Below are 115,343 nucleotides of genomic sequence, written 5' to 3' on the forward strand. Positions count from 1 at the left end.
ATAGAAAAAGTGAGTAATACTACTCGACGATTAATATTTTGGGTCATGGGTGCGAGAACCAAACTGGTGACTACCGCAAAAATCCCCACCATTGTGACGCTTTGGCCTGCTTGACCTTCAGTAATATTGAAATCTTGTGCGATAGGTGTTAATAAGCTAACGGGAATAAATTCCGCGGTAATCAAACTTGTTACCCCAATAAATAGCGAGAATATTGCTCCCCAATACGCCGTAGTTGGGGAATTTAATGTGTTATCTGACATGGTTAATCCCATTATTATATTAAAGACGAATGAATTGAATGGGTCATAGTCTAAATAGCAGCTAAAGATATGTAAATTACTTATATTTTATGGTTATTTATGCCTTAAAAGCATGGGTATAAGCTGTATTTAATGTCATTAATATCAATAAAAAGAAGTCATAAGAATAAGCTCAGCAAAATAGGAGAATCATTTTGCTCACTTCTATATTCAGAGGGATTTATTGAGAAAAAGCCTGTTTCATTCGCTGTAAACCGATTTCAGCTGCTTTTGAAAAAATTTGATAACGTTTCCAAACTATGTGAATATTAACCGTTAATTGTGGCTCTAAAGGTTTAAAACAAAGATGACTATTACCAGTCGTGTTAATCAGCTTATCAATACTTAATGCATAACCCATGTTTTTTTCAACCATAAGTGAGGCATTGTAAAGTAGGTTATATGAGCCAATCACATTGAGTTTATCTAAATCACGTTTTAACCAGCGCGTAATTCGGATATCGACTTCTTTCTGTTTAGAGATAATAAGTGGCAAGTTCCATAAATCGCTAGGTCTAATCACATCTTGATGCGCAAGTGGACTATCTTTACGCATTAATACTCCCCAAGTATCTTTTTCGGGCAATAGTAACGACTCATATTTGCTAATATTTTCCACACCAATTAATAATCCAAAATCGAGTAAGCCTTTATCGATACGTTCTGTTACTTCATCAGCATCACCACTATAAATATGCACATGAATTTGCGGATAGTCGTGTTGTAATGCCTTAACAACCTCAGCAATTAATCCCATGGCATGGGTTTCACCACAGCCAATATAGATATCGCCACTGATTTCCTCAGCTGAGGTTTGAAACTCTAATTCAGTTTTTTGCACTAATTCCAAAATTTCTTCAGCACGTTTGCGTAAACGCATACCTTCATCGGTTAAGGTAATTTTACGACTGCCTCGAATAAATAAGGTTTTACCCAACTCTTGCTCTAATTCAGCCAGTTGACGAGATAATGTTGGCTGAGTCAGATGTAAATACTCAGCAGCCGCAGTGATACTTTCCTCTCTAGCAAGAGCTAGAAAATAACGTAATACTTTAATATCCAAAATGACCTCACATACAACTATTTTTTATGCTTAAAAAGTATAACAATAATTAAGTTATAGGAAAGAGGCATGTTGTTTTTATGTACAGTTCGAATGTAGAGTTATGTATAGTTAAAATGCAGACCATACATATAATTTTACCGGTCAGTAAAAAATAACCATGCTAAGTGTTAACGCTACTATAGTTATCTTTCTGTATTTAAAAACAGGAGTTTTTGCCAAATAAACAGAACAGGGCAGACAATTTATTGTCTGCCCTGTGGTTCAGGATAAGTAATTAATGGTGATGCGGAAAATCTGCCGGTAATTCGCTGGCCGGACAGTTAATAACGTTTTCATTATTTTCGCCGCAATCTTCAATAAAAGTAATGGTAGCAAATTCGTCAATAACTTCTGTCGGATAAACCGGGCCCGCTTCACGATAAGCTTCCATTTGTGCAATATGCTCGTTCTGGAAACAAACAGTATGTTCGGGATTATTCATTACCCAGCGCGGGAAGAAGATGGTGCCGTGAAATAATTTGTCTTCCAGATTGATAATCAGACTGACATCTGTACCGGTAGGTTCTGTCCATGAAATTTTATATACGCCGGCTGCTACGCGTACCAGATAAACTTTCTGATCTTTTACCCAGCGGTTACCCACCAGACCGCTATGAATACGATAATCGATGGTAGTGGCATTTTTAACATAAACTTCGTAGTTCCAGCCATTGTCGTAGGTATAAACCAGATGTTTACCAAGAATGTTACTTAAATCGGCAGTATCAAATGCAGGCATTTTTTTTACCTTTTGAATTGAAGTTAACCTGAATAAAAACAAATAAAGTGTAAACCTGTATTTATCTGATGAATAACGCTAATATTGGTTTAAACCGTTTCAAAATTTCGATTGATTAAGTAATGAAAACAACGCTGGAGCAATGGCAGTTATTGCAGGCCGTAGTCAGTTACGGCAGTTTTGCCCGTGCCGCTGAAGCTTTTAATCGCAGCCAGTCTTCGCTAAGTTATCAGCTGACGCTGATGCAGGAGCGTCTGGGGGTAACGCTATTAACTATTGTCGGCCGTCGTGCAGAACTGACAGCATCCGGACAGCAGTTGCTGGCACAGGCATTACCACTGTTGCAGGGATTTGAAGCGCTGGAAAATCGTTCCCGGGCTCTGAAACGCGGAGAGCGGGCAAGATTAGACTTGGTAGTAGACAGTATTTTTCCTAAAGATCGTCTGTTTTCAGCATTGCGCTGTTTTCAGCAGGCTTATCCGTCTACTCAGATACATCTCACAGAGGTATTGCGCAGTGAAAGTTGTGCTGTTTTACAACAGCGGCAGGCGGATGTTTATATTATCACCCCAAGTGCTGAGATGATGAGGCAGGGTAAGTTATTGCTGGAGGTGAATTTTGTAGCAGTTGTGCGGCATTCGCACCCTTTACTGGATTTACCGGCACCATTGAGTCAGGATGTTCTGATGCGTTATCCGCTGATTGAAATTGTTAGTCGTGAACAACAGCAACTGCCTTACAGGCAGATTACTGCATCAGAAAACTGGACATTCACCACGATTGAAACAGCTATTGAGGCAGTCAGTCAGGGGGTGGGTTATGGCTGGCTGCCTGAAAAACGGATTAAAAATCAACTGGCCTGCGGAGAATTAAAATTATTGCCATTGCGCCAGGGTATGCGCCGTGCAACGCCGGTTTATTTATTTCTCAATCAGGAAGAAGAACAGCTGGATGATGAAACTGCATTGCTGGTAAAGTATATTCAGGATGCTGAATAAGTATACAGCGTTGTAATGGTACCGGACATAATGCAGCCAAAGATTTATTCCAGATGCAACATCTGTTCTTCCTTCACTTCTTCCATAACAACATAACTGCGGCTTTCAGCCGCCGCGGGCAATTGCAACAGAATATTACCCAGCATGTTGCGGTAAGCGTGCATATTCGGCAGGCGAACTTTTATCAGGTAGTCGTATTCACCGGAAATCAGATGACATTCGAGCACATGCGGAATAGTCAGAACTTCACGCCGGAAGTCTTCAAAAATATTGCCGGATTTAGAGCGCAGTTTGATTTCAACAAATACCAGCAGGCTCTGATTCAGGGCGCGAGGATTGAGGCGGGCGTGATAGCCGGTAATAATGTTTTCCCGTTCCAGCCGCCGTACCCGTTCGGTAACAGGTGTGGTGGAAAGGCCAACCTTATCGGCCAGCTCGGTCATGGTCATCCGGGCATTTTTCTGAAGCAGGGACAAGATTTTCATGTCCACTTTATCTATAGGGTGCATGGTTTTTGATAGTATGAATGTGAGTATTTATTAAAATACTCCATTTTTTTGTTTAAATAAAGTGAAATTCACTATCAGGCTTTGTTTACACTAGGGAAAGTAACTGAATTAAGGTATTTGTGAAATTTGTGGTTAAACCAATAGGTTATTCCGGTTAATTACCAGAGAGAGGATATTATGAAAGTGCTGATTATGGGAGCCGGTATTGTGGGGGTAAGTACTGCATGGTATCTGGCTAAAGCAGGACATGAAGTCACTGTGCTGGAGCGCGCTGATCAGGCAGCAATGGAAACCAGTTTTGCCAATGCCGGTCAATTATCATATGGTTATACCACCCCGTGGGCAGCACCCAATATTCCGGCCAAAGCATGGAAATGGCTGTTTAAAGAACATTCCCCTTTGCTGTTTCGGCCTGATGGCAGTCTGTTTCAGCTGCAATGGCTCTGGCAGATGTACCGTAATTGTAATGCCCGAAGCTATGCCACCAATAAAGAACGCATGGTGCGGATTTCCGAGTACAGCCGTGCGATGTTACAGCAATTGCAGGCAGAAGAAAATATTCAGTTTGAAGGTCGCAGCAAAGGTACTTTACAGATTTTCCGTACAGAAAAAGAGGTTATCGATTCCCGTTCCGATGTAGCTGTTTTACAGGAATTCGGTGTGCCTTTACAGGAGCTCAGCAGTGTTGCCGAATGTGTCCAATACGAGCCTGCACTGGCACATATGACCGGAAAGCTGGCTGGTGCCCTGTATTTACCACAGGACGGCACCGGTGACTGCCATTTATTTACTACTGAGCTGGCCAGAAAATGTGAAGATCTCGGTGTAAAATTCCTCTACAGACATGCTATTACTGAAATACAGCAGGATAAATGCAGTATTAAGGGTGTTATGGCCAATGGTCAGTACTTTACTGCCGACCATTATGTTTGTGCTCTGGGCTGTTTTAGTCGCAGTATGCTGAGCGGGCTGGGTATTAATCTGCCGGTATATCCGGTTAAAGGTTACTCACTCACTATTCCGATTACCGATGAAGCAAAAGCACCGGTTTCTACTGTGATTGATGAAACTTATAAAGTGGCAGTAACGCGTTTTGATAAACGTATCCGTGCCGGTGGTATGGCTGAGTTGTCTGGTTATCGTATTCATCTGAACCCTAAACGTAAAGCAACACTGGATTTGGTGGTGAATGATTTATTTCCGGATAGCTGCCGGACTTCGGAAGCTTTTTTCTGGAGCGGTCTGCGCCCGATGACACCCGACAGTACGCCGATTATTGGCGCCAGCCGTTTTGTGAATCTGTCTATCAATACCGGACACGGTACGCTGGGCTGGACAATGGGGCTGGGTTCGGGAAGAATTCTGGCTGATTTGATTAGTGGTGTTAAACCGGAAATTGAAACCAGTGATTTATCGCTGGCTCGTTATGTTTAAGCAAGTTCAGAACGATTCGGGTAAATTTTGCTCTCATTGGAGCTTATTTTGTCCCGTTTGTCAGGGCAGACAGAAACGGTAAAATTTTTTATCATAATATTAATATATTATTAATTTATCTGATACGGCTGGCAGTTATGGTGGTATATGAAATTCAGATAGAGATAATGATAAAATTTTATTACTGAAAGCTGTTGCTGCATGGCGGCTTTGCTTAAATAATGAAATTTGATAATCAGGATAACAGGGGAGCAATGATGCGTCCGTTAGTTGCGCAGATTCGTTTGAATCACTTGCGTGATAATTTTCTGGCTTTAAAGCAGATGCATGGCGGCGGCAAAATGCTGGCCGTGGTTAAGGCCAATGCTTATGGACATGGCGCTGTGCGCTGCGCGCAGGCACTGGCTGATATAGCTGATGGTTTTGCGGTGGCCTGTATCAGTGAGGCAGTGCAGTTGCGTGAAGCTGGTATACAATTACCGATCATCATGCTGGAAGGGGTTTTTGCTGCTGAAGAATATGCGCTGGCAGACCGTTACCAGTTGTGGCCTGTAGTAGGTAATTTATGGCAGCTGGAAAGCTTACTGGATTATGACTGGCAGAAACCGGTAACAGTCTGGCTGAAAATGGATTCCGGTATGCACCGAACCGGCTTTTTCCCTCATGATTATGCACCTGCCTTTCAGGCTCTGATTCAAAGCAGTAAGGTAGCTGATGTGGTGAAAATGACCCATTTTGCCTGTGCAGATGAGCCGATGAAAACCATGACGGCTGAACAGATTCGTACTTTTGAGCTGACCTGTGCCAATTTGCCCGGTGAGGTAAGTCTGGCTAATTCAGCTGGCATAATGGCCTATCCGCAAACACAGTGCGGCTGGGGACGGGCGGGGCTGGCTCTTTATGGTATTTCGCCGATGGGTGGTGCTGATAGCCGTTTCAAGCCGGTAATGCGGCTGGTAAGTAAAGTATTCGGAGAACGGGTTTTGCAGATGGGAGAACCGATTGGTTATGGTGCCAGTTATGTCACTACCCGTTCAACCCGTGTCGGGCTGGTGGCCTGCGGCTATGCTGACGGCTATCCGCGCCGTGCGGCAACAGGCACGCCGGTGGCAATTGACGGGGTACGCAGTTGTGTTCTCGGTCGGGTTTCCATGGATATGATGACAGTTCAGTTGGATGACCACCGGCAGTCACTCGGCAGTGAAGTGGAATTATGGGGTGATATTGTTAATGTAAATGAAGTAGCCGCCGCCGCCGGAACCATTTCCTATGAGCTGCTGTGTAATGTTAAACGTGCTGAAATGGTGTATGAATAAATGGTATGGATTGTCAATTATTGGGTAAATGTTTGGCAAGACAGAAAAATTGGTTTATAAAGATGTAATATGTTCTCAGGCAGCCTTTCAAGCTGCCTGAAGTTATTTTTTTTTGAGTTTATGATAATGGAAATAGAAACACTGAAACTGGCCAAAGATTTGATAGCACAGCCATCTGTCACGCCGGATGATCATGGTTGTCAGCCGCTGCTGATGAGCCGTCTGACAGCACTGGGATTCAATATTGAAACCTTCAGATTCGGGGAAACGGATAATTTTTATGCCGTTTACGGCCGGCAGGGGCCGCTGGTTTGTTTCGCCGGACATACTGATGTGGTACCAACCGGCGATGAAAGTCGCTGGACTTCGCCTCCGTTTACACCTGCAGAGCGTGATGGATACCTGTATGGGCGTGGTGCTGCCGATATGAAAAGCAGTATTGCAGCTTTTGTGACCGCTTGCGAACGCTTGCTGGCTCAACAACCTGAATTGCCGTTGCGTCTGGCTTTACTGATTACTTCTGATGAAGAGGGTGACGGACACGATGGTACCAAACGTGTGGTCGAAGTTTTAAAAGAGCGGGGAGAGCACATTGATTACTGCATTGTGGGTGAGCCTACGGCAGTTGATACACTGGGGGATATGATAAAAAACGGACGACGTGGTTCTTTGTCGGGTACGCTGCAGGTGCACGGACGTCAGGGACACATCGCTTATCCTCATCTGGCTGCCAATCCGGTGCATCTGGCTGCTGCGGCACTGGCTGAGCTAACTGCCACGCACTGGGATGACGGAAATGCTTATTTTCCGCCTACCGGATTTCAGATTTCCAATATTCATGCTGGTACAGGCGCTACTAATGTAATTCCCGGAGAGCTTACCGTACAGTTTAATTTCCGGTTCTCAACGGAATCGACAGCGGAAAGTCTGCGCCTGCAGGTACATGCCATTCTGGATAAATATAATTTAAACTATGATTTGCAGTGGGCTTTGTCCGGAGAACCGTTCCTGACCGCTGCAGGACGTCTGACTACGGTAGCACAGGCTGCCATTGAGCGTGTTTGTGGTGTGAATACTCAATTATCTACTACGGGCGGTACGTCAGACGGTCGCTTTATTAAGGCTATCGCCAGCGAATTAATAGAACTGGGTCCGGTTAATGCCACGATTCATCAGATAGATGAGTGTGTGGATATTGCCGCAATAGCTCAGTTATCGGCTATTTATGAGAATATGCTGCAACAGCTGGCACAAGCTGATTTTACTCATACTGCATAAGGAGAAACTAATGGGGATGCTGAAACAGAAACATTTTTTAAAACTGCTGGATTATACGCCGGCAGAAATTCAGACGCTGCTTGATCTGGCCGCCAGCCTGAAAGCTGAAAAGAAAAATGCAGCGGAGCAGCCGCGTCTGACTGGTAAAAATATTGCTCTGATATTTGAAAAAACATCTACCCGTACCCGTTGTGCTTTTGAAGTGGCTGCGCATGATCAGGGTGCACATGTGACTTATCTGGACAGCAGTGGCAGCCAGATCGGGCATAAAGAAAGTATCCGTGATACTGCACGGGTTCTGGGGCGCATGTATGACGCGATTGAGTATCGTGGTTACGGACAGGAAATTGTCGAGCAGCTGGCTGAATATGCCGGAGTTCCGGTGATTAATGGTCTGACCAATGAATACCATCCGACGCAAATGCTTGCTGATTTGCTTACTATGAAAGAAAACAGCAAAAAGCCTTTGAATCAGATTGCCTATGCTTATGTGGGTGATGCCCGTTACAACATGGGTAATTCTTTGCTGGTTGCCGGTGCCAAAATGGGTATGGATGTACGTATTGGTGCACCGCGGGCTTTCTGGCCGAATGACGCTCTGGTAGAACAGTGCCGCTCAATTGCAAAGCAGACCGGTGCACGGATTACATTAACTGAAGATGCAGCCGCAGCTGTTGATCAGGCTGATTTTATTCATACCGATGTCTGGGTATCAATGGGAGAAGCGAAAGAAACCTGGAAGGAACGGATTGAGCAGCTCAGACCTTACCGCGTTGATGCGCGTCTGATGGCTGCCAGCAATAATCCTGAAGTGAAATTCATGCATTGTCTGCCGGCAATTCATAACCGCGATACTCAGGTAGGACAGTGGCTTTTTAATGAGTTTTCTCTGGATGGCGCCGAAGTAAGTGAAGAAGTATTTGAAAGTGTTGCTTCTATTGTTTTTGAACAGGCAGAAAACCGGATGCATACCATTAAAGCAGTATTGGTAGCATTATTAACTACCTGACCGGGGCAGGCCTGTAGTAAATGGAAAGAATGGTTATGAAAACATCCCCCAATCAGTTACCTATTAATCCGCATTATCTGGCATTATTGTTGTCAGTGATGGTGGCTATTATGCCGTTTTCCACAGATATTTATTTATCTTCTGTACCGGAAATGGCGACTTCTTTACATGCACCGATTGATCAGATTGAACGCAGTCTGGCCAGTTTCATGTTTGGTGTTGCGCTCGGACAATTGCTTGGGGGGGCAATATCCGATATTAAAGGGCGCAAAATCATTGCTATGATTGGTCTGAGTGTCTATCTGGTGTCTGCTATTGCCATTGTCTTTATTCACTCAGCCGGAGAATTGCTGTTCTGGCGCTGGATTCAGGCACTGGGCGGCGGTATGGCCACTGTTACAGTTGGTGCAACTGTACGTGATTTCTTTCATGGCAATGAAGCCGCGAAAATGTTTGCCACCATTGGTATTATTACTCTGGCTGCACCACTGGCTGCGCCCATGCTGGGTACAGCACTGGCTGCTCTTGGCGGCTGGCGGGTTATCTTTATATTTCTGCTGGTATATGCTCTGGCCGTACTGATTTGTGTATGGCGGTTTATGCCACAGGTTAAAATGGATATTCAGCCATTGGATAGCAAAGTTTTTCGTAAGATAAAAGAAAATTTTTCAGTGGTTTTTCATGAACGCGAAGCGTTGGGATTCATGTTTTTCCAAACTGCTGCTTTTGCAGCTATGTTTGTATTTCTGACTGAATCTTCCTTTTTGTACATGAATATATATGGTCTTAGCCCGCATCAGTATTCATGGGCCTTTGGTGCCAATGTGATTACTATGATGCTGTTTAACCGGGTAACAGCCTATCGTCTGCGTACTACGCCGGCTCGCAACATTTTGCTTGGCGGTGTGCTGTTGCAGTTAAGCTGTAATTTATTATTAACCATTGTGGTATGGAGTATGGATCGTCCGCCTTTCTTCCTGTTACTGTTGCTGATTATGTTTTCAATTGGTTCACAGGGTTTGATTGGTTCCAATACTCAGGCGTGTTTCATGAGCTATTTTCGTAAAATTGGTGGCAGTGCCAATGCTGTACTGGGAACAATGCAGTTTCTGATTGCCGCTACTGTAGGCTGGCTGACTACACTGCTGCATAATAGTTCGACACATGTGATGCCGACAATGATGCTGATTTCCACCAGTTGTGGTGCCGTATTATTATGGGCTTTATCACATACCGCATGGCAAAAAAAACATAAATAATAACGGGCAGCCCGCAGTAGGCTGCCTTTTTCTTGTTTTTCTGAATAAACTATTAATAACACTACTAATTATGTCTGATAACGATAAACTCAAACCACACCGCGATGCTATAGACCGGATTGACAGTGAAATTCTGCGTTTGTTAAACCAGCGAGCTACTCATGCTCAGGCCATTGGTACATTAAAGGGTGAGGGCATAGTGTACCGTCCTGAACGTGAAGCAGTCGTTTTACGCCGGATTCAGGAACAAAATCCGGGACCATTGTCCGGTCAGGCAGTTGCACGTTTACAGCGGGCGATTATGAGTGAATGTCTGGCACTGGAACGACCGTTAACTGTGGCTTATCTCGGACCTAAGGGTACATTTACCGAACAGGCTGCTATTAAACATTTCGGTCAGGCTGCACAGACACATCCGTGTACTTCAATTGATGAATGTTTCCGTCTGGTCGAAGCGCAGCAGGCCGATTATGTGGTTACACCTGTCGAAAACTCTACTGAGGGGTCGGTGGGGCGCAGTCTCGACCTGTTATTAACCACGCCTTTAAAAGCTTGTGGTGAAGTCAATCTGCGCATTCATCATCAGCTACTGCGTGCTGTAGCATCGCAACAGGATATCACTAAGGTTTATGCACATGCTCAGGCACTGTCACAGTGCCGGAACTGGCTGGATAAAAATCTGCCGGAGCAGGTAGCCCGGATAGCTGTTGCCAGTAATGCAGAAGCAGCACGACTGGCTGCCGCAGACAGTAGTGCAGCAGCCATTGCCTCACTGATGGCTGCCGATTACTATCAGCTACAGATACTGGCTCAGAATATCGAAGACGAGCCAAATAATACTACCCGTTTTCTGGTATTAGGACGGAATATTACGACCAGCAGTGGTAAAGATAAAACATCACTGGTTGTGGCTGCGCCCAATAAAGCTGGTGCCATGCATGATTTACTTCAGCCTTTTGCAGATCATCAGGTATCTATGACAAAACTAGAAAGTCGTCCCAGTCGTGGTGGTTTGTGGGAATATGTGTTTTTTATTGATATCGAAGGTCATCAGCAGAGTGAGGATGTGGCAGCTGCATTGGCTGTCTTGCAACAGCGTTCAGCTTTTCTGAAAATAATTGGTTCTTATCCGCAGGCAGTGATTTAAATGCAAAGTTAATATTTATCTGAAGCAGATACCATTGACTTCTGGCATGGAGATAAAACAAATATGAAAAATATTGTTGTATATTGTGGTTCTAATCTGGGGCAGAACAAAGCTTATTTCGACGCAGCTCAGCAGCTGGGACAGGAAATGGCTCAGCAGGGATACCGTCTGGTTTATGGTGGCGGCAATATTGGTCTGATGGGTACGATTGCTACTGCTGTACTGGAACATGGTGGTGAAGTTATTGGTGTTATTCCGAGTTTTCTGAAAAATCTGGAAGGTGCGCATCCGGGGTTAACCGAATTGTATGAAACCACCAATATGACCGAGCGCAAAAATAAAATGATTGAACTGGCTAACGGCTTTATTGCCATGCCCGGCGGACTGGGAACTTATGAAGAACTGTTTGAAGTTCTCTCACAAGCTCAGCTGAAACTGCATCCTCATCCGATAGGAATTCTGAATGTAGCCGGTTTCTTTGATCCCTTAATTCAAATGCTGCAAAATACAGTCACTGCCGGTTTTATGCCGCCGGAAAACATGGATTTACTTTGTCAGTCCGCTAAACCAGCGGAGCTGCTGGAACAAATGCGCCTCTGGCAGCCGCGTGATGCAGTTAAATGGGTTACTCCGCAATGGGCGCAGCAAACCAGAGAAACTTTATGCTGACCTTAGCTGTACTTAATCATCTTATCCAGCAGAATGTGGAACTTAAAGTGCGCTGGCAGCAATACCGGCAACGGGTTGTAGCGCTGGTGTTACCTATGCTGACTCTTAAAGGGCGCATTGATGATCAAGGATTCTGGCAGGAAGATTCTGCAGAAGCTGAAACCACCATTATTATCGCTCCGACAGCTCTGACTAAAATGCTCAGTGGTGTACAGCCGGGAGTGGGTGACGTACAAATTACTGGTGACCGTACCCTGGGTATGGCGATTTTGCCGCTTATACAGGCATTGCAGTATGACTGGCGTGACGATCTGGCCAGACTGCTTGGTGATGCTGTGGGCGGAAAGGTGGCACTGGAACTGGAGAGTTTCTATCAGCAAGGCTGCGCTATTGGTCAGAATATTGCAGCACAGGTTGCAGATTATGCACAGGAAAGTGATGCGATTGTGGTCGGGCAGAAGCAATTACAACGTTTTTCTGCTCAGGTCGAAACATTACGTGATGATACAGCCCGACTGGCCGCCCGAATTTCCCGCTTGCAGCAGAAAACTGACTAATATTCCAGCACGTGAGTGGTTTATGAGCCGTTACTGTAGCAGAGAAACGGCTCTGGTATAATTTCAACGATTTTTACTAGATTCTAACGATACATCAATCATGACAAAACAACGCAAAATACTGGTTACTTCAGCCTTGCCCTATGCAAACGGTAATATTCATCTGGGACATATGGTTGAACATATTCAGACTGATATCTGGGTGCGTTTCCAGAAAGCACGCGGACATGAATGCTATTACGTCTGTGCAGACGATACGCATGGTACGCCGGTCATGCTGGCGGCACAGAAACAGGGAATAACACCGGAAGAAATGATTACTCAGGTACGTCAGAATCATCTGGCCGATTTTACCGGCTTTGGTATTGGCTATGATAATTATTACAGTACGCACTCACCTGAAAATGAAGCTTTATCACGCAGCATTTATCTGGCGTTAAAAGCCAATGGAAAAATTGAAAGCCGTACTATTGAGCAATTATTTGATCCGGAAAAAAATCTGTTTCTGCCTGATCGTTTTGTTAAAGGTGAATGCCCGAAATGTCATGCACAGGATCAGTATGGTGATAATTGTGAAGTATGCGGCACTACTTATAGTCCTACCGAACTGATTAAACCGTATTCTGCTATTTCCGGCGCCACTCCTGTATTGAAAGAATCTGAGCATTTCTTCTTTAAACTCGGAGAATGTGCGGATTATCTGAAACAGTGGACTGCCGGCAGTACCAAGCTGAAAAATGGTCGCGAGCAGCCGCATTTGCAGGCAGAAGCCCTGAATAAAATGAATGAATGGTTGCAGAACGATAGCCTGAGTGATTGGGATATCAGTCGTGATGCGCCTTATTTCGGCTTTGAAATTCCGGATGCTCCCGGTAAATATTTTTATGTGTGGCTGGATGCACCTATTGGCTACATGGCATCATTTAAAAACCTTTGTGAACGTCTGGGCATTGATTTTGATCAGTGGTTCTGTGCTGATACTGATACCGAAATGTATCATTTCATCGGTAAGGATATTTTATATTTTCATGCATTATTCTGGCCGGCTACTTTGCAATACGCCAATCTGCGGGCACCGACAGGCATATTTGCACACGGTTTTCTCACGGTAGACGGACAGAAAATGTCCAAATCACGCGGTACTTTTATCACAGCCCGTTCCTATCTTGAGCAACGACTGAATCCCGAATGGCTGCGTTATTATTTTGCAGCCAAACTCAATAGCAGAATTGAAGATCTGGATTTAAATCTGAATGATTTTATTGCTCGGGTTAACAGTGATTTAGTTGGTAAATACATAAATATCGCTGCGCGTGCTGCCGGATTCATCAGCAAACGCTTTCAGGGAACACTGGCTGATGTTAGCAACAGCGAGCTGTTACCACAGCTACAGGCGCAAAGTGAAAATATTGCTGCCAGCTTTGAAGCACGTGAGTATGCGCGTGCCTTACGTGAAATCATGGCATTAGCTGATGCGGTCAATGAGTATGTCGATGCCAACAAACCATGGGAGCTGGCGCGACAGGAAGGACAGGAGACACGTTTACAGCAAGTATGCAGTGAACTGATTAATGCTTTCCGTATTCTGACCGTATATATGTCACCAGTATTGCCGAAGCTTGCTGCAGAAGCAGCCGCTTTTCTGAATGTGGTGCCATTAAGCTGGGCTGATAGTACGACCTTATTACCTGCCGGTCATCATATCAATGCATATCAGCATCTGATGCACCGAGTGGAACAGAAACAGATTGATGATTTGATTGCAGCGAATCAGCAGAATATTCAGGCAGTTGAGGCTGCTGCTGAAACAAAGTATGAGCCTGTGGCAGATACGGCTTCATTTGATGACTTTATGAAAATCGATATGCGTGTTGCCAAAGTGTTGACATGCGAAAAAGTCGAAGGCAGTAGCAAACTGCTCAAATTTCAGCTTGATCTTGGTTTTGAGCAGCGCACAATATTCTCTGGTATTGCCGCCAGCTATCCTGAACCGGAAAAACTGGCCGGAAGAATGGTCATTGTGGTAGCCAATTTTGCGCCGCGTAAAATGGCAAAATTTGGCATGTCTGAAGGAATGATTACTTCAGCTGCCGGTAATGGCAAACTATTTTTACTGGATGTGGATAGTGGGGCTGAACCAGGTATGAAAGTCGGCTGATTATCTTGCTGAAAAACCAGACCAGCTAATATTGCTGGTCTGGTTTTTTATTTATGAATCAAAAAAGTGATGAGATGGTTAATCTCATCACCTGGTATAAGGAAATCAGATTTCTGTAAGCAGAATTTTAAGTTGTATGAAGTGCTTATTTCAGTACTTCATGTAAACGCTCTTCATCAAGGCTTTTTTCCCAGCGCGCAACCACAATAGTGGCACAGGCATTACCTACCAGATTAGTCAGAGCACGACACTCAGACATGAATCGGTCAATACCCAGAATCAGCGCCATTCCTTCCACCGGCACAGAAGGTACTACCGATAAGGTTGCAGCCAAAGTGATAAATCCTGCTCCTGTTACACCTGCGGCACCTTTTGAACTTAACATGGCAACCAGTAACAGCAGTATTTGCTGTTCCAGTGTCAGATCAATATTACATGCTTGTGCAATAAATAATGCCGCCATGGTCATGTAAATATTGGTACCGTCCAGATTGAACGAATAACCGGTTGGTACAACCAATCCGACAATTGATTTCTTGCAGCCGGCTTTTTCCATTTTCTGCATCAGTGTGGGCAGGGCGGCTTCAGATGAGCTTGTACCCAGTACCAGTAACAGTTCTTCCTTAATGTATTTGACCAGCTTGATAATCGAAAAACCGTTATAACGTGCTACAGCACCAAGAACAATCAGAATAAACAGAACGGAAGAAATATAAAAAGTCAGAATCAGATAGAGCAGATTACCAATAGAACTAATACCGTATTTACCTATGGTAAAAGCCATGGCGCCAAATGCACCTATCGGGGCTGCACGCATCAGAATAGATACCATTTTGAAAACGGGCGCCGATAAATCCTGAAAAATATTAATCAGCGGGCGGGCTTTTTCTCCAATCAGTGCCAGTGAGATACCAAACAGAATAGCAATAAACAGAGTTTGCAGAATATTGCCATTGGTTAGCGGGCTCATGGCAGTAGTCGGAATAATATCCATCAGAAAGCCGGTCAGGCTGGATTCATGGGACTTCTGCACATATTCGTTTACCTTGGCACTTTGCAGTGAGCTCGGGTCAATATTCAGACCATGTCCCGGCTGGGCAATATTGGCCACGACCAGCCCGATAGCCAGTGCCAGAGTAGAGAAAGTAAGAAAGTAAACCATAGCCTTGCCGGCGACCCGCCCCATGGTTTTCATATTGGTCATCTCGGCGATGCCGGTTACCACGGTAAGAAAAATAACTGGGGAGATGATCATTTTCACTAATTTGATGAAAGCATCACCTAAAGGTTTCATGCTTTCGCCAACAGTAGGGAAAAAGTTGCCAAGTAAGATACCAATAATAATGGCAATAATTACCTGTACATATAGGATCTGATACCAGCGCTGTTTTTTCGGTGGCGGATTCATTTCCTCAATTTCGAGTGGTAACATGTTTACCTTTCAATGGGTTGTGTTTAAAGGCTACAGTTTTTTAACGTTATTATGTAGTAGGATGTAACATAATTGGCTGATTATAAAGCCTACATAACTTAACAGAAAAGCATTATTAATTACTAAATAAGAACCATGAGACAAAAGGATGTATGATAAGAAAATTTTTTATAGAAAAATAGATGGTTGTATTAGGAATTGACGATAATTTTCTATCGTGTTTTTGAAGTAAAAAATAATTTATATTATTTAATTTAAGATAATTTCATTCAAAATAAATTTATTTTAGTTATAAAAAAAACCGTCTGCTTGAAATAAGCAGACGGTTTGTAAAATATGGTCGGAGTGAAAGGATTCGAACCTTCGACCCCCTCGTCCCGAACGAGGTGCGCTACCGGGCTGCGCTACACTCCGAAAGAAGTTGTGCATTATAGGCAGCGACGAAGACATTGACAAGAGTGAAGCGCAAATTAATTTCAAAAAATATCAGTTACAATTATTCGGCATAAACAACGAACAGACATGGTCTTTTTTTCAGCGGTGGCAATGCCGGCATTTTTCGCCATGCTGCAATATTCTGACTAATAATAGTTTGGGTCGGCATAGTTAAATCTGCGGCAATACACAAACGGGTTTCAGAATGTAAAGTCGCTATGGCATCAGCCAGTAAAGCATCATTACGGTAAGGCGTTTCAATAAAAAGCTGAGTTTCATTTTCCTGTCGTGAGCGCTTTTCCAGAGTATGCAAACATTCAATACGTGCGTTTTTTTCAGCAGGCAGATAACCCTTGAAAGCAAAACACTGTCCGTTGGCGCCAGAAGCCATCAGAGCCAGCATGATACTGGACGGTCCCACGAGCGGCATTACAGTAAACCCGGCCTGATGTGCCAGTGCCACCAGCTGGGCTCCCGGGTCTGCAACAGCCGGACAACCGGCTTCGCTGAGTAATCCCATACTGCGACCGGCCTGCAAAGGTTGTAATAACTTAGCAATATCCCGCTCAGGAGTATGTTCATTCAAAGTGCACAGATTCAGCTCACGAATCGGTGTTTGCACACCGAAGGCTTTTAAATGAGCCCGTGCTGTTTTTTCTGCTTCAACAACGAAGTCAGTCAGGTTAACAATGCATTTTTGTTCATGCGCAAGCAGACACGGTGTATCCGCATTTCCCAGCGGTGTCGGGATCAGATAGAGTACAGGACTGCTCATAAAATATTCATTCCTTCTGCCAGCAGAAAATCCACCAGACGAAAAACCGGTAAACCAATCAGTGCATTCGGATCGGTGCTTTCGATGCGTTTAATTAGTAAAGCGCCTAATCCTTCACTTTTTGCCGCGCCGGCACAATGTACAGCATCCGGTTCACGACTCAGATAATGCTTAATCTGCGCCTCAGTCAGTGAACGCATCATGACGCGTGTTTCATCAATATGCTGATGCAGGCGGTTTTCAGCAGCGTTCAGTACCGCAAGTGCACTGTAAAATATCACTTGCTGACCACTCAAATAGTGTAACATCTGTTGTGCTTTTGTTACGGTTAGTGGTTTGCCCAGTTGCTGCTCGCGACATAGCGCAACCTGATCGCAACCGATAATCAGAGCATCCGGATAAAGACTGGCTAGAGAGTATGCTTTGCCGCTGGCCAAACGCAACGCTGTTTGTGGTGCGGTTTCAGCAGAAAGTGGCGTTTCATCAAAATCAGGTTTAGCCGCGTCAAAAGGAATGTTTAACTGCTGAAGTTGTTGCTGGCGAAAACGGGAGCTGGAAGCCAGAATCAACTTTTTCTCTCTTGGCATAAGTGCGAACTCATTGACATTATAAAGTTTAAATTATATCATCCGCCGTTTATGTTAGACCCTATTTTGATTGATACGGCCACGTTCACACGTGAACAGCAGCAACGCAGCGGTCAATTGCAGCTTCAGGCACTTGACCGGCGGGTTTGGTCGCATGAACTTTTAGCGCAACGCGAAGGCATTATCCAGTATCAGGTTTGTGGTGGTATTGACCGCTGGCAGCGTCCTTTTCTCGACATCAGTGTGGAAGGTCAGCTGGAACTGGTGTGTCAGCGCTGTTTACAGGCTGTTTCCTGGGCGCTGAATGACCAGTCGCATGTGGTGCTGTTTACCAGCGAACAGTTGCTGGACGAGGCCATGGCCGCTGATGAAACACTTGAAGGCGCGGTATGGAGTGCAGAATATAATCTTGCTGCACTGCTGGAAGACCAGATTTTAATGGCTATTCCGGTTGCACCGCGACATGAAGACTGTGATCACACTCTGGCAACCCAAACCAATCAAGACTCAGGTAATCCTTTTGCCAGACTGGCAGGACTGAAAAGCGGCCACTAACGAATTAACTTACATTACCCAGGAGCTTTAACATGGCAGTTCAACAAAACAAAAAATCACCTTCAAAACGTGGTATGCACCGTTCACACGATGGTCTGACCGCTGTACAGGTTTCTACTGATACCACTACCGGTGAAGTACATTTGCGTCACCACATCTCTCCAAACGGTATGTACCGCGGACGTAAAGTAGTCAAAGCCAAAGGTGAATAATTTACACCTTTGATTATTCAATACGTATGAAAGCCAGACATTGCATCTGCAATCACTGGCTTTTTTGTATCCAATATTAGCAGGGTAATTATCCTGCTAAAATAAACTGCTTCCACTTTCCCGGCAGCCTCAATGGCCTGCTTTACACTGACTCGGGTTTCCCATGAAAAAAATCTGGTATAACTACGAAGACATACATCGTGCCATTAAACAGCTGGCAGAAAAAATTCAGAAATCAGAGCATTCATTTGATGCAATGATCGCTATCGGTGGTGGTGGATTTATTCCGGCACGTATATTGCGTAGTTTTTTGAATATTCCTGTATATACTGTTACTTTGTCTTATTATGACGTTAACGACTGCCCGACTGACCAGCCGCAGAAAATACAGTGGACCAATGGTTTTGACGAAAAATTAAAAAACAAAAAACTACTGATTGTTGATGAAGTGGATGACAGCCGGGCTACGCTCGAATACTGTATTCGCGAATTACAGCATGAAGGATTCCAGCATCTTGGGGTAGCAGTACTGCATGAAAAGCGCAAACCCAAAAAAGGGGTATTGCCGGCAGATTTACCTTTTTATAGTGCAATACAGGTTGATGACTGGTGGATTAACTATCCTTGGGATGCGCTTGATATTGATGAGCACTATGAGCATGTTGCAGCCCAAGCTACATCAGAGGCATGATCTATGACCCTGAAAACCATTGCTGTAGATGCCATGGGTGGCGATTTCGGTCTGGATATAACCATTCCGGGGGCGCTGACATTTTTACAGCAGCAAACTGACGCTGCACTGATTCTGGTTGGTGATGAAGCCAAAATCAGAAATGCATTAAATAAAGCTAATGCTTCCATGGAGCGGATTACCATTTGTCCGGCCAGTGAAGTGGTAGGCATGGATGAAGAACCGACTTCTGCGCTCAAGAATAAAAAAGATTCTTCGATGCGTGTGGCCATCAACCAGATTAAAGATGGCCAGGCACAGGCAGCTGTATCAGCCGGTAATACCGGTGCACTGATGGCAACTGCCCGCTTTGTATTGAAAACCATTGACGGTGTTGATCGTCCGGCAATTGCTAAATTCCTGCCCGGCCGCAATAATCATATGACACTGGTGCTGGATCTGGGTGCCAACGTCGATTGCAGCAGCACCCAGCTTTTGCAATTTGCTATTGTTGGTAGCCAGCAGGTGGCGGCACTGTTTCCTGAAAATACGCAGCCAAGAGTAGGTTTACTCAATGTCGGTACTGAAGACATCAAGGGTAACGCAGCTGCTAAAGAAACTCATCAGCTTTTACGACGCAGTGATCTGAATTTTGTCGGCAATGTTGAAGGTAATTCTATTTTTACAGCTGAAGTTGATGTGCTGGTAGTTGATGGTTTTACCGGTAATGCAATGCTCAAAAGTATTGAAGGAGCGGTGAAATTTGCCGGTTCAGTTGTTAAAGAAGAGTTTACCCGCAGCTGGTTTAATAAACTGGCCGCATTAATTGCATTACCAACATTAAAAGGGTTTAAGCGGCGTCTTGATCCGCGGCGTTTTAATGGCGCCATTTTTCTGGGATTACGTGGTGTCGTAATTAAAAGCCATGGCGGTACGGATGCTACAGGTTTCTGTTTTGCCCTGCAGGAAGCTTATAAAGCCATTAAGGCAGATTCAATCACTAAAATTCAGGCCGGTGTTGCACGTCAGCTGGCTGTTATGGAAGAATAAATCACCTTGTTGCAAAGGCAGACAAGTCAAATGACTTTGTTTAAAATATGCCCTTTGCCGTAAATTAAAGACAATGCCATGCTGAATGCCCATATTCTGGGTACAGGCAGTTACCTGCCTGCACGCCGCCTGACTAATGATGACCTGAGCAAATTTGTTGATACCTCGGATGAGTGGATTGCAACGCGTACCGGTATCAAAGCGCGTCATATTGCCGCAGAAAATGAACAGACCAGTGATATGGCTGTTTCTGCAGCGCAGATTGCGCTGGCCGATGCAGGCATTGAAGCAAATGAAATTGATCTCATTATTGTGGCTACCTCAACTGCGGATATGACATTTCCTGCTACTGCCTGTATTGTGCAGAATAAGCTGGGTATTTCCGGCTGTCCGGCATTTGATGTTCAGGCAGTCTGTGCTGGATTCATGTATGCAATGGCTACTGCCAATGCTTATATTAAAAGTGGCATGGCCAGTAAGGCACTGGTTATCGGCGCGGAAACATTCAGTCGTCTGCTTGACTGGAATGACCGGCGTACCTGTGTGTTGTTTGGAGACGGTGCCGGTGCAGTTATTCTGGGTGCTTCCGAACAGGAAGGCGGTATCATCCATACCAAATTACAGGCTGATGGTAATTACAGTCATATTCTGCAAACACCGGGAAAAATTGCAGCAGGAAAAATTGAAGGTTCACCCTATCTGTATATGGACGGGCAGGCTGTCTATAAGTTTGCAGTAAAAGCACTGGCCAATATTGCAAAAGAAGTCATTGATCAATCCGGTTTACAGCCGTCTGATATAGACTGGATTATTCCGCATCAGGCCAATCTGCGCATTATCGAATCTACTGCACGTCATCTCGGTGTATCAATGGATAAAGTTATTGTTACCCTTGCTGAGCAGGGCAATACTTCTGCTGCCTCTATTCCGCTGGCACTGGATGAAGGAATTAAATCCGGTCGGATTAAGCGCGGCCAGACCTTGTTGCTTGAAGGTATCGGAGGTGGCTTTGCCTGGGGTGCGGTTACCTTAAAATATTAATATTGTTCCTATCAGGATCGGATTATGCTATCTCAATCTGCGTTAGCCAATATGTATCCGGTTGTTATGTCGCCCAGTCATGACGGGCGGTATTTTGGTAATTATGTACAGTCATTGCTGGCTTTAGTTGCTGCGCATACCAGTGCAGGTTTTCCGATACAGGTATTTATGCATCAGGGTGAAAGTCTGATTACCCGTGCACGGAATAACTGTGTCGCAGAATTTCTGTCGCATCCGGAATGGACGCACTTATGCTGGATTGATACTGATATCGGTTTTTCACCGGAAGCTTTTCAGCGTCTGCTGCTGGCAGATCGCGATATTGTTGCAGGTGTTTATCCGCTCAAGCGTGAGTCATGGCCGGAAGAAGGTATTCCTGAGCATATGACCCGGCAGCAGTTTAATGCCGCTTATACTCGCTATACCATCAATATCAGTAAGGCAGATACTAATCATGAGGTGCATGTACAGGTAGATGATGAAGGCTTTATTGAGCTGCCAGAGGCACCGACCGGATTTATGGTTATCAAGCGGGAAGTATTTATCCGGCTGATGGAAGCTTATCCTGAGTTGCAATATCAGCCTGATTCTATCGGTGTTACTGATAGGGGATATCACTATCGCTTTTACGATTGTCTTGTTGATCCGGTGACGAAGCGTTATTTATCTGAAGATTTTAGTTTTTGCCGCTTATGGAATCAGTTAGGCGGTAAGATTTATGTTGATGCACGCTCTAACCTGACCCATATGGGTAACAAAATCTATCAGGGGCCTTTTGCCCAGTCACTGGAAGCTAATCTTGCTTACGCAATAGGTGCCCCGGCAGGTGCCAAAATGTTTCTGCACCACGAACAGCCATTACAGACCAATCAGCCTCCGGCACAATAATTGTCCGGACATTAGTTTTATTCAATTCAAGGAAGATCATGAGTATTGCTTTTTTCTTTCCCGGACAGGGGTCACAAAGTCTCAATATGATGTCCGGCTTTAATGATATGCCAGTTGTTAAAGAAACATTTGAACAGGCATCAGAAGCACTTAATCAGGATTTATGGACATTGATGAACGGGGAAGACAGCGCAGCCCTGAACGAAACCGTTAATACTCAGCCCCTGATGCTGACTGCCGGCATTGCCACATGGCGTGTATATCAGCAATTGCATGGTCAGTTACCTGTGATGCTGGCCGGGCACAGTTTAGGAGAATACACTGCGCTGGTCGCTGCCGGCAGCCTAGCATTTCATGATGCTGTGAAACTGGTTCGTCTGCGTGCACAATTAATGCAGGAAGCTGTACCAGCCGGAGAGGGTGCCATGGCCGCAATACTGGGACTGGATGATGATATCGTGCGTCAGGTATGTTTACAGGCACAAAATGAATTATCCGGTACAGTGGCCGAAGCCGTAAATTATAACTCACCCGGTCAGGTAGTGATTGCCGGAACTGCTGTTGCCATTAATCGTGCCTGTGAGCTGGCTAAAGCGGCCGGTGCCAAGCGTGCACTGCCGTTACCAGTATCCGTGCCTTCACACTGCTGTCTGATGAAACCAGCTGCAACCAAACTGGCAGCGGCCATGGAGCAGATCAATATTTCAAAGCCACAAATTCCGGTATTGCATAATGTTGATGTTGCGGTGCATTCAGAACCAGAAACAATTAAACAGGCTCTGGTACAGCAGTTATATTCACCTGTGCGCTGGACTGAAACAGTAAGCAAACTGGTGGCTGACGGAATAACAGAATTTGCTGAATGCGGTCCGGGTAAAGTGCTGGCCGGACTGGCTAAACGGATTGATAAGAGCGCCAGTTGCGTTGCATTAACCAGTGTGCAAAGCATAGAAAGTTTTATTGCTGCACATGTTGATAGCTAAAGGAATAAGTTATGAATCAGGATTTAACAGGTAAAATTGCGCTGGTAACTGGTGCTACCCGTGGAATTGGCGCCGCTATTGCCCGTTTTCTGGCAGAAAAAGGTGCTAAAGTAATTGGTACAGCCACTTCTGCTGCAGGTGTGACTAGCATCAATGAAGCACTGGCTGATTTTGGCGGAGAAGGGCGGGAATTACGTATCGCTGAAGAAAACAGTATTGAAAATCTGATTGCCGACATTGAAAGTAATATCGGTAATATTGCCATACTGGTTAATAATGCCGGTATTACCCGTGATAATTTGCTGATGCGCATGAAAGAATCAGAATGGGATGAAATCATGCAAATTAATCTGAAATCTGCTTTCCGTGCCAGCAAAGCAGTCACTCGCAGTATGATGAAAGCACGCTGGGGTCGGATTATCAATGTAACTTCTGTAGTTGGTTTTATCGGTAATGCCGGTCAGGCTAATTATGCTGCTGCCAAGGCCGGATTAGTCGGATTCAGTAAATCAATGGCGCGAGAAGTGGGCTCGCGCGGGATTACCGTAAATTGTGTAGCTCCTGGTTTTATCGAAACCGATATGACAAAAGTTTTACCGCAAGAGCAGCGTGATTTTTTTGCTGGGCAAACGGCATTGAATCATTTTGGAACTGTAGAAGATGTGGCCGCCGCAGTTTTGTTTCTGGCTAGTGAAGAAGCTCGTTACATTACCGGACAGACGCTGCATGTGAACGGCGGAATGCTGATGCCCTGATATCAGTTAAAGTATTTACAAAGCCATTTTTATCATCTGATAAAAATGGCTTTGTTTTGTATCGGGGATAAATACTATTAAATTGAAAAATCTTCTTCGTAAGAAGAATACAGGGCAGATTCAATCCGCGACCGTGTTAACCCAGGAGCGAATAAGGCCAGAAACTCATAGCCAAAACCACGCAGATAAACATCCTGTCTGAGTATTATCTGGATAAAGGAAGGTTCAAACAGATGTTCTGCACTAATCTGCTGTAAACCTTCATCTTGTTTACTGTCAAAAGCCATGGTGGCCAGCAATCCGATACCCAGTCCCTGAGCAACATAAGTTTTAATGACATCCGTATCGGCTGAAGCCAGTTTAACTCTAGGTAACTGATAGCCTTCCTGAGTAAAAGCACGGGCGATTTTAGATTGTTCAGCGAAAGCAATATCATAAGTGATGAGCGGATAAGCTGTTATGTCTTCGAGCCGTAATGGCCGCTTTAAATCAAGCAGAGGATGATTATCTGGAACTACGATACTGCGATTCCAGGCTTTACAGCTCAATTTGCGTAATTCAGGATGCTCACTTTCCATTTCCATACCAATGGCAAAATCTACTTCTCCCTCCAGCACCATATGACTAATGGCTTTAGGGCTGGCTGTATGGATGCTCAGCTGTACCTGCGGATAACATTCAACAAACGCTGAGATAATTTTTGGCAGAGCATATCGGGCCAATGTATGTGTGGTGGCAATGGTCAGGGATCCAATATTCTGGTCGGCAAATTCTGTACCAATACTTTTAATATTCTGTACTTCACGTAAAATCCGCTCGGCAGTTTCCAGAACAATTTTTCCCGGAGCTGTCACTGCAACCATGCGTTTCCCGTGGCGAATAAATAACCGTACGCCCAGTTCTTCTTCCAGCATGCGTATTTGCTTGGAAATACCAGGCTGAGAAGTAAACAGTACTTCAGCTGCTTCTGAAACATTCAGATTCTGACGATAAACTTCAACTGCATAACGTAACTGTTGCAGCTTCATAGTATTTCAGCCCCTTTTAGGTTTGGAGTTTTTAACTGTCGCTCAAATACAACAAAAAAGCTTCTTTATCTGCATCATAACTCAATTTACCCATTCTGACATGGAACACTTTCACTCTAAGCTTAACATTTTTACACGTTAATCCACCTGTAGCAGACCCTTAAGATAATAGAAGCTTGCTTGTTGTTTTCATGCAACTTAATTAGGGTAAACGCGTGAATTTAGTTGTAAATAAGTGACACAAAGCTATTTTTTAGGCATGATGCACAGTTAGGAAGCGGGTCGTCTAGCAGCTTCGCCTTGGTAGTTTGCATATTGACAGTTTATGCTGCGGTTTTTTATAGTATAGACTTGATTTACCAAGCTACCCGCCCGGTTTGAGCGGCCTGTAAATGGTATTTGTGTATTGATCAGACGAATTTCAGGCTGAATCAGCACATAACAAATTTTTTGATGAGGGAATAACATGACCAAACAGCTAAAATTGAGCGCATTGATCGTTGCTATGGCTGCTTCAACTGCCGCTTTTGCCAATGGTGTTGTACCGGGTGCCGACTGGACCGGTGAACCTGCTGGTGCTTACAATGGCTATACTACCAGTTCTGCTCCTGAAAAAGGAACTGGCGAAATTATCGTCACCCGCGAAAATGGTGCCGATGGTACACCTGAATGTGTGAAGAACCGTTTCAACAACGATCAAGAACCAACTCTGGGTAACAATTGTGGTCACCCAATTGCACAGGCTGCTCCAGAAGCACCTAAATTTGTTGATGAAACAGTATCTTTGTCTGCTAACTTCCTGTTTGGCTTTGATAAATTTACCCTGCGTCCTGAAGCGATCGATACTCTGGATCAGTTGGCTACCCGTCTGGCAGACAGCAGCGTACAGGTTGTACGTGTTGAAGGTCATACCGACTTTAAAGGTTCAGATGCTTATAATCAGACTTTGTCTGATCGTCGTGCTAATACTGTTGCTCAGTATCTGGTTTCTAAAGGCGTTCCTGCTGGGAAAATTTCAGCAGTCGGCTTGGGTAAATCTGAAGCCCGCATGACTGAAACTTGTCAGCGTGAAGTTGCTAAATTAGGCAAGAAAGTTTCAGCTGCTAAGAAACGTACTGCTTTAATCGAATGTATTGCACCTGATCGCCGTGTAGATGTGAAAATCCGCACTCAGGTAGCTAAAAAAGTTAGATAATTTTTCTAATTTTATATTGATGAAAAACCCTGCTTAAAGCAGGGTTTTTTTATGCCAATAAAAATTTTAAAGAAATCAGAATATCTGTATATCCTTTGTATAGAAAATTGATAGTTTTATTTGACAATAATAGGTTGGATGAGCTGGTATCAATTTAAAATCATCAGAATTGTATTACTTTAAAATATTCTCATATAAGTGAATAATTATTAATAAAGTGTTAATATGCATGTTGGTAAAAATAAAATATGATTGATATGAATTATTTGTTCATTATTTTTAATAGTAACGGTTTTTCGAATATACAAATAATATATAAATAAAAATGGCATATTCATTTATAACTAAGTAAACATTAAATCTATTTAATTATAAGTATTCAGTAAAATATAAAATCATTTCATCTATGAAATTTTTTAAATTCCTGTTTTTAATTTTATGCTGTAATTTACTTTTTGCCTGTACCGCACAGTTTCAGCGAGTTCCTAATGTTTCGGGTGAAAAAAAACATGTATCAGTAAAATTTCAGCGACAAAATACTGCGCCACAGACAGGAGTAGTATTGGTTCAGCCGATGGATTTACAAAGAGGTGATATTTTATTTTCTGCCGACTCAAGTCTCAATTCCCGTGTTTTGCGCTTGTTTGGTAATACTTCGGTTAGCCATGCATTTTTGTATTTAGGAGATGGAGAAATAGCAGAAGCCGTGGGTGGTGGTGTGCATATTATGTCTCTGGCTGAAAGCGTTGATGAAAGTCCGTTACTGGCCGTTTATCGCCATCCGCAGCTGAATGATTTACAGGCTGAAAAAATCCGTGAATTTGCCAGAGCAGAGGCTGGCGGGAAATATAATTATATGGGGATTATCAAGCAGACACCTTATACAGTTACCCGTAAAGTGTGTGAATTGCCAGTTATTCCGCGAGCTTTTCGCCATTTGTGCCTGAATACCATGGCTGTAGTACAGGTAACGCCTTTTTCTTCAGATCGTTACTTTTGTTCGCAACTGGTTGTCGCTGCCTATAATTATGCAGGATTGCCTTTAACCAAAACGCCGGCTGAATGGGTTGCTCCCGGGGATTTATTACATATGCGTGCCGGTGATATCCCTTCAGTTGTACCATTATATCCATTACAGTATATTGGTCATTTACGCTGTAAAACCTCTTTATGGCAGCGCAATTGTTCCCTGGCAGATATCTGATATTGATAAACTTCAGATATCTGCCTAATGTATCAAACAGCAGGATATGATTAAATTATTGATTAAAAAAATTAGGTAAATTAAAACATGTTTGAATTAATTTATTAATAATAAATATGTATTTTTTGCTTTCAATAGATTAAATTTATTATAAAAATTAATAGTATTCGTTTTGAAATGAGTTATATCTGAATCCTGAGTAGTTGTGCTGAGAGAATCAAATACAGAATTGAAAAGGAATAATTTCAGCCAAATCTCCGGGCGCGTATAAAAAGTGTAGTACCCGTCTGCCATTAGTCTGAATAGCTTTTGAGGAAGAATGCATAATAAGTGGTCGCATGATAACAGCTCCTCCTTTCGACAGGGTACATTCCTGCTCGCCTTTTTGGTCTCGAAGCTGTGGTAGCGTTGATTCATTGATTCTTCCATACTGATGAGTACCGGCAACTACTTTAAGCGGACCATGCTCGTGCTGGCAATCATCTATGTGTAGCCTCACAGCTACCAGTTGCTGCATATATTGTGCAGGCGGTTGTACAAATAACATATTTTGTTTATGAGACCAGCCAGTAAACTGAGTATCAGAAAACTGATGTCTGACTGCTATGCTTAAATCCTGATGTAAAGGTACCAGCCAGTTTTTATCGGTAGATTTTTTGAATAATGTGCATTGGATAGCCACTGGGTTTATTGGGAGCAAGGAAGTAAGCTGAGTATTATTTTTCAAATTGTTAGCAAGTATCTGACACCATGGTTGTGTCAGAAGCTCACGACTGCCGGCAGTAGTTAAATTAATCTGTTCTAATTGTTGTTCTATATCTGTTAATTGCTGAGGAGTAATTAAATCATTGATAACTACGTAACCATTATGTTCAAAATAATCACGTATTTTCATTATATTTTCCGTTTGTATTTGTTTATCTGAATTAATATTAATATCTTCTAATTTTATTAGGATTAGGTAGATCCTATTTATAGGATAATATGTTGATATTTTCCATTATTTATTTAAAATGATTTATTTGTACTATTTATCTATACTATAGTTTTTCAAGGTAAGCTGAATATATATTTCTTACAATAGTTAATTTCTTTCCTAATTAAATTAAATTGATTAATTTCTGTATCCCATAAAATAGCCCCAGACACTATATCAAGTTTTTATGCTGTCATGTCAAAGATTGGTAGTGCTAAGCCTGTCAAAATATGTGTTTATGTCTTCATATGGCTAAAAAACTTGAATTGATCTTTATTTTTTTGCTCGTTTGTGGATTGAATTCAGTCAAGTATATGATTTATATATGTTATAAACTATCATTCATCATTAAGATATTGTATAAATGAAAATTTATTTATAGCCTGATATATATCATAAAAATTATGATAAAAGAAAAATATGACCAATTTTTAACTTATACTCAGGCACTTATCTGGTATGGTTTTTATCAATCAATTAAGGGGGAGCTTTATGTTTTTTAAAAAATTCTGGAGAAAAAAATCAAATTCTGATATTCAATCAGTACAAGATAAATCAATCGCTCCAGATAAAATATCTGTTGCTATTCAAACATTCTGGACACAGGTAAAAGCATCTGAGCAAACATTTAATACGCTAGAGCCAATCTCTATCATGGAAAATCTCAATAATCTTTTAATAGATAATCAATTAAATGTTATTGCTGAGCTTACACGAGGAGATAAAAAACATCATAAAATAATTTTTACGGCTGAAGGCCGAATTGAGCTGTTTGAGCTGGTGATACGAATCGTTAAAAATGCACCGGATCTGAATTTTTTTGAAATAGAAGCATTTAGGACGCGGATTGAAAATCTGGATGCATTCTCTATAACGCATCATGATCATTCTCTTTCATTGAGCCCGGCTGATTTATTGATTTATCATCATAAAGAATATCGCAAAATCTCTTTGGAAATTGCGTTTGGTAAAACTATTCCTGAAGAGAAGAAGCAAATCGCCCAGTCGACTGCATTTATCTTGCTTGATCATGCATTAGGAGAATATGATTTTTCTATTAAAATCGGGTGTGTCAACTTTTTAGAAATTCCCAAAGAGGCAGCCGCTGTACCTCTTATTGAATTTGTAACGGTGTTTGATCAGTTATGGCAAGATAAATTAAAGCATACAGGTATTTTTCCTCTTTCTGATAAAGAGGATAGATGGAATGTATTTGAAATCATTGATCAAAATGATCCTGATAACAAAAGACTTGTGCAAAGAAATGAGACAGCCGATGTATTGGTAGGTGATTTCAATTATTGCTATGCTTTAACTATAACAGCCGATGTGGATAGTAAGGAAAATTTATCTCTGGTTTATGAGCTAGAAGATACTATTAATCCGGCTCTACGATTTAATAAACAGGGCATTCATTGTCAAAATACCTTTTATCAGGGCGTAAGAACCATGTTATGGCATGTACAGGATAAACAATCAGCTATCGCATTGGCACAACGTCTGGCAGACCAGTATAAAACCCTTTCAGTTAAAATTGAGTGCGAATTTGATCCGGGCTGGTCACAATATTTAAGTTGGGTAGAAAAATAAAGATAACAATAGTTTTATTTTTCTATTAGTTATCTTTGAAAAATTTTATATTTCTTCTCATTCCAAAAAGGATGAATTAACAAATATTCTTTCTTATAACAATATAAAAAGCCCGATGGGTTGGTTGAAGCTGTTTCGCGACAAGTAGGAATTAGCGGAACAAGCTATAGTAAAAAGGAAATTAACAGTAAGGAATACTGTTCGCGGTATCTCAGAGAGGAAGATAATATTGAAGAAGCATGGATTTTACTACCTTCTAATCATTTAGCATATATTAATTCTGGTACAGCCGGGGGCTACTATAGATACGGTTTGTTCTTTGATAAATAATTAAATCGTATTATTTATTGTTGCAATTTATTATGTGAGTAAATAAAAAACCGGATAATAAATTAATATTATCCGGTTCTAGAAATGATAGATTTTTATAAAATATCTTTTTTATCAGTTAACTGAGGTAGCAGTGCATCCTGACTTACTGATAATAGCCCGCTCTGAGTATATATACCCAGTTTATTACGGGTATCGATAATATCTAGATTACGCATGGTAAGCTGGCCGATGCGGTCGGCAGGAGAAAAGGCAGCATTATCTACTTTTTCCATGCTTAACCGCTCCGGCTGATAAGTAAGATTGGATGATTCGGTATTGAGAATAGAGTAATCATTACCGCGGCGTAATTCCAGCGTAACTTCACCGGTAATGGCTTTGGCTACCCAGCGTTGCGCAGTTTCACGCAGCATAAGTGCCTGTGAATCAAACCAGCGTCCCTGATACAGCAGTCTGCCCAGACGCAGACCATTAATACGGTACTGTTCAATCGTATCCTCGTTATGGATGCCGGTAAGCAGGCGTTCATAAGCAATATGCAGCAATGCCATTGCCGGTGCTTCATAAATACCGCGTGATTTAGCCTCAATAATACGATTTTCAATCTGGTCTGTCATGCCAAGACCATGCCGGCCGCCAATACGGTTGGCTTCCAGAATCAGCTCTACCGGATCATGGTATTCAACACCATTTAAAGCTACCGGTACACCTTCTGCAAACCGCACACTTACTTCTTCAGCTGGAATGTTTACCTGTTCATCCCAGAAAGCCACGCCCATAATCGGCTGTACGATTTTCATGCTGCTATTGAGCATTTCCAGATCTTTAGCTTCGTGGGTAGCACCGAGCATATTGGAGTCGGTTGAATAGGCTTTTTCAACAGACATTTTATAGTCAAAACCCTGAGCAATCAGAAATTCAGACATTTCATGCCGTCCGCCCAGCTCATCAATAAACTGTTGATCCAGCCATGGCTTGTAGATGCGTAAAGCCGGATTGGTTAACAACCCGTAGCGATAGAAGCGTTCAATATCATTGCCTTTATAGGTGGAACCATCTCCCCATATATGTACATCGTCTTCTTTCATTGCGGCTACCAGCATTGTGCCGGTAACAGCCCGTCCCAGCGGGGTAGTATTAAAATAAGGCATACCACCCGTATGTACATGGAATGCTCCGCTTTGTATTGCAGCAATACCTTCATGCGCCAGCTGTGTACGGCAATCAATCAAACGGGCTTTTTGAGCTCCGTATTCAAGTGCTTTTTGCGGAATTGCATCATAATCATCTTCATCAGGCTGTCCCAGATTAGCTGTATAGGCATAGGGTAAAGCGCCTTTCAGTTTCATCCAGAGTAATGCTGTAGAGGTATCCAGCCCGCCGGAAAAAGCAATGCCGACTTTTTCGCCAACGGGCAGGTGTTGCAGAATAGTGCTGTGGTTACTCATATTAACTCCCTTGAGTGATGTATTTGCAAAATATGAAAATTTATTGCCATACCAGTAGTGCATGGTTGCGTTTACCACGCCGCAAAATGGTGTAGTGCCCGAAACGTTTATCATTGCTGCTGAATACGTAATCAGCACTGTCAATTTTTTGCCCGTTAACCATGACTGCTCCCTGACTGATAAAGCCGCGTGCTTCATTATTGGATTTGGCCAGTGACGCAGTAGTTAAGGCCTGCACGATATTGATGGATTCGGTGACCGGAAATGCTGGTAAGCCATCCAGAGATAATTGCTGAAAATCGCTTTCAGTAAGTGCACTCTGATCTTCGGCAAACAGACTGGTAGAAATACGCTGAGCTGCAGCCAGAGCTTCTTCACCATGAATCAGGCGGGTCATTTCCTCTGCCAGAATGCGCTGTGCCTGTGGCTTACTGTCACTAGCCTGATCGCTGGCTTCAATGGCTTCTATCTCTGCCACACTGAGGAAAGTAAAATATTTGAGGAATTTATATACATCCGCATCAGCAACTTTTAACCAGAACTGATAAAACTGGTAAGGAGAGGTTTTTTCTGCACTCAGCCAGACTGCACCACCTTCGGTTTTACCAAATTTTGTTCCGTCAGCTTTAGTTACTAGTGGTAGTGTCAAACCATAAACGGTAGCCTGATGCAGCCGGCGGGAGAGGTCAATCCCTCCGGTGATATTACCCCACTGATCCGAACCGCCGATTTGCAATACGGCACCGTGGCGGCGATACAGTTCAGCAAAATCGTAACCTTGGAGCAGAGCATAGGCAAATTCGGTAAATGAAATACCTACATCATCACGGCTTAGACGCTGTTTTACTGACTCTTTGTTCAGCATGGCATTTACAGAAAAATGTTTGCCGATATCGCGCAGAAAATCCAGACAATTCATGCTGCCGAACCAGTCAAAATTATTTGCCATAATGGCGGCATTGTCACCACTGAAGCTAAGGAATGGTTGTAGCTGCGCGCGTATTTTGGCTACCCAGTCCTGTACGGTTTCTAAAGTGTTGAGTGAACGTTCCTGTGCCTTGAAGCTCGGATCACCAATCATACCAGTGGCACCTCCTACCAGCGCAATTGGTGTATGTCCGGCCAGTTGAAAGCGGCGTAAAACCAGAATAGGTAACAGGTGACCGATATGCAGACTGTCGGCTGTCGGGTCGAAACCACAGTACAGAGTAATTTTCTTTTCGTTTAATAATGTATCAAGAGCCTGAGCATCAGTGGTTTGAGCTATCAGGCCTCGTTGCTGTAAGTCGTGAACAACGCTGGTCATGGTTGGATTTTGTTCTTTCAAATTAAATAAATTGGCTAAAATAAAGTTTGTCTGGCTCAGACTGCTCATAAAAACAAAATAGCAATATCATATTTTTGCTGGTTTTGGGTGGTTAGTCTGTTTTACCGCCTAATAATAATGATGCATTATTTTACACGATTTGTTTATTGCTGCATTTGTGGTTGTAATAAATAGATAATTCATTAGTTTGGTAGTGGCCGGAAATACTTTTTCAGTTTCTGTTTATAAATTGGTATGGTGATATTTATAATAGATAAATCATATGGATAATCAATATCAAGGCTGATTTTTATTGGTTGCCGGCAGATAGTTTAGATAACCGAACCGATGGGATTCGATATGTCAGGCTAAAAAATAAATTTATTATTAACCGAAATGCATAAACCAGCTACATTCTGGATAAGAATATAGCTGGTTTAAAGAGATTAATGGTTATACGTTAAACAGAAAATGAATTACATCACCATCATTTACGATGTATTCCTTGCCTTCAGCACGCATTTTACCGGCCTCTTTAGCTTTGGCTTCACCTCCGCAGGCAATGAAATCTTCGTAAGCAATAACCTGAGCACGGATAAAACCACGTTCAAAATCGGTATGAATAACACCGGCAGCCTGAGGGGCTGTATCGCCTTTATGGATGGTCCATGCTCTGACTTCCTGAACGCCGGCAGTAAAATAGGTTTGCAAACCGAGTAAGTCGTAGCCGGCGCGAATCAGGCGATTCAGCCCTGGTTCTTTTAAACCCATTTCTTGCAGAAATTCGGCTTTATCAGCCTCATCCAGATCGGCAATTTCGCTTTCCATTGCTGCACATAGTGCAACAACAGGTGCATTTTCATGTGCCGCCAGTTGTTGCAGACGTTCCAGATGCGGGTTGTTATCAAAGCCGTCTTCAGCTACGTTGGCTACATACATTGCCGGTTTTACAGTAAGCAGACATAAAGGTTTAATCAGTGTTAGCTCATCCTGATCGAGTCCTGCCGAGCGTACGGGTTTACCTTCAAGCAGATGTTGTTGTAAGCGTTCCAGAATGGCCACCAGTTTTTGTGCTTCTTTATCACCGGATTTGGCTTTTTTGCTTTCGCGTATGATGGTTTTTTCTACACTGGCCAAATCTGCAAGTGCCAACTCGGTACCAATGACTTCAATATCCGAAATCGGATCTACCTTTCCGGAAACATGCACAATGTTATCATCATCAAAGCAGCGCACAACGTTTACGATGGCATCAGTTTCACGGATATTGGCCAGAAACTGATTACCCAGACCTTCGCCTTTACTTGCTCCGGCTACCAGTCCGGCAATATCGACAAATTCAACGATGGCCGGCTGGGTTCGTTTGGGATTAACGATTTTAGCCAGTTCTTCCATGCGATCATCCGGCACTTCAACAATACCGACATTAGGCTCAATAGTACAGAAAGGATAATTGGCAGCTTCAATACCAGACTGGGTAAGGGCGTTAAACAGGGTAGATTTGCCTACATTGGGCAAACCCACAATGCCACATTTCAAACTCATGATATTCCTTGAAAACAGGCGATATTTAAAAATGGCTGAATTGTATCATAAAGCATGCAGATACCTGTGCCAAACCGGTAAAACACTGTGTTATTCTCCTTTAAATGCGCATTTATCGCTCTTTAAACGCCAGATAAATACTGTATGAATTGAAGTCATATAAAATGATTTATAAAAACAATAAAATAAAAATTTTTTCTTTTTGAGTGCTTGCATAATCAGAAAAATATCGTATAATTGCGTCTCTCTTGAAATGAGATACGGCGAATTAGCTCAGTCGGTTAGAGCAGAGGAATCATAATCCTTGTGTCCGGGGTTCGAATCCCTGATTCGCCACCAAATAAATCGCAAGCTCTGGTTGAGTTTGCGTTTTTTATTATCTATGTTATTTTATTCATATGGCATATAATTTGATTACCCTGACTGTTTCCTGCGCAGATGTTTTCCGGATTTATTGGTAAACTGTAAAATACAGGCAGCTGTTTATTTTGCTGCCTGTGATCTTAAATACAGATTTATGTAGAATTTTCTGGTTAACATTAACTATTGCGTACTTTTGCTTATTCAAATTAAATTCTTTGATCCATTTCCTGAGCAGGACTTTCATGATTATCTGTTTTGCTGATAACGCGCGCAGGTACGCCTACTACTGTTGAATATTCCGGAACATCATTAACTACGACACTGCCGGCACCTACTTTGGCGCAGGTATGTACACGAATATTGCCTAATACAGAGGCATTGGCTCCGATCATGACACCGTCACTGATTTTCGGATGCCTGTCACCGCTTTGTTTACCGGAGCCACCCAGAGTAACACCGTGTAACAGCGAAATATTATTACCCAGCACCGCTGTTTCGCCAATAACCACACCCGTACCGTGGTCAATCATAATTCCATAGCCCATTGAAGCAGCAGGATGGATATCAACTCCTAAAACTTCTGAAGCACGATTTTGTAAAAAATAGGCTAGAGTATGGCGATTCTGTTGCCAGAGCCAGTGGTTAATGCGATGGGTCTGTATGGCGTGAAAACCTTTGTAATACAATAATGGTAAACTATAGGTTTCACAGGCGGGATCGCGTTCATAATAGGCAACAATATCTGCCAGGGCTGCATGAATAATAGAAGTATCCTGATGTAAGGCCTCCAGATAAATCTCGAATAATGCCCGCGCATCCATTACAGCACTGGACATTTTGGTAGACAGATGAAAGGCCAGCATGCGGGCAAAATTTTTATGACGTAATACACTCAAGTGCAGAAAGCTGGCCAGTATAGGTTCATTGCTGACTGCTATTTCGGTTTCATGACGAATGGTTTGCCACAGGTTTTCAGCCTGAGCAGCATCAGGTAAATTCATATGTTTAATTTCTCGTTTGCAGATTAAATTTATTGAATCACAATATCATATTGTTCCTGAGTGTAAGTGGTTTCTACTGCCAGAGCAATCGGCTTGTCAATAAAATCACTTAGCATTTTCAAAGAATCGGCTTCCTCATCCAGAAATAAATCTATGACGCTGGGAGAGGCTAGTATGCGCAATTGCTTAATATCAGGACGACGTGATTCGCATACTATTTCGCGCAAAATCTCATAGCACATAGTTTGTGCTGTTTTGATGCGACCACGCCCCTGACAGACAGGACAGGGTTCACACAGTATCTGGGTCAGATTTTCCCGGGTACGTTTGCGTGTTAGCTCTACCAGACCTAAACTGGTAAAACCGTTAAGTGTAACGCGGGTACGGTCGTAGGCCAGCGCTTGAGCCAGCTCGGTCAGAATTTCCTGCTGGTGTGTTTCGTTGGTCATATCGATAAAATCAATAATGATAATTCCCCCCAGATTGCGTAAACGCAGTTCACGTGCAATCACATGGCAGGCTTCCAGATTGGTTTTAAAGATAGTTTCTTCAAAATTGCGTGCGCCGACAAAACCGCCCGTATTTACATCAATGGTAGTCATAGCTTCTGTCGGCTCAATAATAATATAACCGCCAAAATCCAGATTCACCCGTGGTTGCAGAGAGCGGTTAATTTTGGCTTCGATATTGTATTTTTCAAATAACGGACAATCATCCTTAAATAATTGCAATTTATCCAGTGCACCCTGAGAATAATTCGTGGCAAATTCGTGCATGCGTTGATAATGGCTGGTTGAATCCACAATAATGTGATTGATATTGTCACTGTACATATCACGCAATACACGTAAACTCAGGGGTAAATCCTGATACAGTAATGTTTCAGGCGGACAGGTTTTGGATAGTTGCTGAATATGCTGCCATCGCTTGGTCAGATAATTGATATCAGCCTGCAATTCTGCATCAGTGGCATTTTCGGCACTGGTACGGATAATATAGCCATGGGCAGCATCCGCCGGTAACAGATTTTCCAGCCGTTCACGTAACTGGTTGCGTTCCTCTTCGTCTTCAATACGCTGTGAGATGCCGATATGCTCATCCTGAGGCAGATATACGAGAAAACGTCCAGCCAGTGATATCTGGGTAGACAGACGTGCGCCTTTAGTATTAATCGGGTCTTTGATGACCTGTACAACAATTGATTGTCCTTCATGCAGCGTGTGTTCAATACGCTGAATCTGCTCTGGTTGCTGACGCTGCTCGAGTACATCAACAATATGCAGAAAAGCGGCACGTTCCAGTCCGATATCAATAAAGGCGCTTTGCATACCGGGTAATACACGGCGCACCACACCCAGATAAATATTGCCTACCAGACCATGGCCGCAATTACGTTCAATATGAATTTCACACAACGTATTTTCTTCCATTACGGCTACTCTGGTTTCTTGCGGAGTAATATTTACCAGTACCGTTTCAGCTGGCCGCTGAATATCCTTCGGCAGCGATATGTCGCTGTTATGCATGATGGAGCTTTCAATTTAATCAAATCACTTTGTGCAGTCTCCATCTGTACAGATAAAAACTGTACAAAGTAATCTGGTCTGTTTGTATAGTGCGATTGACATCATAGCGCAGCCAAGAGTTTCCTGCCAAACGCAGTTGCATAATGTTATCTGGCGAAATAGTCTGCAAATAAATATAAAACTTAAATTTGTAGTATTTGCTGTAATAGCACACACATTATTTTAACTGTGAGCAGCTCTTGATACATTCGGCAACTAACTGAGGACCTCGAAAAATCAGACCTGAATACAACTGGACGGCGGCGGCACCAAGGCGGATTTTTTCTGCTGCATCCGCACCGGTTGTAATCCCCCCTACACCGATAAGCGGAATTTGTGTATTAATGTGTGCAGATAACTGATTCAGAACGTAATTACTCTGTGTCTGTACGGGATGACCAGACAACCCCCCAGTTTCCTGAGCAAATTTATGCGTACCCAAAGGAGTTTTGTCTATAGTAGTATTGGTGGCAATAATTCCGTCTATTTGAGTATTCAATGCAACCTCTGCAATGGCTTCAATTTGCTCTTCATCCAGATCAGGAGCAATTTTGATGGCAATAGGCACATAGCGGCTTTGCTGAGTAGCCAGCTGGGCCTGACGGTTTTTGAGGTGGTTTAATAATCTGTCCAGCTCTCCGGCACTTTGCAGGCTGCGTAAATCACGTGTGTTGGGTGAAGAAATATTAACAGTGACATAACTGGCATGCGGGTAGGCTTTTTCCAGACAAATCAGATAATCATCCACTGCTTTTTCAATCGGTGTGGCAGCATTTTTGCCAATATTAATCCCCAATATGCCGCGATACCTGCTATTTGCAATATTATTGATTAAAGTATCAATACCATAATTGTTAAAGCCCATACGATTAATAATTGCCTGTTGCTTTGGTAATCTGAATAACCGCGGCTTAGGATTGCCTGCCTGAGGTAGAGGTGTCACAGTGCCTACTTCTATAAAACCAAATCCCAGCATAGCAAGTGCATCAATATATTCACCATTTTTATCCAGACCGGCAGCCAGTCCTACAGGATTGGGGAGCGTTAGTCCCATCAGAGTTGTAGTATTGTTAATATTGTTGTCAGGAAAAATACTATTGGTATTTTTCTGCATGATTGAGAAGCCTGGTTTGCATCCCAGTAAAAAACCACAATGATAACGATGTAACCATTGCAGCGATTTTAATGTCAGGTAATGGGCTTTTTCGGGATCCAGTCTGAATAGCAATGGTTTAATAATAGGATACATGATATTGGTGATTGAAAAAGGAAGAAATATTATAACCAACAACACTATCAATTCGGGTGGAAAATAATCAAATTCGGTATGCGTAGGTGAATAAATTATTTAATTGCTGCCGATAAATATTTTATGTTTTATAACAATAACCTCTTCATCTGATGATATATAACAATATACCCGTTTATGGTTCTGTAATTTAGAGCAGAAAGCATAAACGGGCATAATAATCAGAATATCTGTTCATTATTGCGGTTATAGCCGGATATCACCATGGTTTGTCAGCCATACCCTGAAAATTCTGCTGTAATGTGCTGCCTATGCTTCGTCCGAAGCGTTTCCAGCTGGTTTCAGCAGTGTAATCTACCAGTTCCGGAGCTTCAATAACATCGCGGGCAACTGTGTAAATATTGCCAAAATCATCTACTAGTCCGACTGCTTTAGCTTCTTCACCGGTATAAGCACGACCGCTGAATATGTCCGGATTATCAGCAACTTTTAATCGGTCACCACGCCCCTGCTGCACCGCCTGAATGAATTGCTTATGAATACTGCTTAGCATTTGTTGCCAGATTTCCGCCTGTTCCGGGGTTTCCGGCACAAATGGATCGCCCATATCTTTATTGTTGCCGGCTATTTTTACCCGGCGTTTAATTCCAAGTTTGTCAATCAGACCTGTAAAATCAAAACTGCTGCCAATAACACCGATACTGCCGACAAGGCTGGACGGATCTGCATAAATTTTATCTGCAGCACTGGCAATATAATAACAACCGGAGGCGCACATATCCTCAGTTACAACATATAAAGGTATCTTCGGATGTTTTGCTTTCAGATGTCGGATTTCTTCATAGGCAATACTGGAAATGACCGGTGAACCGCCCGGGCTGTTGGCACGAATGATAATGCCTTTAACATTTTTATTCTTATAGGCTGTTTTAAGGCTTTTACGTAATAATTCTGCCTGATTATTCTCGCTGCTGATCACACCACTCAGATCAATGACCGCTGTGTGCGGGCTATTGGGTATTGAACTTCCCATCGCTGCTGTAATGATAAAAATAATAATGCACAGCCAGAGTAATCGCCAGACCCAGCGCCAGATTCGATTGCGCCGTTGTTCGCGGTATACTTCAAGTAACAGCTTCTCCAGCATATTGCGTTCCCAGCTGCTATTTTTTTCAGGATTGCCATTTGTCGATCCTGATCCATTAATTTTGATTGTCATTTGCTTTATTCTCTGCTGTTAGTCTGTGTCAGTCTATTCTGTTTCTGTCAGCTCTGTTGATTGTGTAAAGTGGTTTATATCTGAAATTAAACCAGAATCTAATTATATCTGAATTAATATTTGTCTATGTTCTTATTGTTTAAGAATTCGGGTCAAGCTTTATCTGTATGAGTGTCTAAATTATAATAGCGCAGCTATTAACCGGAGCAAGTTAAATCAGACGATAGTTAGTAAGCTGAAACAATAGAATAAAGGAAGTTGTTGTACTACATCCGGTACTGTATTTTATAGATAAATTTAAACATTGTATCGAAACTGAAGCTGAGTCTGTTGGTGCTGATACCTTTATATTCGAAGGATGAAATCGATTAGTCCGTTTAATGTGCTTAGTCTGTATTCAGCATCATTCATGTTTGTCATTTTGTAATTAAAACTTGGAAAATCATGTCCAGATTCTTTTTTAACGACCGTAAACAACTGGTTAATGAAGCGATTGAGGGTTTAATTATTTCCGTACCTGAAGGTAACCTTGTCAGGCTGGATACGGACCCGGCAATTCGGGTAGTGATGCGTAATGACTGGGATAAAAGCAAAGTAGCAGTTATTTCCGGCGGTGGTTCCGGTCATGAGCCCGCACATGCCGGTTTTGTTGGCAAAGGTATGTTAACTGCAGCAGTGTGCGGAGATTTATTTGCTTCGCCCAGCGTCGATGCGGTATTTAGCGCAATTATGGCAGTAACGGGAGAACAGGGTTGTTTGTTAATCGTCAAAAATTATACCGGAGACCGGCTGAATTTCGGACTGGCGGCGGAAAAGGCTAAAAGTCATGGGATAAATGTGGAGATGGTTATTGTTGCAGATGATATTTCTCTGCCGGAAAACAGACAACCCCGCGGTATTGCCGGTACAGTACTGGTGCATAAGATAGCAGGTTATGCGGCAGAGGAAGGTAAATCCTTATCTCAGGTACGCGAGATAGCACAGCAAACCTGTGACAATCTGTATAGCTTAGGTGTAGCCATGCAAACCTGTAATTTACCGGACTATACAGAAGAAAGACGAATTAAAGCCGGACAGGTCGAACTTGGTCTGGGTATTCATGGCGAACCGGGTGCTTCTGTAGAGGATACGCACAATAGCAAAATACTGATTGATACACTGGTTCGGGCATTATCGAAGTCAGCTGGGGCAGGCCGTTTTGCTGTTTTAATTAATAATCTGGGCGGTGTGTCTGCGCTAGAAATGGCCGTACTGACACGTGAGTTAGCGCATTCAGCTATTAGTAAACAGACAGATTTACTGATTGGTCCTGCATCACTGGTAACTTCCTTGGATATGAAAGGTTTTTCACTTTCCTTGCTTAAGCTGAACGATTACTTTAGTAAGGCACTTAATGCGCCCGTAGAAACACAGGGATGGCAGAAACCCGTAGTTTTACAGCCACTAAAAACCGTAGTATGTGAAACTGAATATAAACAGTCAGTTTATATTCCATCCGAAAATGCCCGGATAGCAGAATATATTACTGTCATTACTGATACTTTGATTCGACTGGAAAATCAGCTTAATGCTCTGGATGCAAAAGTAGGTGATGGCGATACTGGAAGTACATTTGCTCATGCTGCTCATGCTATAGCCTCGCAGCTGGCACAAAGACACTTACCGTTAAATGATTTGCCTCAACTGTTGCTGTGCATTGGCGAACGACTGTCTGTTGTTATGGGTGGTTCAAGCGGGGTATTAATGTCTATCTTTTTCACCGCAGCCGGTCAGAAACTACAGACAGGCGGTACGCTGGTAGATGCATTATTAAACGGGCTGGCACAAATGAAACATTATGGTGGTGCAGATATAGGTGACCGAACTCTGATTGATGCATTACAACCGGCGTTAGATGCATGGCAGAACCGGAATTTTTCTGCCGCCATACAGGCAGCCAGAGAGGGAGCAGAAAAAACTGCTGGTATACATAAAGCCGGAGCAGGGCGTTCATCTTACGTTAATCAGCAAAATCTCGCCGGAGTGCCTGATCCGGGGGCAGTGGCAGTGGCTGAGGTGTTTACTGCACTGGGTAAGTTACAGATTAAGCTGTAAAATGAAGGTTAAAGTGTTTAGATATTACTCATAAATTAATTTTGATTCTGAATAATAAACGGGTAATATCTATGACATATTTTATGTTAAATTAAGCTGGTAATTTTTTGTTTTAAAATAATATTATTTTAAATAATATATTTATACTATTTTAATAGGATTGAATTAGATGAAAGCAGTGATTCCTGTAGCAGGATTGGGTACACGTATGTTACCGGCCACAAAAGCTATTCCAAAAGAAATGCTGACTGTGGCCGATAAACCATTAATTCAATATATCGTTCAGGAATGTGCTGCTGCAGGAATTAATGAAATTGTTCTGGTTAACCATGCATTTAAAGCAGCAATTGAAAACCACTTTGATACGGCATTTGAGCTGGAAACACAGTTGCAGAACAAAGGTAAAATGACTTTATTGGATGAAATCCGAAATGTATTACCTCGTGGAATGCAAATAATACAAGTCCGTCAAAGTGAAGCCAAAGGTTTGGGTCATGCAATGCTGTGTGCACGTTCAGTTATTGGTGATGAACCATTTGCTGTTTTACTGCCAGATGTGCTGATAGATGAAAAAGCCTGTAATCTGGCTACAGATAATTTGGCTGCAATGCTAAAACAGTTCCGGACTACGCAGCGCAGCCAGATTATGGTTGAACGTGTACCGATGAGTGAAGTTAATAAATACGGTATTGTTGATTGTAATGGTCAGCAGGCTGATTCTGGAAACAGCATCAGGATGAGTGCTATTGTCGAAAAACCTTCAACAGAACAGGCTCCGTCTGATCTGGCTGTGGTTGGCCGTTATGTACTTTCAGCCGGTATCTGGTCTAAGTTGGAAAAAACACTGCCCGGTGCAGGAGGCGAGATTCAGCTTACCGATGCCATCGCCGCCCTGATGCAGCAGGAAGCTGTAGATGCTTTTGTGATTCAGGGTTATTCACATGATTGCGGTAACAAACTTGGCTATATGAAAACTTTCATTGAATATAGTCTGCGTCACAATCAATGCGGTACCGCACTTAGACAATGGCTGCAGCAGCAAGCATTTTGATGCAGGCAGATACACAGATAGATATAAGCATCGTTTACATTTTGCCGGATGTTTTTGGCAAATGATTCAGGAATAGTTGCAGATCATCCGGTAAAGGAGCGGTAAGCTGTAAAATATCGCCACTAACCGGATGAGTCAGCGTTAATTCAGAAGCATGTAAAAACATTCTTTTCAGCCCGGCTTTTTGCAGGCGCTTATTTATCTGATAATCGCCATAACGCTCATCTCCGGCAATAGGGCATAACTGTGATTGCATATGGACACGTATCTGGTGGGTGCGGCCTGTTTTAAGTGTTGCTTCCATTAGTGTTAATGCTCTGATGCCCATATGATGTAATTGCTCGCCTGCATAACGTTGCAGTATCCGGAACTGCGTATGTGCCCGTTGTCCCTCCTGGGTATTGCCGGCGATACGTACCATTTTTTCCCCTTGTGCACCGGTATATTTCAGCAGTGGAAGTTTAACTTGCCGTATATTTTCCGGCCAGTTGCCAATGGCCAGAGCTAGGTACACTTTATGCGGATGATTCTGGCGGATTGATTCATGCAGTTTGACCAAAGCACTGCGTTTTTTGGCTATCATCAGCAAGCCGCTGGTATCTTTATCCAGCCGGTGAACCAGCTCCAGATAACGGGATTCAGGGCAGGCGCGGCGCAGCTGCTCAATGACGCCAAAGCTAATACCACTGCCGCCATGTACAGCAATACCGGCTGGTTTGTTAATCACAAGTAATACATCATCTTCATAAACAACCGTAAATTTCTGAGCAGGAATAGCCAGAGTTGTTGCAGATGCGTGTCTGGCCGCAATGCGAATAGGAGGTAAACGGATCTCATCATTGACCTGAATCCGGTCTGTTCCTTTACAGCGTTTTTTGTTCAGCCGGACTTCTCCGCTACGAATAATGCGCTGAATATGACTTTTCGGTACTCCTTTTAATTCCCGTATTAAATAATTATCCAGTCTCTGACCGGCACTTTCTGCACAGACAGATAAAAACTGCACTGAATCTTTGCTTAAAACCGTCATATTGCTTATAATCCGTAAGCTTTTATAAATAAATAAAAGTCATCAGTGGTCATGACCAAATATCGTGTTGGCAGACTGAACTGAACCAAAAATGGCCGCATTTTGCCCGAAGCTGAAAAAGTGCCTGAAAGCGCAATTTGGCTGTAAATAATGAAATGTTAACGTATTTACCGGAAAAACGCACTGTTGCAGGCGTATTTCCCCATGTTGCTGACCAGCCGTCAGCAGCAAGGGTTAGTGATTAAGTTTGACTCCATCAGGTGGCAAGCCACGGCTTCAGACGTGATTAGGCAGGACAAAACCTGAAAACGCAGCCGCTAATGTGCCCGAGCACCTGACAGAATAACAGAAGAATGGCTACCCCAGTTAAGTGTCCAATCCATACTGATCGGATACCGAACACACCCTGTTTAGCAGGAATTATGATGCTGAATGGCGGATATGATCTTTACACCTTCTTTATGATGAAAGCCTGTTTAGTTTGCCGCGAATGATTTAATCGGGCAAGGCTATGGGTGTCAAATACTAATTACCACGCCTCGTCAGTGCACACAACGAGGTTTTCATGAAACGAATGTTATTCAATGCTACACAGGCAGAAGAGCTGCGTGTGGCTATTGTGGATGGGCAAAGTCTGCTTGACCTTGACATCGAAACGCTGGGGAAAGAACAGCGTAAAGGCAATATCTATAAAGGTGTCATCACCCGTATCGAACCTTCTCTGGAAGCATGTTTTGTAGACTATGGCACAGACCGTCATGGTTTCTTACCATTTAAAGAAATCTCACGCAGCTATTTTCAGAATTATGAAGGTGGCCGTGTCCGGATTCAGGATGTACTTTCAGAAGGTATAGAAGTCATTGTACAAGTGGAAAAAGATGAGCGCGGTAATAAAGGCGCAGCTCTGACCACTTTTATCAGTCTGGCCGGACGCTATCTGGTACTGATGCCGAACAATCCGCGTGGCGGCGGTGTTTCCCGTCGTATTGAAGGAGAAGACCGGCAGGAGCTCAAGCAGGCAATGAGTGAGCTTGATACACCGCGCGGAATGAGCCTGATTGCACGTACAGCCGGTATTGGTCGCAGTACCGAAGAATTACAGTGGGATCTTAATTATCTGATTCAATTGTGGCGGGCAATTGAGCAGGCGGCGCAGCAGCATAGTGAGCCTTACCTGTTGTTTATGGAAAGTTCCTTACTTATTCGTGCCATTCGCGATTATTTCCAGCCGGATATCGGGGAAATCCTGATTGACTCTCAGGAAGTGTATGATCAGATTCGTGAGTTTATGTCTTATGTGATGCCAGCCTATATTAACCGGTTGCGGCATTATACCGACCATATTCCGCTGTTTTCCCGTTTTCAGATAGAGCAGCAGATTGAGTCTGCGTTTTCGCGTGAAGTTGCTCTGCCATCCGGTGGTGCTATAGTTATCGACCACACCGAAGCGTTGGTATCCATAGATGTTAACTCTGCCAGAGCAACCCGTGGTGCGGATATTGAAGATACTGCTTTCAAAACCAATATGGAGGCTGCTGAAGAGGTTGCACGGCAGATGCGTGTGCGTGATCTGGGCGGACTGGTGGTTATTGACTTCATTGACATGGAGAACAGTAAAAATCAGCGTGATGTAGAAATTACCCTGCGTGAAGCGCTGAAAAAAGACCGTGCCCGGGTACAAATGGCTAAATTGTCCCGCTTTGGTTTAATGGAATTATCCAGACAACGCCTGAAACCATCATTGGGAGAAAGCAGTCATACCATTTGTCCGCGCTGTGCCGGCACTGGCTTTATCCGCAGTATTGAATCAACTGCATTACACATCCTGCGCATCATTCAGGAAGAGTCAATGAAAGATAACACCGCCGAAGTACGGGTACAGGTACCGGTGGATGTGGCTACTTTTTTGCTGAATGAAAAACGTGCTGAACTGTTTGGTCTGGAAGAACGCCTGGATGTATGTGTATTGCTGATTCCGAATATTCATCTGGAAAATCCGCATTACAGCGTGACCCGTGTACGTACCGATAATGTGGAAGAAAATACCGTTCCCAGCTACCATCAGGTACAGGAACCGGAAAATATAGGCGAACTGCCTTTTTCTATTGGTCAGAATAAACCGGTTAAGCCAGAGGCGGCTGTTAAAGGAATTCATCATACTCAGCCTGCTCCGCTTATTGAGAAAACTGCTACAGGTAAAACTGAATCAGTAGGTATGTGGAAAAAATTGACTGGCTGGCTGGGTAATCTGCTGGGTGGAAAAGCGGTTGAATCTGCCACGGCAGATCGTGCGGCGGCAGAAAAAACCGTCAAACCCGCGCATCAGAAAAAAAATCAGAAATCCCAGACACAAGAACGCCGTCAGGCACGTGCCGGCCGGCTGGCTAAAAATACTGATTCAGCCTCCAAAGGTAATAGTACCAATGACAATAAAGTATCAACTGATCCGGCAATAACTAATCGGTCAGCCAATGAGAATCGTAACCGGCGTGAAGAAAAGCGTGCTGACAGATATGCGACGGCACAGGCAGATACAGTAACTGATTCAGTTCAGGAACAAAATACTTTTAAACAGGAGCAGAATACCTCGCGCAGACGTCGTCAGCGGACATCAGGCAAAAATGAAATGCCTGTGCAACATGCTGATATAATTAATGCGGTTGATGAAACTCAGGCCGGAGATCCTCTGATTATTACTCTGACAGATACCGGATCGAAAAATGAACGGCATAAAGCACGACATGATAAAAACAGCCGTCGACAGAATGGTAAGAAAAAACGCAATTACATTGTTTCTGCCAGAAAAATAAGTAGAAATATTGATATTGCCGCTATTACTGCACAAATACAGTTAACTGCTGAGCATGTACTCAATCCTGAAAAAGATATTAATCGTATTAGTATTTATTCAGCGCAACCGAATACGTTGAGTGAAACTCATGATGTAATCGTGCAAAATGCAGTTGCACAGGCAAAGCTGGCTATTACACATGTGCTGGCACAGTTAGAAACTGAGCGGCAATTATCTGTTGTTGATAAAGCAGATATTGCTGGTACTGAAACTCTTATTCAGACTCAAGAGGCGATTATAACTGAGCCTGAAATAATGATTACCAGCACAGATGCAGGTATCAGTTTGTGCCGTATTGCTGAACAAGGCGGGCTGATACTGGTTGAGACCAGTGCGGATAAGGCAGTTTTAACCGGTAATGATGCAGAGCCGGTTCCGGTGCAGTCTAAACTGCGGCGTAAAGATATTATGCTTAGCAAGACGGATGCTGCTGTGACACCGGCAGCCTTGGAGCAGGTTGAAACCAGAGCATAGACAGATGTGCGCGCTTTTGGTAGCTAAATGATTAGTATTTCGTTTGTATGAATACCATCAGCGCTTCTGAGAAAATATCATGCTGAATTAAGAATGATATTTATAAATTACTTATTAATTTGTACAATACTGGTAACCAATTAAGCAGCTATTGGAATGTATTTTGCACAGGTGACAATAAGTTACCTCTGATACAATAGCTGCTCAGACTGATTATTTAATTCAGTTATTGTGTTGAAAAAGTGCAACACTTTTAAAAACTGAAAACATTTTATTTTAATGGATTATTTTTTATATAATTCATTGAATTTAATTGAAAATATTGTTATTCACCTATTATTTGCCGCAGTAGGATTGGTCAAAAGTGTTGTGTGTTTGCAAATGAATTTGTTTTTTTGCAACTAAAGCATTATATTGACAGCCATGAAATCGCTAATGCGGCGATTAATGCAAAACTTTAAAAGCTCTTCATTAGGTTTTTGAAGTTTGTTTTTTCGACATAGAAAAGGAATACAGCAATGAAAAAAACCCTGATTGCTTTGGCTTTGACCACTTTGCCGGTTGCCGCTATGGCTGAGGTTGTTTTGTATGGCCAAATGAAAGCAGGCTATGAAGTTTCTTCTACTAAAACCAGTGGCGAAACCCGCGGTCCTTACCAGAACGGTATTGGTGACTACGGTTCACGTATCGGTTTCAAAGGTTCTGAAGACTTGGGTAATGGTCTGAAAGCTATCTGGCAGGTTGAATCCCGAATTCATTTGGGTAATAGTAATGACAAATCTGATGGCTGGGCTAACCGTGACTCTTTCTTAGGTCTGGAAACTAAATACGGTACTATTCGCGCTGGTCGTATCAGCAATCAGATGAATGCTAATATGGACATTGTTGATGCTTGGGAATACAACAATGAAGCATTGGGTCTGGGTAAATTCACCCGTACTGATGCCCGTTATGTAGGTATCGCTTACGATTCTCCGGAATGGGCTGGTTTCAACTTTAACTTATTGTACTCTCCGCGTGATAATGTAAACCTTGGTGATCGTCCTTCTGAGTACACAGCCGGTATCGGTACTGGTGAGAAATACAGCCTTGGTTTGAACTACCAAAACTCTGGCTGGTTTGCTAAATACGGTTTTGATTACCTGAAAAATTCTGCTATTAAAACTGATGACGATGGCACAACAGATCTGAAAGATGGTCAGGTACACCGTGTTGAAGGTGGTTATGATGCCAATAATTGGTTTGTGGGTGTTGGATATCAGTACACTAAAAACACTACTTCATACTACAGAGGTTTAAGTGAAAAGAGTCTGGGTGGTATTGGTGACCACAATGTAACTGATGACAATCAGGGACAGGAAGCAGCTCTGACTGTTGGTTATCATTTTGGTAATATTTTCCCGAAAATTTCCTATGCTCATGGCTGGGATGTAAAAATTAACGGTGACAAAGAGAAAAACACCAAATACGATCAGGTTGTGTTAGGTGCTGATTATGATTTCTCTAAACGTACCACTGCTAACGTACAGGCAGGCTGGTTGCGTGAAGGTAACGGCGAAGGTCTTGGTAAAGACAAAACTACTGCTTTCGGTGTTGGCCTGAAACACACATTCTAATTAGTGTTTAATTCTTACTGATTAGTATTTGAGTCTAATCCCTGATTGTAGAACAATTTAGTTTGTTTTTCAGTCAGGGATTAGTTTTTTAATAATATAAATAAAATGCTATTCCAAATTATTTAACAGCTGGTTCTTCTACATTTCATTCTCGGTTTTCCTTTCAGAATTTCAATACGAATACATCGAAACCTAATGATTAATGTTATATTCGAATAAATCATTTTTAGGCAAATATGTATGGAAATACTCTGATAAATTATTGATATAGAAAAACTAAATAGAAATTATTATTTTTATAAAAAATATAGATATTGATATTACTGAATTATTATATTGTGATGAATATATACTGGTATAAGTTATTATTTGAATTCAATAATTATTTGTAATTAAGTTCAGAAATCAATGAGAATTCAAAAAATAAACCATATAAGAATATTGATATTTATCTTAACAGTACTGGTTTAACTGAATACAAGTAAAAAATGGTTTATCAGTATTGTGGTTCCGGTCAAGGATATTTATAAATTAATTCTCCGGTTGTTGTAAATGACTTTTCTATACAATTTTTTTCTGAAAAATAAAAAATGTATTTTTAATATTTATTAAAGTGAATTGCTGTTTTTTTTAGTCAATATTATTTTAGTATCTAAAAATATAATCAGCATTTAAATACATTTCTAATATTTATTTTACCTATTCTTTAATGAGGAAAATTACCTGAATCAATAATTAGAATCAGTGGTTTGCTTTTTTATTACCCGACCAGTATATTCCGCACACTCGTCGTAATGGCGATTGATGTAAAACTTCAAAAGCTCTTCATTTGGTTTTTGAAGTTTGTATTTTTGACGTTGAGACTAGGAATACAGTAATGAAAAAAAACCTGATTGCTTTGGCTTTGACCACTTTGCCGGTTGTTGCTATGGCAGATGTTGTTTTATACGGCCAAATGAAAGCAGGCTATGAAGTATCTTCTACTAAAACCAGTGGTGACAGCCGTGGTCCGTACCAGAATGGTATAGCTGATTATGGTTCACGCATCGGTTTCAAGGGTTCTGAAGATTTAGGTAATGGTCTGAAAGCTATCTGGCAGGTTGAGTCTGCTATCCATCTGGGTAACAGTAATGGTAAAGCTGATGGCTGGGCTAATCGTGATTCTTTCATTGGTTTTCAGTCTGAATTCGGTACTGTTCGTGCCGGTCGCATTAGTAATCAGATGAAAGCCAATATGGATACAGTAGATCCATGGGAATACAACAATGAAGTGCTGGGTTTAGGTAAATTTACCCGTACCGGTCAGCGTTATGTAGGTATTGCTTACGATTCTCCGGAATGGGCTGGTTTCAAATTTAATGCATTATACTCTCCGCGTGATAATGTAAATGGCGGTGACCGGAACAGTGAGTATGATTATGGTATGGGTGCCGGCGATAAATACAGTATCGGTCTGAATTATCACAATGCCGGATATTTTGCAAAATATGGTTTCGATTATCTGAAAAATTCAGCAGCTATAATTACTGAATCCGGTAACACTAAATTAAAAGACGGTCAGGTACATCGCGTTGAAGGCGGCTATGATGCTAATAATCTGTTTGTAGGTGTAGGTTACCAATATACCAAAAATACCAGCTCGTATTTCAATGGTTTAAAAGGTGCTTCTATTCCTGTAGGTGTAAATGAGCAAGGTAACTTAATCACCATGAATGTTGGTGATCATAATGTAACCTGGGATAATCAGGGACAGGAAGCGGCTCTGACTGTTGGTTACCACTTTGGTAATATTTTTCCGAAATTCACTTATGCCCATGGCTGGGACATTAAGTTGGATGGCGATAAAATGAAAAATACCAAATACGATCAGATCGTATTAGGTGCTGATTATGATTTCTCTAAACATACTACTGCTAATGTACAGGCTGGCTGGTTGCGTGAGGGTAACGGCTACAATGAACTGAACGAAAGCAGAGGTAAAAATAAAACTACTGCATTTGGTGTTGGTCTGAAACATACTTTCTAATCAGGCTTTGTTAGCTGATTTTAGAATAAACCCCGCAGCAGCGGGGTTTGTTTTTTGTATCCGGTAAATCCAACCAGCTAATTATTGAAATAAAATACATCTGTATTTTGTATCTGCAATCAAATTTGTATAATTATTTAATTACTGATTTTGCTTAAAAGCCGTTTTTGTTTCTGTTTTATTTATTACGATGCCGTTTGATATACCAGTATATCAGCAAAGCAAATACAGCTACTATCAGAATAACAACAAAGAGCAGTTTCGTATATTGTTGAAACTCTGCAAACAGCCATTGCGCTGATTGTCCGAACAGATAACCAAAACTAACGATAATGGTTGCCCAGAGTAAAGCGCCCAATGCATTAAATAACAGAAACCGATGGAATGTTACTTTACTCATACCGATGGCAATCGGGCCGGCAATACGCAAACCATACATGAAGCGTACTCCGATAATAATGACAGAGCTGTGTTTACACAGCAAACGATCAGTTTTGGCTACCATCGGATCCAGTTTAGGGAAATGCTGCAATAGATGTTTACCGTAATAACGACCGAGCAAAAAACATATCTGGTCACCCAGCATCCCGCCACCTGCCGCGCACAGGATTGAAGGCGCAGATAATAAATAGCCTTTGTGTACGAAAAAGCCGGCCAGGGTCAGTATGGTTTCACCTTCAAGAATGCTGCCGATAAATATAGCCAGATAGCCATAGTAATTCAGTAATTGCTCAACATTCATCTATTCATCTGTTTAATAGGGTTAGAAAGAAATCATTTGTTAAACATAAGGTTGTTTGAACTGTTCTGGCAATCTGTTTTGCCAGAACCAGACAAAATTTACACACCATATTGACGGCGGTAATCTGCTACCGGCTGGCGATAATCAGCCAGTGTTGAGTCATTTTCTAATAACAGCAGTAAATCTTCCAATGTGGCAATGGCCGTTACCGGTATTTGATACTGTTGTTCGACTTCCTGAACGGCGGATTGATTTCCCTGACCTTTTTCCATGCGGTCAAGTGCAATGGCTACACCTGCGGTAACCGCGCCTTCACGCTGAATGATGGCAACCGATTCACGTACGGAAGTACCGGCTGAAATAACATCATCTATAATCAGTACACGACCTTTAAGCGGTGCACCAACCAGTACGCCACCTTCGCCATGGTCTTTTGTTTCTTTACGGTTATAGGCATATGGTACATTACGCCCTTCTTCCGCCAGCATCATGGCTGTTGCTGCGGCCAGAATAATGCCTTTATAGGCCGGTCCGAACAGCATATCAAATTCAATACCGCTGGCAAGAATCGAGCGTGCATAAAAACGTGCCAGTTGCAAAATACTATAGCCATCGTTAAACAGTCCGGCATTGAAAAAATAAGGTGATTGTCTGCCGGCTTTGGTTGTGAACTGGCCAAATTTTAAAACATGTTGTTGCAGAGCGAAGTGCAGAAAATCCTGACGGAAATCAGACATAATGATCCTTAATGGTAAAATGGCAGATTAAAAATTTTAAGATGTAAATTTTATCATTAATCGAAAGGACATGCGGATGCGCATTATTTCAGCCAATGTAAACGGAATACGTTCAGCTACCAGTAAGGGTTTTATTGATTATCTGGCGCAGGCAAAGGCTGATATTGTGTGTGTTCAGGAGTTAAAAGCCCAGGAAGCCGATATGACTGAGCAGATGAAGCATCCGCTGGGCATGTATGGTGCGTGGCATACCGCAGTGAAACGCGGCTATAGTGGTGTGGCAATTTACAGTAAACAGCAGCCTGATGATGTACAAATCGGCTTAGGATGGGAAGATTTTGATCATGAAGGCCGCTATGTACGTGCTGATTTTGGCAAGCTCAGTGTTATCTCTGTGTATTTGCCGTCCGGAAGCAGTTCGGAAGAGCGGCAGCAGGCTAAATTCTGTTTTCTGGATAAATTTTTACCGGTTCTGCGCGAATTGCAGGCCTTACAGCGCGATATCGTAATCTGTGGCGACTGGAATATAGCGCACCAGAATATTGATTTAAAAAACTGGCGTGGCAATCTGAAAAATTCTGGTTTTTTGCCGGAAGAGCGTGAATGGCTGAGCAGGATTATCAATGAGCTTGGCTGGGTGGATATCTGGCGTACGCTGTATTCTGAGATTCCCGGTTATACCTGGTGGAGCAATCGCGGGCAGGCTTATGCCAAAGATGTAGGTTGGCGTATTGATTATCAGATGGCTACGCCAGCACTGGCTGCCTGTGCACAAACTGCTACGATCTATAAAGAAGAAAAATTTTCTGATCATGCGCCTTTGATTGTTGATTATGACTATCAAATAAAGTGCTCGAAGTAATGCAATTGGTTTTCGGCAGTCATATAACAATCTGATCAGCGGGTGGTTTGCGTGACCAGTAATATATTTAATCCGGCTGCCAGTGAATAGGCACCGGCTGCCAGTGAATAGGCAGAAGCGGGTAGGGTAAGCATGCTTTATCCGTTTATGATAAATTCTATTTCCCATCGCTATCATTAATTGCATTCGCGTAAAGCGTTCAGTAAACGCCTGTATATTGATTGTCTGATGGCAGACTGATATTTGCCGTGGTAATAAATATGGGAATATCAGGAACCGGTATTCATGGAACTGAGTTAATGTGATTTAATTAATGGTCTCTACAATCTCGTATTCCTGCATTTTATATAATAATGTTCTTTTGCTGACGCCTAGTGAGCGGGCGGTATTTTCCCGGTGTCCGTTATTCAGTCTCAATTCATTAATGATTAATTCCTTCTCATAAATTTTGACTTTTTCTTTTAAGGTAGCACCAAGCTGTTCATCTTCACTAAAATCAGGATGAAAATCAGGTGTTTTTTTATGAGCAATAATTTGTGCAGGCAAATCTTGCGGATAGATAAATAGTCCGTTAGACATGACTACTGCATGTTCGATGGCATTAGACAATTCACGCACATTGCCCGGCCATGGGTATTGATTAAGTACTTCTACCGCACTAATCGAAAAATCCAGTAACTCCTTATTATTTTCATGGCAAAACTGATTGGCAAAATAGCGCGCCAGCAGCATGACATCATTTTTCCGGTCGCGTAAGGGTGGTAAGCTTAATTCCATTACGTTCAGTCTGTAGAATAAATCTTCGCGGAATTCACCAGTGCTGATCATATCCTGAAGGCTGCGATTGGTAGCGGCAATCAGCCTGAAATCAGTTTTAATTAATCTGCTGCCACCGATTGGTTCGAATTCTCTTTCCTGGATTACCCGCAGAAGCTTAACCTGAAGATTGGTTGACATTTCAGCTACTTCATCCAGAAAAAGTGTACCCTGGTGTGCCCGCTCAAATAAACCAATCTGGCGTTGATAAGCGCCGGTAAATGATCCTTTTTCATGCCCGAATAAAGTACTTTCCAGCAAGGTTTCCGGTAATGCACCGCAGTTTACTTTGATAAACGGGCCGGTTGAGCGGGTACTGTAATAATGAATGGTTTTGGCGACTAATTCTTTACCCGTACCGCTTTCACCAGTAATCAATACGGTGGTTTTGGTTTGTGAAATTTTGGCAATATTGCGACACAGTTCCATCATATTCGGGCTGTTAGTCAGAATATGCCCCTTATTATCCGAGCTGAATAATTCTATTTTCGGCGATAAATCCATTCCCTCTTTTTTAGCTTTGCTCAACTCCAGGGTACGTTTTATCAGTGCTTTGAGTTCATTCAGGTCAAAGGGTTTAACAATATAATCAATTGCACCGAGTTTTAATGCTTCTACCGCTGTATCCACACCGGCATAGGCAGTCATAAGGATAATGGATATATCCGTATAGTTCTGTTTAATTATTTTCAGTGCTTCCAGCCCGCTCATCTGAGGCAGGCGATTATCCATTAAAATTAAATCAACCGGCTGCTGTTCTAAGGTTTCAATAGCGTCTTCTGCATTATCAACAGCAATAACCTGATAATGTTCCTGTGATAAAAAAATAGATAACAGTTTGCGCAGATTTAATTCATCTTCGACAATTAAGATTTTTTCTGACATAAATTCCGGATTATTGTGTATCAGTTAACGGGAAGTGCTACTTCAACCGTAACACCGTTGCTGTGCTCATTATTTTTAATGCTAATTTGCCCTTTATGTGAGGAAACTATTTTTTCAACCATGGCCAGACCCAGTCCGGTACCAGAAATTTTAGTGGTAAAAAATGGTGTAAAGATTTTATCCATTATTTCGCTTTTAATGCCTTCACCATCATCCTTTATCCGGATTAACTGATACTTTTGGTTAGCAGACATTAATGTAGAGATTTCAATGTTGCCCTGATCACTGACTGCCTGAATGGCATTGATTAATAAATTCAGTATTGCCTGTTTGATTAATTCTTTATCCAGATACAATGGCGGTAACTGGCTGGCTAATGAAAGAGTCAGGAAGATGTTATTTGAGCGGTGAGATGAATTAACCAGTACCAGCACTTCATTAATCAGGTCGTTTAATTGTACCGAAACATAATAATTTTTTGAGGGTACTGAGAAATCAAGTAGCTGCTGGATAACCTGATTAATCGAATCCACTTCTTTCAGAATAATCTCAAGATATTCATTTTGTTCAGCACGGGGTAAATCATTTTGCAGATATTGCACGAAACCGCGTACTGCAGCCAGCGGGTTGCGGATTTCATGGGCAATGCCTGCCATCAGCTCGCCCAGTGCCACCAGACGTTCGGTTTGCTGGATTAATTTTTCTACTTCTTCCCGTTCGGTGATATCTTTAAAAATAACGACGGCACCAATAATATTACCCTGATAATCTTTCAGATGGCTGGTGCTGGCTGAGATTCGGATAATTTGCCGAGCAACCGGAAAATCTACTTCCACACCGACATGATCGATACCATTGTATAAAGTATCCAGTAAAGGACTTTGAAAATTTTTATCATCAACTATGGTTGAATATGGCCGGCCAAGGACTTGTTCCAGCTGGTAGCCGGTGATTTTTTCTGCAGCCGGATTTAACATGGTAATAAAGCCATTATTATCCACGGTAATAACCGCATCCAGTGTATTTTCCAGAATCAGCTCGTTGATAGTTTTGGTTTTTCTAAGCTTTTCGGCCAGACTGTTAATTCCGCTGACAATTTCATTCAGCTCACCGCGAATAACCGGCAGACGACTATCCAGCGAGAAGGGGAGTTTTTCCATCCCCTGTTTGATTATATTGATATCAGTATTCAGTTTTCTGGATAAAACAGAAGCAATACAAATACAGCTCAGCATACAGATCAGGCTGATAATAATGACATTTTTATCAAATACAAAGGCCTGTTTTTCAATGTCATCCAAAGTTTCATTAGCCCAGATATAGCCGATTATCTGATTATTGCGCACAATAGGAGTCATGGCATTCATGATATTGCCGCGGACTTGCTGGCCGGTTTCAATCATATGCCGGCCGCTGGTCATGACTTCACGCCCTTTATGCTCAGCCGGAATAGATTTACCAACATTAACACCATAGGCTGACTGCGGGGCATACAACACAATGGCATCTAATTGTTTATGATAATAACCGGCTGCAATATTCGGCATGTCTTTCAGTAGCGGTTCAATTTTAGGAGTGAGATACTGATTAAGCTGGGTAATTTGTTGTGTTCGGGGCAGGTTTTTATCCACCTGCTGGTAAGCATCACCTAAAAGCAAATCCAGAGTTTTGGTAATGGCATAAAGTTTATGGCTTTTTTCCTGTCTGAGAAGTTCGCGCCCTTCTTTATCAATTAGAACGGCACAGACAAAAATTGAAAAACAGGATAGGAAGGTCACCAGTAAAAAAATACGGGCACTGATTCGTTCCGGATATAGGCGCTGAAGAAAACTGGTGTTCATAAGTGCTCAAATATCCATAATTATCAATAAAATATTTTTAGTATCCGGCTGGTACACAGCCAAAATATTTATCTGAATTAATTTTAAATTATCAGATGAATTATGCAAATTAACAAGTCAGGCGATATCGGATAAATTCATTACCACCTGACCGATTAACCTAATCATATGTCTGTTAACCAGACATAACTATTAGTTTGAACGGATTATCATTAACAGCGTTCCAGAATAACAGCCGTACCTTGTCCGCCGCCAATGCATAATGTTGCCAGTCCCAGCTGTTTATCACGATGAAGCATAGAATAAAGCAGGGTAACCAGAATACGCGCACCGCTGGCACCAATAGGATGACCCAGAGCAATGGCACCACCATGAATATTGGTTTTGTCCATGTCAAAATTCAGCTCGCGTCCGACACCGAGGAATTGAGCAGCAAAAGCTTCATTTGCTTCGATTAAATCGATATCAGACAGCTGTAGTGCTGCTTTTTGTAAAGCCAGCCGGGTTGCCGGTACCGGACCCATCCCCATTATGCTCGGATCTACGCCGCCAGAAGCGTAGCTGCGAATATATGCCAATGGTTTTAAGCCTAACTCTTTTGCTCTGGTTTCTGACATCAGCACAAGAGCAGCCGCACCATCATTAATACCGGAAGAATTACCCGCAGTCACTGTACCGTCTTTTTTAAACGCCGGTCTGAGTTTTGCCAGACCTTCCGCAGTGCTGTCTGCTTTGGGATATTCATCCTGTTTGAAGATAATATCGCCCTTGCGTGAGCTGATGGTAACCGGAACAATTTCTGCTTCAAAGTCACCATTGTTATTAGCTTCCGTAGCCAGCTTTTGAGAACGCAATGCCAGTTCGTCCTGTTCCTCACGGCTGATAGAATACTGTTCAGCAATATTTTCTGCGGTAATTCCCATATGGTAATGATTGGTAGCACAGGTTAATCCGTCATTCACCATGGTATCGTACAGTTCGGCATTACCCATTTTCAGCCCCCAGCGGGCTTTACTGCCAATCAGATAGGGTGCCTGAGACATATTTTCCATACCGCCGGCGACAACAATATCATTGTCACCAGTTAAAATGCTTTGTGTGGCCAGTACGATTGATTTAAGTCCGCTGCCGCATACCTTATTTACAGTAAAAGCCGGTACGCTGTTGGGAATACCTGCATTCAGTGCAGCCTGTCGGGCAGGATTCTGTCCCAGTCCGGCCTGAAGCACATTACCCATAATCACTTCATTTACCGCACCGGCATCTAGTGCAGCACGTTTTAAAGCTTCTTCAATAACGACTTTCCCCAAATTAATGGCACTGACAGAGGCAAGTGAACCATTAAAACTGCCGATGGCGGTGCGTGCAGCACTGACGATTACGGTTTTTGTCATAATAAACTCCCTTTTTTTAACTAGAAAAAGTACAGACCAATCAGGAATATCGGCGTAGTGAATATCAGCGCTGTCATACAATATCCCATAATGTCACGCACCCCGAGACCGGCAATAGCCAGTGCAGGTAATGCCCAGAATGGTTGCAGCATATTCATCCATTGTTCGCCGTAGGCAATTGCCATCGTAGATTTACCTAAATCAGCACCCAGAGCCTGTGCGGCAGGAATCACGAACGGGCCTTGAATAACCCAGTGGCCGCCACCTGACGGTACGGCAAAATTAATAATGCCGGAGCTGAAGAACGTCCAGATAGGGAAGGTATCCTTACTGGCAATATTGATGAAAAATTCAGTGATAAGACCACCCAGACCGGAATGTTCCATCATCAGCTGAATACCCGCATAAAACGGAAACTGGATGATAATACCGGCTGTGCTTCTGGCTGCATTGGAGACAGCACGCATGTACGCCATAGGTGTACGGTGTAACAAAACACCGGCAGTCAGGAATATTAGGTTAACGGTATTAATGGTGATATTAAAACCATTATGATAGAAGTAAATCAGCAGATAACTGATACCCAGAGCACCTACCAGCAAAGAAAGCAGCTTACTTTCTTCCATTTTTTCAGCTATGGTAGCTGTTTTCCGGTCAAGCTTACGCTGAAAATCGGGTTCCGGTGCCAGCAGCTCAGGATTAACCACATTCACCTTACCGTCAGTTCTGACCATAAACCGCACCAGAAGAGGTAAGCAGATAATCAGCATAGAAGTAATAAAAATATTACTGGCTGAAAACATGGTCTGAGAAATCGGCACGATGCCCTGCGGATTAGCGTCACTAATCATAAAGTGTGCAACAGGATTTCCCGGAGTTGCCGCCATTAAAGGCATTGACCCGGACAAACCACCACCCCATGTCATAAAAGCAATATAAGCACAGGCGATCAGTAAGCCATAATCCACATTCTTAACCTGTCTGGCCACTTCCTTTGCCAGCATGGCACCTACAACCAGACCAAACCCCCAGTTTAAAATACAGGCAATGCAGCCGACAAACGTAACCAGCATAGCTGCCTGTGTAGGAGTTTTGGCCAGAGAGGCAATAGATACCAGAACAGATTTCACCGGAGGTGAGCTGGCTAAGGCATGACCGGTAACCACAATCAGAGCCATCTGCATACCAAAGGCCAGCAAATTCCAGAAGCCGTCCCCCCACATTTTTATCAGACCCAGAGGCTGTGAATCAGTTAATCCCCAGGCCATGAAAAAAATGATAAATGTAAGCAGTAAAGCAAATATCAGCGGGTCAGGCAGATATTTACTGACCAGATTAGTCGTATGTCTGGATAAACGTGAAATCATAAAACTTATGCCCCTGTAGCAATGGACATCGTTTTCAGATTATCCGCAATAATAAACTCTGCCGTGGTGTGCGCTTTTACAGTATCAACATCTACACCCTCAGCGGTTTCAATCAAATACATTTGACCGTTTATAAATTCAAATACAGCCAGCTCAGTAATAACCATGCTGACTTTACCTTTCGCCGTAAGCGGCAAAGTGCATTCCGGCAATATTTTCGGTTCACCGGTTTTAGTACAGTGTTCCATGGCAATAATTACCTTTTTCGCACCTGTAACCAGATCCATAGCACCGCCCATACCTGGCACCATTTTGCCCGGTACCATCCAGTTAGCCAGATTGGCATGCTGGTCAACTTCCAGTCCGCCAAGCACACAGGCATCGACATGACCGCCGCGAATCAGCATAAAAGAAAATGCACTGTCAAACATCGCCGCACCGGGAACAATGCCGCAAGGCTGACCGCCTGCATTAACAATATTCGGTTCATCAACTGTTTTAGGCCCCAGCCCCAGAAAGCCATTTTCTGATTGCAGTGTAATATTGATACCTTCAGGCAAATAATTCACCACCTGAGTTGGTAAACCAATCCCCAGATTAACAACATCCCCGTTACGTAATTCCTGAGCAACACGGCGAGCAATTAATTCTTTTTTATCCATTGTCTTTATTCCTTAATCGTTAGTGCTAACCATAAAATCAACTAATGCTGCCGGTGTCATCACCGCATCAGGATGTATCTGGCCGACTTCTAACAGTTCATCAGCCTGAGCAATCACCGTGTCAGCAGCGGTAGCAATCAGCGGATTAAAATTACGTGCAGCATACTGATAGACCAGATTACCGTTGTAATCAGCCTTATGCGCATGAATGATGGCTAAATCAGCACGGATTGGCAGCTCAAGTAAATACTCACGATTATTAACTGATAAAACTTTCTTGCCTTCAGCAACAATCGTACCCACTCCGGTAGGTGTTAAAACTCCGCCCAGTCCGGCACCGCCGCAGCGAATCCGTTCAGCCAGCGTACCCTGCGGTACCAGCTCAACTTCCATCTCACCGGCAATCATTCTTCTGCCTGTTTCACGATTGGTGCCAATATGGGAAGTAATCACTTTTCTGACCTGATTATTGTTAATCAGCGGTCCGACACCAGTGTCTACAAAAGCTGTATCATTTCCGATAAGTGTTACATCCTTAATACCCGATTCCAGAATTGCATTCACAATCTTTGACGGCGTACCACACCCCATAAAACCGCCAAACATAATCGTCATACCGTCTTTAAGAAAATCCCGGATTTTATCGGTAGTGATTAATTTTGTTTGCATCAACGGCTCCTTGTTACACGTTAAAAATTCATCTATGCTTAAAAGCAAGCCACTTTGCTATTGCAATTTGTATACCAGATTGGAATAAGAAAAATAAAATAATAAAATGCTGATTTATAAAAATAAATTTTATATGACAAAAGAGTTTTAAATAAACTTGGCGCAGAAAATTGCACTTGCGTGCAAAAAAAATTGCACGATTAAGTATCTATTATTTATTTGACAATAATGATATGTAAGAAATTACATTGATTTTAGTTACACCAGCAGACAAGAAAATAAAGTATCAGAATAATCCAGGAAAATAATTAATATTATGATTTATTGGATAAAGAATTCTATATTGATAAAAATACTTTCAGTTTATTTTTATCATAAATTCTTCAGGAAAATTCCGATAAAGTAATTTGTATAAGGAAAAAACTATATAGTATCTGCTTGGCGTGAATAAACCATAATATATTTTATCAATTTTCTGGTCTGAACCAAGAAGCGCAGAACCTGAATACGTTCATTAGAGTATAAAAGCAAATAGAATTTAAGCTATACAACCATATCTGCAATTAAATATATAGAACTACCAATGATTTGTATTTATTAGGCCGTTTTTGAGGTTTAAAATGGCTAAAAAGGCTTGACGAGTTTAATATCGCCCCCTATAATGCGCTCTTCCTTTCCCTGATAGCTCAGTCGGTAGAGCGACGGACTGTTAATCCGCAGGTCCCAGGTTCGAGCCCTGGTCGGGGAGCCAAAGGGTCGTTAGCTCAGTCGGTAGAGCAGCGGACTTTTAATCCGTTGGTCGAGCGTTCGAATCGCTCACGACCCACCAGATTTTTTTATCAGGCTATTTTAACTGATAAATATAATGATAAAACCGTACCAATAATTATTTGGTACGGTTTTTTTACATTAGAATAATATATATTTTAAAAATTTAGGTGGGTGTTTGAAGGTGAAAGCTTTAATTTTAAAATGTTATGATATTTATTTTTATGATAGAGCTTAAGTTTTAATAATTGCTAATTAAAAATTTTGATTATTTTTCCACTCTTTTAATTTTTTTTGGATATAATCATTTGGTAATTTTTCCTGTTCTAATCGGTTAGCATTGTATTTATTAGATTGTAAAACAATAAATAAATCTTTTTCCGATGAATCTAAGTTAACAGGAATATCAGAATAAGATTCTGATTCAGTTACCATACTGTTTTTATATAATTTTAATGTTTCTTCATCCATCATAAGTGTTTGAATATGAGGACAGAAGGTTTTTGATAGACTTAATATTTTTAATCCCCAGCTATCAATATCTCCCCAGTACGCTACTCTTTTATTTTTTAACCATTGTGCACTAAGCCAATTCACATTATTACCGCCACCAATAACAGCAATAGTATCAGGTAATTCTGGTAGAGATAAACCAGATTGAATATTTTCTACTACTAAAATGTTGTTGGCGGGTAATTCATAATGGGTTAGGGTATGCTGATCCATTTGTAAGATAGGCAAGCCAGCTAAAGATTCTTGTGTTTTTTTGCATAATGGTTTAACTATTAACCAGCCTTTAGGATTGTCTAAACATCCTAGCCATTTCAATAAATTACCAGCTTGTGCAATTGCATTGTTATAGAGAACATCAAGTAAAGCACTCACCAAGATTTTATTATTTTCCAAAAACTTGGTATCAATACCTTTCAAAGGTAAGGAACGCAAATATAAGCCTTTCCCCATATTTGGAGTAAGTTGCTGTAATAAACTAGTAATGTTAATTGATTCCTGAGGAGTTAATTGTTCAACTATTGATAAATGTTGAATTAAAATTGGATAAAAGCGTTGGTCGTATGTCGTTAATGGTTCAATTATCTTGCTTAGTTTTTCGATTTTTTTTTCAATATCAGGCCCTAGAAATTCAAATAGTTCTTTCAGATTATTAAGAATTAAAGTTACAGGAATGCGTTGTAAACCTAAAGTATTGTATTTTTTATCTTGCCACTTTATCCAATGCTGTTGTGGAAAATCTTTCCATTGATTAATAAAATTTTTAAAATACATCATATTATCAAGTATCTGGTCACCAGTTGGTGTGCCTAGAGATATTTCAATTGGAAACTTTCGTTTATGCATTAAACGCTCTTTGAGATTCTTTTGTTTATCCCATTCTAGCTTTTTAATATGGCTGTAAACCTCATCGGGTAGTTTGCCCCAATTTTCATTTAATTGTGCCATAAGCAGTTTATTATTATGTACATCACTCTAATCAAGATTGTTATACTCATATTGAGATTATTTAATAACATTTATGCGTATTTAGAGAATAGAAAAGAAACTTTCTTAATGCATATTTAGATTACACTATAATACATAATATCAAATCCATAATTATTGCGTTGAAGTGATCTCAATACCAAGAGATTTGGCTTGTTTCATAATTTCAGAATTTTTAATTAACTCACGTTGGGCGTCTATTTCTTCCCATGTTACTTCACTTAAGCTACTTTCATGTGTTTGTTGGTTTCGCTCAGCAATAAGCAGGGAACGAGCTGTTTCACGTGCTAGATTAAGGTTTTTATATGGTGTAATTAAATTAACGTGTATATGCAATGCTTTAAATACGCGCAGCACCCTCCGACTAACTGACTCAGCTGTATTAGAAAATGCTTCGTCTAAAAATACTGTGCAATATACGGGTTTATCATATCCATCTGGAGTAAGTGCGTAGGCGAGACTAGCAGCAACTATAGTGCCTGCAAATGATTCTTTTTCACCACCTGATTTACCACTAGAAGATTCAAGCACATCTATAACAGCTCCAGTTTGATTATCTAGCTCTTCAGCAAAAAAAGACATCTGATAACGAGGGTCAAGTAGACGTAGGCTTTCTAATGTATGTGCTGCGAGATTGCTGGCTTTATCCAGTTGTGAGACTATTTCTTTTAATATATTAAATCGTTGTTCGTGGTCGTCACTAGTAAATAAGCTTAGAGCATTTTTAAGTAATTTTGAAAATTCTATTACATTTGTATATTGTTCAATTTTGGTATTTAATTTTAGGTAAGTATTTTTTCTGAATTCCGTACGTTTTAATACTGTATTAATTACCTGAATACGTTCTCTAATTTCATCTTTTTCAGCCTCTAATTGTTGTTGAATTCTTGCTAATGATTCGGTTGCATGTTTATTTAAACGTTCTTTAAAGCGTTCTTGTAACTGTGGCAATCCTTCTTGCTCCAGTTTGAATAGGTGATTGATATAATCTTCAATATAAGAAATGTCTGGAATCCAATCATTAGCAATAATAGGCCATTGTTGTTGGAAAGAAGACATGATTTTAACTATCTCTTTTCCTATATTTTCTTTTTTTTGATTTGTTTTCTTCAGAGATTCGTCAATTTGTTTGTAATAAAAATCTTGTTGTTCTATTACTAATGGCAAAGTATCATCTTTGTATTGTCCAATACGATGATTTAACATTAATCTTACATCGTGTTCAATTCCTTGATCTGAATCTTTTCGTGCCTGCTGAAGCAGTACGTTTAAATTGTCTTTTCGAGTATTGTAACTACCTTGTTCTTCGTATAACTTTTTAATTTTTTTTTGTAAAATTTCAGAAGCTTTTTTGGCCTCTTTCCAACGTGATTCAGCTTGTTCTAAGTCATCACCATTTTGTAATTCTGTCAATTTTTTTTCAATGCTATCAACTTCAGCTTTACACCTTGGTAAATTGATACTTTCCCAGCTATATTTTTGTAAATTTTTCCATAGTTCTATTTCCTGTTCAATAGTTTGCAAATCATTACGCTTTTTCTGAGTAAGCGTATTTTGTTTTGCAATATCTTCTGTTAAAGAAGATAACTCCTGTTCTAATATTGCTAATCGGGCTTTATTAGAAAATCCAAGTTGCCAAGATTTTTTATCATTGATTTTATTTTGGTCTTTTTTTTCAAAACGACCCTTTTCCAGATGAACTAAACCAGCCTGTGTTATGGAAAAAGGGGTTTTATCTAACTGTTCAGTAGAATCTACACAAGTTAAATCGAAATGCTCCAAATGTTTCTTTAACCAGTCGCGATAAGGATGATCACGCCAAATCAATTTGTGTAAATAGCCTTCAGGTTTAAATTCGATTTGTGACTTTAATTTTTGAAATGATTCTGGTACAACTTGTACCCTAACATGTAGGCCTGTATGACGAGTATTTAACCAGCGTGTTACCTGTGAGAAAACATTATAAGGGACTATCATTGTGGTCCTGAGTCCACCTAATGCTCTTTCTATTGCTCCTTGCCAGATATTTTCGCTTTCTTTGACATTAATTAATTCACCAATAAAGCGACATTGTTCAATTGTTAAATTTAAGTCTTTGATCATTTCGTCGCGTAGTTGCTGGAATCTGATTGCAATATTAGAATCAGGTCTTAACTTTATTTGGTTAATTTGTTCTTCGGTCTGATGATATTCACTCATTAAGTTGTTTAATTGGGCACGGATTTGAGCAAAATTAACTAGTGCATTTTCTTTATTCTGATCCAGATTTTGTAGTTTGTCTGTTGCCTTTTTTTGATTATTTTCAAAATTTATCTGAATTAGTTCTGAATTTAGACCTAATGTTTTGGTTTCCCGTTGATATATTGATGCTTGTTGGTTTATGCGGTTATAGTCTTCTTTGGCTTTTACAAGCTCTCTTTTTAAAGACTCAAGACTATCGCCGCCAGCTTTTAAATAAGCGGCATGATATGATTCAATCTGTTGATTTATGTTTAGCTTATTTTGTTCTTTTTCGTTAAGTTGTTGTTGTAAAAAGTCAATTTTTTGTTGTAATTCTTGAAGCTGATTTGTATACAGTTGACTTTTTAGTTCACCAAAATAAGGAATTAATCCATTTTTTTCTTGTTCAAGTTTATCCAATGTTTGTATACATTTAATAAAATCTTGATTGTGTTCAGGTAATTGACCCAAATGTATATATTGTTTTTTAACATCAATTAGCTCGTTATGAGTAGCTTCTAAGGCCGAAAATTCTTTTACAACATTACGAGCTTCTTCTTTAATTTGGCTTGATTCCAGTACTAATTCACGAATAAGGGCTGTTAAATCATCGATTTTTTTCAAACCCAAAGCTCGGGATAATAGGGCTGGAGCATTTTTATTATCAATATGTAGCAGTTTACGATACATTGCTTGATAGTCATCAAAAATGTTATTTGAATAAACAATGGTTGCATCATTACTTAAATACTGCTTAAGAGTACGTCGCTCACCATCTTTAAAATGTTCTAGTAATTCTTTAAGTTGAAGATTACGATTAGCAATAACATAGTGACGATAAATATCTGCAGAAGATGTTGCTGTTGAAGTAGCCCAAAATAATACTGCTAGTGTAATGTAATTACCATTGTCAGCCTTGTAACAGGCTCGTAGACCTGTAATAACTGATTGGTCTCGCTTGCTTTTTACTTTTGTTTTGCTGCCGTCATGTGCTGAACCGAAATTACCGCGCATATAGGAAAGTAATGTTCTATCTTTACTATCTCCTTGAGCTGCAGCAACGTTGAAACTAGCACGTCCAGCAGGCAGCAGTAATGCCATTAATCCATCAATAAATGTGGTTTTACCTGAACCATTATCTCCAGTAACTAATGTCCCGATAGGATCAATTTTGGCCGTATGCAAACCATGAAATGATCCCCAGTTATATACAGAAAGTTCATTTAAGCGAATTTGACCAACGTTGAATGGCTCATTATCAATTATGGATTTATTCATTTGATTCTTCTTTCACTGTATCTGCTTTATCTGACTGCACTTTTTCACTTAGTTTTTTATATTCTAAAAGCATGTTTTCTAAAAAGTTAGCATTCACAACATAACGGATGATAGGTGTAATTTCATAACGGTCATCACTGCCACGTACGTTAGCAAGGATATGGCGTTCTTTCATGCGGTTTAATGCCGCATTAAGGCTTTTCCTTTCGATGGTTGAATGATTTGTTATGGGTGAAAAAGGTTTTAAAAGTTCTTCAATATGCTCAAAACTAATAATTATTTTACTTTCACCGACTGTTTCTCGGTCCTGAAAGTATTTACGTAAAACAAGTAATATCAATGTGTCGTGAACTGTTAGTTGTCGCCTATGAATTAATGGTGATATTTCATCATTTTCTTCTAACGTTTCACTCATCTGTGCTACGTAAGCTACCCCTGTAGTTGGATCTAATATTAATTTTAGATATATATTGGCTAAGTAAGAATCAATTTGAACATGGTAATGACTGATAATAGAAAAAAGATTATTTTTTTGTGAAGCTAAAATAACACCATTTTTGAGCAGAGCTACTAAAGCATGTTTGGCTTCTTTGGGAAGTAAGTTGGACTCTGGTTGTGGATTATTATCAGATTGTAATAATGGTGATTGTGTTGTTTCAATTTCTACTTGGTTATGAATAGACTCATCAATTGTTGGACTAATTGGATCACTAGTAACCATTTTTGCACAAAATTGATCAAAAAATTCACCACCTGATGTTGATTTATTATTTTTTTCTTCGTTCATAAAGAAAGCTCTTCCAAGTTGTCGGGAAAAAATGAGGCGCTGAGTAAATATTTAGGTAGGGTAGCTTTGATTTGAATACCCTGCTTATCTTGAATAATAATAGACTCTTTTTCATTTAAGTCAGTTGCTTGAATATGTTGCGCAATTCTCAAATAGGCTACTAATTCTTCTAGTCCAAAATTAATTGGTTTTTTTTCAACTAGGCCAGCTATAGTTAATGGTCCAAAGGTACAAAGATTATGATAGATTGAATCAGCCACTTCTTTAATTTGGATGGTATCTAATAAAGTTAATACCGTTTCACTCGGGACTACTGAATTTGTATGCTCAGTGATGTCAGTTATTTGTATAGCAGCGATTGGTTCTTTTAAGCATATTGAATCGGGAGAGTTAATTTCGATATTACCAGTAGGTAAAATTAAGCGGGTAGCTTTTTTAAGGTTAATATTATTTTTACTGAAATTAACTGCTAACTGTTCAAGTTGTGTTATGAGTCGATCAACAGTTCTTTTTTCCTGTGCTGCGCCACTTTTTATGTAAGTTTTCAAATTTTCTTCTGTTCGACGACGAATTTGAAATATATGTTCACTTTCTTGAGTGAGCTCCTGTAATAGACGTTTGAGAAATTTTCGTTGTCGCGGTTGTAAATAGTTGTCTGAAATTTGATTAAGAATAATATCTAGTTGTTCTTTGAATTCGGTTGAGCGGTTTGAATCACAAAGCAGCTGAAAAAAACTTTCAAATGCACTACCTGCATCGCTTTGAGCAAGTAAAGCTTCTTGATCCATAGTTGCTTGCAATACTTCTCCGCGATTATTATCTTTCTCTATCATTTTGATGCGAATTTCTTGATCCAGACGGCGAATCTCATCTTCAACATAGCGAAAATCATTGGTTAATACTGAAGCAAGTTGGTAGATTTCTCTCAATCTTTCCCTTCGTTGTTGGTCAGATAATGTATTGATACCTTTAGTTTGTATGTTTGTAATTTCTTTTTCCAGCTCAGCTTTACGTTGATTAAGTAAGGCAATTCTTTCTTCAGGATTTTCGTTTAATGCGATAACCAGTTCTCTAACAGCCTCTTGTACAATACGTAGATGTGAAGCACTGGTGTTTATGTTACGCTCATCAAAGCTTTGACAAAAACGTAATGCAATTTCGCATGTATCTGTTTTGGTCAATTTATTGTCCATCTCACGTAACCAGCCATCTTTGACCCATTGATTAATATAAATAGCTGCTGGTGTATCGGCATACCATTGTTCTTTTTCCAACTCTGCATCTAATAAAATGCGAGCCTGACTATAGGATATTTCGTTTTGTCCAGACGAAAATACTTGCTCAATAAAGGCTAAAATGAGTGGCGCTGTAGTTGCTCTAAGTAATTTCCAGACCTTGTTTTCTTTATAAAGTCGCCTATATTTTGCTAGTGAATGTGAAAAGTTCATTACCTAGTTTTTATACTTTAATGGAAATCTAAATATTAACTTTATTTTAAGTATAAAGCATATATTTAGAATATCTAAAACTGATTATTTAGGTGATTATTTACTTTTTTACAACGAATTCAGGAATGATTGTTAAAGTAAATATAATTTCTAATAAAGAATTTATTTTATATATTAATTTTTATTTTAATTACTAATTTAAGCACTAAATTATATTATGGGCTTATTTACCAATTATTGATTTGTTATTTATTATATCGATATTGTTATGATTTTAATTTTTACAGATAATTAGAGTTGTTATTACTATATATCATTATAGAATTCATCTCTGAATGGTTCTATGTAAAGAGTTTTGCTCAAGTGGTTTTGTTTATGTAGTAGATTTCTGATATTTTACTGTGATATGTAGAAAGTTTCACCTGTATTAATTAATCATTTATTTTTGTATATTTTGTGATTTCAGTACAGAATAAACGAAAGTAGGGTGGTTATAGCTAAAAGCTATATTTTTAAATAGGTATATAGTTTTTACTGGGAAAATAATCAGTCAAAATTGAAAATGAGTTGTTTAATTGCCCTGTTATATTGTTTGTAAATAATCAGATTATGGTGGCTCCTAAAGTATTCTGAAAGTGCTTTAATGCCCATGAATGTCCTACAGGGTCAAAGCTGGCAACAGCATGCTGATGAACGACGATTTGATAATTAAGGTTATATGCATCAACTGCTGTATGTAATACACAGATATCTGTACATACACCGGTTAAATGTATTTCGGTAATATTTCTTTCACGCAGACGTAAATCCAGGTCTGTTCCGCTGAATGCAGAGTAGTGGCGTTTATTCATCCAGTAAACTTGCGGATTGGTTTGATTGGCTGTGTACAACTGTTTTAATGAACCATAGAGATTCTGACCGTTGGTACCTATGATATTGTGAGGCGGAAATAATTTATTTTCCGGATGGTATTTATCATCAGGCTCATGCGCATCAATTGCAAATACGACAAAATCTTTCTGCTCAATAAACGTTCTGGTCAGATTTACCATTTCATTTTCTATGGCTTGGCCAGCCTGACCGGTTGTCAGTGCTCCGTCTGGGGCAATAAAGTCGTTGGTATAGTCGATTGAAATAAATGCTTTCATGTTATTCATCAAATTGTTATTGTTGTCTGAGTTTTGTGAATTATAAATCATAAGTTAAACTGATTTAATTTTTATTGTGTCTTTTGGTATTTGTATAATTTTATTTTTTAGTCAAGGTTAAATTCGCGAGTTCGAATCTCGTGTCCGCTCCAATGTTTAATCTATAGACATCCTGAATTGTCTTAAATAACATAAAAAAACAAATGATTATATGTTTATATAATCGATATAAAATAATTGAAAACTATCTAAAAATACTTAATTGAAGTACAAATTTAAAGTAAATCATTTTTTTAATAAGTACATCTTGTACTTATCTGTATATACAAACTGATACGTAGTTTTGTTTATACTTGCCTAGGCATTTTGATGTTTTCTATTGCATTTACGTTTAGTTCATCCTCTCTCCAAATCTAACTCAGAATTAAATCTGAGTTAGATTTGGAGATGTATTAATAGAGAGTGATTCTTCGTTTCAAAACACTGTCAGTTAAACTTTAAAAAATTCACAAAAAAATTTCAGTGTCTATGTCTATTAAGATAGACGGTCTTTCAATAATTTGCCTAAACGCCTTATCTTGTAAGGCTTTTCATGATTTGAGATATGCTGTGGTTCAGGATATGATTCAATACTACATCAAATAAAGTTATACTGAAAAAGAAGTATAGCTCTTACTTATATGGCTTTGGTGCCTGAGAATGGCAGGAGAAGATATATAAAAGCTATTGTAGTTTAATATAAAATGTGATTATTTTTAATAGGTTAAATCAATATCTTAGCATAAAAAATAGTAATAAAAACTATTGAAGTAAGAGATTAACAATTAACTCTTTAGTTAATTGATTTTTTTCTTCTAGAATGAAAGATAAATAATATATTAATTGGTATATAGATGATTACAGGCGACCATAAGAGTCAAATTGATAGTATTTGGGATACGTTTTGGAGTGCAGGGTTAACTAGCTCTATTGCTGTATTGGAACAAATGACTTATCTATTTTTCATAAAAATGCTGGATGACAGCCAGCTCAAAAGAGAAGCAAATGCTCAGGCACTAGGTGGCACGATTAAAGCCCCTATTTTTAAAGATGGTGAATCCTGGCAAAACCCAGAGACAGAACAAACGCTTCCCTATGAAGATTTACGTTGGCACAAATTCAAAAATTTTAATGCCACAAATATGTTTAATATCGTTCGCAATGATGTATTTGTGTTTATCAAAACTCTAGGTACAGGTAAAGATAGCGCTTTTAGTCGCTATATGGCTAATGCCATTTTTATGATCCCTAACGAACGGACTTTATCCAAAATTGTAGATGGTATCGATAACCTCGACATGAATGATAAAGATACTATGGGCGATGTCTATGAATATATTTTAGGGAAAATGGCAGCTAGTGGTACTAATGGCCAATTTCGGACTCCTCGTCATATTATTCGTATGATGGTACAGCTAATGAAGCCCACTATTGAGGATAATATTTGTGATCCTGCTATGGGTTCAGCAGGCTTCATTGTTGAGTCAGCTGCGTATATTAGCGAGCATTATAAAAAAGAGTTAGCCAGAAAAGAAAATGCTGAGCATTATATAAACACTATGTTCTATGGTTTTGATACTGATCAGACCATGTTACGTATTGGCGCCATGAATATGATGCTGCATGGGGTAGATAATCCAAATATTAATTACCAAGATTCCCTTTCCGAAGATAATCAAGATAAAAATCTTTATTCACTGGTATTAGCTAATCCACCCTTTAAAGGTAGCCTTGATTATGAAGTGGTAGATAATAGCTTATTAACTATTGCTAAAACTAAAAAAACTGAGCTACTTTTTTTAAGTCTATTTATTCGTATTTTAAAATCAGGAGGGCGTTGTGCATCTATTGTGCCAGATGGTGTGCTATTTGGTAGCAGTAAAGCACATTTAGCCATTCGTAAAGAATTAGTAGATAACCAGCAGCTTGAAGCTATTATCTCAATGCCATCAGGTGTATTTAAACCCTATTCAGGCGTCTCTACGGCTATCCTTATCTTTACTAAAACTGATGCAGGCGGCACCGATAAAGTTTGGTTCTATGATATGCGCGCCGATGGTTATAGTTTAGATGATAAACGCAGCCCACTAGAAGTTAATGATATTCCTGATATTATTGCCCGTTATAATAGTTTAGAAAATGAAGCCAATCGTACCCGTAAAGAGCAATCTTTCTTTGTACCTAAAGCCGAAATAGTGGCTAATGGATATGATTTAACGATTAATCAATATAAAGAAGTGGAACGAGTAAAGGTAGACTATGAAAAACCTGAAATAGTATTAGCTAATATAAAAAAATTACAAGTTGAAATAGATCAAGCGATTACCAAATATGAAAGGTTAATTAAAGAATGAATAGAGATAGTTGGAATATAATGAAATTAGGAGAAATATGTAATATTTTAAATGGTTATGCCTTCAACTCTAAATATTTTACAGATAATACTAATGCAATGCCTTTAATAAGAATAAGAGATATAAAAAGAGGATATACAGAAACTTTTTATACAGGGATATACAATGAGTCTTATATTGTAAAAAAAGGTGATTATATTATTGGAATGGATGGCGAGTTCAATATATGTCAATGGGAAAGTACAAATGCTCTACTCAACCAACGGGTATGTAAAATATGGCCACGAGATACTAAATCAACACATATTAGATATATATACTATTTTTTATCTTCATTATTAAAAAAGATAGAAGAAAAAACGGCTTTTGTTACTGTAAAACACTTATCAACTAAACAACTAAATAGTTCTGATATTACTATTCCTGTATTCTTTCTTCAAAAACAAATAGTAAAAGAACTAGATACACTAAGCGATATTATTACCAAAAAGAAAGAACAGCTTGCAGAACTGGATAAACTTGCTCAAGCTACTTTTCATAATATGTTTGGTGATCCTATAAAAAATGAAAAACATTGGGAAACTAAAAAATTAGAGAGTATATGCTCATCTGTTGTAAGAGGTCCTTTTGGAAGTGCTTTAAAAAAGGATTTTTTTGTACAAAAATCTGAATTTACATATAAAGTATATGAACAAAAGCATGCAATACAAAAGGATGCTTTTATTGGACAATATTATATAGATGAACTCTTATATAATAGCCTTAAGAGATTCACTGTACTGCCTAAAGATATTATTATGAGTTGTTCAGGAACTATTGGAGAATTTTTTGAAATTCCTGCAAACGCGGAAAGAGGAATTATTAATCAAGCATTATTAAAGTTTACTCTTTTAGAAAATAAGATTATAAGCGTTTTTTTTCTTTTTCTAATGAAGCAATTAATAATAAATGTTGAAAAAAAAGGAAGTGGAATTCAAAATATAGGATCTGTTAAGTTTATAAAAGATATAACTTTAGGGCTTCCTCCTATATCACTTCAAAACCAATTTGCTGAAAAAATAGAAGCCATAGAGCAACAAAAAGCATTAATTAATCAATCAATCACAGATACACAACTTCTATTTGATTACACGATGGATAAATATTTTAATTAACTAAATTCGTTAGGTGAGTGCCCTAATTATGAAACGGAACTTTGATTTTTTGAGTACATTATCTGATTTTGCAGAGTTATATAATTACTGTAATGAAGCTGAAGTAAATCAAAAAAGCGACCCTAAGCAATCAGCGCTTAATGCAAGGTTTGCCTTAGAATATACTGTTAAAATCATCTATATCCTACATAATTGGGTAATCCCTAAACGTAGTAGTCTGTTTGAATTAGTAGATAATGAAGACTTTCGTCGTTTCATTAATGATAATGAGTTAATGGTTGCTTTGCATTATATTCGCCGAGCAGGTAATAATGCTGCCCATTTAGAAAAGGTTACGGCGAAAGAGTCATTATTTTCTTTATTAAATTTGCATAGTTTTGTCAGTGCCGTATTAGTAAAACTCGGTGAAGTTACTGATGTGGCGACTTTTGATAAAACGCTCCTTACAGAAAATAAAGGCAGTATTAGTAAAGCATCGGCAACCTTTGTAGAACCCAAAAAAAAGGTTATTCATAAATACCGTGAACAAATAGCAGAATACGGTACGCTTAATGTTAAGAATCCCCAATATTTTACCGAAGCGGAAACACGCAGTTTCTATATTGACCAACAATTGCGTGAAGCGGGTTGGGAAGTTTTAGCAAAGAAAAATATGATAACGCCTAGTAAAGCCTGTATTGAAATTTTTGTAGAAGGTATGCCAAGTAATTCAGGCGAAGGCCATGTAGATTATGTGTTATTTGGCCGTAATGGTGTTCCTTTAGCCTTAATTGAAGCCAAAAAGACCAGTAAGAGTGTGTCTGTAGGTAAGCATCAAGCTACGCTTTATGCAGATTGTTTAGAAAAAAGATATGGTGAGCGCCCTGTTATTTATTGTAGCAATGGTTATGAAACCCATCTGATAGACGGCTTAGGTTATCCCTCAAGATTAGTGTTTGGTTTTCACACTATTGATGAGTTAGAACTACTTATTCAACGTAAAAAACGTAAGGATATAACCGATCTGACAATCAAAAATGAAATTACCAATAGAGCTTATCAAAAACAGGCGATTACTGTGGTATGTGAGCATTTTAATAAAAAGCATCGCCGCGCTTTATTAGTTATGGCTACTGGGACAGGTAAAACGCGGGTAGCTATTTCACTGGTTGAGTTGCTATATCGTAATAACTGGATTAAAAATGTACTTTTTTTAGCTGACCGTAAAGCACTTGTTAAACAAGCTCATAAAAACTTTACTAAGCTTTTGCCCTCTGTAACTACCTGTATTTTATCTGACCATACTAATAAAAAACACGACCTTAATGCACGTATTATGTTTTCTACCTACCATACGATGATTAAGCATATAGATAGTGATGCTAAAGCGTTATCTATTGGGCGATTTGATTTAATAATTGTTGATGAGGCACATCGATCTATTTTTGGACGCTTTGGTGCTATCTTCGATTATTTTGATTCGTTATTGTTAGGTTTAACCGCTACCCCCAGGGAAGATGTAGATCGCAGTACCTATCAAGTGTTTGAGGCTGAGCAAGGCATTCCCAATTTTAGTTATGAATTAGAAGAAGCTATTGATGATAAATATCTTGTTCCTTATAAAGGCTTTAAAAGGCATTCTAAGCATTTGCGACAAGGTATAAAGTATGATGACTTAAGCCAAGACGAAAAAGATCAGCTAGAAAAAGTATGGGAATACGAAACCACTATTCACGATATAGAAGATGAAGACTATAAACGTGATATTGCTAATAGAGAAATGTTTAACTATATCTTTAATGACAATACTATTGATAAAGTATTGCAAGATTTAATGAGTAATGGCTTAAAGGTACAAAGCGGTGAGCGTATTGGTAAAACCATAATCTTTGCCTACAACCACAAACATGCCAAACAAATCGTTGAACGCTTTGAAAAATTGTACCCGCAATACGGTGCTGAGTTTTGTGTATTAATTGATTATTCGGTTAATTATGCACAGAACCTGATTGAACGTTTCGAAGTGAGAGATAAAGATCCACAAATAGCCATATCTGTAGATATGCTGGATACAGGTGTTGATATTCCTGATTTATTAAATTTAGTCTTTTTTAAAGAAGTAAAATCCAAGATTAAATTTATGCAGATGATTGGCCGCGGCACTCGGCTATCCCCTGATATCTTCGGCACAGGTGCAGATAAAGAAGAGTTTTATATCTTTGATTATTGCCAAAACTTTGAGTTTTTTAGCCTTAATCCACAGGGTGCTGATGCAAAAGCCACGCAATCGCTGACAGATAGAATTTTTTGCTTAAAATCCGAAATTGCTTTTGAGTTGCAATCCACTAAATATCAAGAGGATGAATATGCAAGGCAATTGCATGATGCATTAAAAACGGAATTGAAAGGGCAGATTGAAACACTTAATCCAAATCATATTAATGTAAGAAAAAACCGTTTATATGTTGATAAGTTTAGGTTAGCTGATAGCTGGCAGTATCTTTCTCTGTTAGACCTCAATGAGTTAAAAACCTATATTGCTCCTATATTAAGCCCTACCCAAGAAGATGAAAGTGCCAAGAAATTTGATTTATTACTATTTAATATTCAATTGAGTTTATTGAATAAGTCTAAAAAGGCAAGTAAAAGCCAAAAGAGTGTCATCGATTTAGTACAGGCACTCTATGAGAAAGGTACTATTAAAGAGATAAAAGAGAAAATCGCAATTATTAAAGAGGTATTAACGGATAGTTTCTGGCAAACACTAGAACTGGATAAACTTGAACATGTGCGTGTTGAGTTGCGTGATTTAATAAAGCATTTAAAGGACGATGCTAATGGTCAAACATTTAATGTAGATATTGAAGACTTTATTGAATATATAGGTGAAACAGAAAGCTTATTTTCTGTGAAAACTTACAAACAACGTGTTATCGATTATTTAATTGAAAACTCCTGGAATCCCGTTATTCAAAAAATACGTAATCTTGAGCCTATTACTCGTGCTGATACTGTTGAACTTGAAAAAGTATTATGGAACGAACTTGGAACAAGAGAGGAATATAATAAATTTACTTTTAATACTCTAGCGGGCGGTAATGTAGCTGCCTTTATACGTTCTATTGTTGGTTTGGATAAACAAGCCGCTGAAAAACGTTTTAGTCAGTTTTTATCCGATAATCAGCTTAATTCACAACAGCAAGAGTATTTAAAAACCATTATAAATTATGTGAATGAAAATGGTGATATCACTACTGATATATTGATCAATGAGTCACCTTTTGACAGCTATGACTGGCAGGAAGTGTTTGGCGATAATGTAGCCTTTATTTCAAAATATGTTAATACCTTACACTCAGCTATTGTTGCGAGTTAGTATAAGATACAAATAGAACTACCTAAAAATAAACTTTGTAATAGTGAATTAGTTTTTTCCGTCTCGATATAACGTATCTTTCATTCTGACAAAAATAACGAGGTATCGAATATGACATTGTTAACAGATTTAACCATCTGTAAATCCTAACCTGTACTGAAAACCTATTCTTTAAAAGACGATCTTGGTTATGGATAGTCTGTGTAAAGTATTCAGATAGTTAATATTTCTTTAAATCTGGTTGTGATGCAGTTGCTTAGCTGAGTTCGGGTCATAAGCCAGTCGCCAGATTGCAGCTCACTGCCAAGCCGGATGCTGCCGCGGCCGTAGCGGCTGGTGATGTTGTCCCATGCTCTCATTAGTTCAGGGCGGTGATTGTGCTGGCTGTGACAGAGTAAATCTAACTGCCGGAAGGTGTGCACTGGTTCGATGCCACTCAGTTCAATTCCACATTTTTTATATTCGTAGCCGGAACGGTAGATGCTGTTTAACAGGTGCCGGGCAATGTGGTTGAGGGTGAGTGTGTCGTTACTGGCCTGAGGCAGTTTGGTAATCCGGTAGCCGATGTATTGTGGCAGGTCGTGGCGAAAGCGGTTGGTGTAGATGAATACACCAATGATATGTGCCTGACTGTTTTGTTCGCGCAGTTTGGCTGCTCCGGCGGTAATGTGATGGCTGATGGCCGCCTGTAAACCGTCAAGATTGGTGACCATGTTGCCGAAGCTGCGGCTACGGACGATATTCTGACGACCGGCTTCTTCTGTGATGAGTTCGCTACAGGGAATTCCCTGCATTTCCCGCTGGGTACGTTCGAGTACAACACCAAATTGTTTTCTTAAGGTTGGGGTATGGGCATTGATGAAATCCAGAGCGGTGTGAATGCCTTGGGCGGCGAGCTTGTGGCCAATTCTGCGACCGATACCCCATATTTCGGTAACCGGCTCGCTGGCAAGGGCTCGTTGTCTGATATTCTGATTCCAGTCTGTCCAGACAATAACGCCATTGAAATGATGGCGGTGGCGTTTGGCCAGATGGTTACAAAATTTAGCTAGTGTACGGGTAGGGGCAATGCCGACACATGTCGGTATACCTACCCACTGCTGGATACGGGAACGGATATTGGGGCCGAGCTGATGCAGGTTGTTCAGACCGTGCAGGCTGGCAAAGCATTCGTCGATTGAGTAGATTTCAATGGCTGGTACCATTGAGGCAATGGTACTCATCATGCGTCGCGACAGGTCGGCATACAGCTCGTAGTTGGACGAGAAAACGATTAGCTTGCCTTGCCGCACGAGGTGCTGAATCTGAAAGTAAGGTATGCCCATTCTGATGCCCATGTCTTTGGCTTCATTGGAGCGGGAAATGACGCAGCCGTCGTTATTGCTCAGTACGATAACGGGTTGCTGCCTGAGTTCGGGGCGATAGACTCTTTCACAGGAGCAATAGAAGTTATTACCGTCAATCAGGGCAAACATGGGCAGGATTCAAGGCTTGCAGCAGATGTTTATGCTGACGGATGATTTGATAGATGTCGCGATCAAGCTGTCCTTGCGGCTGATTGAGCAGGGTTTGCAGTTCGTCGGTATTACCGGCACTGCCCAGATAAATCCAGTGGTGAAAGATGTGGTATTTGTGCTGTTCTTTTATATAGGCGTAACCACTAAACGGCCATGCAGCCAGTTTAAGTTTCTGTAAGGCCAGTGCAAGTTTGAGGTTGTGCATGTCGGCGGTAATTTTGTTGATGCAGGCACCACTGCACTGATGCAGCTGATGGCGGAAGCAGGGGCGGTTATTGCTGCCTTTTTCGATCCCCAGAGTTTGCAGACACAGATCGGTGTTGCTGATGATGTTTTTAATGCTTTTCTGTGCATCGCTTTTGCTGTGAAACAGGCCGTAATAGTGCTGTTCGCGGTTAAGCTGAACGTGGCGCATGGGTACAATGCTCAGGGTGTTGTATCCGTTAGTATTGGTATTCAGCTGGAAGCTGAACAGGTCTTTCTGACGGCGCAGACGGCGGTTGAGGATGGGCTGGCGCTGCTTAATCTGGGCTGATTCGGTGAGCAAGGCATCCAGTTCGCCGCTACAGGGGATAATGTCGATTTTTCTGGCTTGCTGTGACAGGCTCATTTCTTTGCTGTTGTGTACATCCTGACTGAAATGGCTCATCAGGCGGGTTTTAACTTGTTTGCTTTTGCCAATATACAAAGGAATGTCGTTGTCACCATAAATAAGGTACACGCCGTAATTGTCGCTGATGTTGTCCAGAACATCGCTGTGCAGGTGAGCGGGCAGGCTGGGGCGCTGCATGATGGTTTTACAGGCCTGATGCAGGATGTCTGCGGGAAAGTTGTGTCTGAGCTGCTGCCAGAAGTCGTAGATAGCCCGGGCATCGGCAAAGGCCCGGTGACGGTTTTGCATGTCGAGGTTGTGGCGGGCAATAATTTTGTCCAGTCCGTGATGTTTGTGTTCGGGATAAAGCAGACGCGACAGTTTAACGGTGCACAGTTGCTGCGGGTTGAATGTTCTGCCCAGACGTTTGAAAGCAGCTTTGATGAAGCCGTAATCAAAACGCACATTGTGCGCTATAAAGATTCGCTCTTTGAAGATGGCTGCCAGCCGGTCGGCAATTTCATTATCGAAATAAGGTGCTTTTTCTACCATTTTATTGCTGATGCCGGTAAGAGACTGAATAAAAGGCGGAATGCTGGTATCGGGATTAAGCAGGGTATGAAAAGTTTGTGGCTGCTGCTGTCCGGCTTCTGTGTAAATAACTGCGATTTCGGTAATACGGTCGCTGGTAGTGCGTCCGCCGGTAGTTTCGATATCGACAAAGGCAAGTTGCTGATCTGAAAACATGGTTTCTGGGTTAGCGGATGTGTTTGATAACGTAGGTTACGACGCCGACGATGGCAAGGGTATCGCCTTCTTTTAGGCTGAAATTGGGATAAGACTGGCTGCTGTTTTCCGAGTGTAGTTCGATGCGGCTGTTATCCAGTTTGTGCAGTCGTTTGATGGTAAATTCATTACCTAAATCGGCCATGACGATATCACGGTGTTTGGGTGTGATGGAGCGGTCGATGATAAGCAAATCGTTGCGGCTGATGCCGGCATCCTGCATAGAATCACCACCGCAGCGTACGGCAATGGTGGCAGCCTGATTTTTTATCAGGTACTGGTTGAAGTCCAGATAATCGCTGATATAGGGTTCTGCCGGGCTGGGAAAGCCGGCGGGAATGGTTTCGGCGGCTAAGGGAATGTTGAGCCGCGTGAGGTTGTCGGCTATTTTCCAGCAGTCGGCAGGCAGATGCTGTGCCGGTCGCAGCGGGGTAGCGGCCAGCTGATTCATCAGGTGTTCTACTGCCGGTATCAGGCTGACGGGAATACGTTTGACTATTTTGGGGCCGGCAATTCTGGCTTTGCGTCCGGCGCCGGCTCTTACGCCGCCATGCTGATTGTGTTTTGCTGCTGTATCAACCACAATTGTGCTCATCTTGATTAAGTTATTTAATCAAGAATGGTAGATTTTTGATTTTTCTGCGTCAATTATGCCTGCTGCGGATGGCTGGTAATAGTTTGTTTTTTATCTGTTATGCTGTCGGATATTACCCATGCTAATCAAAGCTAACTTATTTTATAGTTTTGAATTGGTTTGTATTGATGTTATCGAATGCAGATAAATTGTGATGGCAGACAATAAGTTTACTGATATTGTGCAGGCAGGGAGGCAGAACGGTCCGGATGGCTGTTTGAGCCTGAAGCGTTACTGGCTGAGTTTATTTCATCCGCAATCCGGTCCAGGGTAGTGGTGGTTTCTAGGTGAGTACTTTGGATATCCGAAGCGGTGATAGCTGCGGCTTCACTGACGCTGTGTGTGCTCTCATTATGTGAACAGGCTGTCAGGCAGATAAGTGTAAGAGTGAATAGTGGAAGAGAAATTTTCATGATAGTTGTACGGATGCTGATTTAATTCTGCTTATTATGATCGGGTAAGTGGTGTACAGCCACATTGGGTGAGCAGCTGAGTAGTTTCGTATACAGGCAAACCCATGATGCCGGTGAAGCTGCCGCTGATATGCTCGACCAGCATTCCGCCCAGCCCTTGGATACCGTAAGCTCCGGCTTTATCCAATGGCTCACCGGTAGCAATATAAGCGGCAATCTGTTCATCATTTAAGGCGGCAAAACTGACGGTACTGGTTTGCAGGGTTTGAAAGGTTTGGTTCTGCCAATAGATGCAGACTGCTGTATGGACATGATGTTGTTGTCCTGACAGCAGTTTAAGCATACGAGTTGCATCGTTGATATTTTCCGGTTTGCCGAGAATCAGGTTATTTAGGCTGACTGTGGTATCAGCACTGATAAGGGGAAATTCTGGTGGCTGTTGTTTGTTTTGCTGCCAGGCATTGAGTGCTGCACTGTTTTTCATGCTTGCCATGCGCCGGACATAATCTGTGGCGTTTTCATCCGGATAGGGGGTTTCATCGATCTCTGCATTTAGCCGCAATACATGGTAGCCAAGATTAATGAGGATTTCATGCCGGCGCGGGCTGCCTGATGCAAGATAGACGGTTAGCGGATTCATTGATACAGGATAATTATGTATGGTTGAAATTGACTACGGTTATTTTAGTATTGCTTTAAGTTAGCATGTTGCTTGTTAACGATATAATAAAAGATTATGCCGGATATTTGTTAGCTGCAAGTCATATCCGGCAGCAGATTAGGTTTACTATTATCGGTTTAATGGTTTACGTCGACAATAAATCGTCCTCGGATTTTACCACTAATGATATCTTCTGCAATGTCGCGACACTGATTCAGCGATATGGTATGTGCGATATTTTCTAATTGCTGAATGTCCAGATGTCTGGCAAGAAAATCCCAGGCTGCAATACGTTTTGCCCGTGATGCCATGACGCTATCAATACCTGCCAGAGTAATACCTCGTAAAATAAATGGTGTAACTGTGGCCGGAAAATCCATACCCTGTGCCAGCCCACAGGCAGTAACAATGCCACCATACCGGATTTGTGCGCAGATATTAGCCAGGCTATGAGAACCAAGCACGTCAATGGCTGCCGACCATTGTTCCTTTTGTAATGGTTTGCCTGTATCAGACAAGGTTTTGCTGTCGATAATATGCTGCACACCTAGTTGCTGCAGATAATCTGTATCGTTGATTTTGCTGGTAGCTGCAGTAATGGTATAGCCCAGCCGGGTGAGTAACATAATCGCCACTGATCCGACACCGCCGGTGGCTCCGGTAACCAGAATATTACCCTGTTTTGGGGTAATGCCATGCTCGATTATACGTTGTACACACAAGGCTGCTGTATATCCGGCGGTTCCGATAATCATGGACTGTCGGGCAGTTATGCCTGCGGGTAGGGGGATAAGCCAGTCTGCATTGAGAAAAGCACGCTGGATCATGCAGCCCCAGTGGGTTTCTCCACAGCCCCAGCCATTTAAAATCACTTTATCCCCGGCTTTGAAATGCTTACTGCTGGTGCTGATAACGGTTCCGACACCATCTATACCGGGAATCATCGGCCACTGCCGTACCACAGGTCCACTGTTGGTAATAGCCAAAGCATCTTTATAATTCAAACTTGAATACTGCACCTCAATCAGGGTATCACCTGGTTGTTGCAACAGGGTGTCTTCACTAATATTTTGGATGTTGCAGGAAAATTCAGTCTGATTTTTTTCTAAGAGTATGGCTTTGGATAGCATGATGATATTCCTGTTATTGTTAACTAGACGAATGGTCTGTTTTTATTATAGACCGGTTGTCTAGTTGTAAGCAATTATTGCCGAATCTATTCAAGTATAAGGGATTTTGATTAAATTTCAGTTAAGTAGAGTGTTATTGATTATGACTGGTAACAGATATTGGAAGCTGATTAATGGTTTTTTATCAGATTAAAAAACTGTTCGGTAAAGATATCCAGCGGCGTTGCATTTTTGAGCAGTTTGGCACGGCTGACTGCACCTTCCCAGCCAAGCCAGAAAAAGTAAGCCAGTTTTGTGCAGTCTGTTTGTGAACTGATTTCTTGCTGCTGTTGCGCCAGCTGCAAACAGCAGGCTATTTTTTCCTGCCAGTTGTGCAGAATGTTGTTGAGTAAAGCAGGATAATTTTGTGGCAGAAGAGATTCATCCTGCATTAGCTCACCCACCAGACAACCTCTGTTGAAATGATATTTGGCCATGCTGGTTTTGGCATCTGTGCAGAATGCATTAATTCTGGCCAGTGCGGAAGAGATATTCTGGTTTAATAAATGTTGTTCCAGTTTTTCAGTAAAAAAGTGGTCGTAGTATTGGAGTATGGCTGTGCCAAACTCTTCTTTACTCTTGAAATAGTGATAAAAAGAACCTTTGGGTACGCTTACCTGTTTCAGTATGCTTTCAATATTGGCACTGATGTAGCCGTGTGTGGTCATGGCTGCTACGCCGCTGCGGATAAGGGCGATTCTGGTGTTATTACCTTTGCGGGATAATGAGGGTGTACTGAATAATTCTGTCATTGTTATAAGATTTTTGCGGGCTGGTTGGGACAAATGGCTGTGGCAGGGGTCAGTTTGATTTTCCCTGTTTTCTGACGGCAGTGCGACACAGCCAGTCCAGACAGCTGATGGGCAGGAATTTTTTCAGATACCAGAAGAGGTGTGCCGGTACGGTAACCGGGTAACGTGCTTTAGGTTTGCTGGCATTGAGTGCACGGGCGCAGACCTGAGCGCATTGTTCGGCAGTCAGTGTAAACGGTGCGACAGAACCGGCAGCCTGCAGGCGGTTGAGCTGTGCCTGATAGGCGGCACGATGCACGCTGTTTTCAACATCTATATATTGTTTGAATTTAATCAGTGCATTGGGACGAAAGCGACTGGTGATTGGTCCGGGCTCAAGCAGGCTGATATAAATACCACTGGCATGAGTTTCATGACGCAATGTATCACATAGTCCTTCCAGTGCAAATTTACTGCTGGTATAAGCACTGCGCCATGGCATGGCTGCATAGCCCAGTATGCTGGAATTTACCAGAATACGACCATACTGCTGACGCCGGAAAATTTTCATTGCTGCGTTGATGCATTGCCATGTGCCGAATACGTTGGTATTAAACTGTTCCTGTAAGGCTGCCCGGCAAAGATCCTCGGCTGCGCCTGTCTGACCGTAACCGGCATTGCAAAATAAAGCATCAAGGTGGCCGAATTCAGCTATTACGGTTTCGATAGCTGCCTGTATCTGTTCATCATTGGTAATATCCAGTTGCAGACTGTGAAAACCTTCTGAACGTAAGCGCTCTACATCTTCTGCCCGACGGCAGCTTGTATAAACGCGCCAGTTGTCTTGTCGCAGAAGCTGAGCGGTTGCATACCCGATACCACTGGAACAGCCTGTGATCAGAATAGTTTTCATCATATTTATGTCGGTTGGAATTTATTTACCGGATGTAGTTTAACATGCCGGAAAATAGATATGTCCGGGTTGTTTGACAGTTATGCTGTTGGCAGCAGGCGGTAAAATATCATTTTCCTGTCTGTGCGGAATATGCAGCTTCTGCCGGTAATCAAATTATTTTTTGCGTTATCAGCGTGCTTTGTTTAATCATTAATCAAAAGATTACTGTTCTTTTTCAGCTGCTTCATCATAAGCGTCGACAATTTTCTGTACCAACGGATGGCGTACTACGTCTTCGCTGGTGAATACGTGAAAATAAATCCCCTCAATGTTGCTGAGTTTTTCACGCGCATCTTTCAGACCGCTTTTGATATTTTTAGGTAAGTCGATCTGGCTGATGTCACCGGTAATCACTGCTTTGGCTCCGAAGCCGATACGGGTCAGGAACATTTTCATTTGTTCTGGTGTGGTATTTTGGGCTTCATCAAGAATAATATAAGCCCCGTTAAGTGTGCGTCCGCGCATATAGGCTAAAGGTGCGATTTCAATCAGCCCTTTTTCCAGTAGTTTGGTCACACGGTCGAAGCCCATCAGGTCATAAAGGGCATCATACAGGGGACGCAGATACGGATCGACTTTTTGTGCCAGATCGCCCGGCAGAAATCCGAGTTTTTCTCCGGCTTCTACAGCTGGGCGAACCAGTACGATACGTTCTACCTGATGTTTTTCAATGGCATCCACTGCGGCAGCAACGGCAAGATAGGTTTTACCGGTACCGGCAGGGCCCAGACCAAATACGACATCATGTTTTAATAATGCCTGTATATAACCGTTCTGGCGCGGGGTGCGCCCGCTGATGTTGCCGCGGCGGGTGCGCAGTGTCCAGACTTTAGGTTCATGGTGGTCTGAATTTTCCTGTGTGGTGGTTTTGGCTTCTACCGCAGCTAAATGGATGTCACTATCGCTGATATCGCGCTCACGCGCTATGCTGGCCAGATTCTCCAATGCTTTCACTCCTTGACTGATATGTTCTCCGCTTAAAGTAAAATGGTCAAAACGACGGGTAATTTCAAGATCCAGAGCTTTGCCCAGGCTGATAATGTGCTGGTCTAATACGCCACACAGGCGTTGCAGAGAAATATTGTCTATCTGATGTAACTGATAATGGCTGGTTTGACTCATAATTACAATAAATAAAAAGATAAATATTGATTTTAATATGTAGTCAGGCTGATCGAAAGCAAGAGAGGATGATTTGATAATATTTTATCTGATAAAAGTGTTTTTTGTGTTTGCTGAAAAGAAAACACCGGCTGACCTTGCCGGCAGAAATGAGTTGATATAGATTGTAGGTGTAGTGGAGAAATGCTGCAGGCAATTTATACTACTGCATATATAAATAATTCTGAAATGGAACATTGCATGCGAACTGCGACAATTACGCGTAATACCAGTGAAACAAAAATACAAATAAGTATTAATCTTGATGGCACCGGTGTAGGAAATTTTGATACCGGAGTGCCTTTTCTGGAGCATATGCTTGATCAGATAGCCCGCCATGGGTTGATTGATCTGGATATCCGTTGTCGCGGAGATCTGCATATTGATGATCATCATACTGTTGAAGATATTGGTATTGCGCTGGGACAGGCGTTAAAACAGGCACTGGGTGATAAGTGTGGAATTACGCGTTATGGACATAGTTATGTGCCGCTGGACGAATCTTTGAGCAGGGTGGTGTTGGATTTATCCGGTCGTCCCGGTCTGGTGTATAACGTAGAGTTTACCCGGGCGTTAATCGGCCGGTTTGATGTGGATTTGTTCAGTGAATTTTTTCATGGATTAGTGAATCATGCCATGATGACACTGCACATTGATAATTTGCGTGGTTTGAATGCTCATCATCAGGCAGAAACGATTTTCAAAGCATTCGGTCGTGCTTTGCGAATGGCTGTTACTCAGGATGAGCGAATGGCAGGGGTGATGCCGTCGACGAAAGGTACGCTGACTGCATAATGGTTTTGTATAGATTCTAATCCGCTGGTGTGTAACATTGGCGGATAAATTTATTTATGTCGGTCTGTAAGAGTAATTATGAAACTATCTGCAATAATTTATTTTGAAAATCACAATTATTGATGGCTGTCTTATATACGTTATGTTGTATTTGAAGTGATTGATTACAGTTTCTATCGGCTTATGCAATCAATTGCTGATAAATATACCGGTTATTTATATCTTCAGGATTATTTTTTTACGGTTAGCTGTCATTGAATTTAACGGATAAAAATAAATGAAATCAGTCACCGAATAATAAAATTCTGATGGATAATATGGAAATAATCAGCATAATTGCTGATAAATATGTGTTTTTTTAGCAAGATTATGGCTACGTATCATAATCTGCCAGTTTCAGATTTTCAGCTATCCGGTGTTCATGTATGATAACAAGCTGTTTCTTTGCAGGCAGCCCGTTAGTGATAACCGGACTCCGGATAAACTTTTGCTGCAGGTATGTTCAGTTGATTTTATAAAGATATGAAGATGAAAGTAGCCATTGTCAATTATGGTATGGGAAATCTGCATTCAGTGCTGAAATCTGTACAGGCAGCAAACCAGTTACAGCAGATGCAGGCGGAAGTTATTCTGACAGCCGAACCGGATGAGGTATATCAGGCTGATAAAATTATTTTTCCCGGTCAGGGGGCTATGCCGGATTGTATGGCTGCTTTGCAGCGGAGCGGATTGGCTGATGCACTGGAAGACGGATTGCGGCGCAAACCGTTTTTTGGTATCTGTGTTGGCGCGCAATTGTTGTTTGAATGTAGCGAAGAGGGTAATACGGCCGGATTAGGCTGGTTTCAGGGTACGGTACCGCATTTTCAGGCTGCATTAAGTACTGATGGCAGACCACTGAAAATACCGCATATGGGCTGGAACCGTGTACATCAGATGCAAGAGCATCCTTTATTTGCTGGTGTGGCTCAGGATGAATGGTTTTATTTTGTTCATAGTTATTATCTGCGACCAGAGGATCCGTCAATTATTCTGGGTACGGCTGATTATGCCGGTAATTTTGCCTGTATAGTAGGCAGAGATAATGTTTTTGCTACGCAGTTTCATACTGAAAAAAGCCATGCGGCCGGTTTGCAGCTGCTGGGTAATTTTTTGCGGTGGGATGGTACGTTTTAATTGAAGTAAAGGTACCGGTGTTTAACTCGTCAGTATATTTGAATTTAATATGTTATTGATTCCGGCAATTGATTTAAAAGGCGGACAGTGTGTACGTCTTCAACAGGGGCTGATGGAAAAAGCCACTGTATTTTCTGATGAGCCTGCACAGATGGCTGTGCACTGGTGTCAGCAGGGTGCGCGTCGTTTGCATTTAGTTGATCTGGATGGTGCTTTTGCTGGAAAACCAGAAAATATGACCGCCATCAAAGCGATACTTGAACAGGTAGCGGATAATGTGCCTGTACAGCTTGGCGGTGGCATTCGTGATTTGCATACAATTGAACAATATCTGCAGCTAGGACTGAGTTTTGTCATTATTGGTACAGCAGCTGTGAATAATCCCGAATTTGTGCGTCAGGCATGTGCAGCTTTCCCCAGACAAATTATTGTGGGGCTGGATGCTAAAGATGGCATGGTTGCCATTGATGGCTGGGCAAAAGTGACAGATATCCATGTTACTGAGCTAGCCAGACAGTTTGCGGATGATGGTGTTAACAGTATTATTTACACTGATATTGGTCGTGACGGAATGATGAGTGGTGTGAATATTGACGCCACAGTCAAGCTGGCACAGGCAGCTTCTGTGCCGGTTATTGCATCCGGCGGGGTGAGCAGTATGAACGATGTGGAAGCTTTATGTGCCGTAGCCGAGCAGGGTGTTACCGGAGCTATTGTAGGACGCGCGATTTATGAAGGTTCACTTGATCTGGCCGCAGCACAGCGGATGGCTGATCAGTATAAGTAATAAATTTTGCTGACAGTGCTTGTATCAGAATATTTTCTGATAATCTGATTTTGTATAAATTAATAATAATCATATAGGACTCGATTAATACCGATAGCCAATATGATTTTTGGACTGTAACTGTACAGGTAATCAGGGAGGACGTTTATGGTTAGCATCTTAGGTGCGGTAGTAATAGTTTTATGGCTATTGTTTACAATGAACCGCCCGAGACAGACTTTTTTTCAGGCCAGTATATTTACGATGGCGATGATGGTATTCAGCAGCATCATAGAACATGCATGGCCGGAAGTTAACAATGTCTGGTTAGTAGGATGGATAGCACAATGGGTATTTGTATTCATTGTCATATGGCTCTTTGATATTATTGCTGTAAGTACTACCAGTGCCGTGATTTATACATTAGTTGTGGGTATTGTTTACTATTTTTATCAGAATCATATTTTTGCTCTGGTTGCGCAGTGGCTAGGTAAATGATTGCTGCTCAGTAGCAGAGAAAGATGGCATTATTATGGCTTTAGCCAAACGTATTATTCCCTGTCTGGATGTTGATAACGGGCGAGTAGTTAAGGGAATTAATTTTGTTTCTTTGCGTGATGCCGGTAGTCCGGTTGAGGTAGCACAGCGTTATAATGATGAAGGTGCTGACGAGCTGACTTTTCTGGATATTACTGCCAGTTCGGATAATCGTGATACGATTTTACATGTTATTGAAGCGGTAGCCAGCCGAGTGTTTATTCCGCTGACAGTAGGGGGCGGCGTACGCAGTGTTGAAGACGTGCGCCGCTTACTTAATGCCGGTGCTGATAAGGTATCAATTAATACCGCAGCAGTGACCAATCCTGAACTGGTTAGTGAAGCCAGTGCATTTTTCGGTAATCAGGCAATTGTTGTGGCGGTAGATGCTAAAGCAGTCAATGCTGAGAATACCTGCTGGGAGGTTTTTACTCATGGCGGACGCCGGCATACCGGACTCGATGCAGTAGCCTGGGCACAGGATATGGCCTTACGCGGAGCCGGTGAAATTTTGCTGACCAGTATGGATCGTGATGGTACCCGTGCAGGGTTTAATTTACCGTTAACCCGGGCTGTAAGTGATGCTGTGTCGGTCCCTGTTGTTGCATCAGGAGGTGTGGGCAATATTGAACATTTGATAGAAGGTGTTCAGGAAGGTCATGCTGATGCTGTACTGGCTGCCAGTATTTTTCACTTTGGTGAAGTACGTATTCAGGATGCCAAGATAGCCATGAAACAGGCCGGTATCGAGATGCGTATCTAATCTAGCTGCCGATAGTGGTTGTATGTTTACCTGAAAATAAGGACAATTGCAGTGTTTGATACGCTTCTGGATGCGATAAAGTGGGATGATAAAGGTCTGATTTGCGCGGTGGTGCAGGACAGACATACTCAGCGCATTCTTATGGTGGCATGGATGAATGCCGAAGCTTTGCGTCAGACAGTAAGTACTGGTCTGGCTCATTATTACAGCCGGTCACGCCAGCAGCAATGGATGAAAGGTGAACAGTCCGGGCATACGCAAAAGGTATATGAAATGCGGCTGGATTGCGACGGTGATGCACTAGTGCTGCTGGTCGAGCAGTCCGGAGGTATTGCCTGTCATACCGGACATGCCAGCTGTTTTTATCGTGTTTATCATGATGGTGACTGGCAGAGCACTGATCCGGTTATCAAAAATGAAAATGAAATATATACTCGTCCTGCCAATGGACACACACATACTGATTAAAGAGGAAGCAGGATGACACAAGTACCGGAAAAAGCAGATTTTTCCAGAGTATTAACTGAACTGGCTGATGTGCTGGACAGCAGACGTGAGGCTTCGCCTCAAACTTCTTATGTTTCACAATTATTATATGCCGGTGAAGATAAAATCCTGAAAAAAGTTATTGAGGAAGCCGGTGAAGTATTAATGGCATCCAAAGACGGGGATAAACAGCATTTAGTTAAAGAAGTTGCTGATGTCTGGTTTCATACGATGGTGTTATTAACTTATCATCAGATTCGGGTTGAAGATGTATTGCAGGAATTGCAGCAGCGGCAAAATGTGTCTGGTCTGACTGAAAAAGCCAGTCGCCAGCCACAGTAATTACAATGGAATTTTAAATATGCGCAGCTGTGAGTAAACAGCAGGCGCATGTTTTTTTAGGCAGTTGAAGTAAAGGATAACATCATGGGCAGTTTTTCAATTTGGCATTGGGCTTTGGTATTACTGATTGTTGTACTGGTTTTTGGCACCAAAAAATTACGTAATCTTGGTAAAGATCTGGGCGGAGCTGTACACGATTTTAAGCAGGGACTGAACGAAAGTGACCGGGAAAGCACAAAAAATGATGATGTAATCGAACATAATAAAGACGACAGCAAAGTGTAGAAAGCATTTATGTTTGGTTTGGGGTTTGGTGAAATTTTACTGATTGCTGCTGTGGCTCTGGTTGTACTCGGACCGGAGCGACTACCCAAGGTAGCACGCAGTGCCGGTCTCTGGGTCGGGCGCATTCAGAATTTCATTAATAATGTTAAAACCGAACTAAGCCAGCAGGCCGGTGTGGCAGAATTCAGGCAGGCGCGTGACAGTATTGAAGCCGCAGCCCGTTCTTTTGAGCATGATATCAATGCCAATGTGCATAGTATCCGCGGGGAAGTAGATGCACTTAAACGTCAGCTCTCTAAAGAGGAACAGCAGGCTGAAACAGACAGTACGCCTGAGTTCTCTGGGTCGTCACAAAATTATCATTTGCCGGTAAGGGAAGCGCCATTGCTGCATCGGGTGTCGTTACGCCGGCAGGCTCTGCAACGCCGGCGGGATATGCGACCGCGGCACAGCATTACTCCTAAACTGCGGGTACGCCGACATTGATGGATAACCGATTGTGAAGCAGGTTGAAGAAAATACTGAATTGACGCTGATTGATCATTTGCTGGAATTGCGTCGCCGCTTGATGTGGATTCTGGGAATTCTGCTGCTGTGCTTTGCAGTTTTGGTGCCTTTTGCGCAAAAAATTTATACTTTTGTAGCTGAACCATTAATGGCGAATCTTCCGGCTGGTCAGCATATGATTGCCACAGAAGTGATTGCCCCGTTTTTTGTGCCATTAAAGGTAACACTGATGGCGGCATTTCTTCTGACACTTCCGCATACTCTGTATCAAATCTGGGCTTTTGTGGCACCGGGTTTGTACAGACATGAGAAACGTCTGATACTGCCATTACTGATTGCCAGTGTTTTATTATTTGCTTTAGGTATGGCATTTGCCTACTATCTGGTTTTTCCGGTTATTTTCCGTTTTCTTACCGGTGTTATTCCTGTCGGTGTCAGTATGGCAACTGATATAGATAAATATTTGTCTTTTATTCTAGGTATGTTTGTAGCATTCGGAGTAACATTTGAAGTGCCTGTACTGGTGATTCTGTTAAACAGAATCGGAGTAGTGTCTGTTCAGCAATTGAAAAAAGCCCGTGCCTATGTGGTGGTAGGTGCTTTTGTTGTAGCTGCCGTAGTGACTCCACCGGATGTGCTGTCGCAAACATTACTTGCTATACCGCTGATTCTTCTTTATGAAGTAGGAATTCTGGTGTGTCGCTGTTGGGGTAGTAGTAACAAAAAGACTGCTTTAACAGTCCACTCGGGAAGAGAATAGTTTTGTCACTTTTGCTTTTTTACTGAAATAACAGGCTGCCTGAGAATTTTCAGGCAGCCTGTTTAATAAATAATATAAGCCGGCTAATGATGTTATTCGTTGGAGAGTTGTATGAATCAGTCACAAATTGATTCGTGTCCGAGTATTTGCCGTCTGTCCACACTGATATGGTGGCTGGGGATGCTGACTTTATGCATTGTGCCATTTATGTCGAGTTGGCGGGTAGGTACGCTGTCAAGCTTTTATCTGGAAGCCGGGACGTTATTTTTTGCTCTTTGTCTGACTGGATTAACGGTACTGACACGCAAAACTCAGTTTTCATTTCCTCCTGCCTGTATCAGTCTGCTATTGCTCGCTTTTTTGCTGATGCTACAGGCAAGAGTTATGCATCTTACTTATATCAGCCAGTCTGATCTGACTGCTCTGGTATTTGTAGTAATGGCTTTGCTCGCATGGGCTGCACGGGCATGGGTGATTCGCATAGGCCAGACTCAGGCTGTCACTATTCTGGCGATGGCTCTTGTACTGGGTGTACTACTACAGTCAATCGTGTGTGTAATGCAGTTTGCTGATATTGCAGACCGGATACCGGGAATATTGCGCGGTCCGGGTAATCATTACATCTATGGTCAGCTGGCACAGCGCAATCATCTCGGGCATTATCTGATGTGGGGCGTGCTGGCACTGTGCTTTTTATGGGAACAACGACGTCTGCCTAACTGGCTGGTATGGGTTTTATTAATCTGGTTTACCGGCATTATGGGACTGATCGGTTCACGGACGATTGTTGTCTATGTGCTGGTAATAGGACTGTCACTATTTTTCTGGCGCTGGCGTGCCGGCTCTGCAGCGAATCGCCTGTTGCTGATGCTGGGTATTGCCATAGGTCTGGTATTGCTGTTTCAGCTGATATTAAGCCCATTATTTGACATGTTGCTGCATATCAATTTTCAATCCGGAACAGCACGGCTGGAACAGGGTGGATTTGCCCGGTCAGGCAGACAAATGGAGTGGCATAAGGCTTGGCTGATATTTCAAAGCGCTCCGTGGTTTGGTTATGGCTGGGGCAGTTATTCATATCAGGGCTTTGCTATTGCAGATGTTTATCCGAATGGTTTTCGTCAGTATGAAAATACTGTGCTGTTTACTCATTGTCATAATCTGGTACTACAATTACTGGCTGAAACAGGCATAGTCGGATTGCTAATTGTCAGTGCTTGCTTTTTATGGGTTATCTGGCCTCATTTACGTAAGGGATTTAATCCGGCATCAATTGTGCTGATCAGTATGATTCTGGTGTCTTTATGCCACAGCATGCTGGAATATCCGCTGTGGTACAGCTATTTTCTTGCTGTGTTTGTTTTGTTTGTGGCACTAACGCCTGTATCACAGGAGGACTTGAAACGGTCTTGCCGTCCGGCGTCCGGCCGCGTAAATCAGTTCTGCGCCATAGTGGTATTGATTTCGATGGTTCTGCTTCTGTGGCAAATGATGAACTATCAGCGTTTTTTAAAAGTGCGTGCTGAACGTAATCTGCCCCAGGCTGAACAAGTAAGCCGTATGCATGATTTGCGTAATCAAATGTACTTTCTTCGTTATTATGTAGACATGGCAATTATCGAAAAGTTGAATGTTACTGATTCTTTTTTACCTTTATGGGGTAAACAGGCTGCATTACTTGCCGGACGGTATCGCCCGTATAGCAACACTTTCATGCGCGGATTTTACTTAGAGCAAGCACATCAGAATAATGAGGCTAAAGAGTGGTTCAGCCATGTAAGTCATTATTATCCTGTACTTGTTCCTGGTTTTATAAGCAGATTTAAACAGCAGCCTCAGGCCGTGGCAGTAATACCACAATTGCAACAAGATTGCCTGAAATATCAGCAGCAAAGCATGCAGAAAGTGAATTGTTTATAGAGTTCAGACAAATATTTAACATAGTGCTTTTTAATGAAAAAATGAGAAAAAGCCTTGTTATTGTAAAGATAATCTCAACCTACATGTTAAGATACAAAGTGTAAATATAGTAAATTCGTCTGTAGTCAATACAGACAACGCACTTCCATTTAGGAGGATGATATGAATCGCGTATTATTAATTGATGATGATAATTTGTTGACTGAACTGCTCACTGAATATCTGACAGCAGAAGGTCTGGAAGTCAGCCGCGTTGCTGATGGTGAAGCCGGTGTTAAAGAAATTTTAACCGGTCAGTATGATGTAGTGGTTCTGGATTCCATGATGCCGAAAATGAACGGTCTAGATGTATTGAAAACGGTACGGGTTCAAAGCAAGATTCCGATTATTATGCTAACCGCCAAAGGCGATGATATTGATCGCATTATCGGTTTGGAAATGGGTGCGGATGACTATGTGCCGAAACCTTGTCAGCCGCGTGAATTGCTGGCTCGTATCAATGCTATCCTCCGCCGTACACATCAAAGTCATGACAATGACCAGAATGGCATTCCGAACAGTATTGCAGCCAGTGGTGTAGTACTTTATCCGGCTAAACGTCAGGTTACTATTGAAGAAGAACCACTGGAGCTGACCAGTACCGAATTCAATCTGCTGGAAGTGCTGATGCGTCATGCCGGACAGGTAGTTAGCAAAGAAACACTGTCTCTGGAAGCACTAGACCGGAAGCTGGCTAAATTTGATCGCAGTATCGACGTTCATATATCCAGTATTCGTCATAAGCTGGGCAATGCCAGTCTGATTCAGACTGTGCGTGGTCTGGGCTACCTGTTTGTAAAAAACTGAACCAGTGGATACAGGCTGTTAATAAACAGCCTGTTCTGATTTATGAAACTGTTCCCCCGTATCTTTGCTACTTTTTGTGCTGTAATTGTTTGTGCCATTTTTGTGGCCAGTTCTTCATTCTGGCTGGTACAAAACACTTTAGCCGAAACACGGTTTAAACAACAGCGCAATTTTGAAGAAAATCTGCTGAGCAGCACCATGAATGCGTTTCAGGCACGTGGTGATGCCGGTATACGCGAACAACTGGTTGAGTGGGGGAATAGTCCGGGTGGTGAAAACCTGTATGTTATTACCGGTGACAATAAAAACGACATACTAGGGCGCCCTATTGATCCTGAGGATATCGATAAAGCACATGAGTTCGCTTTGTCACATCCGCACTCAAAACTCGTACAGATTGCCTATAATTCACTGGGTGAAGAATATCTCTTCATGATTCGCGGCTGGAACCATGAACGCACTCCACGTCCGCCGAGCCCGTTTTTTATTCCCGGTTTACCCATTGCACCAGTCTGGCACGAATTTATCATTCTCAGCTTTATTATTGTTGTAGGTTTATTAACAGCCTATATTCTGGCTAATAATATTACCCAGCCAATCCGCGTATTGTGGCGCGGGATGGATCGTCTGGCTCACGGAAATTTGCAGACCCGTGTTTCTCATCAGCTATCAGAACGTCGTGATGAACTGTATTCTCTGGCCGTGCAGTTTGACAATATGGCAGATAAACTGCAGAAGCTTGTGGAAAAAGAACGTCACCTGCTGCACCATGTATCTCATGAAATGCGCTCTCCGCTGGCACGCATGCAAGCAATTATTGGTTTGATTCACGTACAACCACAAAAACAGGAACAACACTTGCAGCGTCTAGAAAGTGAACTGGGGCGTATGGATTTACTGGTAGGTGAACTGCTTACCTTGTCACGGCTGGAAACCTCTGATTTGCCTATTACGCTGGAACCTTTGTCTTTGGTGCCGCTAATCAAACAAATCGTGGAAGACAATCAGGCTATAGCTATGCAGCATCAGCAGACTTTATCATGGCAGTGTGATATTCCTGATACTGCTATGGTAAAAGCCAATGAAAGCTATTTGTATCGGGCTTTTGATAATGTTGTACGTAATGCCATTAATTACAGCCCTGATGGCAGTGAAATTAAGGTTTATTTGCATGAGGGTGGTAAACAGCAATGGCAGGTTGATATCAGTGACAATGGCCCCGGTGTAGCAGAAAATCAGTTACCGCATATTTTTACTGCTTTTTATCGTGCAGACAGCAGTGCTAATAAACCGGGTACAGGTTTAGGCTTGGCGTTAACCAAACACATCATTGATCGCCACCATGGCAAAATTTATGCAGATAATCAACAACCCAAGGGTTTAAGTATGCATTTTTTACTGCCTAAATTTACGCCGAGTAGAAACAGGAACCGCCAGAAAAATAAAAATCAGTTGCCTGTAGCCAACGGATAAAGTTATTTATGCTTATCCGGCTGGCAGGTTCTCTCCGAAGAATACGTTGTAGTTGTATGTAAACTGCTACTATTTAAATTTCAATATCGATATGGTTTTAGCCTGGCAGATGCATAGTGCAACAGATAACTATTAATCTGTGGTTCTCAGGTCTGGTTTGTCTGCATCTGTTGTCAGATTAGTTTGCCGGGTAAACCAATCAGTGGTAATTTGATTGACCTCATCTATACCTTGCTTTTTCAAACTGGAAAACAGTTGTACCGAAACTTGCTGGCGGGCAATGTAAGGTTGAAGTGCTTTTTTCACACTGGCCAAGGTTTTAATTTGATCGTTTTTTGATAATTTATCTGCTTTAGAGAGCAGAATATGGACAGGACGCCGAGTTACCGCGAAAAAATCAAGCATCTGTTTGTCCAGCTCTTTAAGCGGGTGGCGGGCATCCATAATCAGAATCAGTCCGATCAGCTGCTTGCGTGTTTGTAGGTAATTGCCCAGTAGTGTTACCCAATGTCTGCGGATTGCCTCAGGTACCTGAGCGTAACCATAACCGGGTAAATCCACCATAAACCCGCCATTAGTCAGTTCAAAAAAATTAATGTGCTGGGTACGGCCTGGAGTTTTGGATACATAAGCCAGACGAGTATGATTAGTCAGTGTATTGATTGCGCTTGATTTACCCGCATTGCTGCGACCGACAAAAGCAATTTCAGCGGTTGTTGCGGGCAGGTCTTTCAGATGATTAACGGTAGTATAAAAACGGGCGTGACGAAACAGATTCATGAGTAATTAAAAAAATAGTAAGGTGATAGCATACCATATTTTGAGCCCAATCTGGATTCAGCTGTTTATGTAAATGCTTGCTTTCAGGCGGGGTACTTGATTTTTTGTTTTATGCTGCTAAACTGCATTTAAGATTATTTTAAGGAAACTTTCAGATGGAAGACGAGGTCTCGAGCAGTTGTATCGTGCATGTAGACGTGTTTTTTCTCTGATTTAAGGCAGCCTTGCTCATGTAGCAGGCTGCCTGTTTGTATTTAACGCATAGGAAAAGAAAATGGATTTTAGCTGGTTAGGAGAACCGGCCACATGGGTAGGGCTGATTACCCTGATAATTCTTGAAATCGTTCTAGGTATCGATAATCTTGTATTTGTAGCCATACTGGCGAATAAAGCCAGTCCGAAAAAGCGCGACCATGCCCGTATAGCTGGTTTATCTCTGGCAGTGCTGATTCGTATTCTGATGCTGGCACTGATGTCTTTTATCATTACCCTGACCAAGCCCTTTGTACATATCAGCGGTTTTGCCATTTCAGTTAAAGATCTGATTATGTTCGGTGGCGGACTCTTCCTGCTCTATAAGGCAACAACTGAGTTGCATGAACGGCTGGAAGGGCATACTGCTATGGCGTCAATTACCAATGTCTCCGTTTATGCCAGTTTCTGGAGTGTGGTATTACAAATTGTCGTGCTGGACGCAGTATTTTCACTTGATTCAGTCATTACCGCTGTCGCCATGGTGCAACACATTACAGTGGCAATGCTGGCCGTGATTATTGCTATGGCAATGATGATTTGGGCAAGCGGACCATTAACAGAGTTTGTAAATCGCCATCCTACAGTAGTGATGCTGTGTCTGGGCTTTTTACTCATGATAGGGTTCAGCCTGATTGCTGAAGGCTTACACTTTGAAATACCTAAGGGTTATCTGTATGCCGCTATTGCTTTCTCCATTCTGATTGAGATATTTAATCAGATTTCTACCCGGAATACCCGTCGTAACGATATGATTGGCCGCTCTTGGCGTTATCGTACCGCTGATAGTGTGCTGGGTATGATGGGACTGCGTGAAAAAGAGCTGGCTAAAAATGGTACGCAAACTGATGATGACGAACATTTTGAAGAAAATGAAAAATCCATGATTCGCAGCGTGCTTACTCTAGCCGAACGTCCGATAATGGGTGTCATGACACCGCGCAGTGATATTGAACGTCTGGATTTATCTCAGCCGCGTGAGCAGCAGTGCCAACAGTTACAAAGCACACCATTTTCACGGCTGGTAGTAGTAGGAAAGGCCGGAATTGATGAGCCGCTGGGATTTGTGAATAAAAAAGATTTACTTAACCAGTTATTGAGCGGAGAGCAATTAAATATTCAGGCTGCGTTACGACAGCCGCTGGTCTTACCGGACAGCAGCACTGTACTTGATGCTATGGAGCTGTTTCGTTCGCGAAGTGCTGATATTGCGCTGGTAGTTGATGAATTTGGCGCTGTACTCGGACTGGTTAGCATGAAAGATTTAATGGAAACTATTGCCGGTGATTTCCCAGAAGAGTATGAGCGTGCCGACGCACCCAGTATCCAGCAAAATGCCGATCATAGCGTTACTGTAGACGGCAGTCTTGAATATGCTATTCTGGCTCAGCATCTGCATTTGCCTACCTTACCGGAAGATGCTGAGTACCATACTGTAGCCGGATTAATTATGGAAGAAATGCAGGATATTCCGGATGTCGGAGATACCATTGATTATGCCGGTTACCGTTTTGAAGTATTGAACAAAGACGGGCACCGTCTGGAACGGGTACGTATCAGCAAAATTGAACAGCCGGAATCTGAATAACCCAATTGATAGCCATAAAAAAGCCTGCTGATAACAGCAGGCTTTTTTCGTTAACTAATTTGATTATTGAATCTGGCTACCGATAACGCCACCCAGAGCAGCACCACCTAAAGTAGCACCAGTATCTTTACCTAACAGATTACCAGCCACACCCCCTACTACTACACCGGCAGCAGTATTACGCTGAGCCGGGGTCATATCAGCACAAGCAGAGAGAGAAGCAGCTACTGCAGCTATTAAAGCCAGTGTTTTTAGATTTGATTTCATATTAATACCTCTTTCTATTCTGAATAAAGAATTGCGTGTTAATTAATATTTATATGTTACCTATAAACTATTTAACTACAAATAAAATATTATTTCAAAGTTAATTATATACCTTTAGCAAAGCAGTTTAGTAAAAAACTACAATCAAAATCACAAATGCATTTTAGAGAAATATTCAAAATATCTGCCGATTATTCAAGTTCAGTAGCAGTATCCGTGTCAGTACATATTTCGGGTGTCTGGTGTGAAGGCTGCCTTTTTTCTTTATATTTAATCACAGCCCTGTCCAGTTTATCCATCAGACAATCGATAGCAGCATACATATCATTATCCAGACATTCAATATGGATATCTTTACCGGAAAGATGCAAATCAATTTCAGCTTTTTTCTGTACTTTAAATACAGAGAAAGTAACAGTTGCGCTGATGACCTGATCGGCATGACGGATAATGCGCTCCAGCTTATTCAGTGTGTAGTCTTTCAGAGCTGCGGTAACATCAAGATTCTGTCCGATAAATTTAAGATTCATAGCCTGATCCTTTTTAAAGGGTTTAGGAAAAAACAGGATAAATTTTATGGAAGTTAACTGAAAATTAATGATTACTGTACTGTACTTTACGTTGGTGCGCCGGAGGAATTTTCAAGTCCTCACGATATTTTGCAACTGTGCGCCGGGCTAGATTAATACCCTGCTTAGCCAGCTGATTTACCAAATGTGTATCAGAATAGGGATGTTGCGGGTCTTCTTCGTTAATTATACTTTGCAACAGTGATTTAATTGCTGTCTGACTGTTACCTGTTCCATCATCTGTTGCTGCAACAGACTGATTGAAAAAATAACGTAGAGGAAAAACACCTTGTGAACAGGTCAGGTATTTCTGATTGATTGCCCGTGAAACAGTACTCTCTGCCAGTTCGAGAGCCTGAGCTGTTTCTTTAATGGTTAAGGGAGCCAGCGCCAGAGAACCAAAATTGAAAAAATCCTGCTGTTGCTGCAAAATCCATTCGCCCAGACGTTGCAGAGTGGTTTTACGCATCTGCAAGCTGTGAAGACACGTTTGTGCTTCCTGCCATTTGTTTTTACACATAGCATCCATCTCTGTGCTTTTTTGTTCTATCCACTCTTCGACACCGGGTTCTATTCTCAGCTGAGGAAAAGTATCATGCAAAAGGCGTATCTGCCATTTGCCACTCTTATTGATATAAACTTCCATATCAGGGCGTACAGACAGAATACCATTACGATCAGGTAATCCGTAACAGGGATAAGGATTCAGTGCGCCAATGAGTTTACAGGCTGCTTCAAGTGTGTTTGCAGAAAACTGGGGCAGTTGCCGGCAAAGTTGTTTAAACTGATGGGTACTCAGCCACTGACCAAAGTGTTTGCTAATCAGTAAGCGCGCGCAGGTATGAATTTCATCATTATCGACAGATTCGTCAGACAGATTATCCAGTTGCAGTAACAGGGATTCCTGTAAATTCCGAGCACCAACACCAGTAGGCTCAAACTGCTGCAGAATCGTCAGCGCCTGTGCCAGCTCTGTTTCGTCCAGCCGCCATTCCAGCGGTGCATTTTCTACCAGATCAGTTAAACTGCTGTCCAGATAACCCTGCTCATTCAGATTCTCTATCAGAAAATACACCTGTGCTGCCGTAACGTCATCCAGATCGTATTCACATACCTGCCGGCGCAGCAATTCATACATATCAGGATTGTCGGCCAGCGTGTCCCAGACATCACTTTCGGCTTGCATAATACCCAGCTGTGGCGGCTGTACATACTGAGTATCGGAAAAGCTGTCTTCAGATGTATTTTCTACTTCCTCAAGAAAAGGATTATCCGCCAGCCAGCCGGCTACCAGTTCCTGCAATTCCAGCGTAGACAGCTGCAACACCTGTAGCGATTGTTGCAGCTTCGGACTAAGGCGGGTTGTAAGACTGAGTCGGAGATGAGTAGCTGGCCTTTGCATAAGCAGTTAATACTCGAAATGCTCACCCAGATAAACAGCACGTACCTGTTCATTATTAACCAGCTCTTCCGGTACACCGGAAGCCAGTACACTGCCCTGATTAATAATATATGCACGGTCACAGATGCGCAGGGTTTCACGGACATTATGGTCAGTAATCAGTGTGCCGATACCACGCTGTTTCAGGAAAGAAATCAGATTCTGAATATCGATCACTGCAATCGGATCAACGCCGGCAAATGGTTCATCAAGCAGAATGAAGCGCGGGTTCATGGCCAGAACCCGTGCAATTTCAGCACGACGGCGTTCACCGCCGGACAAAGACTGTGCAGTGTTATTGCGCAGGTGCTCAATATGCAGGTCGGCCAGCAGCAGCTCCAGCTGTTCGGCTCGTTTTTCGGGCGGATAGTTAATTTCCAGAATAGCTTTGATATTCTGGGCTACTGTCATTTTACGAAAAATCGAAGCTTCCTGAGGCAGATAACCTAAACCCAAGCGTGCACGTTCATAAATCGGACGGTGAGTAATTTCCTGCCCATCTAGCATGATACTGCCACCATCAGCTGCAATCAGACCTACAATCATATAGAAGCTGGTAGTTTTGCCGGCACCATTCGGGCCAAGCAGACCGATTACCTCGCCACTGTTGACTTCCAGTGCGACATCATTAACTACCTGACGCTGTTTAAAACTTTTTTGCAGACCGCTGACACGAAGCTGACTTGGCGGCACAGTAGGCATTACATTCATGAGTATGGATTATTTCTTTTTCTGTTGCGGTTGGATAATAACGTGTACCCGGCCTTTAGGCGCGCTTTTAACGGTATAAACCTCAGTATTGGTGTTATAAACAATTACTGCACCGCGTGCCATATCACCACCACGGTTTACCTGAGCGTTACCGGTAATCGTAACAATACCGCTCAGGCTTTCATAATGTACATTATCTCCGTGACCGGTTACCATGCCGTCTTTTTCCAGCTGTTGTCCAAACGTAGCAGGCTTGCCATCAGCAATAATTGTCTGGTTACCGGCATTATCCTTATGCGCAGTGATACGGGCTGCATTCATATACATACTGCCCTGCCGCATTTTTACATTACCGGTAAATACGGTTGTCTGATTCTGTTTATCCAGAGAGCCTTGATCGGCTTCAATCTGAATAGGTTGCTGCCGGTCACTTTCCAGTGCCCATGCATGCATACTGCCGGCAAGCAGACAAAAGACTGCTAAAATTTTGCCGTTAATGAGAGTGCGGGTCATAAATAATCGCCTTTACGCGTGCGGGTAAATTCAGAAAGCCGCGTTGTTTGTCGTATTCGAAACCTTGTGATGTACCGTGAGATATACCATACTGGTAAGAAACCTGTGCATCAGTTTTGATTACCTGAGTTTGTGTATCAACATGTAATACACTGGTTTCCAGCTGCCCTGCCGGTTCATTTCCCACCGGATTTTTGTGCCAGACTACCTGTCCCAGTAAATCTACCTTGCGGCTGTCGGTATAGTACTGTCCGGTATTGGCCTTAATGCGATAAAGTTCAGCACCGTTTTTATATAATCCCATATTGGGATTATCAATATAAATAACAGTTTGCTGCGGAAACTGCCGGGCAGCAGTGGCGTGAATGGTTTCACTTAACTGGCCGTGCTCATCATACCGTTCACCGTCGATTAAATTAATCACATATTTAGGCTCTTTCGGATTCAGAGGAACTTCTACTGTCTTGATATCAGTAATCCGGTCTAGCCAGAAGCTTATGCCGCCAAGGGCTACAGCCAGAATCAGCGGAAACGCCCAGTTACTGCGGCTGCGAATCACATTCATGCCAGATACTCCGCCATATCCTGAGCCAGAAAGCCCTGTGCATCCAGTAATAAATCACAGACTTCACGTACTGCACCGGCTCCGCCGGGCGCACGAGTAACATAATCAGCATGCTGTAACACTAAAGGATGAGAACCGGGTACTGCAACTGCCAGCCCGCAATGTTTCATAACCGGTAAGTCTACGACATCATCGCCGATATAAGCACATTGCTGCTCATCTAAACCAAGCTGCTGTAATAATTGCCGATAACAGCTGCGTTTATCCGAAATACCTTTAAAATAATATTCGATGCCAAGCTGCTGTACCCGGATACCGACAGAGGGTGCGTCGCGTCCGGTAATAATTGCCGTTTGAATGCCGTGGCGGTGCAACATCTTCAATCCGTGGCCGTCAAGTGTATGGAATGATTTGATTTCCTCGCCGTTATCACGGATAAAAATACGACCGTCAGTCAGTACGCCGTCTACATCCATAATAAACAGCCTGATTTTCCGGGCAGCTTCAACCATCGCACTGGCAGACATCATCGTATTCATCGGCATTCCTCAGTCATAACATTCTCACGCATTTAAACAATCCGTGCCTGTAATAAATCATGCATATTCAGTGCACCAACCGGACGATTATTTGCATCAATTACTGCCAGCCCGTTTACATGATTCTCCTGCATGATTTTCAGGGCTTCCGTCGCCAGTCGGTCGGCAGAGATGGTTTTAGGGGTATGTCCCATTACATCGGCCATCAGCCATTCCTTTAATTGCTGGTTATCCTGAAATAAACGGCGTAAATCACCGTCTGTAAATAAACCGCAAAGCTCTCCGGCAGTATTGACTACCAGCAGCATTCCCAAACCTTTTTCACTCATAGTAACAATGGCTTCACGCAAAGGCGTATCTTCCTGTACCAGAGGCATATCTTCGCCGCCATGCATAACATCAGCCACCGTTAATAACAGGCGTTTACCCAAACTGCCGGCAGGATGGCTCAGCGCAAAATCTTCAGGTGTAAACTGGCGTGCACGCAGCAGTGCTACCGTCAGCGCATCGCCCAATACCATTACCGCTGTCGTACTGGATGTTGGAGCCAGCCCTAACGGACAGGCCTCCTGTGATACATGTGCGCATAAATGGATATCCGCATGTTTCGCCATACTCGAACTGGTTTTACCAGTTATACAGATCAACTGCACATGCTTACGTTTGATGGCCGGTATCAGCGCCAGAATTTCCTCGCTTTCACCAGAATTGGATAATGCTATCAGCACATCGCCATCTACAATCATACCCAGATCGCCGTGTCCTGCTTCTGCCGGATGCACAAAATAAGCCGGTGTACCGGTAGACGCCATTGAAGCGGCAATCTTACGCCCGATATGGCCGCTTTTGCCCATACCGGTGATAATCACCCGTCCGCGGCAGTCGAGAATAGTCGTTACCGCCTCAGCAAAATGCTCATCCAGACTATTGGCAACTTCACGTATCGACTGCTCTTCAATAGCAAAAACCTCTTTACCCCAGCCTAAATATTTATCCTGTAAATTCATAACATCATCAGCAGTAATAATAAGCAAACGAAAACACAATAAAGTTAACCGGATTATAACCTGATACCGGTTATTTTGTTTGCTTTGGAACTTGTCAAATTACACCATCCTCGTTAGAGTAATCCATAATTCATGAATAACCAGTTTAATCGATTGATTAACCTTAATAAAACATATCTAACGTATATTTACTATAAGGAAATAATATGGCCGTATTAGCACAAGTCAATACATTGGGGCAGCAAATCTGGCTGGATAATCTTTCCAGAAACCTGATTCAGTCAGGTGAACTGGCACACATGCTTGAGGCGGGTATCAGTGGCGTGACTTCCAATCCGGCCATTTTTCAAAAAGCCTTTGCCAGCGATACACTTTACCAGAATGATATTAACCAGCTAAAACAGCAGCCGCTGTCCCCCAAACAGCGTTATGAACAACTGGCAGTAGCCGATGTACAGGCTGCATGTGATGTCTGTCTGCCCTTGTATGAACGCAGTCAGGGTAAAGCCGGATTTGTCAGCCTTGAAGTGGCACCAGATCTGGCCGATGATGCTCAGGCTACCATTACCGAAGCCCAGCGACTATGGGAAGTTCTTAACCGACCCAATGTCATGATAAAAGTACCAGCCACAGACAGCGGAATACAGGCATTAACCACACTGGTTGCACAGGGCATTAATGTTAACCTGACCCTGCTGTTTTCTAAAACCCAGCTTAGCAAAGCATGGCAGGCACACGCTGCCGGCATTCGCCAGCGTCTGGCGCAAAATCTGCCGGTTAACCGTATTCAGGTAGTCGCCAGCTTTTTCCTGTCCCGCATTGACAGCGCTCTGGACATTACTTTGCCGGAATCTTTGCAGGGTAAAACCGCTATTGCACTGGCCAAAACAGCTTATGCTGAATGGCAGGAATTTATCCAGAGCCGTGAATTTACCGATCTGGCTGCACAGCAGGCAGCACCACTGCGTTTGCTATGGGCATCCACAGGGACTAAAAATCCGGCGTATTCCGATGTTTGCTATGTAGAAAATATTATTGGTGCTGATACCATTAATACCGTACCCACCAACACACTTAATGCCTTTATCGATCATGGACATGCCGATGCCACACTAACACAGGATGTACAGCAGGCTAAAAACGTACTGATTGAAATTCAGAAGCTGGGTATTAATCTTGAATCCCTCGCAGTGCGCTTACAGCAAGAAGGCTTACAACAGTTTGTGGATGCATTCGATGCATTACTGCAACCTCTGGCTTAAACGGAATAAATAAAACACAACAGACATACGGAAATTTGAATTGTGGCTTACCGGTTAGACTTATCAGAATAATCGGTAAGCTTTTTATAATTTTAGATTAAAAAAAGCATATTGAAAATACATTTGTAATATAAAACTTAAAAAAATATTAATTTAAATGATAAATAACACTTGATAATTTAAATTATAGATAAATAAATTAATTTTTAAATTTATATTTAATGATTTTCAACTTTAAAATTAATAATAACAACTATAATTTATAATCTAAACATAAATAACAATCAGAAAAATACCATATAAGCCGCGCTAAATTAATCTTAACCTTATAATCGGTATTGCAGCCAGCTTTTGGCCATAACCTATAATCTTTATCCAAGGCTCAGATTTGTTCATGGCTGCTGAATTCAGACTAATATACATAAAAATGCCACAAAAGCATAAAACTCTTGTGGCATAAGCATGAATTGTCACTCAGCCGGCAACCGACCGGCAGCTCTGTTAAATTTTAATGTAAACCGACAATATTGCCCTCAGCGTCAATATCAATCTGTTGATAAGCAGGCAGAGTACCCAGCCCTGGCATAGTCATCACATTACCCGCATATACACGGATAAAGCCCGCACCGGCTGATACTTGTAAACGGGCAATTTCTACATCAAAATCTGTCGGAACATTTTTCAGATTCGGGTCTGCACTGATAGATAATGGTGTTTTCACCATGCATAACGGTAAATGATCAAGCTTAAGCTGCTTGATTTCTTCAATATTCTGCAACGCCTGTGCCGACAGATTAGCCTGACGCGCTCCGTATTTCTTCACCATGGTCTGAATTTTTTCCGGCAGCGGCATATTGTCAGCATAGGGCAGATTAACCGAATTTTCCTGATTGCAGGCAGCGACTACATGCTGAGCCAGAGCCTGAGTGCCCGCACCACCCTGAGTAAACGCATCACTGATTTCACATGCACATGCACCGTGTTCCAGCGCATACTGGCGTACAAAATCCAGCTCTTCCTGATGGTCGTACGGGAAGCGATTAATAGCCACAATCACAGGCAGACCATAGCTTTTCGCATTCTGAATGTGCCAGCCCAGATTAGCACTGCCTTCAGCCAGCAGCTCAACATTACACTGAGTAACTTCTGCCGGTAACGGCTGACCCGGCTTAATATTAAACCGGCCGCTATTCGATTTCAGGCTGCGTACCGTGGCTACCAATACAATGCATGAAGGCGCCACCCCAGTCTGGCGGTATTTAATATTAAAGAATTTCTCCATGCCCATATCAGAGCCGAAACCAGCTTCTGTTACCACATAATCCGCCACTTGCAGGCCGACCATATCAGCCAGCACCGAAGAATTACCATGAGCAATATTGGCAAACGGTCCGGCATGAATCAGTACTGGGGTCTGTTCTGCTGTCTGCATCAGATTCGGATTAATCGCATCTTTCAGTAACACCGTCATCGCACCGGCTACCTGAAGTTTTTCTGCCGTAACCGGATTGCCCTGAGTATCATAAGCCAGAATAATCCGCCCGATACGCTGGCGCATATCCTGTAAATCCGTCGCCAGAGCCAGAATCGCCATTAATTCGGACGCAGCAGAAATCTCAAACCCGTCTTCACGTTCCACACCATTAACACCACCGCCCACACCTACTTTAATCCGGCGCAATGCACGGTCGTTGTGGTCGATTACCCGTTTCCAGACAATCCGATTTTTATCAATATTCAGCCGCGGCAGCTTGGTTTGTGCCGTAAACTCCTCGCCCAGATGTTCTTCATAGTATAAGCGTGCATCCAGTGCCGCAGAAGCCAGATCATGAGCCGCTGTAATAGCGTGAATATCACCGGTTAAATGCAGATTCAGCTTTTCCATCGGCAAAACCTGTGCTTTACCGCCGCCGGCTGCTCCGCCTTTTACCCCGAATACCGGCCCCAGACTTGGCTGGCGTATACAGGCAATCGCTTTCTTACCGATAAAGTTCAGCCCCTGACTCAGCCCGATGGTAGTTACTGTTTTACCTTCTCCCAGCGGTGTCGGCGTAATGGCCGACACCAGCACCAGCTTGCCCTGTTTGCTATCCGGCTGAATCACCTTTAAATCTACTTTGGCTACTTCACGGCCGTAAGGAATAAGGTATTGTTCGGGAATGCTGCTGTTGCGGGCAATTTCGGTGATGGGGAGTAGGGATGTACAGAATGTCATGGAGCATTTCCTTAGTACGGATTATAAAATATTGTAGATGAAACAGAATAATTGTAAGTTGATTTTCATAAACCTGACAAAATAAATGGTAAAGTAAATTGCGAAAATAACTTATCATCCGGTTAATAATGAAAATTTTAGTTTGTATGAATTTTTATAAAAGGTTGATTTTAATAAATGTTGTTTTTATAATACAATAAAGCCATGTATGAAATAACATATAATATAAAATAATCATTTATAAAATTTGTAAATAATTTGAATGAAGTTTTTAAAAAATACCATTTTTTAAACCTATATGTACAAATTAATATAATTTTAATATTATTAATTATTTTATTAAATTAGGCCTATTTATATCCTGATTATGAGTACTTTTTCACAAGCTAATAAAGAAATTTTAGAAGGTCAAAAGGCAATAGGTTTTGATTATCAATTTGATTATTTTGTTTTTCGAGCTTTACAATTAAAAGAAGATGAAAGTATTGGTTATGAGGTTTTGGATGATGTCCACTTAGAAAAAGCAGATGGGACTACAATTTTATTTCAATTGAAGCATTCTTCTCAAAGAAAACAAGATGGTACAATCAAAAATCTCACTGATTTAGATAATGATTTATGGCACACACTTTATAACTGGGCAAATAAAATAAATACAATAAAAGATTTTTTAGATAGACATTCTTTTGTGTTAGTAAGTAATAAAAATGAAAATTCAAATGGTAATCAATTTATTGATTTACTTTATGATTTTAAGAAAAATGGTAATTTGAGAGAAGCTAGAGATGAAATCGAGTTAATATTAAAATCTACTAACTCTGAAAATATTAAAAGAGAAATTTACTCAGTACTTAATTTATCTGATAAATCACTTGGGGACTTTTTACGCAAAATCCAAATTGATCTAAACGTAGATGACATCATTGCTAAAAGTAAAAAATGTTTAATTGATTATCATATACAAGAAAAAGATGTAGATAAATTCTACGAACATTTATTTTCTCAATTGAAGAGAAATTCATTTGAACAAATTAAAGCAACAGGAAAATTTATACTTACTAAAACTCAATTTAGCATAATCTATAATCAGATTCATTCCTCTACTATTAGTAAAATAAAACTTCCAAAAAGAGATTTTGGCAAAATAGAACCCCCTGCAAATTTAGAAGAATTAAATTTTGCTAAGCAATTAATTGATATCAAAATGGTTAGTATTGCTTCTCTCAAACAAAAAACAAAACTAATTCAATACTGTGTTGAAATGCTACATACAGATAAATATATAAAATTTTGGCTTACGGATTCGGCTATTACTTATGCTGATATACAAGATTATAAAGATGAATGTGTTAAACTTTATAATAATATATTCGATAGACGCTACCGAAATATTGATCTTAAGTGTAATTCGGGAACAAATATTAATGAATTAGAAGAAGAAATTAACGATACCGGTGTTCAAATCGTATACGATGTTAGAGAATTAAATGTGAAAATGTCAAATTATGATTCTCAATTAAGTATAGAATTTAGTAATGGTTTTTTTTGGTTGCTTTCTAATAAATTAGAAATTGGATGGCATTATGACTGGCAGAATAGGTATAAATAATGAAAGATTTTTATTATATATATAATAATGAAGCTTTGGCATGTTGTGTGTTTATTGCAGCATTGAATCATTGTCAAACTTTTGATATAGCCCGTTCGTGTCTTTTGTTGCCATTAGTTTTTGACCAAAGAATGGTTAATTATTTTAATATAAAAAAAATAGATATGAAAAATCTGCATATACTACAGCAATTAATTGACGATAAGCCACATGTATTTTTATCTTTTAATTCTAGATATAAAATGCTTTTGCCAGTTTGTATAAATTCATTAATTATATTGTCAAAATATAATTTGATTGAAATCGGTAAAAATATAAATATAATAAAAAAAGGGGCAATTACATTTGAAAATACAGAGTTAGGTGAGCGATTTAATAAAATTAGTAAAGTGATTCCTAAAATTATTGATATAATGAGTTTATACTCTACTGATAAATTATATAAAATTTTGAAAATACAATTATGAAATTTATTCTTCATGAAATTAAATTATGGTTTAAAGATAAAAAAGCTACATCAAAATCTTACTATTTTTTGCCAAATAAAATAAATGTTATTACAGGGGATTCAAATACCGGTAAAAGTAGTTTTCTTAATATTATTGATTACTGTTTACTTTCAGATCAGGTTAAAATTGCAATGCCTATCATAAAGGCAGTTGATTGGTTTGGTATAAATTTCACTATTAACAATGAAAATGTATTTATTGCACGAAGAAGTGCTAATAATGGAATTTCTTCAATTGATGTATTTTTTGGTAAAAATTCTTTTCCTGAAATTCCGTATAAAAATTCGGATAGACAGGAAATACAAAATTCTTTGAATGCAGCGTTTAATATAACTCAGGAATTAAAGGATATTTTAAATATTTCCTATAGAGATTTTTTACTATTTAATTCTCTAACGGAAAATATAATTGCATCTCAAGAATTGTATTTCGATACAATATATTTTGAGCAAGAATATCCAAGAATGGATTATATAACTAAATTAAAAACAATATTTAATTTTATAACTGGTATAACCACTCTAGAAAACATCAAAACTGAAAAAGAGTCAAACGAAATTCAGGAATACATTAAAAAATTTGAAGATAAAAAAAGAAGAAATAATAACAATAATATTAAATATAAAAATGATTTAATAGAAATTTTGGATGAATGTAAAAAATACAAGCTTCTTGATGAATCTCTCAATTTTGAAACAGTTGATGAAATTATTGAAGCTATTGAAAGTATTATACCTGATATTAATATTATTGATAATAATAATGTTTTGAAAAAAATTGATAAATTGAATAGTAGGAAGAAAATTTTGCAAGATCAATTATTTATAATTAAAAGATATAAAAAGGAATTAAATAATTATCGTAATAATTTAATTAAATCTGCAGATAGTTTACAACCTATTGATTTTTTATATGATAATTTATCAGACCAAATAATATATCCTTTAGAAACACAGGAGTTTTTAGAATATTTAAAAGTATCATTATTGGATATTAAAGAAAAAACAAATAGTAATAATTTTATTCCTAATAATATTATAAATGAGATTACTTCTATTCAAGAAGAGATAAAGCTAATCGATAATGAAATTATTCAAGAAAATAAAAAAAATAAAAATATTCCCTTAGGAAAAAATTATAACTGTTTTATCTTAGGTAATATAAAAGGAAAACTAAACAACATTAAACAGTTTTATACTAGGAAATATGTTAATGTTAAAGAAGAAAAATTAGCAGATAAAAAGAAAAAAAATATAGAATTATTGGATGTTTTGAAAAAAATTAGTACAAATAAAGAAGAGAAAATAAATAAATTAAATATGTCAATTCAATTCTATTATTCTCTGTATAACTCTATACCTGTTTACAAAAATTATGTAACTAAATTTATAGTTGAAGAAATGTCATTGAAATTATATCCATCAAATGATATGTTTCCAATAGGTAATCTAGGTAGTAAGTCTAATTTCATGTTTATGCATTTATATTTTTATCTTGGATTACATACTTATTTGCTAGATAATGAATTTTCTTATTTACCACAATTTTTATTTATTGACCAACCGAGTATTCCCTATTATGAAGGCAATGATGATAATTTAAAACTTTCCCATGCTTTTAATTTACTTAATAAATTTATTGATATAGTAATAAATGAGAAAAACACAGATTTTCAAATATTTATGGTAGAACATGCTCCTAAAGAAAATTGGGAAAATACTCTTATTCATTTCCATACAGTTGATGAGTTTTTAAATGGTGTTGCTTTAATACCTCAACAATTAATTAAAAATGATTAAATCGATGCGTAATATTCATTTAGGTAATTTTGAAAAATTGGTTATACATTATATTGGCAACAAAAGTAGTGCGGATGGTGTACGATTATGTGATGAGTTAAGTAATTATAAAAATGTCGAAGAAATTCTTAATAAATTGATTACTTCCAATTTTAAATTTGATGAGTTGTATCAGTTTCATTTTTTTCCTGATTTAGAGCTCAATCCGGTTTATACCATTATCAAAGCCATGTTTGAGCATACAGATATTGATGATTTTATTAATCAGTCTAAAAATATGGGGCGTTATCTGTATGAAAAAAGTAACCATCCGCAAATTAAGCCCGGAGAATTGGGCGTATTTTATCTTGCCGACTGTACGGTAGATGATGAAGTAGTGGATTGTATTGGCATCTTTAAATCAGAAAACAAGCAGAAAATTCTTAAAGTTGAAGACCGGCAGAATGGTTATGATTTAGCTGATATTGAAGGATTAAGCATCCAGAAGCTGGATAAAGGCTGCCTGATTTTTAATCTGCATTCAGAGCAGGGCTATCTGGTTGCTGTTGTGGATAATACCAACAAACATGCAGAGGCCAAATACTGGACTGAAGATTTTTTAAGTATCAGACCTGTTAATAATGAATATCATCAGACTACTCAGATTATGGAAACAGCCAAACAATTTATTGCCCAGACCATGGATGCTGATGATGAGGCGAGTAAATCAGAAAAAATCGGTTTGCTGAACAGGTCTGTTGATTACTTTAAAAATAATGAGCAGTTTGATTTGCAGGAGTTTGAGCAGCGGGTTTTTGCAAATGATGATCTGATTCAGCAATATCAGGATTTCAGCCAGAATTATGCGCAGGAAAATCAGTTAGAACCGGTAAAAAGCTTTGCTATCTCTCCCAAAGCGGTAAAAAAGCAGGAGAAGTATTTTAAAAGCGTGGTGAAGCTGGATAAAAATTTTCATATCTATATCCACGGTGGTAAAGATATGATTGAAAAAGGGCGGGATGAAGACGGGCGTAAGTTTTATAAAATTTATTATCAGCAGGAAAAATAGTAAACCTGACTTATTTAGTATTTTGGATTGTCTGCAAAATAGAATAACGATAAATCTGACAAAATAATGTCAGATTTATCGTGTTTGTTTACAAAGAGAGTAACTCTCTAATAAAAATTTATTTACCAAAAATATTACTAAGCGTTAAATAAGTATATTGATAAAATTGTTAAAAAATTTATGGTAGTAAGAGTGATTTTACTCTTATCAGCCTGCAACTGAATGTAAGTTTATGCAGAAAGTGGTTTCTAGCCAATAAAACAAAAGCTGGTTTCTGTAATATTAGAAATTGAAAATCTTCGAATCTAGCAGAAAATACAGCTATTTTTATAGCAAAAGAAATTAATTCAAAATTTTTAATCAATAAATTCCTATGAATGTATGACTAAATTAGTGATATTAATATATCCGTAAATGGAACTTATTTATTATTGATGTTTTATATTTACACTAGCCGAATTAACTTCAATATCAGTTATGGGAGGTTGATTTTTTACTAAATCAGAAAGACGTCTGTATTTTTTCCAGTAAATAATCGGATTAGAATTATCCGGAAGTTTATCAGCATAATAGAAGGTATAATTCTCATTCGTTACATTTGTTTTTATGTTAATGAAAGTAGAGTACAAATCAATTAGATTTACTCCGCTAATCACTTTTTTCACCAGAATATGTTTTTTTTCATCCGGAGCTAAATAAAACAATGGTACTTGATATTCTTGTAATAAACCACCCAGATCATGAAAAATACGATCTGGTTCAACCGATAACCCGTGATCTGAAAAATACATTAATTTATATTTTTTTCCTTTCATAAGTTCTGTCAGTTTTTTTATAAATAAATCTAATTTTTCAATGCTTGCCACATAGCAGCCAGCTTGATTATTCAATTTAAAATTTGATTTAAAATCATTAATTTGTGAGCATATTGGTTCATGAGAGCCCATCATATGCACAAAAACTACTTTTTTATTACTGTTTTTGTTTATTATTTCCGAAACAATGGGTAACATATGATCATCATCATTAAAGCTAGTATAGTATGGACCTTTTTTTAAAAATTTGGATTTATCAGTTGTACCAGCTAATGCAGAAAAAATATTATCTCCATATTCACTTGTGCCCTGATTGCTAACCCAGTAAGTCTCATACTCGGATTTTTTTGCTAAGGAAACGAAATTAATTTCCCAGTCAATCTTATTTTTCTCAGGATAGGCTTTAAATAAAGTTCTAGTTAAGGATTGTTCTGTATTCGGACCAGCAGCCACTAATCCATCAATAAAAATTCCATTGGCTGTATTTAAAAAAGGAGTTGTATTGAGAGGGTAGCCATATACGGATAAATAATCTTTTCGTACAGATTCACCGATTACGACTAAAAATATTTCAGTATTATCATCTTCATTTAACCGACTTACCCGGATATTGTTATTATTACTGCCAATATATTTTTTCATTTCTTCATGTATTGAATTTATTTCTTGATATGCAGATATGACATTTTTTAAAAATGCGCTATTATTTACTTCCAGGTTCTGATAAGAAATGCCGAGTAAAGTTATTATATAAAAGAATATAAAGCTCATTACTGAGACAAATTGTGAAATTTTATTTTTCTTAATTTTTTGTGTTTTTATAATTTTATTTAAATAATAAATTAAACCTTGAATAAATATAAATACTACAGTAATTAAAATTTGCTGTTTGACAGCCATGAGATAACCAATAATTTCAAGTTTATTAGTTTGTAATAGTGGCATTAATAAATCAGCTGTTGGTTTGCCGTAATTTATCCCTGTAGGAAAATAAAATGATAATACGGAAAACGTAACTAACAGACTTATTAAAGTAAATTTATTTGCCGAACTTAATATGTAACAACCTAAAAATAATAAACCAGTAGAAATAACTGTATGATCAAAATCATAGTAATAACCTAAACCATATACAAGAGCTAAAGTGGATATAATATATAAAATAGGTAATAAAACTAAGGCTGTTTTTCTGGTTATCACTCATATACCCCAATTATTTATTTAAAGCATCTAGGTAAGAAATTTTGCTATGTGCTTAAATAGTTTATTGATTTGTATTATGAAATTAATATTTGATTTCACTAAGCTGTTAATATTAGTTCTTAATGATAAATCTTTTTATCATATTATAATAAAGTTTTAGGTATAGTTCTCCGGTTTTAAATGAATCATAATCCATTTGTTAATAAGCGATTTGTAAATAGCGCATTGATAATATATATAAACACAGAGTAGAGATGATATTTTTTAATGTGTCTGTATCTAAGATGTATAAATAACAATTCTTTGGTCCCGCCGACAGGAATCGAACC

General features: G+C 40.8%; 98 protein-coding genes, 5 tRNA genes and 1 pseudogene (2 of these 104 running past the window's edge). 52 read left to right on the plus strand and 52 right to left on the minus strand.

The window, feature by feature from the left end; all coding sequences use genetic code 11:
- The 3 genes from H3V00_RS03750 to H3V00_RS03760 all read right to left on the minus strand — a co-directional run.
- Nucleotides 1–263, minus strand: the 5' end (the start) of a protein-coding gene (locus H3V00_RS03750; RefSeq protein WP_037474902.1) for an MFS transporter. 946 nt of this gene lie to the left of the window's left edge; 263 of the gene's 1,209 nt are visible here — the first part of the coding sequence; its start codon is at nucleotides 261–263; the stop codon falls past the left edge of the window.
- 220 nt (nucleotides 264–483) lie between these two features.
- Complete coding sequence (locus tag H3V00_RS03755; RefSeq protein ID WP_198207084.1) at nucleotides 484–1,365, minus strand: LysR family transcriptional regulator; 882 nt, start codon at nucleotides 1,363–1,365, stop codon at nucleotides 484–486.
- 277 nt (nucleotides 1,366–1,642) lie between these two features.
- Nucleotides 1,643–2,146 carry a phenolic acid decarboxylase gene (locus H3V00_RS03760; protein WP_025331359.1) on the minus strand — a complete coding sequence of 168 codons (504 nt, stop codon included), beginning with the start codon at nucleotides 2,144–2,146 and terminating at the stop codon, nucleotides 1,643–1,645.
- 122 nt (nucleotides 2,147–2,268) lie between these two features.
- Between H3V00_RS03760 and H3V00_RS03765 the strand changes: the two genes are divergently transcribed.
- Nucleotides 2,269–3,144 (plus strand): LysR family transcriptional regulator, encoded by an 876-nt coding sequence (locus H3V00_RS03765; protein WP_198207082.1) that lies wholly within the window; start codon nucleotides 2,269–2,271, stop codon nucleotides 3,142–3,144.
- 44 nt (nucleotides 3,145–3,188) lie between these two features.
- On the opposite strand, the gene H3V00_RS03770 is transcribed toward H3V00_RS03765, so the two are convergent.
- Complete coding sequence (locus H3V00_RS03770) at nucleotides 3,189–3,653, minus strand: Lrp/AsnC ligand binding domain-containing protein (protein ID WP_025331357.1); 465 nt, start codon at nucleotides 3,651–3,653, stop codon at nucleotides 3,189–3,191.
- Nucleotides 3,654–3,830: 177 nt separating this feature from the next.
- Here H3V00_RS03770 and H3V00_RS03775 point away from each other — a divergent pair, with 177 nt between their 5' ends.
- From H3V00_RS03775 to metG, 9 genes are all read left to right on the plus strand, one after another.
- Entirely contained in the window at nucleotides 3,831–5,087 is a 1,257-nt protein-coding gene (locus H3V00_RS03775) for a D-amino acid dehydrogenase (RefSeq protein WP_037393086.1), read from the plus strand.
- A gap of 257 nt (nucleotides 5,088–5,344) precedes the next feature.
- Complete coding sequence (alr, locus tag H3V00_RS03780) at nucleotides 5,345–6,403, plus strand: alanine racemase (protein WP_198207180.1); 1,059 nt, start codon at nucleotides 5,345–5,347, stop codon at nucleotides 6,401–6,403.
- A gap of 120 nt (nucleotides 6,404–6,523) precedes the next feature.
- On the plus strand, nucleotides 6,524–7,681 hold the full coding sequence (gene dapE, locus H3V00_RS03785; RefSeq protein WP_198207080.1) for a succinyl-diaminopimelate desuccinylase: 1,158 nt from the start codon (nucleotides 6,524–6,526) through the stop codon (nucleotides 7,679–7,681).
- A gap of 10 nt (nucleotides 7,682–7,691) precedes the next feature.
- On the plus strand, nucleotides 7,692–8,690 hold the full coding sequence (gene argF / locus H3V00_RS03790; RefSeq protein WP_216353325.1) for an ornithine carbamoyltransferase: 999 nt from the start codon (nucleotides 7,692–7,694) through the stop codon (nucleotides 8,688–8,690).
- Nucleotides 8,691–8,725: 35 nt separating this feature from the next.
- Complete coding sequence (locus H3V00_RS03795) at nucleotides 8,726–9,949, plus strand: multidrug effflux MFS transporter (RefSeq protein ID WP_198207071.1); 1,224 nt, start codon at nucleotides 8,726–8,728, stop codon at nucleotides 9,947–9,949.
- A gap of 70 nt (nucleotides 9,950–10,019) precedes the next feature.
- Entirely contained in the window at nucleotides 10,020–11,096 is a 1,077-nt protein-coding gene (pheA, locus tag H3V00_RS03800) for a prephenate dehydratase (RefSeq protein WP_037474683.1), read from the plus strand.
- A gap of 63 nt (nucleotides 11,097–11,159) precedes the next feature.
- Nucleotides 11,160–11,765: a TIGR00730 family Rossman fold protein gene (locus tag H3V00_RS03805; RefSeq protein WP_025331350.1), complete on the plus strand. Its 606-nt coding sequence runs from the start codon at nucleotides 11,160–11,162 to the stop codon at nucleotides 11,763–11,765.
- Complete coding sequence (locus tag H3V00_RS03810; protein WP_198207069.1) at nucleotides 11,759–12,322, plus strand: SCP2 domain-containing protein; 564 nt, start codon at nucleotides 11,759–11,761, stop codon at nucleotides 12,320–12,322. The genes H3V00_RS03805 and H3V00_RS03810 overlap by 7 nt, the downstream gene beginning before the upstream one ends.
- A gap of 100 nt (nucleotides 12,323–12,422) precedes the next feature.
- On the plus strand, nucleotides 12,423–14,480 hold the full coding sequence (gene metG, locus H3V00_RS03815; RefSeq protein WP_198207067.1) for a methionine--tRNA ligase: 2,058 nt from the start codon (nucleotides 12,423–12,425) through the stop codon (nucleotides 14,478–14,480).
- Between the two features lie 145 nt (nucleotides 14,481–14,625).
- Here the strand turns inward: metG and H3V00_RS03820 are convergent, their stop codons facing one another.
- From H3V00_RS03820 to H3V00_RS03835, 4 genes are all read right to left on the minus strand, one after another.
- Entirely contained in the window at nucleotides 14,626–15,912 is a 1,287-nt protein-coding gene (locus H3V00_RS03820; RefSeq protein ID WP_025331347.1) for a dicarboxylate/amino acid:cation symporter, read from the minus strand.
- Nucleotides 15,913–16,249: 337 nt separating this feature from the next.
- Nucleotides 16,250–16,326 (minus strand) — tRNA-Pro (locus tag H3V00_RS03825).
- A gap of 82 nt (nucleotides 16,327–16,408) precedes the next feature.
- Nucleotides 16,409–17,122: an SAM-dependent methyltransferase gene (locus H3V00_RS03830; RefSeq protein WP_198207059.1), complete on the minus strand. Its 714-nt coding sequence runs from the start codon at nucleotides 17,120–17,122 to the stop codon at nucleotides 16,409–16,411.
- Entirely contained in the window at nucleotides 17,119–17,709 is a 591-nt protein-coding gene (locus H3V00_RS03835; protein ID WP_198207057.1) for a nucleoside triphosphate pyrophosphatase, read from the minus strand. Before H3V00_RS03835 ends, H3V00_RS03830 begins: the two co-directional genes overlap by 4 nt.
- A gap of 51 nt (nucleotides 17,710–17,760) precedes the next feature.
- On the opposite strand from H3V00_RS03835, the gene H3V00_RS03840 reads away from it, so the two are divergent.
- From H3V00_RS03840 to fabG, 8 genes are all read left to right on the plus strand, one after another.
- Entirely contained in the window at nucleotides 17,761–18,264 is a 504-nt protein-coding gene (locus tag H3V00_RS03840; protein ID WP_025331344.1) for a DUF177 domain-containing protein, read from the plus strand.
- A gap of 32 nt (nucleotides 18,265–18,296) precedes the next feature.
- A complete protein-coding gene (rpmF, locus tag H3V00_RS03845) occupies nucleotides 18,297–18,476 on the plus strand; it encodes a 50S ribosomal protein L32 (RefSeq protein ID WP_025331343.1) in 180 nt (59 codons plus the stop codon).
- A gap of 163 nt (nucleotides 18,477–18,639) precedes the next feature.
- Complete coding sequence (locus H3V00_RS03850; protein WP_025331342.1) at nucleotides 18,640–19,167, plus strand: phosphoribosyltransferase; 528 nt, start codon at nucleotides 18,640–18,642, stop codon at nucleotides 19,165–19,167.
- 9 nt (nucleotides 19,168–19,176) lie between these two features.
- Nucleotides 19,177–20,196 (plus strand): phosphate acyltransferase PlsX, encoded by a 1,020-nt coding sequence (plsX, locus tag H3V00_RS03855; RefSeq protein WP_084586180.1) that lies wholly within the window; start codon nucleotides 19,177–19,179, stop codon nucleotides 20,194–20,196.
- A gap of 78 nt (nucleotides 20,197–20,274) precedes the next feature.
- Nucleotides 20,275–21,237 carry a beta-ketoacyl-ACP synthase III gene (locus H3V00_RS03860; RefSeq protein WP_078475364.1) on the plus strand — a complete coding sequence of 321 codons (963 nt, stop codon included), beginning with the start codon at nucleotides 20,275–20,277 and terminating at the stop codon, nucleotides 21,235–21,237.
- A 24-nt stretch (nucleotides 21,238–21,261) separates the two neighbouring features.
- The gene (locus tag H3V00_RS03865; protein ID WP_037393068.1) at nucleotides 21,262–22,125 is read left to right on the plus strand and encodes a hypothetical protein; all 864 of its coding nucleotides are present in this window, start codon (nucleotides 21,262–21,264) and stop codon (nucleotides 22,123–22,125) included.
- Nucleotides 22,126–22,163: 38 nt separating this feature from the next.
- A complete protein-coding gene (gene fabD, locus H3V00_RS03870; RefSeq protein WP_198207055.1) occupies nucleotides 22,164–23,108 on the plus strand; it encodes an ACP S-malonyltransferase in 945 nt (314 codons plus the stop codon).
- Nucleotides 23,109–23,119: 11 nt separating this feature from the next.
- Nucleotides 23,120–23,863: a 3-oxoacyl-ACP reductase FabG gene (fabG, locus tag H3V00_RS03875; protein ID WP_025331338.1), complete on the plus strand. Its 744-nt coding sequence runs from the start codon at nucleotides 23,120–23,122 to the stop codon at nucleotides 23,861–23,863.
- 77 nt (nucleotides 23,864–23,940) lie between these two features.
- On the opposite strand, the gene H3V00_RS03880 is transcribed toward fabG, so the two are convergent.
- Nucleotides 23,941–24,891: a CysB family HTH-type transcriptional regulator gene (locus H3V00_RS03880; RefSeq protein ID WP_025331337.1), complete on the minus strand. Its 951-nt coding sequence runs from the start codon at nucleotides 24,889–24,891 to the stop codon at nucleotides 23,941–23,943.
- Between the two features lie 466 nt (nucleotides 24,892–25,357).
- Between H3V00_RS03880 and H3V00_RS03885 the strand changes: the two genes are divergently transcribed.
- Together H3V00_RS03885 and H3V00_RS03890 are read left to right on the plus strand one after the other, a co-directional pair.
- Nucleotides 25,358–26,086, plus strand: coding sequence for an OmpA family protein (locus H3V00_RS03885; RefSeq protein WP_025331335.1), 729 nt, complete (start codon nucleotides 25,358–25,360; stop codon nucleotides 26,084–26,086).
- A gap of 406 nt (nucleotides 26,087–26,492) precedes the next feature.
- The gene (locus H3V00_RS03890) at nucleotides 26,493–27,290 is read left to right on the plus strand and encodes a hypothetical protein (protein ID WP_025331334.1); all 798 of its coding nucleotides are present in this window, start codon (nucleotides 26,493–26,495) and stop codon (nucleotides 27,288–27,290) included.
- A gap of 217 nt (nucleotides 27,291–27,507) precedes the next feature.
- Here H3V00_RS03890 and H3V00_RS03895 read toward each other — a convergent pair whose 3' ends face one another.
- Nucleotides 27,508–28,185: a phytanoyl-CoA dioxygenase family protein gene (locus H3V00_RS03895; RefSeq protein WP_198207053.1), complete on the minus strand. Its 678-nt coding sequence runs from the start codon at nucleotides 28,183–28,185 to the stop codon at nucleotides 27,508–27,510.
- Between the two features lie 573 nt (nucleotides 28,186–28,758).
- Here H3V00_RS03895 and H3V00_RS03900 point away from each other — a divergent pair.
- Nucleotides 28,759–29,856 carry a hypothetical protein gene (locus H3V00_RS03900; RefSeq protein WP_025331332.1) on the plus strand — a complete coding sequence of 366 codons (1,098 nt, stop codon included), beginning with the start codon at nucleotides 28,759–28,761 and terminating at the stop codon, nucleotides 29,854–29,856.
- 425 nt (nucleotides 29,857–30,281) lie between these two features.
- Here H3V00_RS03900 and argG read toward each other — a convergent pair whose 3' ends face one another.
- From argG to ychF, 3 genes are all read right to left on the minus strand, one after another.
- Nucleotides 30,282–31,634, minus strand: a complete 1,353-nt coding sequence (argG, locus tag H3V00_RS03905; RefSeq protein ID WP_025331331.1) for an argininosuccinate synthase — start codon at nucleotides 31,632–31,634, stop codon at nucleotides 30,282–30,284.
- A 40-nt stretch (nucleotides 31,635–31,674) separates the two neighbouring features.
- Nucleotides 31,675–32,940, minus strand: coding sequence for a tyrosine--tRNA ligase (gene tyrS / locus H3V00_RS03910; RefSeq protein ID WP_198207051.1), 1,266 nt, complete (start codon nucleotides 32,938–32,940; stop codon nucleotides 31,675–31,677).
- A gap of 453 nt (nucleotides 32,941–33,393) precedes the next feature.
- Nucleotides 33,394–34,485 (minus strand): redox-regulated ATPase YchF, encoded by a 1,092-nt coding sequence (gene ychF / locus H3V00_RS03915; RefSeq protein ID WP_025331329.1) that lies wholly within the window; start codon nucleotides 34,483–34,485, stop codon nucleotides 33,394–33,396.
- A gap of 262 nt (nucleotides 34,486–34,747) precedes the next feature.
- On the opposite strand from ychF, the gene H3V00_RS03920 reads away from it, so the two are divergent.
- Nucleotides 34,748–34,824, plus strand: a tRNA-Met gene (locus tag H3V00_RS03920).
- Nucleotides 34,825–35,054: 230 nt separating this feature from the next.
- Here H3V00_RS03920 and cysE read toward each other — a convergent pair.
- From cysE to sppA, 4 genes are all read right to left on the minus strand, one after another.
- A complete protein-coding gene (gene cysE, locus H3V00_RS03925; RefSeq protein ID WP_025331328.1) occupies nucleotides 35,055–35,849 on the minus strand; it encodes a serine O-acetyltransferase in 795 nt (264 codons plus the stop codon).
- A 29-nt stretch (nucleotides 35,850–35,878) separates the two neighbouring features.
- The gene (gene rng, locus H3V00_RS03930; protein ID WP_038649004.1) at nucleotides 35,879–37,375 is read right to left on the minus strand and encodes a ribonuclease G; all 1,497 of its coding nucleotides are present in this window, start codon (nucleotides 37,373–37,375) and stop codon (nucleotides 35,879–35,881) included.
- Nucleotides 37,376–37,592: 217 nt separating this feature from the next.
- Nucleotides 37,593–38,663 carry a quinone-dependent dihydroorotate dehydrogenase gene (locus tag H3V00_RS03935; protein WP_198207049.1) on the minus strand — a complete coding sequence of 357 codons (1,071 nt, stop codon included), beginning with the start codon at nucleotides 38,661–38,663 and terminating at the stop codon, nucleotides 37,593–37,595.
- 259 nt (nucleotides 38,664–38,922) lie between these two features.
- A complete protein-coding gene (sppA, locus tag H3V00_RS03940) occupies nucleotides 38,923–39,882 on the minus strand; it encodes a signal peptide peptidase SppA (protein ID WP_174830607.1) in 960 nt (319 codons plus the stop codon).
- Nucleotides 39,883–40,326: 444 nt separating this feature from the next.
- On the opposite strand from sppA, the gene H3V00_RS03945 reads away from it, so the two are divergent.
- Nucleotides 40,327–41,976, plus strand: coding sequence for a dihydroxyacetone kinase subunit DhaK (locus H3V00_RS03945; RefSeq protein WP_198207047.1), 1,650 nt, complete (start codon nucleotides 40,327–40,329; stop codon nucleotides 41,974–41,976).
- Nucleotides 41,977–42,145: 169 nt separating this feature from the next.
- Nucleotides 42,146–43,027 carry a UTP--glucose-1-phosphate uridylyltransferase GalU gene (gene galU, locus H3V00_RS03950; protein ID WP_084562678.1) on the plus strand — a complete coding sequence of 294 codons (882 nt, stop codon included), beginning with the start codon at nucleotides 42,146–42,148 and terminating at the stop codon, nucleotides 43,025–43,027.
- Nucleotides 43,028–43,061: 34 nt separating this feature from the next.
- Here the strand turns inward: galU and H3V00_RS03955 are convergent, their stop codons facing one another.
- On the minus strand, nucleotides 43,062–44,057 hold the full coding sequence (locus tag H3V00_RS03955; protein WP_198207045.1) for an RluA family pseudouridine synthase: 996 nt from the start codon (nucleotides 44,055–44,057) through the stop codon (nucleotides 43,062–43,064).
- Between the two features lie 565 nt (nucleotides 44,058–44,622).
- Here H3V00_RS03955 and H3V00_RS03960 point away from each other — a divergent pair.
- The 3 genes from H3V00_RS03960 (at nucleotide 44,623) to H3V00_RS03970 (ending at nucleotide 51,024) form a co-directional block, all read left to right on the plus strand.
- Complete coding sequence (locus tag H3V00_RS03960) at nucleotides 44,623–47,382, plus strand: Rne/Rng family ribonuclease (RefSeq protein ID WP_198207044.1); 2,760 nt, start codon at nucleotides 44,623–44,625, stop codon at nucleotides 47,380–47,382.
- Nucleotides 47,383–47,900: 518 nt separating this feature from the next.
- Nucleotides 47,901–48,998, plus strand: a complete 1,098-nt coding sequence (locus tag H3V00_RS03965) for a porin (protein WP_084586393.1) — start codon at nucleotides 47,901–47,903, stop codon at nucleotides 48,996–48,998.
- 877 nt (nucleotides 48,999–49,875) lie between these two features.
- Nucleotides 49,876–51,024, plus strand: coding sequence for a porin (locus H3V00_RS03970; RefSeq protein WP_084586670.1), 1,149 nt, complete (start codon nucleotides 49,876–49,878; stop codon nucleotides 51,022–51,024).
- Between the two features lie 178 nt (nucleotides 51,025–51,202).
- Here H3V00_RS03970 and H3V00_RS03975 read toward each other — a convergent pair whose 3' ends face one another.
- Nucleotides 51,203–51,766, minus strand: a complete 564-nt coding sequence (locus H3V00_RS03975; RefSeq protein ID WP_198207043.1) for a DedA family protein — start codon at nucleotides 51,764–51,766, stop codon at nucleotides 51,203–51,205.
- A gap of 98 nt (nucleotides 51,767–51,864) precedes the next feature.
- Nucleotides 51,865–52,503: an orotate phosphoribosyltransferase gene (pyrE, locus tag H3V00_RS03980; RefSeq protein WP_198207042.1), complete on the minus strand. Its 639-nt coding sequence runs from the start codon at nucleotides 52,501–52,503 to the stop codon at nucleotides 51,865–51,867.
- 76 nt (nucleotides 52,504–52,579) lie between these two features.
- Between pyrE and H3V00_RS03985 the strand changes: the two genes are divergently transcribed.
- Nucleotides 52,580–53,365 carry an exodeoxyribonuclease III gene (locus H3V00_RS03985; RefSeq protein ID WP_198207041.1) on the plus strand — a complete coding sequence of 262 codons (786 nt, stop codon included), beginning with the start codon at nucleotides 52,580–52,582 and terminating at the stop codon, nucleotides 53,363–53,365.
- Between the two features lie 306 nt (nucleotides 53,366–53,671).
- On the opposite strand, the gene H3V00_RS03990 is transcribed toward H3V00_RS03985, so the two are convergent.
- The 6 genes from H3V00_RS03990 to atoD form a co-directional block, all read right to left on the minus strand.
- On the minus strand, nucleotides 53,672–55,066 hold the full coding sequence (locus H3V00_RS03990) for a sigma 54-interacting transcriptional regulator (RefSeq protein ID WP_041878951.1): 1,395 nt from the start codon (nucleotides 55,064–55,066) through the stop codon (nucleotides 53,672–53,674).
- Between the two features lie 20 nt (nucleotides 55,067–55,086).
- Entirely contained in the window at nucleotides 55,087–56,907 is a 1,821-nt protein-coding gene (atoS, locus tag H3V00_RS03995; protein WP_198207040.1) for a two-component system sensor histidine kinase AtoS, read from the minus strand.
- A gap of 212 nt (nucleotides 56,908–57,119) precedes the next feature.
- Nucleotides 57,120–58,301: an acetyl-CoA C-acetyltransferase gene (locus H3V00_RS04000; protein ID WP_198207039.1), complete on the minus strand. Its 1,182-nt coding sequence runs from the start codon at nucleotides 58,299–58,301 to the stop codon at nucleotides 57,120–57,122.
- A gap of 20 nt (nucleotides 58,302–58,321) precedes the next feature.
- The gene (locus H3V00_RS04005) at nucleotides 58,322–59,668 is read right to left on the minus strand and encodes a TIGR00366 family protein (RefSeq protein ID WP_025331312.1); all 1,347 of its coding nucleotides are present in this window, start codon (nucleotides 59,666–59,668) and stop codon (nucleotides 58,322–58,324) included.
- Nucleotides 59,669–59,673: 5 nt separating this feature from the next.
- Complete coding sequence (locus tag H3V00_RS04010) at nucleotides 59,674–60,330, minus strand: 3-oxoacid CoA-transferase subunit B (protein WP_198207038.1); 657 nt, start codon at nucleotides 60,328–60,330, stop codon at nucleotides 59,674–59,676.
- Between the two features lie 12 nt (nucleotides 60,331–60,342).
- Nucleotides 60,343–60,999, minus strand: coding sequence for an acetate CoA-transferase subunit alpha (gene atoD, locus H3V00_RS04015; protein ID WP_198207037.1), 657 nt, complete (start codon nucleotides 60,997–60,999; stop codon nucleotides 60,343–60,345).
- A 675-nt stretch (nucleotides 61,000–61,674) separates the two neighbouring features.
- Between atoD and H3V00_RS04020 the strand changes: the two genes are divergently transcribed.
- Together H3V00_RS04020 and H3V00_RS04025 are read left to right on the plus strand one after the other, a co-directional pair.
- Nucleotides 61,675–61,750 (plus strand) — tRNA-Asn (locus H3V00_RS04020).
- A gap of 2 nt (nucleotides 61,751–61,752) precedes the next feature.
- A tRNA-Lys gene (locus tag H3V00_RS04025) sits at nucleotides 61,753–61,828 on the plus strand.
- A gap of 194 nt (nucleotides 61,829–62,022) precedes the next feature.
- Here H3V00_RS04025 and H3V00_RS04030 read toward each other — a convergent pair.
- The 5 genes from H3V00_RS04030 to H3V00_RS04050 all read right to left on the minus strand — a co-directional run bounded on the left by H3V00_RS04030 (nucleotide 62,023) and on the right by H3V00_RS04050 (nucleotide 70,145).
- Complete coding sequence (locus H3V00_RS04030) at nucleotides 62,023–63,225, minus strand: DUF3322 domain-containing protein (RefSeq protein ID WP_198207036.1); 1,203 nt, start codon at nucleotides 63,223–63,225, stop codon at nucleotides 62,023–62,025.
- A gap of 153 nt (nucleotides 63,226–63,378) precedes the next feature.
- Nucleotides 63,379–66,762, minus strand: coding sequence for an ATP-binding protein (locus H3V00_RS04035; RefSeq protein ID WP_198207035.1), 3,384 nt, complete (start codon nucleotides 66,760–66,762; stop codon nucleotides 63,379–63,381).
- Nucleotides 66,755–67,549, minus strand: a complete 795-nt coding sequence (locus tag H3V00_RS04040) for a DUF4194 domain-containing protein (RefSeq protein WP_078474208.1) — start codon at nucleotides 67,547–67,549, stop codon at nucleotides 66,755–66,757. The genes H3V00_RS04035 and H3V00_RS04040 overlap by 8 nt, the downstream gene beginning before the upstream one ends.
- Nucleotides 67,546–68,997, minus strand: coding sequence for a DUF3375 domain-containing protein (locus H3V00_RS04045; protein ID WP_198207034.1), 1,452 nt, complete (start codon nucleotides 68,995–68,997; stop codon nucleotides 67,546–67,548). Before H3V00_RS04045 ends, H3V00_RS04040 begins: the two co-directional genes overlap by 4 nt.
- Nucleotides 68,998–69,599: 602 nt before the next feature.
- A complete protein-coding gene (locus H3V00_RS04050; RefSeq protein WP_198207033.1) occupies nucleotides 69,600–70,145 on the minus strand; it encodes a cysteine hydrolase family protein in 546 nt (181 codons plus the stop codon).
- 893 nt (nucleotides 70,146–71,038) lie between these two features.
- Between H3V00_RS04050 and H3V00_RS04055 the strand changes: the two genes are divergently transcribed.
- From H3V00_RS04055 to H3V00_RS04065, 3 genes are read left to right on the plus strand one after another with little or no spacing between them, the layout of a single operon-like run.
- Nucleotides 71,039–72,538, plus strand: coding sequence for a class I SAM-dependent DNA methyltransferase (locus tag H3V00_RS04055; RefSeq protein WP_198207032.1), 1,500 nt, complete (start codon nucleotides 71,039–71,041; stop codon nucleotides 72,536–72,538).
- Complete coding sequence (locus H3V00_RS04060; RefSeq protein WP_084552114.1) at nucleotides 72,535–73,692, plus strand: restriction endonuclease subunit S; 1,158 nt, start codon at nucleotides 72,535–72,537, stop codon at nucleotides 73,690–73,692. Before H3V00_RS04055 ends, H3V00_RS04060 begins: the two co-directional genes overlap by 4 nt.
- Before the next feature lie 49 nt (nucleotides 73,693–73,741).
- Nucleotides 73,742–77,047 carry a DEAD/DEAH box helicase family protein gene (locus tag H3V00_RS04065; protein WP_198207027.1) on the plus strand — a complete coding sequence of 1,102 codons (3,306 nt, stop codon included), beginning with the start codon at nucleotides 73,742–73,744 and terminating at the stop codon, nucleotides 77,045–77,047.
- Nucleotides 77,048–77,259: 212 nt separating this feature from the next.
- Here the strand turns inward: H3V00_RS04065 and H3V00_RS04070 are convergent, their stop codons facing one another.
- The 9 genes from H3V00_RS04070 to H3V00_RS04110 all read right to left on the minus strand — a co-directional run bounded on the left by H3V00_RS04070 (nucleotide 77,260) and on the right by H3V00_RS04110 (nucleotide 85,627).
- The gene (locus tag H3V00_RS04070) at nucleotides 77,260–78,522 is read right to left on the minus strand and encodes a Y-family DNA polymerase (RefSeq protein ID WP_198207025.1); all 1,263 of its coding nucleotides are present in this window, start codon (nucleotides 78,520–78,522) and stop codon (nucleotides 77,260–77,262) included.
- Nucleotides 78,506–79,903, minus strand: coding sequence for a 3'-5' exonuclease family protein (locus H3V00_RS04075; RefSeq protein ID WP_198207023.1), 1,398 nt, complete (start codon nucleotides 79,901–79,903; stop codon nucleotides 78,506–78,508). Before H3V00_RS04075 ends, H3V00_RS04070 begins: the two co-directional genes overlap by 17 nt.
- 10 nt (nucleotides 79,904–79,913) lie before the next feature.
- Nucleotides 79,914–80,537 carry a LexA family transcriptional regulator gene (locus H3V00_RS04080; protein WP_198207021.1) on the minus strand — a complete coding sequence of 208 codons (624 nt, stop codon included), beginning with the start codon at nucleotides 80,535–80,537 and terminating at the stop codon, nucleotides 79,914–79,916.
- Between the two features lie 209 nt (nucleotides 80,538–80,746).
- Nucleotides 80,747–80,989, minus strand: coding sequence for a hypothetical protein (locus H3V00_RS04085; RefSeq protein WP_144370519.1), 243 nt, complete (start codon nucleotides 80,987–80,989; stop codon nucleotides 80,747–80,749).
- Nucleotides 80,990–81,023: 34 nt separating this feature from the next.
- Entirely contained in the window at nucleotides 81,024–81,629 is a 606-nt protein-coding gene (locus H3V00_RS04090) for a nucleoside triphosphate pyrophosphatase (protein ID WP_198207019.1), read from the minus strand.
- 158 nt (nucleotides 81,630–81,787) lie between these two features.
- Entirely contained in the window at nucleotides 81,788–82,780 is a 993-nt protein-coding gene (locus tag H3V00_RS04095; protein ID WP_198207017.1) for an MDR family oxidoreductase, read from the minus strand.
- A 170-nt stretch (nucleotides 82,781–82,950) separates the two neighbouring features.
- Nucleotides 82,951–83,571 (minus strand): TetR/AcrR family transcriptional regulator, encoded by a 621-nt coding sequence (locus tag H3V00_RS04100; protein ID WP_198207015.1) that lies wholly within the window; start codon nucleotides 83,569–83,571, stop codon nucleotides 82,951–82,953.
- Nucleotides 83,572–83,620: 49 nt separating this feature from the next.
- On the minus strand, nucleotides 83,621–84,463 hold the full coding sequence (locus tag H3V00_RS04105) for an SDR family NAD(P)-dependent oxidoreductase (RefSeq protein ID WP_198207177.1): 843 nt from the start codon (nucleotides 84,461–84,463) through the stop codon (nucleotides 83,621–83,623).
- Nucleotides 84,464–84,667: 204 nt separating this feature from the next.
- On the minus strand, nucleotides 84,668–85,627 hold the full coding sequence (locus H3V00_RS04110; RefSeq protein WP_084547661.1) for a PhoH family protein: 960 nt from the start codon (nucleotides 85,625–85,627) through the stop codon (nucleotides 84,668–84,670).
- A gap of 243 nt (nucleotides 85,628–85,870) precedes the next feature.
- On the opposite strand from H3V00_RS04110, the pseudogene hisB reads away from it, so the two are divergent.
- From hisB to H3V00_RS04175, 13 genes and pseudogenes are all read left to right on the plus strand, one after another.
- Nucleotides 85,871–86,461: pseudogene (hisB, locus tag H3V00_RS04115) on the plus strand (imidazoleglycerol-phosphate dehydratase HisB); the annotation flags it as partial.
- A 528-nt stretch (nucleotides 86,462–86,989) separates the two neighbouring features.
- Nucleotides 86,990–87,637, plus strand: a complete 648-nt coding sequence (gene hisH / locus H3V00_RS04120) for an imidazole glycerol phosphate synthase subunit HisH (protein ID WP_100125786.1) — start codon at nucleotides 86,990–86,992, stop codon at nucleotides 87,635–87,637.
- A gap of 49 nt (nucleotides 87,638–87,686) precedes the next feature.
- Nucleotides 87,687–88,424, plus strand: a complete 738-nt coding sequence (hisA, locus tag H3V00_RS04125) for a 1-(5-phosphoribosyl)-5-[(5-phosphoribosylamino)methylideneamino]imidazole-4-carboxamide isomerase (protein WP_198207013.1) — start codon at nucleotides 87,687–87,689, stop codon at nucleotides 88,422–88,424.
- A 147-nt stretch (nucleotides 88,425–88,571) separates the two neighbouring features.
- On the plus strand, nucleotides 88,572–88,901 hold the full coding sequence (locus H3V00_RS04130; protein ID WP_025331288.1) for a hypothetical protein: 330 nt from the start codon (nucleotides 88,572–88,574) through the stop codon (nucleotides 88,899–88,901).
- Between the two features lie 34 nt (nucleotides 88,902–88,935).
- Nucleotides 88,936–89,703 carry an imidazole glycerol phosphate synthase subunit HisF gene (hisF, locus tag H3V00_RS04135; protein ID WP_025331287.1) on the plus strand — a complete coding sequence of 256 codons (768 nt, stop codon included), beginning with the start codon at nucleotides 88,936–88,938 and terminating at the stop codon, nucleotides 89,701–89,703.
- Nucleotides 89,704–89,754: 51 nt separating this feature from the next.
- On the plus strand, nucleotides 89,755–90,171 hold the full coding sequence (gene hisI, locus H3V00_RS04140) for a phosphoribosyl-AMP cyclohydrolase (RefSeq protein WP_198207009.1): 417 nt from the start codon (nucleotides 89,755–89,757) through the stop codon (nucleotides 90,169–90,171).
- A gap of 12 nt (nucleotides 90,172–90,183) precedes the next feature.
- On the plus strand, nucleotides 90,184–90,531 hold the full coding sequence (locus H3V00_RS04145; protein ID WP_174830566.1) for a phosphoribosyl-ATP diphosphatase: 348 nt from the start codon (nucleotides 90,184–90,186) through the stop codon (nucleotides 90,529–90,531).
- 84 nt (nucleotides 90,532–90,615) lie between these two features.
- Entirely contained in the window at nucleotides 90,616–90,816 is a 201-nt protein-coding gene (gene tatA, locus H3V00_RS04150) for a Sec-independent protein translocase subunit TatA (RefSeq protein ID WP_025331284.1), read from the plus strand.
- A gap of 9 nt (nucleotides 90,817–90,825) precedes the next feature.
- Nucleotides 90,826–91,302, plus strand: a complete 477-nt coding sequence (gene tatB, locus H3V00_RS04155) for a Sec-independent protein translocase protein TatB (protein WP_198207008.1) — start codon at nucleotides 90,826–90,828, stop codon at nucleotides 91,300–91,302.
- A gap of 13 nt (nucleotides 91,303–91,315) precedes the next feature.
- The gene (tatC, locus tag H3V00_RS04160; RefSeq protein WP_025331282.1) at nucleotides 91,316–92,083 is read left to right on the plus strand and encodes a twin-arginine translocase subunit TatC; all 768 of its coding nucleotides are present in this window, start codon (nucleotides 91,316–91,318) and stop codon (nucleotides 92,081–92,083) included.
- A 111-nt stretch (nucleotides 92,084–92,194) separates the two neighbouring features.
- A complete protein-coding gene (locus H3V00_RS04165; RefSeq protein ID WP_025331281.1) occupies nucleotides 92,195–94,003 on the plus strand; it encodes a PglL family O-oligosaccharyltransferase in 1,809 nt (602 codons plus the stop codon).
- A gap of 162 nt (nucleotides 94,004–94,165) precedes the next feature.
- Nucleotides 94,166–94,849, plus strand: coding sequence for a response regulator transcription factor (locus H3V00_RS04170; RefSeq protein WP_025331280.1), 684 nt, complete (start codon nucleotides 94,166–94,168; stop codon nucleotides 94,847–94,849).
- 42 nt (nucleotides 94,850–94,891) lie between these two features.
- Entirely contained in the window at nucleotides 94,892–96,322 is a 1,431-nt protein-coding gene (locus H3V00_RS04175; protein WP_025331279.1) for a cell wall metabolism sensor histidine kinase WalK, read from the plus strand.
- Between the two features lie 132 nt (nucleotides 96,323–96,454).
- On the opposite strand, the gene yihA is transcribed toward H3V00_RS04175, so the two are convergent.
- Entirely contained in the window at nucleotides 96,455–97,102 is a 648-nt protein-coding gene (gene yihA, locus H3V00_RS04180) for a ribosome biogenesis GTP-binding protein YihA/YsxC (RefSeq protein WP_198207006.1), read from the minus strand.
- A 274-nt stretch (nucleotides 97,103–97,376) separates the two neighbouring features.
- On the opposite strand from yihA, the gene H3V00_RS04185 reads away from it, so the two are divergent.
- Nucleotides 97,377–98,942: a TerC family protein gene (locus tag H3V00_RS04185; protein WP_025331277.1), complete on the plus strand. Its 1,566-nt coding sequence runs from the start codon at nucleotides 97,377–97,379 to the stop codon at nucleotides 98,940–98,942.
- Nucleotides 98,943–99,005: 63 nt separating this feature from the next.
- Here H3V00_RS04185 and H3V00_RS04190 read toward each other — a convergent pair whose 3' ends face one another.
- The 8 genes from H3V00_RS04190 to H3V00_RS04225 all read right to left on the minus strand — a co-directional run bounded on the left by H3V00_RS04190 (nucleotide 99,006) and on the right by H3V00_RS04225 (nucleotide 104,554).
- The gene (locus tag H3V00_RS04190) at nucleotides 99,006–99,209 is read right to left on the minus strand and encodes a glycine zipper 2TM domain-containing protein (RefSeq protein ID WP_078475713.1); all 204 of its coding nucleotides are present in this window, start codon (nucleotides 99,207–99,209) and stop codon (nucleotides 99,006–99,008) included.
- Between the two features lie 191 nt (nucleotides 99,210–99,400).
- Nucleotides 99,401–99,739, minus strand: a complete 339-nt coding sequence (gene hpf, locus H3V00_RS04195; RefSeq protein ID WP_025331275.1) for a ribosome hibernation-promoting factor, HPF/YfiA family — start codon at nucleotides 99,737–99,739, stop codon at nucleotides 99,401–99,403.
- Between the two features lie 64 nt (nucleotides 99,740–99,803).
- Entirely contained in the window at nucleotides 99,804–101,180 is a 1,377-nt protein-coding gene (gene rpoN, locus H3V00_RS04200) for an RNA polymerase factor sigma-54 (RefSeq protein ID WP_198207004.1), read from the minus strand.
- Nucleotides 101,181–101,186: 6 nt separating this feature from the next.
- Nucleotides 101,187–101,930: an LPS export ABC transporter ATP-binding protein gene (gene lptB, locus H3V00_RS04205; RefSeq protein WP_100126282.1), complete on the minus strand. Its 744-nt coding sequence runs from the start codon at nucleotides 101,928–101,930 to the stop codon at nucleotides 101,187–101,189.
- Nucleotides 101,931–101,939: 9 nt separating this feature from the next.
- Nucleotides 101,940–102,443, minus strand: a complete 504-nt coding sequence (gene lptA, locus H3V00_RS04210; protein ID WP_037392713.1) for a lipopolysaccharide transport periplasmic protein LptA — start codon at nucleotides 102,441–102,443, stop codon at nucleotides 101,940–101,942.
- On the minus strand, nucleotides 102,424–103,008 hold the full coding sequence (gene lptC / locus H3V00_RS04215) for an LPS export ABC transporter periplasmic protein LptC (RefSeq protein ID WP_084547647.1): 585 nt from the start codon (nucleotides 103,006–103,008) through the stop codon (nucleotides 102,424–102,426). The genes lptA and lptC overlap by 20 nt, the downstream gene beginning before the upstream one ends.
- A complete protein-coding gene (gene kdsC, locus H3V00_RS04220) occupies nucleotides 103,005–103,538 on the minus strand; it encodes a 3-deoxy-manno-octulosonate-8-phosphatase KdsC (protein WP_041879036.1) in 534 nt (177 codons plus the stop codon). Before kdsC ends, lptC begins: the two co-directional genes overlap by 4 nt.
- Before the next feature lie 41 nt (nucleotides 103,539–103,579).
- Entirely contained in the window at nucleotides 103,580–104,554 is a 975-nt protein-coding gene (locus tag H3V00_RS04225) for a KpsF/GutQ family sugar-phosphate isomerase (protein WP_198207002.1), read from the minus strand.
- A gap of 206 nt (nucleotides 104,555–104,760) precedes the next feature.
- Between H3V00_RS04225 and tal the strand changes: the two genes are divergently transcribed.
- The gene (gene tal / locus H3V00_RS04230; RefSeq protein ID WP_198207000.1) at nucleotides 104,761–105,816 is read left to right on the plus strand and encodes a transaldolase; all 1,056 of its coding nucleotides are present in this window, start codon (nucleotides 104,761–104,763) and stop codon (nucleotides 105,814–105,816) included.
- Between the two features lie 508 nt (nucleotides 105,817–106,324).
- Here tal and H3V00_RS04235 read toward each other — a convergent pair.
- Nucleotides 106,325–108,031 carry a formate--tetrahydrofolate ligase gene (locus H3V00_RS04235; RefSeq protein WP_198206998.1) on the minus strand — a complete coding sequence of 569 codons (1,707 nt, stop codon included), beginning with the start codon at nucleotides 108,029–108,031 and terminating at the stop codon, nucleotides 106,325–106,327.
- A gap of 367 nt (nucleotides 108,032–108,398) precedes the next feature.
- On the opposite strand from H3V00_RS04235, the gene H3V00_RS04240 reads away from it, so the two are divergent.
- From H3V00_RS04240 to H3V00_RS04255, 4 genes are read left to right on the plus strand one after another with little or no spacing between them, the layout of a single operon-like run.
- A complete protein-coding gene (locus H3V00_RS04240) occupies nucleotides 108,399–109,640 on the plus strand; it encodes a hypothetical protein (protein WP_198206996.1) in 1,242 nt (413 codons plus the stop codon).
- The gene (locus tag H3V00_RS04245) at nucleotides 109,640–110,107 is read left to right on the plus strand and encodes a three component ABC system middle component (RefSeq protein WP_198186333.1); all 468 of its coding nucleotides are present in this window, start codon (nucleotides 109,640–109,642) and stop codon (nucleotides 110,105–110,107) included. The genes H3V00_RS04240 and H3V00_RS04245 overlap by 1 nt, the downstream gene beginning before the upstream one ends.
- Entirely contained in the window at nucleotides 110,104–111,948 is a 1,845-nt protein-coding gene (locus H3V00_RS04250; RefSeq protein ID WP_198206994.1) for a DUF3732 domain-containing protein, read from the plus strand. Before H3V00_RS04245 ends, H3V00_RS04250 begins: the two co-directional genes overlap by 4 nt.
- Before the next feature lie 4 nt (nucleotides 111,949–111,952).
- Nucleotides 111,953–112,996, plus strand: a complete 1,044-nt coding sequence (locus tag H3V00_RS04255) for a nucleoid-associated protein (RefSeq protein WP_198206992.1) — start codon at nucleotides 111,953–111,955, stop codon at nucleotides 112,994–112,996.
- A 428-nt stretch (nucleotides 112,997–113,424) separates the two neighbouring features.
- Here H3V00_RS04255 and H3V00_RS11650 read toward each other — a convergent pair whose 3' ends face one another.
- Nucleotides 113,425–115,011, minus strand: a complete 1,587-nt coding sequence (locus tag H3V00_RS11650; protein WP_084565527.1) for a phosphoethanolamine transferase — start codon at nucleotides 115,009–115,011, stop codon at nucleotides 113,425–113,427.
- Nucleotides 115,012–115,318: 307 nt separating this feature from the next.
- Nucleotides 115,319–115,343, minus strand: a tRNA-Arg gene (locus H3V00_RS04265) (it continues 50 nt past the right edge of the window).

Origin of the sequence: Snodgrassella sp. W6238H11, from assembly GCF_016100525.1 — a bacterium.
Lineage (GTDB): Bacteria > Pseudomonadota > Gammaproteobacteria > Burkholderiales > Neisseriaceae > Snodgrassella > Snodgrassella alvi.

Excerpts from the sequence above, each read along its gene's own strand:
- H3V00_RS03965 (WP_084586393.1), top strand. The coding sequence starts at position 47,901 with ATGAAAAAAACCCTGATTGCTTTGGCTTTGACCACTTTGCCGGTTGCC.
- H3V00_RS03835 (WP_198207057.1), bottom strand. The coding sequence starts at position 17,709 with ATGCCAAGAGAGAAAAAGTTGATTCTGGCTTCCAGCTCCCGTTTTCGC.
- H3V00_RS04255 (WP_198206992.1), top strand. The coding sequence starts at position 111,953 with ATGCGTAATATTCATTTAGGTAATTTTGAAAAATTGGTTATACATTAT.
- lptA (WP_037392713.1), bottom strand. The coding sequence starts at position 102,443 with ATGACCCGCACTCTCATTAACGGCAAAATTTTAGCAGTCTTTTGTCTG.
- H3V00_RS04170 (WP_025331280.1), top strand. The coding sequence starts at position 94,166 with ATGAATCGCGTATTATTAATTGATGATGATAATTTGTTGACTGAACTG.
- H3V00_RS04185 (WP_025331277.1), top strand. The coding sequence starts at position 97,377 with ATGGATTTTAGCTGGTTAGGAGAACCGGCCACATGGGTAGGGCTGATT.
- H3V00_RS04190 (WP_078475713.1), bottom strand. The coding sequence starts at position 99,209 with ATGAAATCAAATCTAAAAACACTGGCTTTAATAGCTGCAGTAGCTGCT.
- H3V00_RS04030 (WP_198207036.1), bottom strand. The coding sequence starts at position 63,225 with ATGGCACAATTAAATGAAAATTGGGGCAAACTACCCGATGAGGTTTAC.
- pyrE (WP_198207042.1), bottom strand. The coding sequence starts at position 52,503 with ATGTCTGATTTCCGTCAGGATTTTCTGCACTTCGCTCTGCAACAACAT.
- H3V00_RS03970 (WP_084586670.1), top strand. The coding sequence starts at position 49,876 with ATGAAAAAAAACCTGATTGCTTTGGCTTTGACCACTTTGCCGGTTGTT.
- H3V00_RS04175 (WP_025331279.1), top strand. The coding sequence starts at position 94,892 with ATGAAACTGTTCCCCCGTATCTTTGCTACTTTTTGTGCTGTAATTGTT.
- H3V00_RS03985 (WP_198207041.1), top strand. The coding sequence starts at position 52,580 with ATGCGCATTATTTCAGCCAATGTAAACGGAATACGTTCAGCTACCAGT.
- kdsC (WP_041879036.1), bottom strand. The coding sequence starts at position 103,538 with ATGATGTCTGCCAGTGCGATGGTTGAAGCTGCCCGGAAAATCAGGCTG.
- dapE (WP_198207080.1), top strand. The coding sequence starts at position 6,524 with ATGATAATGGAAATAGAAACACTGAAACTGGCCAAAGATTTGATAGCA.
- lptB (WP_100126282.1), bottom strand. The coding sequence starts at position 101,930 with ATGAATGTAATGCCTACTGTGCCGCCAAGTCAGCTTCGTGTCAGCGGT.
- H3V00_RS03820 (WP_025331347.1), bottom strand. The coding sequence starts at position 15,912 with ATGTTACCACTCGAAATTGAGGAAATGAATCCGCCACCGAAAAAACAG.
- H3V00_RS04240 (WP_198206996.1), top strand. The coding sequence starts at position 108,399 with ATGAGTACTTTTTCACAAGCTAATAAAGAAATTTTAGAAGGTCAAAAG.
- H3V00_RS04045 (WP_198207034.1), bottom strand. The coding sequence starts at position 68,997 with ATGAACTTTTCACATTCACTAGCAAAATATAGGCGACTTTATAAAGAA.
- H3V00_RS04035 (WP_198207035.1), bottom strand. The coding sequence starts at position 66,762 with ATGAATAAATCCATAATTGATAATGAGCCATTCAACGTTGGTCAAATT.
- hisA (WP_198207013.1), top strand. The coding sequence starts at position 87,687 with ATGTTATTGATTCCGGCAATTGATTTAAAAGGCGGACAGTGTGTACGT.
- H3V00_RS03865 (WP_037393068.1), top strand. The coding sequence starts at position 21,262 with ATGCTATCTCAATCTGCGTTAGCCAATATGTATCCGGTTGTTATGTCG.
- H3V00_RS03960 (WP_198207044.1), top strand. The coding sequence starts at position 44,623 with ATGAAACGAATGTTATTCAATGCTACACAGGCAGAAGAGCTGCGTGTG.
- H3V00_RS04055 (WP_198207032.1), top strand. The coding sequence starts at position 71,039 with ATGATTACAGGCGACCATAAGAGTCAAATTGATAGTATTTGGGATACG.
- H3V00_RS04000 (WP_198207039.1), bottom strand. The coding sequence starts at position 58,301 with ATGACAAAAACCGTAATCGTCAGTGCTGCACGCACCGCCATCGGCAGT.
- H3V00_RS03975 (WP_198207043.1), bottom strand. The coding sequence starts at position 51,766 with ATGAATGTTGAGCAATTACTGAATTACTATGGCTATCTGGCTATATTT.
- H3V00_RS04145 (WP_174830566.1), top strand. The coding sequence starts at position 90,184 with ATGACACAAGTACCGGAAAAAGCAGATTTTTCCAGAGTATTAACTGAA.
- H3V00_RS03840 (WP_025331344.1), top strand. The coding sequence starts at position 17,761 with ATGTTAGACCCTATTTTGATTGATACGGCCACGTTCACACGTGAACAG.
- alr (WP_198207180.1), top strand. The coding sequence starts at position 5,345 with ATGCGTCCGTTAGTTGCGCAGATTCGTTTGAATCACTTGCGTGATAAT.
- H3V00_RS03770 (WP_025331357.1), bottom strand. The coding sequence starts at position 3,653 with ATGCACCCTATAGATAAAGTGGACATGAAAATCTTGTCCCTGCTTCAG.
- H3V00_RS03850 (WP_025331342.1), top strand. The coding sequence starts at position 18,640 with ATGAAAAAAATCTGGTATAACTACGAAGACATACATCGTGCCATTAAA.
- H3V00_RS04100 (WP_198207015.1), bottom strand. The coding sequence starts at position 83,571 with ATGACAGAATTATTCAGTACACCCTCATTATCCCGCAAAGGTAATAAC.
- H3V00_RS03765 (WP_198207082.1), top strand. The coding sequence starts at position 2,269 with ATGAAAACAACGCTGGAGCAATGGCAGTTATTGCAGGCCGTAGTCAGT.
- H3V00_RS03880 (WP_025331337.1), bottom strand. The coding sequence starts at position 24,891 with ATGAAGCTGCAACAGTTACGTTATGCAGTTGAAGTTTATCGTCAGAAT.
- H3V00_RS03795 (WP_198207071.1), top strand. The coding sequence starts at position 8,726 with ATGAAAACATCCCCCAATCAGTTACCTATTAATCCGCATTATCTGGCA.
- H3V00_RS04130 (WP_025331288.1), top strand. The coding sequence starts at position 88,572 with ATGGTTAGCATCTTAGGTGCGGTAGTAATAGTTTTATGGCTATTGTTT.
- H3V00_RS03895 (WP_198207053.1), bottom strand. The coding sequence starts at position 28,185 with ATGAAAATACGTGATTATTTTGAACATAATGGTTACGTAGTTATCAAT.
- H3V00_RS04085 (WP_144370519.1), bottom strand. The coding sequence starts at position 80,989 with ATGAAAATTTCTCTTCCACTATTCACTCTTACACTTATCTGCCTGACA.
- H3V00_RS03955 (WP_198207045.1), bottom strand. The coding sequence starts at position 44,057 with ATGACGGTTTTAAGCAAAGATTCAGTGCAGTTTTTATCTGTCTGTGCA.
- H3V00_RS04010 (WP_198207038.1), bottom strand. The coding sequence starts at position 60,330 with ATGGATAAAAAAGAATTAATTGCTCGCCGTGTTGCTCAGGAATTACGT.
- H3V00_RS03860 (WP_078475364.1), top strand. The coding sequence starts at position 20,275 with ATGCTGAATGCCCATATTCTGGGTACAGGCAGTTACCTGCCTGCACGC.
- H3V00_RS04090 (WP_198207019.1), bottom strand. The coding sequence starts at position 81,629 with ATGAATCCGCTAACCGTCTATCTTGCATCAGGCAGCCCGCGCCGGCAT.
- hisF (WP_025331287.1), top strand. The coding sequence starts at position 88,936 with ATGGCTTTAGCCAAACGTATTATTCCCTGTCTGGATGTTGATAACGGG.
- H3V00_RS03885 (WP_025331335.1), top strand. The coding sequence starts at position 25,358 with ATGACCAAACAGCTAAAATTGAGCGCATTGATCGTTGCTATGGCTGCT.
- H3V00_RS04075 (WP_198207023.1), bottom strand. The coding sequence starts at position 79,903 with ATGTTTTCAGATCAGCAACTTGCCTTTGTCGATATCGAAACTACCGGC.
- H3V00_RS03830 (WP_198207059.1), bottom strand. The coding sequence starts at position 17,122 with ATGAGCAGTCCTGTACTCTATCTGATCCCGACACCGCTGGGAAATGCG.
- hisH (WP_100125786.1), top strand. The coding sequence starts at position 86,990 with ATGAAAGTAGCCATTGTCAATTATGGTATGGGAAATCTGCATTCAGTG.
- H3V00_RS03775 (WP_037393086.1), top strand. The coding sequence starts at position 3,831 with ATGAAAGTGCTGATTATGGGAGCCGGTATTGTGGGGGTAAGTACTGCA.
- H3V00_RS04080 (WP_198207021.1), bottom strand. The coding sequence starts at position 80,537 with ATGAGCACAATTGTGGTTGATACAGCAGCAAAACACAATCAGCATGGC.
- tatA (WP_025331284.1), top strand. The coding sequence starts at position 90,616 with ATGGGCAGTTTTTCAATTTGGCATTGGGCTTTGGTATTACTGATTGTT.
- H3V00_RS04250 (WP_198206994.1), top strand. The coding sequence starts at position 110,104 with ATGAAATTTATTCTTCATGAAATTAAATTATGGTTTAAAGATAAAAAA.
- H3V00_RS03760 (WP_025331359.1), bottom strand. The coding sequence starts at position 2,146 with ATGCCTGCATTTGATACTGCCGATTTAAGTAACATTCTTGGTAAACAT.
- H3V00_RS03890 (WP_025331334.1), top strand. The coding sequence starts at position 26,493 with ATGAAATTTTTTAAATTCCTGTTTTTAATTTTATGCTGTAATTTACTT.
- H3V00_RS04225 (WP_198207002.1), bottom strand. The coding sequence starts at position 104,554 with ATGAATTTACAGGATAAATATTTAGGCTGGGGTAAAGAGGTTTTTGCT.
- H3V00_RS03935 (WP_198207049.1), bottom strand. The coding sequence starts at position 38,663 with ATGTATCCTATTATTAAACCATTGCTATTCAGACTGGATCCCGAAAAA.
- fabD (WP_198207055.1), top strand. The coding sequence starts at position 22,164 with ATGAGTATTGCTTTTTTCTTTCCCGGACAGGGGTCACAAAGTCTCAAT.
- rpoN (WP_198207004.1), bottom strand. The coding sequence starts at position 101,180 with ATGCAAAGGCCAGCTACTCATCTCCGACTCAGTCTTACAACCCGCCTT.
- H3V00_RS04245 (WP_198186333.1), top strand. The coding sequence starts at position 109,640 with ATGAAAGATTTTTATTATATATATAATAATGAAGCTTTGGCATGTTGT.
- H3V00_RS03810 (WP_198207069.1), top strand. The coding sequence starts at position 11,759 with ATGCTGACCTTAGCTGTACTTAATCATCTTATCCAGCAGAATGTGGAA.
- fabG (WP_025331338.1), top strand. The coding sequence starts at position 23,120 with ATGAATCAGGATTTAACAGGTAAAATTGCGCTGGTAACTGGTGCTACC.
- H3V00_RS04110 (WP_084547661.1), bottom strand. The coding sequence starts at position 85,627 with ATGAGTCAAACCAGCCATTATCAGTTACATCAGATAGACAATATTTCT.
- rng (WP_038649004.1), bottom strand. The coding sequence starts at position 37,375 with ATGCATAACAGCGACATATCGCTGCCGAAGGATATTCAGCGGCCAGCT.
- hpf (WP_025331275.1), bottom strand. The coding sequence starts at position 99,739 with ATGAATCTTAAATTTATCGGACAGAATCTTGATGTTACCGCAGCTCTG.
- argF (WP_216353325.1), top strand. The coding sequence starts at position 7,692 with ATGGGGATGCTGAAACAGAAACATTTTTTAAAACTGCTGGATTATACG.
- H3V00_RS03900 (WP_025331332.1), top strand. The coding sequence starts at position 28,759 with ATGTTTTTTAAAAAATTCTGGAGAAAAAAATCAAATTCTGATATTCAA.
- H3V00_RS04165 (WP_025331281.1), top strand. The coding sequence starts at position 92,195 with ATGAATCAGTCACAAATTGATTCGTGTCCGAGTATTTGCCGTCTGTCC.
- H3V00_RS03990 (WP_041878951.1), bottom strand. The coding sequence starts at position 55,066 with ATGTCAGAAAAAATCTTAATTGTCGAAGATGAATTAAATCTGCGCAAA.
- H3V00_RS03805 (WP_025331350.1), top strand. The coding sequence starts at position 11,160 with ATGAAAAATATTGTTGTATATTGTGGTTCTAATCTGGGGCAGAACAAA.
- H3V00_RS04005 (WP_025331312.1), bottom strand. The coding sequence starts at position 59,668 with ATGATTTCACGTTTATCCAGACATACGACTAATCTGGTCAGTAAATAT.
- H3V00_RS04060 (WP_084552114.1), top strand. The coding sequence starts at position 72,535 with ATGAATAGAGATAGTTGGAATATAATGAAATTAGGAGAAATATGTAAT.
- sppA (WP_174830607.1), bottom strand. The coding sequence starts at position 39,882 with ATGACAATCAAAATTAATGGATCAGGATCGACAAATGGCAATCCTGAA.
- ychF (WP_025331329.1), bottom strand. The coding sequence starts at position 34,485 with ATGAGTTTGAAATGTGGCATTGTGGGTTTGCCCAATGTAGGCAAATCT.
- tatB (WP_198207008.1), top strand. The coding sequence starts at position 90,826 with ATGTTTGGTTTGGGGTTTGGTGAAATTTTACTGATTGCTGCTGTGGCT.
- tyrS (WP_198207051.1), bottom strand. The coding sequence starts at position 32,940 with ATGACCAGCGTTGTTCACGACTTACAGCAACGAGGCCTGATAGCTCAA.
- atoS (WP_198207040.1), bottom strand. The coding sequence starts at position 56,907 with ATGAACACCAGTTTTCTTCAGCGCCTATATCCGGAACGAATCAGTGCC.
- H3V00_RS03945 (WP_198207047.1), top strand. The coding sequence starts at position 40,327 with ATGTCCAGATTCTTTTTTAACGACCGTAAACAACTGGTTAATGAAGCG.
- cysE (WP_025331328.1), bottom strand. The coding sequence starts at position 35,849 with ATGAATTTACCTGATGCTGCTCAGGCTGAAAACCTGTGGCAAACCATT.
- H3V00_RS04235 (WP_198206998.1), bottom strand. The coding sequence starts at position 108,031 with ATGACATTCTGTACATCCCTACTCCCCATCACCGAAATTGCCCGCAAC.
- galU (WP_084562678.1), top strand. The coding sequence starts at position 42,146 with ATGAAAGCAGTGATTCCTGTAGCAGGATTGGGTACACGTATGTTACCG.
- metG (WP_198207067.1), top strand. The coding sequence starts at position 12,423 with ATGACAAAACAACGCAAAATACTGGTTACTTCAGCCTTGCCCTATGCA.
- atoD (WP_198207037.1), bottom strand. The coding sequence starts at position 60,999 with ATGCAAACAAAATTAATCACTACCGATAAAATCCGGGATTTTCTTAAA.
- tal (WP_198207000.1), top strand. The coding sequence starts at position 104,761 with ATGGCCGTATTAGCACAAGTCAATACATTGGGGCAGCAAATCTGGCTG.
- H3V00_RS04095 (WP_198207017.1), bottom strand. The coding sequence starts at position 82,780 with ATGCTATCCAAAGCCATACTCTTAGAAAAAAATCAGACTGAATTTTCC.
- yihA (WP_198207006.1), bottom strand. The coding sequence starts at position 97,102 with ATGAATCTGTTTCGTCACGCCCGTTTTTATACTACCGTTAATCATCTG.
- H3V00_RS04105 (WP_198207177.1), bottom strand. The coding sequence starts at position 84,463 with ATGAAAACTATTCTGATCACAGGCTGTTCCAGTGGTATCGGGTATGCA.
- rpmF (WP_025331343.1), top strand. The coding sequence starts at position 18,297 with ATGGCAGTTCAACAAAACAAAAAATCACCTTCAAAACGTGGTATGCAC.
- H3V00_RS04070 (WP_198207025.1), bottom strand. The coding sequence starts at position 78,522 with ATGTTTGCCCTGATTGACGGTAATAACTTCTATTGCTCCTGTGAAAGA.
- H3V00_RS04050 (WP_198207033.1), bottom strand. The coding sequence starts at position 70,145 with ATGAAAGCATTTATTTCAATCGACTATACCAACGACTTTATTGCCCCA.
- pheA (WP_037474683.1), top strand. The coding sequence starts at position 10,020 with ATGTCTGATAACGATAAACTCAAACCACACCGCGATGCTATAGACCGG.
- H3V00_RS04040 (WP_078474208.1), bottom strand. The coding sequence starts at position 67,549 with ATGAACGAAGAAAAAAATAATAAATCAACATCAGGTGGTGAATTTTTT.
- argG (WP_025331331.1), bottom strand. The coding sequence starts at position 31,634 with ATGAGTAACCACAGCACTATTCTGCAACACCTGCCCGTTGGCGAAAAA.
- lptC (WP_084547647.1), bottom strand. The coding sequence starts at position 103,008 with ATGAATGTGATTCGCAGCCGCAGTAACTGGGCGTTTCCGCTGATTCTG.